This is a genomic window from Terriglobus roseus DSM 18391 (assembly GCF_000265425.1).
GTDB lineage: Bacteria > Acidobacteriota > Terriglobia > Terriglobales > Acidobacteriaceae > Terriglobus > Terriglobus roseus.
Map to the genome: position 1 here is coordinate 1610063 of NC_018014.1, position 115343 is coordinate 1725405.

Here is a 115343-nt window from a genome sequence, read left to right on the forward strand (position 1 = left end):
GTGCGGCGCAACCGGCCACCTCGCGATCGCCATCCGCTGGAGCCGAATGCTCCGGGGGAGAGAAACCTCTCAACGCGTGGGTGGGAAATACCTCCTCCATCACGACGGAATCGCACGACATGCGCTTATCCAAACAGGCTGAACTGCCCCGTCCCGTTCGCTACAATCACGACCTCTGAGGACGCCACTTCGGAAGCCTCATACCTCCACGAAACCATCCGCCCCATCAACGGATAGAACAAAGCCAGCATCACCGGCGTGCCCGCCGGTAGCATCTGTAGCCGGATCGCCGCATACGCACGCAACTGCTGCTCGTACGCCACACGCTCCTCGGCAAGGAACGCATCCTGCTCCGCAGCCGCACGATCGGCCGTCTTGAAGTCCACGATCCAGAGCGTGTCATCTCCCGCAGCTCCCGGCTTACTGCCCGCGAAGAAGCTGCGATCAAGCCGCACACGGACCTCCTCCCCGCTCACGCCACTGCGCCACGCAGCTTCATTGGCCGCCATGCGATGCGGCAGCAGCAGCCACCGCCCGTCCTCACTACGGAGCATGTTCAGCAGGGCACGCTCCACGGTACCCGCAGCGCGTTCCACGGCTGCGGGCGGCAACCCACCGGACCGCAGCATCGCGTGAATCGCGGCAGACCATTGCGGTACCTCACGTTCCATACGACCCAGAGCATTGTTGGCCGCTTCGCCGGATCCAATCGACCCTGCCACCGCCTGTGACAGTCTCTCCACAAAAGCATGGATCGCATTGCCGACCGCACGCGCGCCAAACGTTCCCTGCGGCCGCACAAAGCGCTGGCGAGGTGCGAGCGCATCCGCGGAAAGGGAAGCAACTGCCGGCTGCGATGCGTGCAGGGATGCAATCGGATCCACGTGATCCGGCAGACGCTGGAACGATGGCAGATGGAAGACCTTCTCTTCTTCATCCTCGACGGCGATTGACGCCGCAAGGGCCAGCGCGCCTGTCTCGAAGGTGTCCTGCTCGTCGACCAGTGCAATGCCGCGCGTGGGCGCTTCCTCAACCGGAATACCCGCAGCCGTCTGGAACTCCAGCATCGCTGCGGGACGCGCCGCGCTCAGCAGCGTGCCCTTCACGACGATGGGCGATCCCTTCGAATCGGCCATCGGAGCCCCATACAGATGCAGTGAAACGCGCGCACGCGTCGCAGCAACGTAGAACAGCCGCTTCAACTCCAGGTAAACACGCTCGCGCCGTCGCTTCCGGATGTACTGCAGCACGGCCTCGGCCTGGCCGCCCTTCGCCGGCAATGGTGCCAGCAGGACATCGTCCGAGTTGGCAATCTCCAGCCACTCCAGTGCCGTGAACGCATCGCGTCCCGCAGGACGATGCAGTCCCGGCACAATCACCAGGTCCCACTCCAAACCCTTGGCGCGATGGACGGTCATGATGTCGACAGCGTTCGCAGCATGCCCAGCCTGAGCGAACAACCGCTCCACACGTCGGTTCAGCGAAGGCAGTGTGACCGCTTCGCCATCCGCCTCCATGGCATCCAGCACACGCAGGAACTGCCGGACGTTCTCGCGGCCAACATCGTCCGTACACAGGTCACCGCCCAGCGAACGCCACGTGCGATCCACCCGATCCGCCAGCGCTGCGGTCCCCGCATGACGCACGGCGCCGTCCATCACATCCAGCGTGCGAAGAACGCGGGCTCCCGCAGCTCCAGGAAGCATGGCCGCACGTTCGCGCAGCCGCAGCCGCAGCGCCTCGCTCCTGTGTTGCCGGTCGTCCCCGGCAACCAGAGTGTGCAGATGCGCCAGTTCAACCCCGCACCACGGCGCACGCAGCAGCGCCACCCAGGCGACGCGATCCGCCGGATGCAGCAGGGCACGCGTCACCGCCATGATGTCCAGCACCTCCTGACGCTCCGCCAGGCTCTCGAGATCGACAGCACGGTAGGGAACACCAACCTTGCGCAACGCCTTCGCAATCTCCGTGACATGCGTTCGCGCACGCGTCAGCACGGCAACGCTCGAGGATTCGCCCTTCTCCGCACGCCACCGCAGAATCGTCGACGCAATCGCGCGAGCCTCTTCCCGAACAGCCCTGCGCCGAACGCGCCGATTCTCCATCAGGCCATCGCCCGGCGGAACCGCCTTCAGATGCCACTGCGCACCGTCCCCGTCCACGGGATCCTTCGCAGCCGTCGCCGGGTGGAACTCCACATCACCCTCCAACGGATGGTGCTCCGGGAAGATGCGAGTGAAGGCACCATTCAACTCATCGACCAGCGTGCGCGTAGACCGGAAGTTGCTCGACAGCCGCAGCACATTCAGTCCGATCTCACCCAGCAGCCCCGTCGTCATGCAACGCTGAAAGCGATCCACGCGCGCCTGGCGGAACAGGTAGATCGACTGCTTCGGATCGCCAACCAGGCAGACCGTCTGGCTCGCCCCGTCCCAACCCGACGTCAACGTCTGCAGCAACTCATACTGACCCGACGAGGTGTCCTGCATCTCGTCCACCAGCAGGTGTCGCAGCGGAGCGCCAAGCGCGCTCTGCGCCTCAAAGGCGTTCTCCTTCAGCGCGGTCCGTGCCGCCAGCGCGACCTCGGTGAAGTCGCAGACACCCTCGCGAGCGAAGAGCAGTTGCAGTTCCACCAGGGCGCGTTCGAGCAGGCGGAAGAGTGCCTTCGCGACCTCCCACTGCTCTCTCGGATACACCGCACCCTCGAAGCCGCGGACCGTGTTCAGCAGATCTTTCAATTCGTCTGACTGAATCGATTCAATCAGATCCTTCAATCGCGCTTTTGCCTTCGTTTCGATGACCGCATACACGTGATTTGTGTTGTGCGAAGCACGCCAGCCATCCTTCGTCAGAAGCGCATGCGCGATCGCTTTCCAATACCGCAACTGGTCCGGACCACACCCCGGAGGCAGCGGCATACCGCCACACTCACGGAAGGGATGCGGGTAGTCTTTGTACCCATCCGCATACGCAAGTTGTTCCGTAATTGCTGCGATTTCCAGCAAAGACTCCTCATCAAACGAGTCGCGCAGCTCTTCCATCGCACCACAAACCACGCGCTCCAGTGAAGCGTTCAAGCGCGGCAGCGTGACCTGCTCCAGATGCTCTTCGGTAAGCTGTTCGCCCAGCGGAATCAGGCTGCCCCACTGCTCGCGCGTACCAAGCATCTCCGCCAAAACTCTCTCGCAGAACAACAAGTCGCCATCGCGATGCAGCAACACCGTCCGCACCGCTGCATTCAACGGCTCATCGTTTCCGCCGAATTGCATCATCACAACCCGCGCCGCACGCGCATACAAAGGCCGTGCATCCTGCACAGGCCGAGTCACGCCCGCTTCACCCGAAAGCAGAGGAAGCGAGCGCGCGATCTCTCCGCAGAGTGAATCGATGGTGCGGATGTTCAGCCGCTGCGGCCGTTGCAGCAAGCGCCACCCACGTTCCGCATCACGCGCCAGCACAGCTTCTGCAAGCTCTTTCGTCAGCCGCGCAAAGTCACCGTCGTCCTTGGCAGAGCCGTCTGCCGTGGCGCTCAGCGCACCCAGCACGCGCTCCTGCATCTCTGCGGTGGCCTTGTTGGTAAAGGTCAACGCAAGCACCTGAGCAGGCTCGTCGACGGTGGCCAGTAGCTTCAGAAAACGCTGAATCAGCAAGCCGGTCTTGCCGCTGCCTGCGGGCGCTTCCACGATGCACGAAGTGGTGATGTCCAGCGCCGCCGAGCGTTCCGATGCGTCACTCATCTCTTCGCGATCGGAGACAGGGAACTCGATTACCATGCGGGCGCCTCGTCTTCCTCTTCTGTCAGGTCGTCGTCGGGCTCCAGTTGCGTCAGGTCCAGTCTGCAGATGGGGCGGCTCGCGCAGTGCTTGCATGTGATGAGGTGATCCTTGGGATCGACTGCGGCCTCACCGTTCGCGTAGGCCTCGGCCAGCCGCTGCAGATCACGCCGCCACTCCTCCATGCGTTCGTCGAAGGAGAGATCGCGTTTCGTCCGCGTGGCAGGGCCGATCATGCCGGCGCGCTCGGCCATCTCGTCGAACTTCATGCCATCCTTCTGCACGCGGACACTGCCAAAGGCGATGCCACGCACATCGTCGATGCCGCCCGCAATGGCGTACACCGGCAGTTGCGGCGCTTCAAGGCGGTCGCCGATCCAGTCCTTGCGCTCCGCGACGCCGGTCTTGTAATCGATCAGGACGGTTGCTCCCGTGCCTTCCTCTTCACTGCCCACGCGGTCGATGCGATCCACGCGCATGTCCACGCGTAACGGCCCAACCTGAGCGCCGGGAACCTTCAACTCCGTATGCAGAACGGTAAAAGGTGGTCGCTGCGCCTCCACGTCAAGCCATGAGGAGAGCAGCTTGAAGAGGCGCTCGCGCTGTACCTGGAGATAGGCCGCGTCCCACTGATTCGCAGGAGTTTTTTCGAAGGCCTTTTCGATGCAGCTCTGCAGAAGGGCATCGCGTTTGCGGTCGCCGGTCGCATCTTTCCTGCTGATCCGGATCAGTTCCGCCTGCGTCTTTACGGTGTCCCAAAAGGCCTGCAGTGCGGTGTGTACCTGCTCGCCGCGATCGCGCGGGGAGAGGCCTGCGTCGATCGTTTCAAGCTCGCGTACGAACAAACGTCCCTCAGCAAAGGCACGAAAGCCGCACTGGGCCTGGGCCGTCAGGACACTGACACCGCCCGCTGCCACACCTGCGGGCAGCGGCGGCAGGGGCATGGTGTCTTCTACGGACTCGATCTGGGCTGGTGCCTCAGCAGCCTCGTCGACTGTAGCGAATTCGAAGACGATGCCGGGCATCGCTTCTACGAGCGGTGAGGATCTGCGGTGGCCTTCTGCTGCGCTGGACGCGTAGCTGAAGGTCGTCCTGGATGCCGAGCGCACGCAGCGCATCATCGCCTCGCGGGCTTCGTCTTCGTCTCGGTCTGCCTCGCTGCCGGGCATGCCCAGCGACCGTTGCAGAGCGGACGGCAGCAACGGATGCATGGCCCTCCGTGGCGGCCATGTTGCGTCGTCGGCGTGCAGGAACCAGAGCGCATCCGCAGTGTTGCCCGCGGCCTCAGTGATGCTCATCACCTGGATGGGGGCGCCGGTATTCTCGGGTGCGAAGAGTGTCTCGCGGGCGAGGTCGGTGAGGTCGTCGAGAAAGTTCGCGAAGGTCGTTCGCCCGCCCAGCAGGTCCAAGGTGGAGAGCCGATCCAGCGCCTCCTCCCACCGATCGATGGCCTGGTACTCGGTGCTCGATAGTTCCTGAACGCCAGGCCAGCCGGCACGCTGCAATAGCTTCCGGCTCTCATCTGCAAAGTAAGCGTGAGAGTTGCGCGTACTGTCCAGCGGGCGCGCGGCTGAAGCTATTCCGCGCAGTGCCCCTGCGGTGTCTGCGTCGCGCTTGAACAGGATTGATGCAGCTTCGGCGAGCGACACCTCCGCACGCAGCAGGTCTGCCGAGGCATCACGCAGGACAAAGGCATCCAGCTCAGCACCGCGTTCTGGCGAAGGTGCGACGGACAGGTTCGGACTGCACAGGACTGCGCCTGCATCAGGGACAGGTATCGAGCCCGCACACCAGCGAAGGAGCCGCAGTGCATCAGCGACCATGGCCACCTGGGACAGTGGACGCCCCGTTGAGAACTCGTACGGCGCAGGACGGACCGACGCGGTGACATCCGCCAGCGCCGGCGCAGCAGCAGACCGCAGGGCGCGCTCGAGTTCGGGCCGCGTGGTTTCAAGGTCCGGTACAAGGATCGCCACGCGCTCGCCGTCAGCGAGTGCTTCGCGGGCCCATGCACTGCATGCCTGCAACTCATCGTCCGGGCTTCCGCAGGCGAGCAGGCGCGGAGATGCGGCCTGGTTACGTGATGGTGCAACGTGCTGCAGCAGCGATCCTGCCTGCTGTAAAGCGTCGGTGACGACGCGCTGTGCTGGAGTCAGTCGATCGAAACCGTACAGGATGTATTCGTCTGCCGCGGTCATCCTGCCGTCGCGCAACAACCCCGCGATTTCGGTATCCAGATGCGAGGTGGGAAGCAGACCCTCTGCGGCGCACAGGTCTGTGAAGCGTGCGTACCAGTTGGCGAATGTGGCTGTGTCGGAGAACACATCCTGCGTGGTGATCCGTCCGAAACGGTTCGCAGTGTCGAAGGCGCCCAGGAGACGCAGAGCGCCCGAGCACAGCCGCGCCTGCGAGACGAGCGGCCGCAGACTCTGCGTGGCGTCCTGCTGCAGCACACGCTGCCACACGGCGCGTTCCTGCAGGTCGTTCAAGAGGACACGGGTCTCACTTCCAGCGATCAGTGCGGACTGCCAGAGCGAGGTGGTCCACGCGCTCCAGGTCAGGACGTTTGCCGGTTGCCATGCGAGCAGGCCCTCGGCGCGCCGCGCATCGTCAAATTGTGCTGCGAGTCGCCGGGCGGTGCGCAGATTCGGCGTCAGGACGAAGGCGCCGCGCTTGAGTGCAGCGTCGATCCGCAGGGAAAGATGAACCGAGCCAGCCGGCTGTGGTTGGGTTGCGGGGCGGTCGGACATTCTCTTTTTATACGCCTTTTATGCGTGCTGGATTTCGGTTGCAGGCAGCGGTTCACTGCGGCGGAAGCTGAGCGCAAAGAGCAGCAGCAGGCCACACAACGGGACCAGCAGCGCGATCCGCAGGGAGCCCGAAGCACGCGACACCGTGCCCAGCAGCAGGGGCAGCGTTGCAGCGCCGATTCCGGAGACGGCGATGATGGTGCCAACCTCGCCGGCAGCTGCGCCTTCGCCCAGCATGGCTGACAACACCAGCGGGAACCAGGGGGCAAGCGCCACTCCCAGGAGTCCTGCGATCAGTGTGATGGCAGCGGCGCCGTTGGCGCGGCTAAGCATTGCGGTGAGTGCGGTCGCTGTCAGCAGAGTTGAAATGAGGAGAGTCCGCTCTCGCATCACTTTCAACAGCAACGGCGCGAGCGCGCGGCCTGAGGTGATGCCGATCCACAGAGCGGACTCGCCCAGCGCACTGATTTGCAACGCGCCCGAACCGTACCGCGTGCCGAAGGTGGTAATCCATCCACCAATGCACGTCTCGACCCCGCCATACAGCAGGAGGAGAAAGCCGAAGTACACAAAGGCGACCTTCGGCAGACCGCGCCGTATCGCGCCACGCGCCATGGCAACTCGGGCCGGACCAAAACCTCGCGCATTAACAATCGAAGCCAAGCATGCCGAAGCGAAGATGGCAGCGGCACAGACCAGCAGCGCACCCAGACGGACGTGCGGAAGCAGGCTGCCGAGCAGGAACGGCGCACAGACTGCGCCGAGGCTCCAACTCAAGTTGACAAGCGACAGCGCCGATCCGCGGCTGGTGGCGAAGCGCTGCGACGCCAGCAGGTTGACTGCGGTCAACATCTGCCCGACGCCAAAGCCCAGCGGCAGCAGTGCCGCCGCATCCCAAAGCAATGATGCGTGCAACAGCGCGCAAGCTCCGAGCAGGGCAAAGCCAAAGGTGGCGGCGGCTGAGCCGCGGATGAGTGAAAACCAGAGACGGCTGGATGTGGTGACGCCGCCGAAGAATGCGCCCACAAACTGTGCGGTGAAGAAGAGGCCACTGCCGCTGTCGGAGGCGTGTGCACTAGCGGCCAGCACGGGCAGGGTGGGGCCTAAAAAAACTGTGCCGAAGCCGGCAAGCAACATGCAGACATGGAGAAGCGCCAGATTGGGCGATGCACCTGCCGCTATTTCGGCCGACGTTTGATCGGACGCCGTGGTCCGTTCGTCGGGGATCTGACCCATGTTGCCTCCGTGGCTCGTCGGCGCAGAAGGTTGCGCTCGCCGGCCAAGTCTCCATGGCAAAGTATCATGGAGTTATGAGTCGTATGGGACAAAGGTGTTGCGCCGCCTCGCTGCTGTGCTTCTGCGGGCTGCTTGCCGGCTGCCGCAAACCTACGGAGACGATCGCGAAAACGACGCGGGAGTTCAAGGTCAAAGGCAAGATCGTCGCCACGGATCCCGCGCATTCAGAGATCACCCTGGATCACGAGGCTATCCCCGGCCTGATGGAAGCGATGACCATGCCGTACAAGGTGGCTCGCCCAGAGATCGTGGAGGAATTGCACCCCGGCGACGTGATCCGGGCCCGCCTGCTTGCAGACCAGACGAGTGATGGCGACTACACGAATTCGAAGCTGGACCAGATCGCCGTTATTGGGCAGGCCAAGCCGGATTTCAAGCCGAAGAGCAACTACCACGCGCCGAATCCCGGCGATGTGATGCCCGACTTTGCGCTGACCGACCAGGATGGTAAGTCCATCCATACAAGCCAGTTCAAGGGCAAGGCACTTCTGATCACATTTATCTACACGCGCTGCCCCATCGATGACTTCTGCCCGAAGATGAGCCGTAATTTCGCAGCAATTTCGAAATCGCTGGCTGCGGATCGTGCGCTGTATGACGGCACGCACATGTTGTCGATCTCGTTTGACCCTGCTTTTGACAAGCCTTCTGTCCTGCGCGCGTATGGCAAGACCTACACGGGCGCTGCGGGATTTGCGCACTGGCAGTTTGCTGCGCCAACGGCTGCCGCGCTGCCTGACGTGGAGAAGTACTTTAATGTGGGCGCGACTCCTGAGAGTGATGGATCGCTGACCCACTCGTTATCCACGGTCCTGATCGATCCGACGGGCAAGGTCGCAGCCTGGTACCCCGGCAGCGAATGGAAGCCGGAAGAGGTTGTGGCAAAGATCCGGTCCATGCCACGCGGGTAACGGTATGAATAAGAATTTCATCGCGGAGTTTCTACCGCGCATCTAGAGAATCGCAAACAGATACATGGCCCGGGGAGGGCAGGAACATCATGGGATCGTTCGGACCCTCAATGTCGGGCGGTCATTCGACCCGCAGCATGGAGCGCACAGCGCGTAATCCATCGCGCTCCATCTCAGCAGAACTGACGCAGAAGAAGCCGAAGCCACCGTTGAAAAAGGTATGGCCTGAGGTGAAGAAGCTGGTGAAGCCTCGCCTGCCGCTGCTGGGCGTGAGTCTGCTGGTACTCATCATCAATCGTGCCTGCGGTCTGGTCCTGCCAGCCTCAACGAAGTACTTGATCGACGACGTCATGCGGCAGCATCACGCCGCGCTGTTGCCGCGGATCGTTGGCATGGTGGTTACTGCAACCATCCTGCAGGGCCTGACGACGTTTGCGTTGACGCAAATGTTGTCGAAGGCGGGGCAGCGCCTGATCACGGAGATGCGCACGCAGGTGCAGTCGCACATCGGCCGGCTGCCGGTTGCGTACTACGATGCCAACCGTTCGGGCACGCTGGTGGCGCGCATCATGTCGGATGTCGAAGGTGTCCGCAACATCATCGGCACGGGCCTTGTGGACTTCCTGGGCGGCCTGATGACTGCGATCTTCGCGTTCATCTACCTGATCCGCCTTTCGACGCAGATGACGCTTCTGACCTTTGGCGTGCTGGTGCTGTTTGGTGGCGTGATGGCCCGCGCCTTCAAGACCATCCGGCCGATCTTCCGTGCACGCGCCATCATCAACGCCGAGGTGACCGGTCGCCTGACAGAATCGCTGGGCGGCGTCCGCGTAGTGAAGGGCTACCACGCTGAGGCCAGCGAAGCGAAGGTGTTTGCAGACGGTGCGCAGCGCCTGCTGAAGAATGTGATCAGTACTCTCACGGCGCAGTCGATCATGGCACTGTCGTCCACAGCGGTGATGGGTATCGTAGGCGCTCTGGTAATGTATCTCGGCGCGCGCCAGGTTTTGGCCGGCACCCTGACGACCGGCGGTTACGTGACGTATACGATGTTTCTCGCGTTCATGATCGCGCCACTAATGAGCCTGGTAAACATTGGCACGCAGATCACCGAAGCACTCGCCGGACTGGATCGTACCGCGGAGATCCTGAACGAGCGGGAAGAAGATGCGTATCCGAAGCGCACCGTCGTTCTGCCGCCCATCGCGGGTGATGTGGTCTTCGACAATGTGATGTTCGAATACGATCCGGGCAAGCCGGTTCTGCATGGTGTGAGCTTTGAAGCAAGGCCGGATACCGTGACCGCTTTGGTCGGTTCGTCAGGATCGGGTAAGTCAACGATCATCTCGCTGGTCTGCGCCTTTCACGATGCGACGACCGGCAAGGTGCTGGTGGATGGCATTGATCTGTCGACGGTGCAGCTCGCGTCGTATCGCTCACAGCTTGGCGTGGTGTTGCAGGAGACGTTCCTGTTCGACGGAACGATTCGCGACAACGTGGTCTTCTCGCGTCCGGATGCAACCGAAGAGCAGTTGATGGAGGCCTGCCGCATTGCACGTGTGGATGAGTTTGTGGAGCGCTTCGAACTCGGCTATGACACCATTGTGGGCGAGCGCGGTGTGAAGCTATCCGGCGGCCAGCGGCAGCGGCTATCGATTGCGCGCGCGATCCTTGCCGATCCACGCATCCTGATCCTGGATGAAGCGACGAGCTCGCTCGACTCTGAGAGCGAAGCGATGATTCAGCAGGGCTTGAATCACCTGATGACCGGCCGGACGACGTTCGTCATTGCGCATCGTCTGAGCACGATTCGTAACGCCGATCAAATCCTGGTGATCGAGGGCGGCAACATCGTCGAACGCGGTACACACACCACACTGTTTGCGTTGCGCGGCCGCTATCGCGAACTGTATGACCGGCAGCACGGACTCGAGAGCAATCTATTCCTCGCTCCGGGTGAGGGCGACAAACTGGTGGAACCGGCGGCTGTTTAGGTACAGCCGCCGCACCCCTTACGCCAGTCCAAGCTCACGCAGGACGAAGGCGTAATCCATGGCGATCTCGCGCAGGTAGTCGTAGCGACCGGATGCTCCACCATGTCCTGCGTCCATGTTGGTGTGGAGCAGCAGTGGAGCGTCGTTGTTTGTCTTCAGCGTGCGCAGTTTGGCGACGAACTTTGCGGGTTCCCAGTACATGACCTGCGAGTCGTTGAGGCTCGTCTTGACCAGCGTGGCCGGGTAGATGCCAGGCTGAAGGTTGTCGTAGGGCGAGTAGCTCCGCATGTAGCCGAACGCCTCCGCTTCGTTGGGATTGCCCCACTCCTCGTATTCAGCGACGGTCAACGGCAGCGACGCGTCGAGCATGGTGTTCATCACGTCCACGAACGGCACATGAGAGAGAACGATGCGGAAGAGATCGGGCCTCAGGTTAACGACTGCGCCCATCAGCAGACCGCCAGCACTGCCGCCTTCGATGATTACCTCATCCTTGGCGCCGTACTTCTCTACGATCAGATGCTCCGTCACTTCGATGAAGTCGGTGAAGGTGTTGCGCTTCACCATCATTTTGCCGTCGTCGTGCCATGCATCGCCCAGGTCGCCACCGCCGCGGATATGCGCATAAGCCATCACGATGCCGCGGTCCAGCAACGATAGTCTGCTGGTGCCAAATCCTACGGGCAGGGCGTAGCCGTAGGAGCCGTAGCCGTATACATACAGCGGATTCGTACCGTCTCTCTTGAATGAGTCACGCCGATAGACCAATGACACCGGCACGCGAACACCATCGCTGGCCGTCGCCCAGAGACGCTCGGAGGCATACAATTCGCGGTCGAAACCACCGGGTACCTCCTGCTGTTTCAAGAGCGTCGACTCGCCGGTCGCAACGTCGTATTCGTAGACCGACGCGGGTGTCACCAGCGATTGATAGCTGTAACGCAGCGTGGTCGCGTCGAAGTTGCGATTGACGTGCAGGCCTGCGCTGTAACTTGGTTCCGGGAAGGCTACCGTCTTGAAGTCTTTGGAGAGCGTGTTGTTCTCGAAGCGGAAGACACGCATCCGGTCCAATCCCTGAACGATCTCGGACGCAACGGCAAAGTGCTGGAAGACCTCGAAGTCATCCAGCGGGATGTCCTTGCTCTCGGGGAGCAGTTCGGTCCAGTGATCACGGTCCGGCGTCGCAACCGGTGCTGTTACAACGCGGAAGTTCTTGCCCGTGTCGTTCGCGCGAATGTAGAAGAAGCCGTCTCGATGGTCAGGATAGTACTCCTGGTCGGGGACGCGTTCGGCCAGCAGTTGGAACTCTGCGGTTGGTGTCGCAGCATCGACGAAGCGGTATTCCGAAGTTGTGTGGCTACCAACTTCGAGGAACAGATACTTGCGATCACGCGAACGGCCAACACCCACGTTGAAGCGCTCGTCCTTCTCCTCGAAGATGAGGACGTCAGCATCCGCAGCCGTGCCGAGCGTATGGCGCAGCACGCGGTCCTGCCGCTTGGTCTGTTCGTCTTCCACGGTATAGAAGATGGTCTTCGCATCAGGCGTCCAGACCAGCGAACCGACGCGCTGCGCGGTATCGGGCAGCACATCGCCGGTACGCAGATCCTTCACATGCAGTGTGTACTGGCGGAAGCCGGTCTCGTCAGTGGTGTAGGCCAGCAGGTTGCCGTCAGGGCTGACGCTAAGCGCTCCCAGCGCCATGAACGGTTTACCCTCAGCAAGCTTGTTCACATCCAGCAGGGCTTCTTCCGGAGCGCTCGCGTCATAGCTGCGGTCCGCAGCGGCGCGGCGCCGGCAGTGGATTGCGTACTGCGAACCCTCAACAGTGTGCGTGAGGTAAAACCAGTCACCATCGCGATAGGGAACCGACGTGTCGGTCTCCTTGATGTGCGAGAGCATTTCGCGGTAGAGCTTCTCCTGCAGGTCTTTCGTCGGCGCCATCACTGCGTCGGTGTAATCGTTCTCGGCAGAGAGGTACGCAAGGACCTCTTCAGACTCCTTCTCACGTAGCCAGAAGTAGTCGTCCTCGAGCGTGTGCCCATGTAGATGCGTGGGGTGCGGGACCTGCTTCGCGGTGGGTGGCTGAACGGTTGCGGCGACTGCGGCGAGTAAAGGGCTGATCATCTCCCTCAGAATACAAACTCCTGCACGGGTGCGATACAAACTCCTGCACGGGTGCGCTTGACTGTGACGTGACGCACTTTGGCGTAGCAACGGATTTGCTCCCTACAGACCCTAAATAACTGATCTGCGCGGAGTTGCGCAGAGGGAGCCGGCACTTTCGCCGCGCCCAACAGGACGTCATCAGGACGTCAGGGAGAACGACCATGAAGATCCGTACGATTGCATTGACCACCGCATTGTTCGCCTGTACCGCGACCGCAGCCTTTGCACAGGACTTCTCCGATAAGGACAAGAGCTTCCTCAAGGATTCGACACAGGACAATATGGCTGAAGTGAAGATGGCCGAGCTGGCGATCAAGACCACGAAGAACCCGAAGATCCGCAGCTTCGCGCAGAAGATGGTGACAGATCACAACGCTCTGATCGCCGGTTCCAAGCCAGTAGCCGCGAAGGCAGGCGTTGAGCCACCGAAGACCGACGGCTTCGAAGCGAACGCCGATTACCTCAAGCTGAAGATTCTTACGGGCGAGACCTTTGATAAGAGCTATGTCAAGACGATGGTGAGCGATCATCACAGCGATCTCGACAAGATCAAGCAGGAGAACGCCGCGACAACCAACGCTGACATGAAGAAGCTGACAACGCATGCGGCAACGGTCGTTGCTGGACACACGAAGATGATCGATACACTCGCAGGCTCCATGGGGCTGCAGTAAGTCTCCGTGAAACTTAACGTGCGGCAGGAGGGCAGACGGCCACGTCTGCCCTTTGCCGTGTCTCATACTCTGCCTAGTCCTACGGAACTTTTGGCGCCGATCAGCGTATCATCAACCGTGATGGCAGCACGGCTCCGGCACCTCTGGTTTCTCGTAGTTGCACTGGCTCTGATCGGGTGCGTCTTCCCCGCATTGGCAGAGTCCGTGAAGTCGATGCCGCAACCCACGGCCTACGTCAACGACTACGCGGGCGTTCTTAACGACTCCACAAAATCTGATCTTGATGCCCAGCTCAAGCAACTGGATACGCAGGCGCATGCGCAGGTCTTCGTCGCCATCATTCACAAGATCGAGGACGACAACAGTCCTGCAGAGTTTGCGAACCAGTTGTTTGCAAAGTGGAAGCCGGGGGCGAAGGGGTCTGACCACGGCGTTCTGCTGTTGCTGTCGGTCGAAGACCACAAGTACCAGTTTGAAGTTGGTTACGGTCTCGAGGGGATTCTGCCTGACGCCAAGACCGGCGACATCGGCCGTGAGATGGTTCCCGACCTGAAGGCCGGTAGCTACGACGGTGCGGTGCGGACCGCCGTCAACTCACTGACGACAGTCATTGCGCAGGACGCGGGTGTCACACTCGATGTCCCGCAGCATACCTATCGTCGGCAAAATGTTCGTCAGAAGTCCGGTGTCGGCGGCATCATCGGTTTCCTGGTCGTCCTGTTTATCATCTTTCTGCTGATGCGAGGCGGTGGCCGCGGCGGTCCGGGCGGCTTCCTGACCGGCATGCTGCTCGGCAACATCCTTGGCGGCGGCGGATTTCGCGGCGGCGGTGGCGGCGGTGGCTTTGGCGGCGGCAGCGACGACGGTGGCGGCGGCTTTGGTGGCGGTGGCGGCGGCAGTTCGGGTGGCGGCGGCGCTGGTGGCAGCTGGTAAGTTTTGAGAGGCAACAGATGGCACAGATGCTGGAAGGCAAAACAAGTGGGGGAACAATGAAAAAGGGCTTGATCGGTCTGATTGTGGCGGTTGTACTCATTGGCCTGGTGGCGATGAGCTTTATCTCCGCGAAGAACTCGATCGCGGTGAAGTCAAACGGGATCGACGCGGCGTTCAGCGAAGTCGACGTCAATCTGCAGCGGCGTGCGGATCTGATCCCGAACCTGGTCGCCAGCGTTAAGGGCTATGCCAAGGTGGAGACGAACATCCTCACCGCTATCGCAGAGGCTCGCAGTGGATTGCTGCAGGCGCGCACGCCGGACGAGAAGCTCGCGGCGAACGATCGCCTGTCCGTTTCGCTGCTGCCGCTTACGCGTATGCAGGAGGCGTACCCGGACCTGAAGAGCAACCAGCAGTTCATGCGATTGGAAGATGAGCTTTCAGGTACGGAGAACCGCATCGCCGTTGCACGCAAGCGGTACAACGACTCCATCCTGGACTACAACAACACGATCGCAGTCTTCCCGAACAGCATGTGGGCCAGCATCGCCGGCTTCAAGCCTCGGACGACGTACTATCGTGCGGATCCCGGCGCGGCTACCGTTCCGAAGGTCGACTTCAACTAAACGCAGTGTCAGGAAAGCTAGGCCGGGATGGCAGCGCAAGCTGCCATCCCGGCCTAGCTCTTTCGCAAATCTTTGGGGTACGGGAAGAGGAACGAACTACCGGTCGCGGTCGGTCACGTAGCCCGGTACCCAGAGCAGCGCGCGAAGTGCCCGGCCCGCCTCGGCGTTTGCCTGGGGTAGATCAGCAATTGATTGCCGCGCAGCTTCGGCGTAAGCTCGCGCGGCATCCATGGCGTACTCCAGCGAACCGTGGCCCCGAAGGATCTCCAGGATCGTTGCGTGCTTCACGCGGGTAAAGTCGCGGTCGGCCAGGACCGTGCGGATGGCCTCGCGTTCGGCACCAGTGCCCCGCTCCAGCGCGTGGATGACGGCAAGTGTCGCCTTACCCTCGCGCAGATCGCTGGCAGCGGGCTTGCCCAGTGTGGCCTCTTCGCCAACCAGATCCAGCACATCGTCGACGATCTGGAAGGCAAGGCCCAGGTTGCGGCCATACTCGCCCAACTGCTGCTCGACGGTTTCGTCCACGCCAGCCAGTGCTGCGCCCAACTGCATGCTGACCTTGAAGAGCATGGCGGTTTTGCGGAAGATTAGGTCGAAGTATTCTTCCTCGTTGATCAGGTGGCCGAGCTTCTGCATCTGCAGCAACTCGCCTTCGACCATCTGTTGGGTCAGGCCGATCAGCAGATCGAGAATCTTGAAGTTGCGCTCGTCCAGGGCTGTCTGGAAAGACTGCATGTAGAGCCAGTCGCCTGCCAGGACGCATTTGCTGGCTCCCCAGGCTGTGTTGGCGCTGGGCTTGCCGCGGCGCGTCTGTGCCTCGTCGATGATGTCGTCGTGGACGAGCGTAGCCGTGTGCAGCATCTCTACGACGGCGCCCAAGCGGATGCGGCTTTCGCCTGTGAATCCCAGGGCCTTCGCCGACAGCAGAAGCAGCAAGGGCCGGATACGCTTGCCGCCGCCTGAGAGCAGGTAGCGTGCGATGTCCTGAATGACCACAACTTCTGATTTGGATTGCCGCCCAAATTCCCGCTCAACGGCGGAAAGGTCGTCGCGGACAAGGTCGAAGACCTCTTTCGCGGTCGCAATGGGTAAGGAACTCACGCTATATTTGACTTTAACAGTAACCGCAGCGTCACACACTATTTCGCGACCTTTGTCCTGTTGGAAGGTGAGATACGTTCTTCGTGTCCAACGAAAAATGGGTGCCTCACGATGACCGTGGGGCACCCATGGACTGCATTTCGCGGTCAGTTTGAACGGTAGTTGGTGAACTGCAGCTCCACGCCAATGTCCTTGCCCTTCAGCAGGGTGATGATCTGCTGAAGTACATCGCGGTCCTTGCTGACGACGCGTACGGTATCGCCCTGGATCGAGGCCTGCGCCTTGAGCTTGGAGTCCTTGATGGCGGCGACGATCTTCTTCGCAGCGTCGGACTGGATGCCCTGCTTCAGCTTCACCTTTTGACGAACGGAGCTGTTCGCGGCGGGCTCGATCTTTTCGTACTCGAGATTCTTTAAGCTGATGCCACGCTTGACCATCTTCTGCTGCAGGATCTCGGTGACTGCCTTGATGGTGTACTCGTCCTGCGACGCCAGCAGGATGTTCTCATCGCCGCCCTCAAGCGTGATGGTCGACTTCGAGTTCTTCAGATCGAAGCGCGCGTTAACTTCCTTGGTCGCCTGCTCGATGGCGTTCTTTACTTCCTGGATTTCGACCTTGCTCACAACGTCGAAGCTGTTCTCGGCTGCCATTGTTGTTCTCCTTGCCAGTGGTGCAGTCTTGCTATGGTGCGTGGGGTTGTTATGTGTCAGAGCGCCGAAAGTGTGCGGCGCGTTGCCGGGCTATTCTACGTACTTCCGCAGACAGCTACGCACTTACGCCGAATAGCCTCTCAAAGTTCGCGGTGGTGGCCGCTGCTAGCTCCTCCAGGGAAATGCCGCGCAGATCCGCGACAAACTCTGCCGTGGTGCGTGTGCGCGCTGGTTCGTTGCGTTCTCCCCGGAAGGGCTGTGGTGCCAGAAAGGGAGCGTCCGTCTCGACGAGGATGCGGTTGGCCGGCGCGAGGATTGCAGCTTCGCGGATGGAAGGGAAGCGCGAGTAAGTCACGTTGCCGGCAAAAGACAGGTAGAAACCGAGATCCAGTGCGCGACGAGCCTCATCGGCGGAGCCGGAGAAGCAGTGCATCACGCCGACGCCTCCCTTGCTGCTGAAGTGGGTTTCGATTAAGCGCAGCAGGTCTGCCTGCGCATCAGCCGCACCGAAGCGCTCCTTCGCCTGCGGCGTCGCCAGATCGCTGGTACGGCAGTGGATCAGGATCGGCTTCTTTCCGGCGAGCGCGATCTCCATCTGAGCGAGAAAGGCGCGCTGTTGCACGTCGATGTCCGGATTTTCGAAGTGGTAGTAGTCCAGGCCGATCTCGCCGATGGCAACCACATTGGAGTCAGACGCGAGAGTGGTTAGCTTTGCTAACGACTCGTTGTCTGCATGGGCCGCTTCCTGCGGATGGATACCGGCGCTGCAGACGATGCGTGGCGCGGCGGAGTTGCCCTTGTACTTCACGGCGAGATCCCGCGCACGGTGCATCGTCTCCGGGCCATCACCAATGCCAACCGCGAGGATGGTCTTCACGTCCGCGGCAAGGGCGCGTGTCAGCACTGCGTCGAGATCCTCGGCGTAGCTGGAGAAGTCGAGATGTGCGTGCGAATCAACGATATGCATGATGATCCCTAGCGGAGGCGCGCGCCGATCTCGATGTCTTCGAGGAAGCTCGCAAGAGCTGGGGTGCCATCGCCGACCGATGCCGCGACGACCATGCCCTGCGACTCGTAGCCGCGCAGTTTTCGTGGTGCCAGGTTGGCCACGATCACGACCTTGCGGCCGACGAGCTTCTCCGGCTCGTAGAACTGCGCGATGCCTGCAAGGATCTGGCGCTTCTCATAGCCGAGGTCTACTTCGAGGCGAAGCAGCTTGTCGGTCTTTGGAATGCGCTCGGCGACGAGCACCTTCGCGACGCGGAGATCGACCTTGATGAAGTCGTCGATGGTGATCTCTGGAGTGTCCGGCTTGGTGGGCTTCGTTGGATCGATGGCCGGGATCTCTGCTGCTGGCGCGGCTTCTGCAGCTGGCGAGGCAGTGGCATCGGCGATGGGCGTGAGCGGCTGTTCGCCCTCCGCGAGATTCTGCGTGGCGTTAGGGTCGATGGCTGCTGGCTTCTGCTCTGCGTCGTTCATGCGTGTGATCAGTTCTTTCTCCGCGCGCGGGAAGATGGGCGCGATGGTGCCAAGCTTGGTGTTTGCCGCAAAGCCGCCGCGCGATAGATCGCGCAGTTCGCCCAGTTCCGCAGCGCGTTCAATGCTGCCGAGTCCGAGCTGCTCCCACACGTGCGATGTCGCGTAGGGCATCACTGGGTGCAGCAGTGCTGTGATGATGCGGATACTCTTTGCGGCCGTCCGCAGGACCTCTGCAAGACGCTCGCGTTGGGCGGGGTCCTTCGCCAGCTTCCATGGGGCATTGGATGTGAGATAGCCGTCCGTTGCGGCCACCAATGCAGAGGTTGCTGAGACGGCTGCTGTGAACTCCTGGCGCTCGAGTGCAGCGTGGACTGTCTCGATCGCTTCTGCGGTCGCTGCAGTTAGTTCGGTGGTGAGGCCGCTCTCCGGGATTACGCCTTCGAAGTTCTGCGCGATCATGTTCAGCGTGCGGCTTACGAGGTTGCCGTAACCGTTGGCCAGGTCGCTGTTATAGCGCGCGACGAGCGCGTCAAAGCTGAACGAGCCGTCCTGTCCAAAGGGGATTTCGCGCAGCAGGAAGTAGCGTAGAACGTCTGCGCCGAAGAGGTCCTGCTCGTACTTCTCGGTGTCGGGTTTTAGGGAGCCGAAGGCATCGAGGATTGTTTCTGTGCGCACGATGTTGCCGCGGCTCTTGGACATCTTGGATTCTTCGAAGAGGAGCCAGCCGTGCGCGACGATCTTTTTGGGCAGGGGGAGACCGGCTGCCAGGAGGAAGGCGGGCCAGTAAACACAATGGAATCTGACGATTTCCTTACCTACGAAGTGGAGGTCGGCGGGCCAGAATCGGGCGAACATTTCGGCGCCTTCTTCGGTGTCGTCGCCGTATCCAACGGCCGTCATATAGTTCGCTAACGCGTCTAACCAGACGTAAATTACGTGTTTTTGAATCGTCTCAGTCGCCGCAGGCGCCGGAACGGGTATTCCCCAGTCAAAACTGGTGCGCGAGACGCTGAGATCCTTAACCGCGCCGGGGACGTAGGCGACTCCGGTGTCGCTCAGGAGTGTCTCCGAACCGTCGTTCACGTTGCCGCGCAGGAAGCTGAGGACCTCGTTCTTGCGGGCTTCTGGGGTGATGGTGAGCTGGTTCGATTCGATGAGGTCGATGAGCGGCTTCTGGAAGGCGGAGAGGCGGAAGTAGAAGTTCTCTTCCGTAACCGTCTCTGTCGGCTTGCCGTCGGGACCGATGGTGCCGGGAGGGCCCTCGATGAACATCTCCTCGCCGACGGAGTACTGGCCGGTGTAGCTGTCGAGGTAGATGTGACCGCGCTCGTAGAGGGCGGAGAAGAGCTTCTGCGCGCCGCGCTTGTGTTTCGCATCGGTGGTGCGGATGTACTGGTCGTAGGTGATGCCCATACGGTGCCAGAGCGAGCGGAAGGTGCCGCTGACGTCGTCGGCGAACTGCTGGGGCTCAATGCCTGCGGCGGCGGCGGAGCGGCCGATCTTCTGGCCGTGTTCGTCTGTGCCTGTGAGGAAGTAGGTGTCGGCACCTTCCATGCGTTTGCGACGCGCAAGCGTGTCGGCAGCAATGGTGGTGTACGCGTGGCCGATGTGCGGGCGCGCGTTGACGTAGTAGATCGGGGTCGTTATATAGAACTTTTCAGGCATCGCGGCTGATGGCAAGTTTACCAGTGCGACCGCTGGGATCCGTCGCATGGCAAGGCGAAACAAGGAGGTTGAGCAGGATTGGCGGCCATCCTGCGGGTGATGTTGGCCGTCTACAATGACAGCCATGGGCAAGATGACAGTCGTAACGGGTGCTGCGGGCTTTATCGGCCGCAATGTGGTGGCGGAGCTCAACCGCCGCGGACAGACGAACCTGCTGCTGGTCGACGACCTGGGCACGGACGAGAAATGGAAGAACCTGGTCGGCCTGCAGTATGAAGATCTGCTGCCGATCGATGAGTTCCTGGACCGTATCCACGGTGTTGGAGTGGAAGAGCTGCCGGAGATCGACGGCATCGTTCACCTGGGTGCGTGCAGCGCGACGACCGAGAAGGACGCGGATTACCTGCTGACGAACAACTATGCGTACACGCGCACGCTGTGCCAGTGGGCGCAGGCGCATGGAGCGCGGTTCGTCTACGCATCGAGCGCTGCGACGTATGGCGATGGCGCGCTGGGTTATGACGACAGCGATGCAGTCACGCCACGGTTGAAGCCGCTGAATATGTACGGCTATTCGAAGCACATGTTCGATCTCTGGGCGCTGCGCAACAACCTTTACAGTGGCGCGAATCCTATCGCGGGTCTGAAGTACTTCAATGTCTACGGCCCCCATGAGGACCATAAGGACGACATGCGTTCGGTCGTCCACAAGAGCTTCGGCCAGGTGGGTACGGGCGAGGGCAAGGTGAAGCTCTTCAAAAGTCATCGGTCCGATTACAAAGACGGCGAGCAGATGCGCGACTTCGTCTACGTGAGGGACGCAGTTGCAGTGACACTATGGCTGCTGGAGAACCCGGGTATTGGCGGCCTGTTCAACTGCGGCACCGGCATCTCGCGTACGTGGCGCGACCTGGTGACGGCTGTTTATGCCGCGATGGGCAAGGAGCCAAAGATCGAATACATTGACATGCCCGAGGGGCTGCGCGATAAGTACCAGTACTACACCGAGGCGAAGCCCGATAAGCTGCGCGCTGCCGGTTACGACAAGCCGTTTACTACGCTTGAAGACGGCATACGAGACTATGTGAAGAATTACCTGCAGGCGCAGAAGGCATAGGGATGGCTGACGCTTCCATCGACCAAGACGTTTCGATCTTCCAACACAATGTGTCGGAGTCTCTCCTAATCCTGCAGTCGCTCCGGAAGTTGGAGCCGCAGGTCGAGCGGGCGGCAAAGCTGCTGGCCGACGCGCTGTTGAGCGGCAAGAAGCTGCTGGCCTGTGGCAACGGCGGTTCTGCTGCGGATGCTTCGCACCTGACGACAGAGTTTGTCGTGCGCTACCAAGCAGACCGGCGTCCCTATCCTGCGATCAGCTTCACGACGAACGGCGGCGATCTGACGGCATGCGGCAACGATTACGGCTTCGACGAGATCTTTGCGCGGCAGGTGAGGGCGTTCGGACATAAGGGCGATGTGCTCTTCGCCTTCACGACAAGCGGCAACAGTGAAAACGTGCTGCGCGCGTTGTTGACTGCCAAGGATACCGGTGTGTCTACGGTTGCATTCCTCGGCCGCGACGGCGGCAGTTCCAGCGGCATTGCAGATGTTGAGTTCCTGGTGGAGCATGGCGTGACGGCCCGCATCCAGGAGGCACATAAGCTGTTGCTCCACACCATCTGTGAGCTGGTTGAGGTGCGGCTGCATGCTGCGGCCAACGCCGGTCATCAGCCCCTGACCTAAGAAAACAGCATTAAGGACTTACGATCGCATGAGCATTCGCATTGGCATTGACCTGGGCGGCACCAAGATTGAGGGCCGCGCCTTTGACGCACACGGACAAGAGATCGACCGGCTTCGCGTGCCGACACCTCGTGAGGACTATTCCGGCACGATCGACGCCATCGTCGATGTGGCGCGCTCACTTGAGGTGCGCGCAGGCGAGCAGGGAACGGTCGGTGTCGGCATCCCCGGATCGGTGGTGCGTTCGACCGGCCTGGTGAAGAATGCGAACTCGACGTGGCTGAACGGGCGCGCCATTGAGGTGGACCTGACGAAGCGCATGGGCCGCGAGGTCCGTTGTGCGAACGATGCCAACTGCCTGGCTGTGTCTGAAGCTACGGATGGTGCGGGCGCCGGGTACGGTGTGGTCTTCGGTGTGATTGTCGGCACGGGCTGCGGCGGTGGTATCTCCATCAACGGACGTGTCCACAATGGACCGAACGGCCTGGCTGGCGAGTGGGGACACAATCCGCTGCCACGACAGACCGAGGCGGAGTGGCCCGGGCCGGTCTGCTATTGCGGCAGGCTGAGCTGCATTGAGATGTGGTGTTGCGGTACGGGGCTGGAGCGGGACTTTCGCACGGTGACAGGCCGAGTGATGCGTGGACCGGAGATTGTTGCGGCGAGTGAGGCAGGCGATGCCGATGCCGAGGCTGCGATTGTGCGGCTGGAAGACCGGCTGGCGAAGAGCCTTGCAACGATCTATAACTCGCTGGACCCGGACTGTATTGTGCTGGGTGGCGGTCTGTCGCAGTTGGACCGGCTGTACACGAACCTGCCGCCGTTGATCTCCACCTATACGTTTGGCGGTCCGGTGGAGACGCCGATCAAGAAGGCCGTGCATGGCGATGCGAGCGGTGTTCGTGGGGCTGCGTGGTTGTGGCCGGCGGCTACGGATTAGGGCTGGCTCGTGGTGATTCGAAGCAAAGAAAATCCCGTCGCTTAGCGGCGGGATTTCTTTTGTGGCGTGTCTGGTTCGAGCTGCAGGGTTCGCATCGTTGGATACGATGCAGATGCCCAGAACGATTGAGCCCACATCCCTTCAGGATTTGGGGCACCCGCTACACGTTGTTATCGCTTAGAGTGTTGCGTGTTCGAGGTCCACGTTGAGCCAGGAGCCCTTTTCGATGGCTGCGCGGATCTGCGCGGGTGTCTTGCCGAGCTTGGTCTGCTGGTAGGCGAAGACTGCTTCCTTCATGCAGGTGGAGCACTCTGCGCCGTGGAGGCCTTCGAAGCAGCTATGCAGGCTGTTGTGACCCATGGACTGGTCGCAGCGGCAGTAGCAGGGCATCTGGTGCAGGACGGGCTGGATCTTTGCGGCCATCTTGTATGCCGTGACCTGGTACGGGTGCGAGAAGTAGACGCCCGTGGTCTGTGCGCCGGCGAGGACGGGCGGCAGCGGCTTGGAGGGCGCGCCGTTGTTGTAGGCCGGGATGTCCGCGGATGGGTTGGACCACTGCGCGCAGGCGGCGACGGTGAGGAGGGAGACAGCAAGTAGCGGCAGCAAGCGCTTCATGTCTTTCATGATAATCCTGCGGGCGGGCCGTGGGATATCTGGAGTCATTTGGCATGAGGGTCGCGCTTCGCGCGATAGCCCGCCCTTTGCTTCGCAAAGAATGGGCACCCAAGATTTAAGCGGAAGGCATTTCCGAGCAAAAAAAAGCCCGTATCGACGATTACCGCCGATACGGGGGAGGCCAGTGACGCAACTTGTAGCGGGAGGGAGTTACTCAACCTTCCGCAGAACCTTTGGGCAACCTCGCCCACACACAGTATGACGCAGATGCGGGTCTGGAGTTGCTGTCTTTTACGTAAAAATGCAGAAATATATAAAAAACAATAGAAATGGCCGAGTTTGACGTCAGCTGCCGTTGCCGTCTGCGAGCCTGGCGGCGGCTCGTCTGTCGGCGGCCCAGCCCGGTTTGGTGACCTGACGGGCTCGGCCCAGGGCGAGTGCGCCGGTGGGCACGTCGTCCGTAATGCTTGATCCTGCAGCAACATACGAGCCGCTGGCGAGCGTAACGGGAGCGATCAGGGTGGAGTCCGAGCCTACGAACACACCGTCGCCGATGGTGGTGCGGTGCTTGTTCACGCCGTCGTAGTTACAGGTGATGACGCCTGCGCCGATGTTGGAGCCTGCGCCGATGATGGCATCGCCCAGGTAGGCGAGGTGGTTGGCCTTCGAGCCTTCGCCGAGGTTTGTCTTTTTAGTTTCGACGAAGTTGCCGACGTGGGCGCGTGCGCCGATCAGGCTTTCAGGACGCAGGTGGGCGTAGGGACCGAGTTGCGCGCCGTCGCCGACGGTGGAGTCGGTGAGGATGCAGCCGTTGCGGACGAGGACGCCTTCGCCGAGGGTGCAGCTCTCAATGACGGAGTAGGAGCGGATGCGGCAGTTGGGGCCGATGGTGGTGTTGCCGAGGAGCTGGACGAAGGGTTCGATGATGGTGTCGGCAGCGATCTGGACGGACGCGTCGATGACCGTGGTGTCGGGGCGGAAGATGGTGACGCCGGCGGCCATGAGGCGGTTGGCGGTGCGTGCGCGGAAGCTGGCGTCGAGGTGCATCATCTCCGCAATGGTGTTGGCGCCGAGGACTTCGTCGACGGAGTCTGCTGCGATGGCGACGACGCGCTCGTTGTCATTGACGAGCATGCCGGCGACGTCGGTGAGGTAGAACTCGCCGGCGCTGTTGGTGTTGGCGAGGCGGCCGAGACGGTCGAAGAGGGCGGTGGTGCGGAAGGCGTAGATTCCGCTGTTGATCTCGCGGAGGCGCTCGGGCGTGGCGAGCTGGTCTTCGGTGAGTGACTTCTGTTCGACGATGCCTGCGACGTCTTCGGTGCCGTCCTGCTTGCGGAGGACGCGGCCGTAGCCGGTGGGGTCGGGCGGAATGGCGGTGAGGATGGTCATCGCTGCGTCCTGCTCGATGTGCGTATTGCGCAGGGCGGCGATGGTCTCCGGCCGGATCAGCGGTACGTCGCCGGAGAGAACGATGAGGTGGGTGGGCGGCTGTGTGCCGGTCTCGGCGTACCAGTCGCGGACGCACTGCAGAGCGTGGCCGGTGCCGAGCTGCTGTGGCTGCAGGACGAAGCGGACGCCGGTGGGCTGGGCCGCGGCCTGGACCTGTGCGGCCTGATGGCCGACGACGACGAGGATGTCGTGGGCGGAGACCTGGGTTTTCGCGGCTTCAATGACGTGGAGCAGGAGCGCTTTGCCGCCGACGGCGTGGAGAACTTTGGGACGGGCGCTCTTCAGCCGGGTGCCTTTGCCCGCGGCCATGATGACGATGCCGAACTGACTCATGCACCTGATGCTACGACGAAGGCGGGTGAGCGTGTTGTGGTGAAGGTTAGAGAAAATTCCCAGAGTGGTAAATGCCCTGAACGTGGTGCTTGCCAAGTGGTGTTTCGCAGGGGAGACTTAGTCGTCACCCCTATGATTTCTATGATGTTGTTCCGCCGCGTAGCCGGCCAAGCGTGTTGCTCTGTCCGCGTTGTTGCGGCCATTTCGTTGCTGATGGGTTCGGCTGGATATGCGGCGGCTCAGGCTGGTGCGAGTCTGGATGCTGCCAGTGAAAGGGCGGCTTTGCCGTCCCTTCGACAGGCGCTGCCGGCGGGCGGCGGTGTGGCGGGCGATCTGCCAGCGTCGCAGCCGGTGCCTGCGGTGACGGTGGAGTTGAAGCGCAGCGCGGCGCAGCAGGCCGACCTGGATGCTTACCTGAAGTCGGTGCGGACGCAGGGTTCGGCGGAGTATCACCACTGGCTTACGCCGGAACAGTTTGCAGCGCGGTTTGCGCCCACGGCGACGGAGGTTGCGCCGGTGACGGCTTGGCTGGCGACGCAGGGATTGCAGGTGCAGTCGGTGTCTGCAGGCGGCATGCGATTGACTGCGAGTGGAACGGCGGCGCAGGTGGCGTCGGCGTTTGGTGTGCGGCTGCAGCGGTATGCGTTGCCGACGGGAGATCGTGTTGCGGTGGATGGCACGCCGACGGTGCCGGGGTCGTTGGCGGCTGCGGTGCTGGCGGTGGGTGGGCTGGACCAGAGTGCGGCGACGAGCAGCGATGCGGTTGCGGGACTTGAGGCGGCGATCGATGCAAATACAGCAGCGGTGGTGCCTGTCGATCTGACGGGGACAAGTGCGAGTGTCGAAGAGCTGAACGCGGTACTGGAGCAGGCGAGTGCGCAGGGCCAGACGGTGGTGTTGCAGCATGTGACTGCGAAGGAGTTGCCGGCGCGGGCACTGGTGCTGGTTTCCGGCGCCTCGTCTGCCGCAGACGCTGCGGATGTCACGGCTACTCCGAGGCCAGATTGGCAGGTAGCCGAGGGATTGCCTGCGGATCAACTGCGGGCGATGCCGGATGCGGCGGTGGCGGATGCAAGTGCATTGACGGCGGCGTTGCAGCAGGTGGTGACTAAGGCTGCGGCCCGGCAGGGCGAGGTGGCTGCGACGTTCTACACGCTGGCCTCGGCGAAGGGTGTCTTTACGCATGCGGACTCGACGGTGCCGGTGGGTGCGTGGAGCGCTGCGGATGGCCTGGGGACGGTCGATCCTGTTGCGCTGGTGAAGGCGTGGCCGTTTGGCGTGACATCGCCGAACAGCACGACGATTGCGCTCTCAAACCACGTGGTCACGCATGGCTCGAACATTACGCTGACGGCGACGGTGACGGGCAGTAATGGGACGCCGACGGGAACGGTGAGCTTTGGCAGCAGCCAGGGTGGGACGCTGGGGTCGGTGGCGCTGGATGCGAGCGGTGTTGCGACTTACTCGGTCAGTACGCTGGCTGGCGGGCAGTATGGGTTTTTCGGGACGTATAGCGGCGACAACACGTATGCGTCGACGACGACGAATATCGATACGGCTACGGTGAACCCGGAGGCGGCGAGGATCGTTGCCGCGATGAGTGGTTCGCCGGCGGTGGGTACGGTGATGCCGGTGACGGTGACGGTGTCGTCGCCGAGCGGCGTGGGTACGCCGACGGGATCGGTGATGGTGTATCCGTATGGGTCGGCGGTGAGTGCGAATACGTATACGGGGACTCTGGTGGCGGGCGCTGTGGGGAGCGCGAGTGCGACGGTAAGCGTGCCGGCGAGCAATGTGGGTTCGTTTACGTTTCAGGCGAATTGCACGGCGAATGCCAGCTTCTCTTGCGGTAGTCCGCAGGCTTTCAGTGTGACGGTTGGAAAGGGTGCTCCTGCGTTTTCGCTTACGCAGACGGGATCGGCGACTGCGGCGGTGTTGACGGCTACGGCTGCTGTGCCTGCGGGCGCTGGGACGGGAACGGTTGCGCCGACGGGCAGTGTTCAGTTTCTGGATAACGGGGCTGTGATCGGGAATGGGACGCTGAGTAGTTCTGGTGTGGCTACTTATAGCGGCGCGCTGGGCGGTGGGGCGACGCACCTGGTGACGGCGGCCTATGTGGGCGATGGGAACTACAACTCTGCGACGGCTACGGCGAATGCGACGGTGAAGGTGACGCCGCGGGTGACGCTTTCGGTGGTGACGGCTGGGAGCAGCTTGTCGGCGGTGGTGGCGCCGCCTTCGGGTACTTCGACGACGCCGACGGGGACGGTGCAGTTTCTGCTGGGGGCTGCGGCGCTGGGTTCGGGAGCGGTGAATTCGGCTGGTGTGGCTACTTTCAGCGGGACTTATGGGAGCGGCGTTTTGACGGCGGTTTATGGGGGCGATGGAAGCTTCAACACCGCTTCTTCGAATGCGATCGATACGGCTAAGGTCTTGCCGACGGTTGCGCTGGTGAAGACGAGTACGGATAGTGCGGCGAATACCGTGGCTTTGAGTGCGACGGTGATGAACGGGACGGGTGTTGCTACGACGGCGACGGGGACGATGTCGTTCCTGGATGGGACGACCGCTGTGGGGACCGGGACGGTTACGGGTGGCGTGGCGAGTTTCAGCGGTTCGCTGGCGGCTGGTGCTTCGGCTCTTGCGGTGGGGCGGTTGCGTGCGCAGGCTACGGTGATCACGACGCATTCGTTGACGGCGGTTTATAGCGGAGATACGAATTTCAATGCGGCTACTTCGAATGCCGTTACGGCGAACGCAACGACGACTTTGATTACTACGAGTACGTCGCTTAGTTCTTCGAGTGGTTATAGCGGGCCTTATGGGACTGCGTTCTCACTCATCTCGGTGATTACGCCTTCGAGTTATGTGACGGCGGGTACCGCGCCTACGGGGACGATCACGATCCTGGATGGGGGAGTTGCGGTTGGTACGGGGACTTTGAGCGCCGGGACGGCGACGGTTGCCGTTTCTACGCTGACGGTGGGGACGCATTCGCTGACGGCGATGTATGGCGGGGACGCCAACTATGCTGCGAGCACCTCTGCGGCTGCGGTGTTTACGATCACGCCGTTGACGGCGACGATTGCTGCGACGATCTCGCCTATTGGATCGATTCCGTATGGGTACGACGCGAATCTTGCGATCACTGTGGCGGCCGCGTCCGGAACGGTCGGTCCATCGGGAACGGTCATGGCGACCGTGAGTGGGAGCAATGGGACGTATACGGCGACGCTGCTGTCTGCGACGGGATCGCTTGTCAGTACGGCGAGCCTTCCGTTACCTGTGCCTTCGCCGGGGACGTACACGATCACGGTGAAGTGCAATACCAACCTGACGTGCAATACCGTGACCCTGACGGTGACGACTACGAAGGGTTTCACGACCACGACAGTCAATGGTGTGACGCCGACGTCTCCGCCAGCAGGTACGCCGGTCACGATCAGCGCGACGGTGGCGAACTCCGGGACGGGGACGGGGACCTACCGGTACTCGGGAACGGTGAGCTTTTATAGCAACAACAAGTTCCTTGGTTCGGGTTCGGTCGTGAATGGCCTGGCGACGGCAACGGTGGTCTTCCTGAGTGCTTCGACGCAGTCGGTGACGGCGATTTATAGCGGTGATGCGAACTGGACGGGCAGCACATCGGATCCGGTCAGTGTGACACCGACGCCGATTCCGGCGGCGATCGTGCTCAGTTCGAATACGCTGTCGGGCATCGTTGGGCAGAACATCACGCTGACGGCCGCGGTGAGTTCCGGCGTGACGAACAGCACGCTCGTGCCGGGCGGGACGGTCGCGTTCTACGACACGTTCCAAGGTGTCGTGGTGAACCTGGGTTCGGCGGCGGTTCTATCGAACGGGTTGAACAATGGGTATGCGCAACTGTCCACAACGGGTCTGCGTGCGGGTTCGCACAGCATCATGGCGGTCTACTCGGGCGACCTTGTATTCCTGAAGACGACGTCCAGCAACCTGTTGGTGAACATTGGCGACTTTGCTCTGAGCTTTGTGCCTTCGTCGCTGAGTGTTTCCTCGGGCGGGACCGCGAAGGGTGTTCTGACCGTCACGGGCCTGAACGGCTTCTCCGGAGCGATTGCGCTTGGATGCAGCACGAGCGCGGGCACGGAGACGAGTTGCAGCGTTTCGCCGACGGTAGTGAACACGGGCGGTACAGCGCAGATCACGGTGAGCACGACGAAGAACTCGGCTGCACTGGTGCGGGTTGCCGAAGCAGGCGTGTTGTTTGGGCTTTGTCTTGTGCGCCGGCGCAGACGGCTGGTTGCGTTGTTGTCTTTATTGCTGGTGGTGGTGATTGCTGGCGGCGGATGTTCGCAGGTGGCTGCTACGGACAGCACGGCGAGTGGCAGCGGGACGCCGTTGGGGACGATGAGTCTGACGATCACGGCTGCTTCTACGGACGCGCCGGTGAATGCGCGACATACGTATGTGATTCCGGTGACGGTGCAGTAGGGCCCGGGGTTAAAGCCTCCTGACTCCTCCGCTTCGCGCTTCGCGCGAATGCGAGCGTTCGGATCATCACCTTACGGCGAAAAGCGGTTCGCGCTTTGCGCGAATCCCCACCTTAGCTTCGCGAAGGTGGGGCACCCGGTATGTTGCCTGGCTTGCGTTTTGCGGTCTTCCGTGGGGCTGACTTTGCTGCGGAGGACTTTTGCGGAGCGGGTTTCTTTGCGATTGATGGGACCGTCGAGGAAGCTTTCTTTGCCGGAAGAGCTTTCTTTGCTTGAGCTGCTGGTTGCGCTGTGGCCGCGGTCTTGGTGTGTACAGCGCTCTTGGTTGGAGCCGGGTGAGCGGCTTGTTTCGTGGCTGCGGACTTGCTCGCCGGTGCTGTGGCTTTGGTGGCTCTGTGCCGCAGGACGCGCTTGGCGGGTGGTCGCACCTTGTCGGCTGCTGCGTCTGTTGCTTCCGTCGCCGACTTTGCTGCGGCGGTACGGCCTGGGTTCGGTGAGGCGGCTGCCGACTCGGTTGCGGCGAGTTGCATGAGCAGGATCTGTGCTTCGACGGGGTGGGAGCCGCGCGGCGGGCGGGTGTACTCGCCGTCCTCCTGGAGGAAGCGGGACTTTACCGTGTCGGTAAGGTAGGCCTCGAGGATCTCTTCACGGAGGCGCTTCTTGAGGGCCGGTGCGGTGACGGGGTAGAGGTCTTCGCAACGTTCGTAGAGGTTGCGGGGCATCCAGTCGGCGGAGCCGCAGAAGACTTCGCTCTTATCGGCGGCGCCGGTCTTGCCTTCCGTGCCGTTGGCGAACCAGAAGATGCGGCTGTGCTCGAGGAAGCGGCCAACGATCGACCGCACGCGGATCCGCTCGCTGAGTTTGCGAACGCCGGGGCGGAGGGAGCACATGCCGCGGATGATCAGGTCGATCTCGACACCGGCCTGCGATGCGGCGTAGAGCGCGCGGATGGTTTTGCCGTCGAGCAGCGCATTCATCTTTGCGATGATGCGTGCCGGGCGGCCGGCGCGGGCATGCTGCGCTTCGCGGTCGATAAGGTGAAGGATGTCATTGGCCAGCGTGACCGGCGCCACCATGAGCGGGCGGAAGTTCTCGTCCTGCGCGTCTGCGGTGAGGTAGTTGAAGACGCGTTGCACGGCGGCGGTGACTGCTTCGTCTGCTGTGATGAGGCTGATGTCCGTGTAGAAGCGAGCGGTTACGGAGTTGTAGTTGCCGGTGCCCAGATGGGCGTAGCGGCGTGTGACGCCATCCGGATCTTTGCGCACGAGGAGCGCCAGCTTGGCGTGCGTTTTCAGGCCGACGATGCCGTGGAAGACCTGCACACCGGCGTCTTCGAGAGTGCGTGCCCAGCGAATGTTGGAGTCTTCGTCGAAACGGGCCATGAGCTCGACGACGACGGTGACGTCGGTGGTCTGTGCTGCGTCGAGCAGGGCCTGGAAGAGCGGAGAATCGGCGGAGGTGCGGTAGAGCGTCTGTTTGATTGAGATGACGCGTTCGTCCTCAGTGCCCGCCTCGATGAAGCGCTCGACTGCGCGGAAAGAGTCGAAGGGGTGGTGGAGGAGGATGTCGCCCTGGCGCAGCGTGTCGAATAAGCAACCAGGACGACCGTCGGCCTGCGGCGGTGGCATGTAGTCGCGGCCGACGAACTTTGGGAACTTCAGGTCCGGACGTTCGACGGCGTTGACGATCTCCATAACGCGGGTCAGGTTGACGGGTTCTTCAGCGCGGAAGATCTGCCAGCGTTCGAGTTCGAAGTTCACGCGAAGCTGGTCGATCAACTCCTCGTCGGCACCTGCTGCGATTTCGAGACGGACGACATCACCCTTGCGGCGGTTGTGCAGCTCGGCGCGAACGCTTTCGAGCAGTGAACGTGACTCTTCTTCCTGCAGGTAGAGGTTGCTGTTGCGGGTGACGCGGAAGGCGGCGCGGGCAAGGATCTCGTACCCGGGAAAGAGGCGGGGAACGCGCGCCTGGATCAACTCATGCAGGAAGAGGAAGCGGTAGCTGCCCTCTGGCGACGGAAGGCGGATAAGGCGCGGCAGCGAGCGCGGGACGGTGACGACACCCAGCATGCCGGGCGCGCGGCGTCCGCTACTGCCCTGTTTTCGACGGAGCAGAAGACCGATGCAAAGGGCCTTGTTGAGAACACGCGGAAAGGGATGCGTGGGGTCAATGGTGACGGGCGTCAGGAGCGGGTCGACTTCGCGGTCAAAGTAGTGGTTGGCGAAGCGCAACGATGCCTCGTCAAGCTCATCCCAGTCCATGATCTCGATGCGTTCTTCGCGCAGGGCGGGAATAAGGCCGCGGGTCCAGCAGGCGTACTGTTCGCGGTTGAAGCGGTGCAGGCGGTCGGCGAGGGTGTCCAGCCGCTCCTGCTCGGTCAGGCCGTCGTCGTCCTCGCCAACGGGTCTCTGGTAGCCGTCTTCAATGCGCTGGAGGATACCGGCAACGCGTACCTCGATGAATTCGTCGAGATTTGACGCGGTGATGGAGAGGAACTTGACGCGCTCGAGCAGGGGATTGGTGGTGTCCTGCGCCTCTTCGAGCACACGGCCGTTGAAGCGGAGCCAGGACTCGTCGCGATTGAAGAAGAGGTGCTGAGGGGAGCTGCTTTCGGTTTCGTTGCGCTCAGGAGTCGCCGTGCGTTGCGACGTGGCCCGGAGGCCCCTGGTCCGTGAAGTATTTGCGTTCTTCGGCATGCTCTCTCTTGGATGTAGCGCCCGGGGTGGTGGGCGCCTGAATGTCAGACAGTGAGCACGATAGTACCGGCAGTGTGTGAATTCCCGTTGATTGACGCAACGTCCAACTCGATTGCGTGTTCAAGAATCTATGTTGAGGATAGAGTTCCTCACAGAAAAGGGAGTACGACATGCGAGCGATCCGATTTGCAGCAGTGGTGTTTGGAGTTGTGGTTTCCGCAGGCAGCCTGGTGGCGCAGACCGCCAAGCAGGATATGAAGGAAGCGGGCCACGATACCGCGCAAGCCACGAAGAAGACGGGCCACGTGATCGCGAAGGGCACTGAGAAGGGCTATGACAAGACCAAGGAAGGCACCGTGAAGGCAGCCCATGCGACTGCACACGGCACCAAGGTCGCCGCGAACAAGACTGCTGACGTCGCCGAGACGGGTTACGACAAGACGAAGGAAGGCACCGTGAAGGCCGCGAAGGCAACTGCCCACGGCACCAAGGTTGCGGCACACAAGACTGCAGAGGGAACGAAGAAGGCCGCTGACAAGGTTGACGGTAAGTAAGACCTCTAGGCTGCAAATGAAGAGGGACGCGGATATCCGCGTCCCTCTTTCTGCGTTTGGCGGCGCTTAGATTTCTGCGATGCGATCCATGGCGCGCGGGAAGAGTACCGGCACGGCGAGGGCGGAGAGCGTGATCCAGAACAGATCGGCACCGAGCAGGTGCAGGACCTGGATCCACGTCGGGGCCAGGGTGACTACGTCTGCCACGCCAATGAGCACCTGCATTACAAGATTCAGGATTAGCAGGTTTGCGGCTTTCACTGAACCGTTGCGCTTGAGCAGGACGGAGAGCCAGAGCGCACCGCAGATCGCCAAGACGGACGCGGCTGGATGCATCCAGCGCATGCGGATGAGCAGGGGTGAATTTACGGCGAAGTCGGCTGCGATCGCGGCACGCAGCGATTCGGACGGGAAGAGCGTGTCGGCGAGTGCGGCTACCGATCCTGTGGCGCCGGTAACGATGGTGGCGACAAGCGTCACGATCGTCGGCTTCCGCAGCGATGCTGCACCGACTGCACGCATGCCACGGCCGAGGAGAACGGCGACGACGGTGGCAGCGGCCAGCAGCAACATGGTGTTGGTGAAGTGGATGGACTGGACGACGGACCGGGCGTCTGAGATGTTCTTCTCGACGTAGTGGCCTTTGACCAGGACGGCGCCGAGTGCGCCCTCAAGGAGCAGGAGAATTCCGGCGACGACGGATGCGAGTCGAGCCGGATGCCGTTTGGGCGTGGCGTAGAAGGTCCACGCGATGAGACCGACGAACATGGCGGTGCAGATGCCGGTGAGCGAGCGGTGCAGGAACTCGATGACTGTGGCGACGCGTTGGAAGTGGGGCAAGACTTCGCCGTTGCAGAGCGGCCAGTGATCGCCGCAGCCTGCGCCCGATGAGGTGGCGCGGACGACTGCGCCCTCAAGCACGACGATGACGAAGAAGGCGAGGGTAGCCCACGCCCACGCGCGCGCGCCGCGCAGGCTGCGTGGTTGGTGGAGCGCGGGCGTGAGGGTGTGCGTGGCCATAGGTTTCCTAACCGGCTGCGAGTTCCTTGGCGCGGGCGGTGGCACGCTTGACGGCCTTGATCAGGGTGACGCGGAGGCCGCCCTCTTCGAGTTCGAGGATGCCGTCGACGGTGCAGCCGGCGGGCGTGGTGACGGCATCCTTGAGCAGGGCGGGGTGGTAGCCGGTTTCCAGGACCATACGCGCGGAGCCGTAGGTGGTCTGTGCTGCGAGCATTGTTGCAATGTCACGCGGCAGGCCGACGTTGACACCGGCTTCGGCGAGCGCCTCGATGATGATGTAGATAAAGGCGGGACCTGAGCCGGAGAGGCCGGTGACGGCGTCCATGTGCTTCTCATCGACGACGACGGTGCGGCCGACGGTGCCGAAGATGCGCTGGGCGATGGCCATCTGCTGCTCAGTGACGAAGCGACCGGCGCAGAGCGCGGTGATGCCGGCGGCGAGCATGGCCGGTGTGTTGGGCATGGCGCGGATGACGCCGAGGTCTATGCCTGCTGCGTCTTCGATGGAGGCTGTCTTGACCGAGGCGGCAAAGGAGAGCAGCAGCTTAGACGGCGTGAGGACGGGCCGAATGAGTTCGACGAGGCCGGGCACCTGCATGGGCTTGACGCCGAGGAGGATGACATCGGCTTCGCGGGCGGCTTCGACGTTGTCGGTGGAGACCTCAACGCTGAACTGAGCGGAGAGCGCGTGTGCGCGCTCCGGGTGCGCGACGGTGGCGGTGATCTGTTCCGGGTGCAGCAGGTTGTTCTTGAGGAAGGCCTGCAGAAGGATGCCGCCCATCTTGCCTGCGCCGAGGATTGCGACCTTGAGGCCGGGCATGGCGGCAGGTGTGACGGGGAGTTCGTAGTCGAGTGTTTCTTCGCTCATCGTTTCGTATCGTCCAGGGCCGAGAAGAGGTTATCCATCTCCAAAGCGAGTTCTGTTTCTGCAATGCGCAGAGTGTTGTCCAAGGCGTGGTGAAGACCACTGCCGTCGAAGAAGTATGCAGCCCGCCGAAACGGGTCGATCAGCCAGATGTTCGGGACACCCATGCTGCGGTAGTCCGCCAGGACGGTTTCTGCGCGCGCGATGCGGTCCTCTGGGGAGAGGATTTCGATACAGATGACCGGCGCGCTCATGGTGACCTGTTCGCGAGGAGCGTCAGCCGATACCACTGCAACGTCACAGATTCTGACATTGCGATCGGATACGCGGATTCGCTGTTCGACGACCGGGATCAAGCGTGTTGAACTCATGCGCTGAAGGAACCACGCAAACAAGAGACCTTGCAGATGACCGTGGTCGAATTCGCCCAAGTTCCGCTTCTGGAGATCGCCGTCGACGAAATCCACGTCAGGGTGGAAGGAAGTGTGAAGGTACTGCTCCATCGTCATTAACGCGGGTGTGGTTGCCATCAGCTTGCCTCCTCAAGAAAAGATTACGCCAGCCGCCGGGTGGCGACTGGCGTTAATCGAGCGAAAGGCTGCCTTTACCGGGTTGCGTTGAGTGCGAAGGAGCTCTCGGGGTACCACTCAGGGCGTGGGCCGTTGGCGACGCGTGTGGTGAGCTGTGCTAGGACTACGGTGAACTGGGCTGCGGCGGCCTTGTCGATTGGCTGGTTCAGGTCGTCGCTGGGCTTGTGGTAGCGGGTCTTGACCCACTCGTTGAAGGTCTTCATCTCAGGTGAGTCGGGGGTCCAGCCGAACTTGAAGGCGAGTGCGGGGATGCCCTGCTTGACGAAGTTCACCTGGTCGGAGCGGACGAAGCGGTTCTCGTCGGGCTGTTTGTCGAACTGGACTTCGATGTCGTTGCTCTGGAAGGCGGCGCGGGCGTCGTTGCCGAGGGTGCTTTCGCCCATGCCCTGGACCTCGATGTAGCGGAGGGGGAAGAGGGGGAGGTACATGTCCATGTTGAGGTCGGCGACGATGTCCTGTCTGGGCACGGTTGGTTTGCGTGCGAAGTAGGAGGAGCCGAGTTCGCCGAGTTCTTCGCCGGCGAGGGTGATGAAGAGGATCGACCGCTTGGGTTTGGTCTTCTGCGCCATGAGGATCCTGGCGCATTCGATGACGGACGCCGAGCCGGAGGCGTTGTCCATGGCGCCGTTGTAGAGGTGGTCGCCGGCGCCTTCGCCGCGGACGCCGAGGTGGTCGAGGTGTGCGCTGACGACGACGTATTCCTTCTTTAGCTTTGAGTCGGAACCTTCGACCATGCCGACGACATTGGATGCGCGGAAGGGCGTGCCGGCGATGGAGGTGGTGACTGCGGAGAGCGTCGCCGTGAGCGCGATGCTGGGCAGGGGTTGGCCGGCCTTTGCGAGGGCTGTGAGTTCAGCGGGTGTGTGGCCGGTGCCGGCGAAGAGCTTGGCGGCTCCTGCTTCCGAGAGTGTGGCGATGAGCTTTACGCCAGGCAGGCTGTCGAGCGATGGATCGGCGAAGTAGAGGGCGGAGGGGGCAGGTGCCGGGCCGTGTGTGGGCGGGGCATCTGCGGCTGCGGGGCGCGGCGCTGCGACGTAGATCATGCCGACGGCACCGGCTGCCTTCAGTGCCTTCCAGCGCTGGTCGTTGCCGCGGCCGTAGGCTCGCTGCGGACCGAGGAGGTTTTCGGGTGCGTAGTTGTAGAAGACGACGATCTTGCCCTTCACTTCGGCGTCGGTGTAGCTATTCACGTGCTTGGCGGGGATGCGCAGGCCGTAGCCGATGAAGGCGAGGGGAGCGTCTACTGCCGCGGACTTCATGAGCGGGGAGAGCGAGATGTCTGTACCCAGATTCAGCGGCGTGGATGCGCCCTCATGCTTCAGGACCACGCTGGACTTTTCCATGTCGAGGATCATGGGCTGGAAGTCGATGGGCTGTTTGTAGCCGTCGGTGCCTGCGGGCTTGAGGCCGATGCTCTTGAACTGGTTTTCAACGTAGGCGACGGCGGCGTCATAGCCGGGGGTGCCGGTGCGGCGTCCCTGGAGCTTGTCGTCGGCCAGGTATTGCACGTGGGACCACCAGTCGGCGGCGGGTGCGCTCCAGTCCTTGCGTTCGCTCAGCAGGGGAATCTGAGCGGAGGCGGTCAGTGTGAGGGCAAGAGATACGAGCAGGGCGGCGGCGGTTCGGCGCATCGGGTGAAGTCTCCGGCAGGTCACAGGGGGATGAGGTGATGTTAAATCTTCCGGCTCGCGTTCCCGGCGCGCGGAGACGCGACATGCGTGAGTTCATCGCCCAGGTGGCGGTGGGCTTTGTATGGCCGAAGTTATTTTGCGTGGGGCCGGAGCAGGAGTCGTGCGGTGTGATGTCGCTCGGCGGGACTCAAGAGGTAAAGGCGATTCGCCGATAAAGGGCTAGACGTTCGATTGGAGTGAAGATGGATCTTCTTCCGGCCCTGTTTCTGTTTGCCGTGATGCTTTTGTTGCCCTGCCTGTGCGCAATGGCCAACCACTTTTACCGCGATGATCCTTACGGTGACTGCGTTGAGCCGCGGTTCGCTCGTAAAACGCTTGTCGGGATGCCGCGACACGCGGAGCTGCCCCGGTGGGAACCGAGGTCAGCATCCGCGGATCGTCTTTAACGCTTGCCGAAGACTTCGCCCATGCGCCGGATCTGTGCACCGACGCCGCGCAGCTTCTCTTCAATGTGCTCGTAGCCACGGTCGATGTGGTAGACACGGTCGAGGATCGTTTCGCCGTCAGCGACGAGCGCTGCCAGTACGAGCGATGCGGATGCGCGCAGGTCGCTGCACATGACGGCAGCGGCCTGCAGCGGTGTGCGGCCGGTGATGGTGGCCGTGCGGCCATGAACCTTGATGTCTGCGCCCATGCGCACCAGTTCGCTGACGTGCATGAAGCGATTTTCGAAGATGTTCTCCGTCACGCTGGAGGTGCCCTCCGCCTGCGTTGCCAGGGCCATGTACTGCGCCTGCATGTCGGTTGGGAAGCCCGGGTACTCGACGGTGGAGATGTCTGCGGCCTTGAGCGATCCACGGCCTTCGCTGCGGACGCGGATGTTGTCCTTGCCCACGTCCATGCGCACGCCGCACTCTTCCAGCTTGCTGATGACAGCAGCCAGGTGAGCGGGGTTGCAGCAGTCGACGTTGAGGTCGCCGCCGGAGATAGCGCCGGCGATGAGGAAGGTGCCGGCCTCAATGCGGTCGGGGTTGATGCGGTGCCGTACGCCGTGGAGCTTATCGACGCCCTGCACGCGGATGGTGGAGGTGCCAGCGCCTTCGATCTTTGCACCCATGCCGATGAGCATGGCTGCCAGGTCGGTGACTTCCGGCTCCTGCGCGCAGTTCTCCATGACGGTCTCACCCTCGGCGAGTGTTGCGGCCATCAGGAGGTCTTCGGTGCCGGTGACGGTGATCTTGTCGAAGACGATATGAGCGCCCTTGAGGCGTTCCGTGCGCGCTTCGACGTAGCCGTATTCCTGCGTGATCCTGGCGCCCATCGCCTCCAGACCCTTCAGGTGCAGGTCAATGGGGCGATCGCCGATGGTGCAGCCGCCGGGAAGTGCGACACGTGCCATGCCGGTCCGGGCGACGAGCGGTCCAAGCACCAGCGAGGACGCACGCATGGTCTTGACGATCTCGTACTTGGCCTGAGGGTCGCTGAGCACGGCGCACTGAATGGTGGTGCGATGTTGTGCGCGGCCGTAGCCCAGCTCGACCTGCGCGCCCATGGCTTCCAGCAGTTTGCGCTCGGTCTCGATGTCGCGGACCTGGGGGATGTTTTCGAGCACAACCTCGTCTGCAGTGAGGATGGCCGCAGCCATGCAGGGAAGTGCCGAGTTCTTTGCGCCAGAGACCTTGATGGTGCCGAGCAGGGGATTCCCGCCGCGGACGACAAACTTATCCATCCTGTGAGTTTACGAAAGAGTTACGAGGAAGGTAGGTGCCGGGGGAGGTACTTTTCGCACAGATTGCGGGACAACCCGTGATGTTGCGACTTTTGCCATACGCCGGCTTGTCATAACTGCTTGAAAGTGCAGGGTGCGGGCTTCCGTAGTGCTGCGGGGCTCCAAGACGAGGGCCAGAGCCGCCGAGGTCAGCTTCCTGCTTTTTGGGGACAGGATTCGGAAGCTTACCTCAGCGGCTGATCCGTTCCGGCTTTCGGTGTGGAGTGACCGTTGCTTAGACGGCCGGGGTGCCGGCCTTTTCGCGGGCCTTCTCGCGGTGCATCTCTTTCAACTGCTTCATCTGATCGGGTGTGAGTACGTTGCCCATCTGCATGCGCGTGCTTTGGGCGATGGTGCGGCGCTGCTGCTTGCGCTGCGCTTCGGTGAGCGAGGTGTCGGCGCTGAGTGCTTCCATCTTGTTACGACGCTCCGCGAGGATCGGCTCCAGTTTCGCGGTCTGATCCTGCGACAGGCCAAGCTTGCGGCCCATCTTCATGGCGGTCTTATGCGGGTCGTGTTTGCCTTGGTGCTGCGCCATGGTGGCTTCGTTGGCCTGCTGCGCAAAAGCAGGAGCGGCCGTGACGGAGAGGGTGCTGACAGCGAGAACGAGGGCGGCGAGGGACAGTGTGCGTTTCATCTTCTAGCTCCTTGCGGCGGTAGGCCGTACTGCATTCATAGACACGGTGTCCAGGGATGGTTGCGCGCAACTTTTTCTCCGTGGCTGAAGAAGGCTGCGTCCGCGTGGCAGGCGACGAGATGAAGTCTGGCGGAGAAGGTCAGGCGAATGACTTATAGACGGCGGTGAGAGCGATTCTGCTCCCGTAGACTGCGTCTCGTCCCTTACCAAACTGCGCTGTCCTGAGAGGATCTGACCCTGAGCCGGAACATGTCTATTTTCCTTGATCTTCTACGGTTCGTGGCGGCTGTCGTGGTCGTTGTGGGCCACTTTACCGAACCGTATTTCTCGCAGGGTTGGCCCGATCTGGTGTCCGTAGCGAGCTGCGCTGTTGCGGTGTTCTTCGTGCTGTCGGGTTTCGTGATCAGCTTCGTAACCAGAACGAAGGAGAAGCATGCGATCGACTACGCTGTTGCGCGTATCTCCCGGCTGTACTCGGTGCTGGTGCCTGCGATCGTCGTGAGCGGGATTGTGCTGTACGTTGGCTACCGGCTTGATCCGGAGTACGTGGGCCAATGGACCCAAGCATCAACGAACCTGCCCTTTTTGCGCGGATATCCGATCCTGCGTTTTCTTGCACAGACCGGCCTTTCCCTATCGTTCCTGAACAGCATTCACGATCACGAAGGCTATCCGGCGATGAACAGCCCTATCTGGTCCTTGAGCTATGAAGCGGGCTATTACGTTCTCTTTGGAGTGTTTCTCTTCTGCCGCGGTACGCGACGCATCGTTCTGCTTGCACTGGGTGCTGCCTTGTACAGCGGCGGGATCCTGCGTCTGTTGCCGGTGTGGCTGGCTGGGGTGATCGTTCACAAAATCACTCTAGGCCTGCCGTCTTCGCGCTGGCGCTTTGTGCTGGGTATTACCTGCCTGGTGGGAGTTCTTGCTGGATGCGTTTGCTGGCCGATGTTTTTGTCGTGGTCCGGAAATTCCCATGGTCCCCTGATGACGTTTCTGATCCGGGGGAAGGGGCGAGCAGTGGCACAGCCGGTGTTCTATTACTGGGGAGCGGTCACGTCGTTGTTGATCCTGGGAGTCGCGGCGCTGGATGAATGGAGCGAGCGCGTCCTGGTGCCGCTGGAACGACCGATTCGATGGTGCGCCGGGCATACCTTCTCGCTTTATCTTTTCCATTTCCCGCTGTTGGTTCTGGCTTACGTGACGTTGCATTACAACCGCTCGTCGCGGCCACAGCAGGCGATGGTCTTGGCCGGTGTGCTGGGTTGTTGCGTGCTGCTGTCGAAGATCAGTGAAGAGAAGAAGCTGTGGTGGCGAGCGAGTGTACGGTCGGCGTTCCGCAAGGTGTTTCCGGCGGTGAGCGTCATGGCGCGCTCGTAGACAACGACTCTGCTGATCTGTGATTTCGAAATCTCTTTTGTGGCGAGGGGTTCTTTTCGCGCGTCGCAATGCGTTACCTTGAATGGCATAACCAAAATTGAGGATGAGTGCGAGCGCTGTTCTTGTTTGTCCAAGCGTGTGCACGGTGGAGATTGCGATGAATCGACGGAGATTTCTTGGCAGCACAGCACTGGTCGCAGCAGCAGCACCGGGGATGCTCTACGGTCAACGTCCGGAGGCGCCGTCGACCTTTACCGGTACGTTGCCACCGTCGATCGCTGCACTGAAGAACCGCAAGTCAGAGGCGAAGCCCATCACGAACGAGGAGCGGGCGATGCGCGTCGCTCGTGCGAAGGAGCTGCTGGCGCAGCAGGGCATGGCCGGCCTGTTGATGGTGGGCAGCACGTCGCTGGTGTACTTCACCGGCATTCGGACCGGGAACAGTGAGCGCATGTTTGCTTACATCATCCCAGCGAAGGGCGATGCGTTTATTGTCTGCCCGTACTTCGAAGAAGAGCGTATGCGCGAGCGGCTGACGACGACGCCTGGTGGCGAGAACACACGCATCTACACGTGGAAGGAAGACGAGAGTCCGTATGCGCTGGTGAACAAGGGCCTGGCGGACCTGGGATTGCGCACCGGCAAGCTGGGCATCGAGGAGAAGACGCCGTACGTCTATGCGAACGAGATCGCGAAGGCCTGCCCGGGCATGGAAGTGGTGAATGCAACGCCGGTGACCGCAGGTTGCCGCATGATCAAGAGCGCGCATGAGCTGGAACTGATGCGGCTGGCGAACCAGGTGACGCTGAAGGTGTACGAGGCTGCGTGGAAGGCCGGGCATCCCGGTATGACGACGGAGCAGTTCAGCAACCTGATGGGTGTTGCCTACATCCAGTCGGGCTTTCCGGGGTACTCGAGCTGCGAGACGGGCATCTACAGCGCACTGCCGCATGGCTCGATCAAGCCGCAGGTGATCAAGGAAAACGACATCGTGCTGATCGACGATGGGTGCACGGTGGAGGGCTATCCCGCGGATATCTCGCGCACGTGGGTGTATGGCAAGCCGACGGACAAGATGCTGAAGGTGTTCGACGTGGTGCATGCCGCGCAGGCCGCTGCAGCTGCCGCTGCGAAGGCCGGCAACGAGGCGCAGATGGTCGACATTGCAGCGCGTGACGTCATCACGAAGGCGGGCTTTGGGCCGGATTACAAGACCTTCACACACCGGCTGGGCCATGGCATCGGTATGGATGGGCATGAGTGGACGTATCTGGTGCGCGGTAACAAGACCGTACTGCAATCGAACATGACGTTCTCGGACGAGCCGGGTATCTATCTGAAGGGTGAGTTCGGCGTTCGGCTGGAGGATGACATGGTCGTCACGGCGAGTGGTGGCGAGTTGTTCACTCCGCAGAGCCCATCCCTCACGCAGCCGTTTGGAATATAACGATCTGCGGTTGCAAGGGTGGTACCCGGCGACGTCATTCGTGGCCGGGCCATGCAACCAGGTGGCGTCCTGTCTGTATCGCACGGCATAATGGCAACAACCTTGCGACGCCTTTGGCCCAGGACGTTTTTTGCGCAACTGGTTCTGGGCACGGTCCTGGTCCAGACGTTGATGCTGGGCGTTTTCATCACCTGGGTGGTGAGTGCGCAACGGGATCTGGCGCAAAAACGGACTACGGCGCGCATTGCGGATCAGCTTAACCGGTTGTCGGTTGCGAGTGCCCGTCAGATGGCTCGCGGCGATAACTCCGCATTGCAGGATGTGCTGGAACTTGCGGAGATTGCGACGACCATCCAGGCGACGCGGCTGACAGATCTTGAAGGCAAGACGCTGGCGGTGAGCGATGCCGGCCGGAATCGCGGCCTGGATGCAGAGGAGCTGAAGGTACTGCCAACGGCTACGAAGCAGCAGATCTTCAAAATCCGGAATGGCCAGCCTGAGGCAGTGACGCCGGTGCTTCAGAACGGCAAGCCGGTTGCGCTGCTGTGGCTGGAACCGAATCCCTCCAGTGCTTACAACACGGCGAACACCGTGGCGCGCATCGCGTTCAGTTACGGTGCATTCGCATTGCTGGCGAACTTGCTGCCGATCTTCCTGATGACGCGGGCGATGACCCGGCCGTTGCGACGGTTAAGCGATGCAACGCAGAGCATCGTCCACAACTCCGGGACTGAGAGTGTGTTTCCGCTGCCCGTAACCACGGCCAATGAGGCGGGGCTATTGACCGTGAACTTCAACACCATGGTGCGGGAGCTGGAGGCGCAACGCAGCGGTTTGCTGGAGACGCTGGCGCTGCTCGATTCCATGCTGGGCAATGCGCCGATTGGGTTTGCGTTCTTCGACGGCGATTTTCGGTTCGTGCGATTGAATGGCTTCTTTGCGGAGATGTCTGGAGAGCAGCCTTCCGCGCACGTCGGATCCCTGGTGAATCAAGTTTTCGCGGGGGAGTTTGGGCAGCGTTTGGAGGGCTGCATTGCGGAGGTCTTCCAGAGTGGTAAGGCCAAACGCGATGTTGAGATTGCCGCAGAGCCAACGAGCGACGGCATGCCTCGTCGAACGTGGCTGATGAACTTTTACCCGGTTTGCATGCAGGCGAACGTCGTGCGTTGGGTGGGCGTGATCGTCTCTGAGATCACGGACCGGCTGGCTGCGGAAGAGACGTTGCGTAAGACGGAGAAGCTGGCCGCGGCTGGTCGGCTGGCCGCGAGCGTGTCGCACGAGATCAACAATCCGCTGGAGGCTGTGACGAACCTGCTGTACATCCTGCGGCACCACGAGCCGATGGATGAGCAGGCGCTGTTGTTTATCGAGACGGCGCAGGGCGAGTTGGCTCGTGTTGCGGAGATTACGCAACAGACGCTGCGGTTCTATCGGCAGTCTGCGTCGCGGAGTCGCACGGACCTGGCCGAGGTGATGAGCTCGATCGTGAAGCTGTATCAGCCGAGGTTGACGGCTGCGCGAATCAAGGTGGTGAAGGAGTTCCGCGGTGGCACGGAGCTGTTCTGCTTTGGCGGTGAGATGCGGCAGGTGCTGGCCAACCTGATCGTCAATGCGGCGGACGCGATGCAGGGGGGCGGCACGCTGTCGCTGCGCGCCCGGCGCGGCAGCGGACGACTACAGAACGGCACGTGGGGTCAGGGGATTCGCGTTGCCGTGTCGGACACGGGTACCGGCATGTCGCCGCAGACCAAAGCGAAGATCTTTGAGGCGTTCTTTACGACCAAGCAGGCGACCGGAACCGGGCTTGGGCTTTGGGTGAGCGAAGAGATTATCCGTAAGCACGGCGGTAGTGTGCGTGTACGGAGCCGTCAGGGTGAGGGTAGCGGAACCTGCTTCTGGATGTTCTTTCCGGATGCGGTGGCCGGGGAGATTCCTTCGGCTGAGATTCGAGCTAAGTCGTAAGTTTTCTTTTTGCTGCAAAGAGAGAGGCAGGGCCTGAGCCCTGCCTCTTTTGTTTGTTGCCGTGTCCGACTAGAGTTCCAGCGAGGTGTTCTCGATGGCGCGTCTCACGTTGCCGTCGGACTTTTGGAGGCGGCGTACGGCTTCCATCTTATCGACGTTTGCCTTCAGCATGACGACGGCGATGGGAATCGACTTGCCTGCGGACTTGATGGTACGGATGGCGTGTTCCCGATCGACACCAGTGACGCGCTGCAGCACGTTGATGCCACGCTCCACCAGCTTTTCGTTCTTCATGTGCACGTTGACCATGAGGTTGTCGTAGACGTAGCCCAGCCGGGTCATGGCGCCCGTGGTGATCATGTTGGTGATCATCTTCTGCGCGCTAGATGCCTTGAGGCGTGTGGAGCCGCTGATGACTTCAGGACCGACCTCGGCGACGATGGTGATGTCTGCCGCGTCTGCCAGGCGTGTGCTCTGATTGCAGACGATCGCTGCAGTCTGGGCTCCGCGAACACGCGCATACTCCACGGCACCAACGACGTAGGGTGTGCGGCCTGAGGCCGAGATACCGATGACGATGTCCTTCCGTGTTGGGCGGCGCTTGGCGATGTCGCGCTGTCCCATGTCGGGCGAGTCTTCGTTCACATCGGCTGCGCTGGCGAGGGCTTTGGGGCCGCCACACATGATGTACTGCACTTGGGCCGGCTGTGTTGAGAAGGTCGCGGGGCACTCGGCGGCATCCAGTGATGCGATGCGACCGGAGGAACCTGCCCCGACGTAGATGAGGCGTCCGCCGTCGCGTAGACAGCGGGCTACTACGTCGATGACCTGCGCAATCTCCGGCAGCGCCTTTTTGACGGCTGCACTCACCTTCGCGTCTTCCGCGTTGATGATGCGTGCGATCTCGAGAGCTGACTTGGTATCGAGGCCCTCGGAGGCTTCGTTCTGCCGCTCCGTGGCCAGGGCGCGGATGTTCTCCGGGGTACGTGGAGTCGGTTTTTGTGTTTGTTCTTCCATCAAAGTTGCAGGCATGGATCTCCGTCCTTCGCCATCGGCAATTCTAGTCCAACGGCACTACGATGCACGGACTTTCCTCCGAGATACCCGGAAGAACCCCAATGACTGTCTGGCCGGTGGCCGACATATGATCCGTTGTCGTGTTTTCATCGTCTTACATTAGAGTTGAGAGCAGAGTCGTGAACGATCACCAGCCAATAGATTCGGAAAATTCTTCGACGGCACACGCCGCCTCGGCACCTTCTGCGTTGCCAGGGCGTCCGCAAGGATCGCTTGGCTGGCTGCGAGATGTGTTGGCCTCGATCGCTGTTTCGGTCTTCATCATCCTCTTCCTGTATCAGCCTGTGCGCGTGGAAGGTACCAGTATGGTGCCCATGCTGCAGGACCAGGATCGTCTGTTCATCAACAAGCTTGCTTATCGCGTGGGCACAGTGCACCACAGCGATGTCGTGGTCTTCCACTATCCTCGCGATATTACGAAGAGCTACATCAAACGTGTTATTGCGCTGCCTGGCGATCGACTGCGTATCGACCATGGTCGCGTGTACGTGAACGATATGAAGCTTGCTGAGCCTTATGTGCCCGCCCGTTATGCGGATGAGCGCTCGCAACCGGAGATGCTTGTGCCGGAAGGCGAGTACTTCGTGATGGGCGACCATCGCTCGATCTCAAGCGACAGCCGCGACTTTGGAACGGTGGATCGCGGTCTCATCTATGGCAAGGCAAGCTTTGTTTATTGGCCTTTCGATCAGGCTGGTGCGGTTCACTAATCAAGGCAGGGAACCAAGGCAGAGTCCAAGCGTAGCTTTGCACAACGCCGTGGGATTGCTCTGCGTCAGACTAGAAACGGGTTTCTTCACCCTTGGGAGTTTTCATTGAAAAAGTTTGCCAGCAGCCTGCTTTTGATGGTCACGTTGTTTGTCGCGGGAAGCGCATTTCTGCCGACCTCGGCTGACGCGCAGCCGCGTCGCCGCCATCACCGCCCCTACCGTCACCACCGCCCCTACCATCACCGTGGCTATCGCCGGTAGGCGGTAAGTCTCTCGGCTAACGCCAAAGTAAAAGCCCCGCCTTCTGGCGGGGCTTTTTGGTTTCAAAAGTTGGACCTCAAATATGCGTGTGAACGATCTTCGCCAACGACTTCGGATCCAGACTGGCTCCACCGATCAGGAGGCCGTCGATGTCCGACTGCGAGAGAAGTGAGGCACTGTTCTCGGGCTTTACCGAACCGCCGTAGAGGATGCGCGTGTTCTCTGCGATCTCATAGTTGAAGACACGTGCGAGTTCGCTCCGAATGATGGCGTGCACTTCGTTGGCGACTTCGGGGCTGGCGGTGGATCCGGTGCCAATGGCCCAGACTGGCTCATACGCGACGACCAGCGTGCCGGCGCTGGAGGCGGGCAGGTTGGAGAGCGCGGCGCCCATCTGTGCCATCAGCGTGTCCTTGGTGAAGCCGCCCTGGCGGTCCGCCAGCATCTCGCCCAGGCATAAGACAGGCGTGAGGGCGTGCGCGATGGCGGCCTTCAGTTTGAGGCTGACCTGCTCGTAGCTTTCATTGGCATAGAGACGGCGTTCGGAGTGACCGAGCAAAACGTGTGTTGCGCCGATGCTGGTGAGCATGGTGGGCGATGTCTGACCGGTGTAGGGGCCCTCGTTCAGCCAATGCATGGTCTGCGCGCCGGCGCGGACGTGCGTGCCGCGCACGCGATCGATGACGGTCGAGAGTGAGGTCGCCGTGGGAAAGATTACGATCTCGGCCTTCTCGTGGTCGTGCACTTTCGGGAGAAAGGCGTTCAGGAACTCAAGCGACTCCATCGGAGTCTTGTACATCTTCCAGTTTGCCGCAATGATTTTCTTACGCATCCGTCTGTTCCTAACCTCTCTCAATGCGGCAGCTTATGCGACGCGGCGGCACCAGGGCAATCCCTGTTGTGCCGCGCCGCGCAATGAACGATTATTTTTGCGTCAGAGCTGCGACGCCGGGCAGGGTCTTGCCTTCGAGGAACTCAAGCGAAGCTCCGCCGCCGGTGCTGATGTGCGTGATCTTATCGGTGACGCCGGCCATTACGGCTGCGCTGACGCTATCACCGCCGCCGATGATGCTGGTAGCGAATTCATTGTCTGCAACGGCGTGCGCGACGGCCATGGTGCCCTTGGCGAAGGCAGGCATCTCGAAGACGCCCATGGGACCGTTCCAGACGATGGTTCGAGCGTCCTTGATCTCCTTGACGAAGAGCTCGACGGACTTGGGTCCGATATCGAGTGCCATGAGGTCTGCAGGGAAGTCGCCTGTGCCGTCGAAGGTGCTGGTCGTCGCGTCGGGTGCGAACTTGTCCGCGAGGATGTGGTCGACGGGCAGAAGGAAGCGCACGCCCTTCGCCTCGGCCTTTTTCAGCGCAGCTGCGGCGATGTCGATCTTGTCGGCTTCCAGCAGGCTCTTGCCGGTCTTCTGACCCTGAGCGTTCAGGAAGGTGTAAGCCATGCCGCCACCAACGATGATGGCGTCCACCTGGTTGAGCAGGTTGTCGATGACGTCGATCTTGTCGGAGACCTTGGCGCCGCCGATGATGGCGACGAAGGGCTTGTCGGGAGTGGTGAGCGCCTTGCCAAGATAGTTCAGTTCCTTATCCATCAGCAGGCCGCTGGCACTCTGCTTCACGAAGTGCGTGATGCCTTCGGTGGAGGCGTGTGCGCGGTGGGCCGCGCCGAAGGCGTCGTTCACGTAGACGTCGGCGAGCTTCGACAGCTTTTCGGCGAAGGCGGGGTCGTTCTTCTCTTCTTCCTTGTGGAAGCGCAGGTTTTCCAGCAGCAGGGCCTGGCCGTGCTCGAGCTTGTCGACGAGTTCTTCAGCGATCTCACCGACGCAATCGGGGGAGAAGGCGACGTTGCGCGAGGCGCCGAGGTCGGCGTCGAGCAACTGGCGCAGACGATCGACGACGGGACGGAGGCTCATGCTCTCGACTCGCTCGCCTTTGGGGCGGCCGAGATGTGCTGCGAGGATCACCTTCGCCTTAGCGCGGAGGGCGTACTCGATGGTCGGCAGTGTCTCGCGGATGCGGGTGTCGTCCAGGATTTCGCCGCCGTCCTTGGAGAGCGGAACGTTGAAGTCGACGCGGATAAACACGCGCTTGCCATGCAGATCGAGATCACGAATCGAAAGCGTTGCCATAAGGACAGGATACCGCCGTGGCAAAGGCGACGGGCGGCTATCGCTCGCCGCAAAGGGAACAGCCCCTGCGGGAGCGCAGGGGCTGTTGACGTTTGGTGCGGTTTACTGAAGTTCCGGCTTAGCCCTGGTTCGGCGTGACCACGCGGTAGCTTGCGCCGCCATTAGACCAGACCAGCAGCAGCATTTCCTTGCCGTTCGGCACGGTCTTGATGTTGCTGGCGAGCTGATCGGCAGAGGCGACGGGCTTGCGATTCACCTCCATGATGACGTCGCCGGGCTGAAGGCCCGCATCTTCTGCCGGGCTGCCGGGACGCACCTGAGCGATGGCTGCACCATTGACGCTGGCCGGGATGTTCATCTGCTGCCGGACCTCCGGTGTCAGATCGCTCATGGCCAAGCCGAGCTTACCGCCGTTGGACTGGCCGCCGTTGTCGCCATCGTTGGCTGCGACCTCGCCGTCCTTCTTGTACTCACCCAGTGCGACGTTGATGTTCTGGCGCGATCCGTTGCGGAGGACGCCCAGGTCGATCTTTGTGCCCGGCGTGAGCTGTGCCACCTGCACCTGGAGCGCGCCACCGTTTTCAATCGGCTTGCCGTTGACGCTGGTGATTACGTCGCCATTCTTGAGTCCGGCGTTGCTGGCCGGCGAGCCAGGCGTGACCTGCGAGACGATCGCACCGAGCGCCTGGTCGAGATTGAAGAACTGGGCATTCTGCGGCGTCACGTCATTCATGGCAATGCCGAGGTAGCCGTGGTGCACGCTGCCGGTCTTGATGATCTGGTCAGCGATGGCCTTGGCAGTGGCGGCCGGGATCGCGAAGCTGGCACCGGCGAAGCTGCCACTGTTGGTGGCGATCATCTGATTGATGCCGACGAGTTCGCCGTGAGCGTTGACGAGAGGACCACCGCTGTTGCCGGGGTTCACGGCTGCGTCGGTCTGGATGAGGCCACCGGGTGTGCGCGCATCGCTGGAGAAGGGTGCGGCGCGGTTTACCGCGCTGACGATGCCGCGTGTGACGCTGAACTGCAGGACGCCGAAGGGGCTGCCGAAGGCTAGCACGGTCTGGCCGGGCTGCAGCTTGCTGGAGTCGCCCCAGGAGATAGCGGGCAGATCATGCGCATCGACCTTCACGACGGCGATGTCCGTGAGCTTGTCGGTGCCGATGACCTTGCCGGTGAGCACGCGGCGGTCATGCAGTGTGACCTTGATCTGGGTGGCGCCCTGCACGACGTGGTTGTTGGTCACGATGTAGCCGTCCGGCGAGATGATGACGCCGGAACCTACGCCGTGGCGCAGTTGCTGCTGCTGGGGCATGGCACCGCGACCGAGGCCACCGCCGCCGCCGAAGAACTGACGGAGTTGCGGTGGCAGATCCGACGGGTCGATGCCGCGCTGTGCGGTCTGCCCGTCTTCGTCATCGTCCGAGCCTCGGCTGGTGACGGCGACGTTGACGACGGCGGGTGTGACGCGGGCTGCGAGCGTCTCCATGTCATGGTCTAGCGCGGCCAGCGACGAGACGCTCTGATCGTCCAGAGCCGACGCGGAGATCGCGTTGGCATGCACGCCGGTCCCGTGCAGGAACATGGCGGAGCCGAGTACGGCCACGGCAGCCAGGCTACCCGGAAGTGCGAAGCGGCGGGCGTTAGTGCGAGCGGTAACTAATGAATTAGTTGTTAGCGGCATGGTGGTGTCTTCTCCTGGAGGTGATGTCGGGTACTAAAGCTCGATGAGGATCCAGCCGTTGCGGACGGGCACGGCTACGTAGGGCGTTGTGAACTCAGTGGTGACGAAGCGGACGGTGGCGTCATCGCTGTCCTGTCCGTTTGATTCCGCGTCCTGCGCTGCTGTCTGGAGGAACCGGGCAGACGCATAGCCGCGCGGAAGAATTTGCACCGGTTGCAACGTGGCCTTGAGTTGCGGCTTGGGGGCGCTGCTGTGGCGCATCTTCGATTGCGGCTTCACGGTGAAGGTCGCCGGTACCATGTGCATTGTCGAAGCCGCGGTGGTGCTCGATGCTTTCACCATGGCTGCGGTGAGTGCGGAAGGCACGGTGGTGATCGCGGGTACCTGTGTGGCGGCCAGGCTCATGGGTGCGTCGGCAAAGCGGACGAGGCGCGGCGCGTGTGCAAGCCCTGCTGAGGCCGTCAGCAGAAGGGCCGCTGCTGTGGCGCTTGCCATGCCGGACTGCCTGCCGGTCCATGCCGGACGTTGTGACAGGAGTGCGTAGACGCGCTGCGTAAGCTCTGATTTGCGTCCCCATGCCGCGAGGGCCAGGCGTAGGCTTCTGCGCTGCATGCGCTGCTCGGCCAGGTGCGTGAGCGAGGCGGCGTAGGCCAGCGGCTCGGATGTTGTGGCGACCACCTTCGCGTCGCAGGCGAGTTCGCGCTGGATGCCGATGCTGCGGTTGAGCCAATGTAGCGCCGGGTTCAGCGGCACGAGCACCAGGCCGAGCTGGAGCAGCAGGTTGATCCAGTCGTCGCGACGGCGCAGGTGTTCGCACTCGTGCAGGGCGATCTGGCGGAGTTCGCTTACCGTGAGCTTTGGAACGAGCCATTCCGGCAGGAGAAGCACCGGGCGGAAGAAGCCAAGAATGGCCGGGCTATCGACCTCAGACGAAAGGCAGAGAAGGGCACGGCGGTCGCCTGCGGTGAAGCTGTCAACGCCGGCGATGGTGACCGGGACCGCGTTGCGGCGGACTCGGCGCAGGTGCTTCCATGCCAGGACGAGATCCGTCGCGCGCGCGATCGCAGCGGTCAACCAGATGGCGGCAATCGCTGTGGCGATCCATGGGGCCATGCGCAGTGGTGCTGTGCCGGTGGATGACGCGGTAACGTGCGTCACAGACGGCAACCAGGGAAGGATGGCGGCTGCGACGAAGATGGCGACGAGCAGCGTGTGGCGCAGCGCGGGCGATGCCTTTGGCGTGAGTCGTAGAAGTGCCGATGCCAGCAGAGCCAGCGCGGCACCCTGCCACAGGCCGGCGATGCATCCGGTTGCGACAACGATCGAGAGATGCGCGAAGACCGGGGTCATTTCGCCACCTCATCCGACGCAGACTTCTGCGCGGCTTCTGCTTCTGCGATGGCCTTTTTCAGGCGTGCCAGTTCATCCGAGCTGACGTCGCCTTCGCCCAGCAGCGCGAGCATCAGACGCTCGCGGCTATTGCCGAAGAAGCGGTGCATCACGTGGCGCACCTCGTGCTGCTGCGCATCCTGCTCGGCGACGCAGGCGGTGTAGAGGAAGGCGCGGCCTTCCTGCCGGTGCTCTACGTAGCCCTTGGTTTCGAGGATGCGGATGGTCGTCAGGACGGAGGTGTAGGCGAGGCGCGACTCCTCCGGCATGGCAGAGACGAGGTCCTGCACGGAACACTCTCCGCAGGTCCAGAGCAGGCGCATGAGCCTGAGTTCGGCTTCAGTCAACGTATTGGAGCGGCGCGGCGGCATTTCGTCTCTGGTAGGAAAGACGAGCAACTAAGGAATTAGTTAGCGGCGGGAATTGCGCTTTCCTAGCGGGCAGGTGCGGGCGCTTCCCGACTGTGCCGGACGGTCAGGATGATCACGGTGTCCGTTTTCACTTCGTAGATAACGATGTAGGCCCCGTGGCCGAAGCGCACCACCCACTCCCGCCTGCTTATGTGACCGGGCACGCGGCGACCGAGCAGAGGGAATGTCTCAAGGATTCGTGCGCCCGACTGGATGTCCATGAGCGCACGAAGAGCCGTTGCTCGGCTTTTGACGGCCACCAGGTGCGCATACAGGCGATCAAAATCGTCGAAGGTCTTCGGTGACCAACTTAGGTGTGGCATGAAGGACGCGGAGCATCTGGATCGTCGTGAAGACGTTTGATCCAGTCACGCATCTCGTCCTGAGACACATGCAGACCGGTCCGTTGGTAGTCCTGCCATGCAGACTCGGCATCCGCAAGCATCTGCTCCCGCTCTTCCGGCGACTGCAACTCTCCTGCTTCGAGGTACTGGTCGATGGCTTCGCGAACGAGAAGGTCTGGTGAGCGCAATTGTGCCGCAGCCAGGCTCTCGAGGCGCTCCTGCTGGTCGGGCTGAACGACGATCGCGTGCGAGGCTGCCATGCGGAGATGATAACGCTGGCTGTGTCCGGGCCAAAACTACTTCTTGCGCTTCTTTTCCAGCCGGTGCCAATACTGGAATGGGTCTTCGTAGAGCTCACCGTCGACTTCGGCGATCCGGCCCTGCATGCGAGTTTGCGCGTCGGTGACGGCTTTGTTGTAGACGGCGGGTGCGATGTCTTCGAGGAAGAAGTCGAGGAGCATGCCTGCGGGCAGGTCGCCGATGGGCTCGGGCAGATTGCGGTCGAAGTAGCGCTGGATGGAGGCGATGGCTTCTTTGCGGAGGTGGTCTGGGAGTTCGATCGGCATGACAGAACTAGTTTGCCATCACCAAACGTTGTTATCCCGCAGCAATGCGAAAGGGATCTGCTTTCTGCTGCGTCACCGCGAAATAGTGCGGTGAAACAAGCGAGAAGCAGATCCCCTCACTTCGTTACGGGATGACAAACATTCGTGAGTTAGGGGATGACGTAAACCCGCTGAGGCTTACAGCCCCTTCTTTACCAAGAAGAGAATGAGGTCCTTCACGCGGGAGGAGTAGCCCCACTCGTTGTCGTACCAGCTGATGACCTTGGCGGTCTTGTCGCCGATGGTCTTGGTCAGCAGGGAATCGAAGATGGAGGAGTGGCTGTTGCCCTTGAAGTCGCTGGAGACGAGCTCTTCATCGGTGTAGCCGAGGATGCCCTTCATGGCGCCTTCGCTGGCGGCCTTGATCGCGGCATTGATGGTCTCGACGCTGATCGCCTTGTCCGTGTTGAAGGTCAGGTCGACGACCGAGACGTTCGGCGTTGGGACGCGGATGGCGAAGCCGTCGAGCTTGCCGGCCATCTCGGGGATGACGAGCTTCAGGGCTTTGGCGGCGCCTGTGGACGACGGGATCATGTTGATCGCGGCAGCGCGGGCGCGGCGCAGGTCCTTGTGCGGGAAGTCGAGGATGACCTGGTCGTTGGTGTAGCTGTGGATCGTGGTCATGATGCCGCTGGTGATGCCGAAGGTGTCGTTCAGCACCTTGACGACGGGCGCCAGGCAGTTGGTGGTGCAGCTGGCGTTGGAGATAATGTTGTGCTTCGACGCGTCGTACTTGTCGTCGTTCACGCCCAGGACGACCGTCAGGTCCTCGTTGGTGGCGGGCGCGGAGATGATGACTTTCTTTACTGTCTCACCCAGGTGAGCCTTGGCCTTGGTGGCGTCGGTGAAGTGGCCGGTGGATTCGACGACGATCTGCGCGCCGGTCTCAGCCCAGGGCAGCTTCGCGGGATCGCGCTCTGCGAAGACCTTGATCTTCTTGCCTTCGAACGAGATGAAGTCGTCGCCGGCAGTGATTTCCTGCTTCAGATTGCCCAGGATGGAGTCGTACTTGAGCAGGTGGGCCAGCGTCGCGGGGCTGGTCAGGTCGTTGACGGCGACGATCTCGATGTCCGGATTGCCGATTGCCGTGCGGAAGACGTTGCGGCCGATACGGCCGAATCCGTTGATGCCTACCTTTACTGCCATTCTGATTCTCTTCCTTCCGTGTCGCTATTCACGCGCTACCAACAGTGTACCGTTCGGGAGGTTCGCGAGGTCCAGACGACTGTGTGTCCGTTGCCTAAATAGAGTTGGGTTCCCCAACCTCGTAGAGTCTCAGGGAACGGTCCGAGATGCCCGATTCCGGCCAGGTGGCACGCCATGCTGCAATGTGCTCGGAGGCAAAGTGGCGGTCAAGGTCGGCTCCGCTTTGCCACATCTCCTTGACATGGATCAGGCCCGCCGTCAGAACGTCTTCCGCATAAGCGTATTCTTCACAGCCTTGTTCAAGACGGCTTTGGAGAATCATCCGTTCCATTGGCGCTTTCGCGGCAGCCATATTTTGTGGAGGTAGTCTGATTGTGCCGACGATAAGAAGCATGAACTGAAGGATAGTAAGCCACCTCCGGAACGGCAACGGTTATCAAGAAATGCCGCTGCTTAGCCTTTCCGGTGGCTCGCCGGCACAGGCGCGGTTTTGCGGGTTAGGCTTACCCTATGGTACAAACCGAGTCATGCGCGACTGGATGCGCAACAAGATGAGAAGACGCAGTAAGCGTGGCCCGAACAATAGCGAGGCCACCGGAAAAATTGGGCAGGAGATCCCCCAGGACCAGCCCGCAGCACTTCAACCCACCTACCCGGATGCACCGGCAAAGGCTGCTGCTGCAGCTGTAGTCGCCGAGTCCGCACCGGCTTCCCTTGCTGAAAATGCAGCGCCCGGCAAGATCGAGGTTGAGACCCAGCCGGAATCGCTGGGAACTCTGCCGGTCGAACCTGCTTCGATACCCGCAGGGGACAAGGCTCAGCCGCGCGGCTATGTCGTGCTGGCGATCGGCCTGCCCGGCAGTGGCAAGACGACCTGGTACAAGCGTCGCGGCGTGACCCCGCTGAGCAGCGATATGCTGCGCACGATTCTGTTCGATGACATTACGGATCAGCGTTATAGCGGACTCGTTTTCAGCACACTGCGCAGCCTGCTGCGTGCGCGCCTGATTGCGAAGATGCCATGGAACTACGTGGATGCGACGAACCTGTCGGCTCACGAGCGCCGCCAGTGGATCAAGATGGCGAAGAGCTTCGGGTATGAGGCTCAGGCTGTCTACTTCGACGTACCGTTCGCGGTATGCATGGAGCGGAACAGCAAGCGCGAACGCCGCGTGGCCGATGACGTGATGCAGAAGATGGCAGAGCGTCTGCGTCCGCCATCGTTCAAGGAAGGCTTCTCAAAGATCACAGTGGTCCGTGTGAAGGGACTGCCCGGCAGCACGCCGACGGCTTCGGAAACCGATGCGTTCAACGCGCCGGTTCCTGCGGACATCGATGAGCCAAATGGCGACAGCAATGACGTCGATGGCAACGAAGTCGACAACAACGATCTTTCAACCCAGGACGAGTAACCACCATGACCGCCGCTGCGGGCAGCGTAGAGTTCACGCATGTGAGCTTCGCCCCGCACGGTGTGTCGCGGCCCATTCTCAACGACATCTCGCTGACGCTTGAAGCGGGCACCACAACCGCTCTGCTGGGCCGTTCCGGTTCCGGCAAGACGACGTTGCTGCGTACCGTGAACGGCCTTGTGTTGCCGACGGGCGGCAGCGTTCGCGTGAGCGGGAACGAGGTCGTCGGAGCGGATCTGATCAAGCTGCGGCGCGGCATCGGGTATGTCATCCAGGAGACTGGGTTGTACCCGCACATGAGCATCGAGCGGAATGTTGCGCTGCCCTTGGAGCTTGCAGGAAAGACGCTGAGCGAGCGCACGGAACGGGCGCATGCTTTGCTGCATGATGTCGGCCTTGAGCCATCGCAGTATGCGACCCGCATGCCGTGGCAGCTAAGCGGTGGTCAGCGGCAACGGGCTGGCGTTGCGCGCGCGCTTGCGGCGGATCCTGCGATTCTGCTGCTGGATGAACCGTTTGGTGCGCTGGACCCTTTGACCCGCGCAGAGATGCAGACGATGTTGCGCGATCTGCTGGCGCGACTGGGTAAGACGGCGGTGCTCGTGACGCATGATCTGCAGGAGGCCATCTTCCTGGCGCATCGTGTGATCTTCATCGACGCCGGAAATGTCGCGGCGGATCTGCCCTCGCAGGATGTCTTGAAGTCGGACCTCGCGAATGTGAAGGAGTACGTCCGGGCTGTGAATCGGTTTGAGGCGGCCGGATGATCGGCTTCCTTCACCAACACGCGTATGAGCTGGCCCGGCTGGTCTTTGAGCACCTTTGGCTTACCGGGTCGGCTATGTTATTTGCGACGCTGATTGCGGTGCCCACGGGCATCTGGCTGACGCGGCATGAACGTTGGGCGCGGCCTGTCATCGGTTTTGCAAACATTGTGCAGACGGTGCCGAGCCTCGCGCTCTTCGGCCTGTTGCTTCCCGTGCCTTGGCTGGGCGACCGTGCGGCACGGCTGGCGATCATTGCACTGACGGGGTACGCGCTGCTGCCGATCCTGCGGAACACGTACACGGGAATTCGGGGGATCGATCCTGCTCTGATCGACGTGAGCAATGCGCTTGGCATGACGCCGATGCAGCGACTGATCAAGGTGGAACTGCCGCTGTCAGCGAGCGTTTTGCTGGCTGGTCTGCGCACCGCGACCGTCACGTGCGTTGGCGTTGCGACCATTGCGGCGGCGATTGGCGCAGGTGGGTTGGGCGAGTTTATCTTCCGTGGAGTGGCCTCGGTGGATAACCGTTTCGTCTTGCTTGGCGCGATTCCTGCGGCGTTGCTGGCCCTAATAGCGGATGCGCTGCTCGGCTTGCTGGAACACAGGCTTGCTGTGCGGAGGGATTCGTGAAGCACCATCACAGCGGGTGCCCCATACATGATCGAAGAGCATCTATGGGCCTTCGCGCCAAGGCACGAGCCCGTTGCAGTCAGCTGTCTCTAGGAAGGTCGCGCTTCGCGCGATGCCCATTCATGACGGTGAAGCTGTCATGAATGGGGCACCCAATCTGTCGAGCCATAGCGGCTTGGGATCGATGTTCCGAGTGGCGATGACGCTGGTGGTTACGATGATGGTTCTGTCGTTCACCGCGTGCGATCCGCCGCATGGGTCGCGCATTGTCATTGGTGCGAAGAACTTTACGGAGCAGGTGATCCTGGGAGAACTGCTTGCGCAGGAGATTGAGGCGACCGGCGAGAAGGTGGACCGTCGTTTCTACCTGGCGGGCAGCTACATTGCGCATCAGGCACTGGTTGCGGGCCGCATCGATGCGTACGTGGAATACACCGGGACGGCGCTGACCTCCGTACTGAAGCAGCCACTGGATCATGATCCTGACCGTGTACTGGCGACGGTACGCCGCATCTACGCGCAGAAGTACGCGGTGCGCGTACAGCCGTCGCTGGGCTTCGAGAACACGTTTGCGATGGTGCTGCGTGGAGCCGATGCGGACCGGCTGCACGTGTCGAAGCTGAGCGACCTTTCACAGGCAGCGCCGACGCTTCGGCTGGGCGTGGGGTACGAGTTTGAGGAGCGGCCCGACGGTCTGCACGGCATGGACGATGCCTACGGCCTGCGCTTCGACGGCACACCGCGCATCATGGATCTTGGGCTGCTGTATCGGGCGCTTGGTTCGAACCAGGTCGATGTGATCTCCGGGAACTCAACCGACGGGCAGATCACGGCGATGGACCTGCGTGTGCTGACGGATGACCGGCGCTACTTTCCGCCCTATCAAGCAGTTCCACTGGTTCGCGAGGACACGCTGCGCAGCCATCCGAAGATGCAGGAAGCGTTGGACCGGCTGACCGGTCGCATCAGCGAAAGCGAGATGCAGGCGATGAACCACGCTGTGGAAGGCGACCATCGGGACCCGGCGGACGTCGTGCGAGATTTCCGTAAATCTCATGGCTTGTAATCCGCTCCTCGTCTGCTACATTGGCACCTGTGAAGCGAAGAAAGATCGAAAGCGTAGCGTTGCTGTTGGTGGCCCTTCTGGTCGCCGCGGGCGCTATGGCGCAGCCGATGAAGCGAGGATCAACAATGCACGCAACCGGAACGTTCAAGGTCAATGTGAAGCCGACGGAGGTCTCGCCCGTTGGCAAGGAAGCCGGCCTGGGAGTCATGACCATCGACAAGACATGGAGTGGAGCCATTGAGGGCACGAGCAAGGGCCAGATGACCACGTCCGTGACCGGCAAGGCGATGGCATACGTGGCGCTTGAAAGTATGAAGGTGAAAGTCGATGGCCATTCCGGCACGTTTGTGTTCATGCACAGCGCGACGATGATGTCCGACGATCCGCAGGCGGCCATGCTGAATGTCACGGTGGTGCCGAACTCCGGGACCGGGGACCTTGCAGGGATCGAAGGCAAGTTGAAGATCATGATCGACAAGACAGGCCACAGTTACGACTTCGAGTACACAATGCCTGCCCGATGACTGTATCGCTCCCGAATGGGAAACGGCATGGAGCCCCCCGCGCATCCAAGCCTTTGGAAAGCAGGAGGATTCATGGCTGAGAAGAATGTGTCGGGCGCGGAAGGTATTGCGAAGATCAAGGAACTGACGAAGGACATACACATCGCGATGTTGACGACCGTGGCCGACGACGGCACGCTGCACGCACGTCCGATGGGAACAGAATCCACTGATTTCGACGGAACGCTGTGGTTCATTACGCGTCTTGATTCGGGCAAGGTCGACGAGATTCGAGAGGACAGCCACGTGCTGGTGAGCTACGAGCAGCCGAAGGATGGCATGTATCTGTCGCTGCAGGGTCGCGCCGGCATCGTGAAGGATCGCGCTCTGATCAAGCAGCACTGGTACAAGATGGCGGACGCCTGGTTCAAAGAGGGCAGCGATGATCCGGCGGCTGCACTGATCCAGGTAAAGGTTACGGGCGGCGAGTACTGGGAGTCGAGTTCGTCCGGTATTGTGCGGCTTGGCCGGCTGGCTTTGGCGTCCGTTCTGGGCGCGGACAAGGTCAGCGTGGGCGACGCCGGTAAGATCACGCTTTAATTGCGCACGATTTGCTACAGTTTGTGATGTCGGATTGCTCGCGGTACCGTCCTACAAAGAGGCCGCGGGCACGGCACACATTTCGAGGAACTGCATGACTCTGAAGAACCGCAGCCGACGTACCGGCAACGACGAAGGCTTTACGCTGATCGAACTGCTGATCGTCATGTCGATCATCATCATCATTGCCACGTTCGCGATCCCGAACATTACGCGTATCAAGCGGCAGGGCAATGAGACATCGGCGATCCAGTCGATCCGTGCCATTGTTGCTGCGCAACTTCAATATCAGCAGACCTATCCGGCTAACGGCTACGCCTGCGATTTGAAGGCACTTGGCGGTGATAAGGGAACAGCACCTTCCCCAGCAGCGGCGGGCCTGCTGCAGCCTGACCTTGCGGGCGGACAGAAGGCTGGTTACACCTTTGCCATCGTCAACTGCAACAAGGTCACCATCAACAATCAGGACCAGTACACCAGCTACGAGATCACCGCGGTTCCGCAGAAGATCGGCAACACCGGCGATCGTGGCTTCTGCTCCGATGATTCGCAGCAGGTGAAGTACGACCCTAAGGGCGGCACGGCCTGCACGCAGCCGATTCAGTAGGAAGCGGCAACCCGGCTAGTCCGCAGGTCAGTGAAGTTTAGGAAGCGGGTGCGGCCTTGGCTGCGCCCGCTTTTGCTTGGCGGCATCCAAAGGAAGCGATGAGATTGATTTCCCGTATTGCTGTGCTGCTCGCAGCGTCGATCACCACGGCACAGGCGCAGGACGTCCACGCGCTGGCCAGCAAGGTCGATGACCACTACAACCACCTGACCAGCCTGCGCGCCAATTACACCGAGCGCTATAGCGGCATGGGGCAGCAGCGGACCGAGACAGGCACTCTGCTGCTCCGAAAGCCCGGCCGCATGCGCTGGTCTTATTCGACGGGCAAGCTATTCGTGCTCGACGGGAAATTCGGCGTCAGCTACACGCCGGGCGATCCGCAGGCGCAGCGCGTGCCTGCAAAGCAACTGGACGATATGCGTTCGCCGCTACGGTTCCTGCTGGGGCACACCAAGCTTGAAAAGGAACTCGACCATCTGCAGGCGACGCCCGCTGCGAATGGAGCAGTGACTCTCGCCGGCACGCCTCACTACGAGATGACGCCGGGCGACCAGCGTGTGCAGAAGATCGCCGTCACCGTGATCCCAGCGACCGGCGCCATCAACGGTCTTCGCATTGAGGAGATCGACGGCAGCTTTACCGAGTTTGTCTTCCGCGACCTGCAGGAGAACGTGCCCGCCACAGATGCGGACTTCCGCTTCACCCCGCCTGCGGGTGTCACCGTGATCGATGGTCTGCCGCCCGCGTAGAGTAGCGGGTATGACAGCCATCAACCTTGCCTCGAAGCTCGCAACGTTCACGGATCACTGGTCACCGAGGATCGTCGCCGAGTACAACGGCAACGACATCATGGTAGTGAAGGTGAAGGGCGAGTTCACTTGGCACTCGCACGCGGATACGGACGATCTGTTCCTGGTGCTCAAAGGCTCGCTGACCATCCGCCTGCGCGACGGCGACGTACACCTGGGGCCGGGTGAACTCTTCGTTGTGCCGAAGGGCATCGAGCATTGCCCGGTGGCGGAAGACGAGGTCCACCTGCTGCTGATCGAGCCGTGCGGCACACCCAACACGGGTGATGTCATAACCGCCGTGGCCAAGCAAAGGATCTGAGCAGCGGCGCACGCGTGCGCTATTCGACAGGCGAATGATTCTTATTCTTGCTCTCCGCACCTCTTTGCCCTAAAAAGAACTAGGACCAATACTGTCCGCATTGCCTTCGCGACGTTGCATGGCAATTCGTTCATGAAGCGAGTCTGAAGAAACTTGCCGCAGAATTGGCCGTCTAGAGGAATTAGAGAATGACGAAGATGCACCGTTCAAACCTTCTTGCTGCCGCCGTCGCTGTAGTGGTTCCCGCTTTATCGATGCCTCTGCTCGTCGCGCAGCCGCCACGGACTCCGCCGCCGCGCGTCTTTCTGCTGGCGCTGGACACGGACCATGACGGCCAGCTTGCGGCTGCTGAGATCGCCGCTGCGAGTGCGTCGCTGCTGACGCTGGATAAGAATCACGATGGGCAGATAACGCCGGATGAGTATGCTCCGCGCTTCCAGACGGATTCGCCGGTTGCGAACGAGTTGTATGCACGCTTGATGGCGATGGATGCGAACAAGGACGGTGTCCTGACTGTCGATGAGGTGCCGGAGCGCATGCAGCCGATGTTCCAGCGAGGCGATGCGAACCACGACGGCAAGCTGACCGGGGATGAGATTCGCGCGATGGCGCAGGCGCAGGCCGATCCGCAAGGCCGGCCAGTTGGACGGAACAATGCATCGGTGCAGCTGCGCGTGGATCCGATCACGAACTCGCTGGATGTCGATCATGATGGCGTCTTCACTGCGGCCGAGATTGCAAGTGCTCCGGGTGCGTTGAAGACGCTGGACAAGAATGCCGACGGCATCCTGTCAGCGGACGAACTGCGTGTTCGCCAGCAGACTCCGGCGGAGCGTGCTGCGCACAGCATGGACGAGTGGGATGGCGATCGCGACGGCTTCCTGATCAAGGGCGAAATGCCGGACCGGATGCAGGCGAACTTCGAAGCGATGGATCTGAATCACGATGGCAAAGTCAGCCTGGAAGAGATGACGACCTTCATGGCGACGCAGCCGATGGGACGCGGCCCGGGTGGCCCCGGTGGACCGCCTACCGGAGCTGGCGAACGCTCCGGTGACATGAAACCTCCAGCCGAACGTATGCCCGAGAACAACGCTGCGCCCGCACGCTAACCCTGCAGCACTTACCTGCCTTACTCAGGAGAAGAGATCGTAATGAAGAAGAAGACACAGGGATTATTTGCCTCCGCTGCCTTGGTTTCGCTGGGAGTGTTGCAAGCATCTGCTGCTACTCAGGTCATGCAAGCCGGAGCGGTGAAGCATGACGCAGCAGGCACGTGGGCCTTCGCGCATGAAAACGTGCTGGGAACATCGCTCGACATGAACGTGACTGCTGCTTCGAAGACGCAGGCGCATGCGGCGGAGGCAGCGGCGCTGGCTGAGTTTGATCGTCAGTCGAAGATCCTGAGTGCGTGGGACGCGAAGAGCGAGTTCTCGCGCTGGCAGAAGACACGCGGTGTTGCCGTGAAAGTCTCGCCGGAGCTGATGGATGTCCTGGCTCGCTTCGATGCGTGGCAGGGTGAGACAGGTGGCGTGTTGAATGCTTCGTCGGAGGCAGCCGCGAAGGTATGGCGCGGCGCTGCGGCAAAGGGTGCTGCACCCTCGTCGAAGGACCTCGACAACGCGGTGCATGCGATGGCGCAGAAGCACTGGTCGCTGGATCGCGTGCACGGCACCGCGACGCGGCTTTCAGATGCGCCTTTGGTCCTTGCCAGCTTCACGAAGAGCCTGATTACGCAGAAGGCTGCGGATGTAGCGCTGCATGCGGGTGCGACGGGCATCATGCTGAACGTGGGCGGCGACATCGTCACGCGTGGTGCGCTGACGCAGCGTGTGGACATTGCCAACCCCAAGGCCGATGCAGAGAACGATGCTGCGCTTGATACGGTGGTCTTGCGTGATCGAGCCATTGCGACCAGCGGCAGCTATCGTCGCGGCTTTGCAGTGGCGGGCGAGCTCCGGTCGCACCTGATTGATCCGCGTACGGCGCAGCCTGCCGCTGCTGTTCTCTCATCAAGCGTCATTGCTCCGGATGCTGCTACGGCTGGTGCACTTGCGACGGCTCTGTCGATCCTGTCGCCTCGTGAGTCGGCTGCGCTGATGCAGCGTCATCCGGATGCGGCTTACATGATCGTCACGCGGGATGGTGAGCGCGTCGCCAGTAAGGGTTGGGCTACGTATGCCGAGCCGAAGGTCGAGCGTGTGGCCTATGCCGTGCGTGCCGGTGCGGCGGCACCGGCTGGATCGAACTGGAACCAGTCGATGGAACTGCTGGTAAAGCTGGAGCTGCCGCGCGTCGATAACCCGCGCTATCACCGGCCATATGTCGCTGTCTGGATTGAGGACAAGGACAAGTATCCGGTCCGTACCGTTGCGCTGTGGTTCAAGAATCCGCGTTGGTTGAATGAGTTGAAGGGTTGGTATGGCGAGGATCGCGTGCGGAATCTGGCCGAAGGAACGGATATCTCTGCGACCGTTTCCAGCGCGACGCGTGCGCCCGGGACCTATTCGCTGAAGTGGGATGGCAAGGACAACAACGGCAAGCTGGTGAAGGCAGGGAAGTACACGGTGGTGATTGAAGCTGCGCGCGAGCACGGCGGGCACTCGCTGCTGCGCCAGGAGATTGACTTCAACGGCACCGCCGCGCAGATGACGCTGCCCGCCAGCGAAGAACTGGGAGCTGTTCAGCTTGACTATCGGAAGCAGTAAGGTCGAACACAGCCCCGAGGCGCAGAGCATCACCGCCGCGGTTACACGTCGCACCGCGGCGGAGAAGGCCGCGCAGCCATTGTCTGCGCGGCTGCGCAAGAAGACAGCCATCGTCTCGCGGTGGCTGCATATCTACCTGTCGATGGTGTCGTTCGCGGTGGTGCTGTTCTTTGCGGTGACGGGCCTGACGCTGAATCATGCAGAGTCGCTCTCGCATGGTGAGGTGGTTAAGAATCTTAACGGTTCGCTCTCGCCGAAGGAGATGGGGCCGAAGGACCATCCGGACACGCTTGCGATCGTGGAGCACATTCGCTCCAAGGATGGCGTCCACGGCGCTGTCAGCGATCTGCGTGTCGAAGACGACCAGATCAGCTTCAGCTTTCGCGGGCCCGGTTACAGCGCAGACACGACGGTGAATCGCGCCGATGGGATGTATACCGTCGTGGAGACGCGTGCGGGCTTGGTCGCGGTCATCAACGATCTACACAAGGGGCGTGACACCGGGAAGGTGTGGTCATGGATCATCGATGCGTCCGCGATCCTGCTGACGCTGGTGTCGTTGAGCGGTTTGGTGCTGATCTTTTTCGTTTACAAGAAGCGTGTGAGCGGGTTGATTCTTGCTGGCATCGCGACGGTAGTCTGCCTCATGCTCTACAAGCTTTATGTGCCGTAGGGCTTAGAGGACAACCAGCTCGTAACGCGCCATGATCTCGATGATGCGAGTGCGGTCGGGCGGGCCGTCGCTCATGGCTTCGCGGACCTCTTCAAAGTACCGCTTGCCGATGGAGCCGGGATTCAGCGTGACCAGCGCCTTTGCAGGCGCATCGTGCAGGTTCGCATGGTGATGTTTCACACCACGCGGAATCATGAGTGACTCGCCGGCTTTCAGCTCGTGCGCTTCGCCGTTTACGGTGGATGTGAGTGTGCCTTCGAGGCCGTAGACAAACTCGTCCACGGCGCGATGGTAGTGGGGCTCCGGCACGCGTGCGCCGGGCTGCACGAGAAATTCGAAGATGACGAGATCGCCGGAGCCCTGCGTCTCATCGACGAGGAATGTCAGTTCGATTCCACCAAGGCGCACCACGGCGCTGCTGTCTGGCTGCTGCATCACTCACCTGTTTTCTAGGGGAGTGAGCAGGCTAACATGCCAGATCGGCGCGGGTGATTTTTAGATCGCCTAGATTGCCGAGCAGTGTGAGCGAGATGTTGTCGCCGATCAGCAGCTCGTTGGCTACCCGCTGTACATCGGCAGGCGTTACGCGGTCGACGTCCGCGATGATCTCATCGACGGTGTGGAAGCGGCCGTAGTACATCTGCTGGCGAGCCAGGTTTCCCATGCGTGCCGAGGAGCTCTCAAGGCCGAGAACGATGTTGCCTTTAGATTGATTCTTCGCGCGCTCCAGCTCGTCTTCGCCGATGGGCTCCGTCTTCAACTTGCGGAACTCTTCGACGATCAGGCGAATCATCTCACGTGTCTTTTCGATGGACGTACCCGCGTAAACACTGAGCGCTCCGGTATCGCGATAGGGCGACAGCTCTGAGTAGATGGAGTAGGCGAGGCCTGCATCTTCACGCACCGACTGGAAGAGGCGCGAGCTCATGCCGCCGCCGAGAATTGAATTCAAAAGGTACAGAACGTAGCGGTCCGGCGAGTCGACCGCGGGTGCGGGAACGCCGAGACAGATCTGTACCTGCTCGAGTGACTTCTTCTTTTTGAGCGTGATGTGCGGTGTTGCTTTGGGTGCTGCGAAGCGGACAATCTTGTTGTCGCCGGCCGGTGCGAGTGCGCCGAAGTGCCGCTCGACGAGAGCGATCATCTCGTCATGCTTGAGGTGTCCTGCGGCGGAGATGATCACATTTGACGGCACGAATCGAGATGCGTGGAAGGAGCGCACCGCGGTCTGATCGAAGCTGGAGACAGTCTCTGCCGTGCCGAGGATAGAGCGTGCGAGCGGGTCGTTCTTCCAGAAGTTTGCCGTGTGGATCTCGTGGACGAGATAGTCGGGATTGTCCTCGTCCATCTTGATCTCTTCGAGCACGACGGACTGTTCGCGTGCGATGTCGTCGGGTGCGAAGGTCGGATTCAGTACGAGATCTGCGAGGATTTCCATTGCCGGTCCCACGTTGGTGTCGAGCACCTTCATGTTGAAGCAGATGGTTTCCTTGCCGGTGAATGCGTCTAGGTTGCCGCCGATGGCGTCGGTTTCGCGCGCGATCTGCTTGGCTGTGCGCGACGTTGTGCCCTTGAAGACCATGTGTTCTACGAAATGGGAGAGGCCGTTTTCTGCGGGTTGTTCGTCGCGTGAGCCTGTGCCGACCCATACGCCTACTGAGACCGATCGCATGTGCGGCATGCTCTCGGTGAGGACGAGGAGGCCGTTGGGGAGCGTGGTCCGGCGGATGTTGCGGGCGGGTGATGCGGCGGTGGCAAGCGTCGCATTCTCTGCGACGGGGACGGTTTCAACCATCCTTCCATTGTAGGCGCTATGCGGGTTTTCGGATGGGTTCGGTGGCGATGCGGGCGAGCAGGGAGGCCTTGATTGCGGGCCAATCTTCTTCGGTGATGCTGTACCACTTCGTGTGTCGTGTGGAGCCGTCCGGCATGATCATGTGGTTGCGAAAGGTGCCTTCGAATTGCGCGCCCAGCTTGAGTAAAGCGCGTTGCGAATGCAGGTTTTCGTGGTGTGTTTTGAGCGCGATGCGACGGAAATGAATCGTCTCAACGCCGAATTGCAACTGGAGGAGCTTAACCCGTGGATTGACGCCGGCACCGCGCCAGTTTCTGGCCAGCCAGGTGAAGCCGATTTCGACGGTCCGGTGGGGCCGATTGAGGTCGAGGTAGCTGGTCGCGCCGACGACCTCGCCGTCCACGGTGGTGACCCAGGGCATGACGGTTCCGGTCTCGGCGGCTCGCTCGGAGTCGTCGACGAGTTTCTGGACGTCGGCGGGTGTCTCGATGCGGAGGTTCATGTGCTTCCAATTGCTCGGCTCGATGGCGATGCGGGTCAGACCCTCGACGTGCTGCTGCGCCATCGGCTCAAGCCGGACGCCGTATCCCTCGAGGACGGGCGTCTGGTTCATGCCGCGACGAACTCCCGGCGAGCGGGCAGATCGAGGAGCCGTTCGGCTACGTGGTCGTAGTCGTGGCGGAGGACGTCGCCTTCGTGGACGAAGTTGCCGGTGATGGGTGTGACGCCGAGTTCGCGGATGCGGTCGAGGTCGGCTTCGATGGGTTGCTGGCCTTCGCGGGCGTACTTCTCCAGCAGCACTTCGGAGATGGGAGCGGTGTTGACGAGGGCGAAGTCGAAGAGCCGCTCGCCGCCGCAGTGTGACTGGATGTGGCGGATGTGGTCGGCGGCGGAGAGGCCGAGGGATTCGTTGGCCTGCGTCATCAGGTTGCAGACGTAGACGCGCTTGGCGCGGGAGGCTGCGATGGCTTCGGGAATGCCGCCTACGAGCAGGTTGGTGATGAGCGAGGTGTAGAGCGAGCCGGGACCCAGGGTGATGAGGTCGGCTTCTGCGATGGCTACGAGCGCTTCGGGCAGTGGCTTTGCGTCTGCCGGGTGCAGCATGAGTTCGGTGATGCTGCGCTTTGAGGCGGTGATATTCGTCTCGCCGTGGACGGTGGTGCCGTCGTCCATGCGGGCGGAGAGGGTGACGTTGCTGTTGGTGGCCGGGTAGATGGTGCCGCGCGCGGCGAGGATTTGCAGGGACATCTGCACAGCCTGTGCGAAGTCGCCGCCGTGGATGGCGGTGAGCGCGGCCAGGAAGAGGTTGCCGAAGGAGTGGCCGCTGAGGCCGTTGGTATCTGCGCCGGCAGGAAAGCGGTATTGGAAGAGGCGCGTGAGCAGCATTTCGTCTTCGCTGAGTGCTGCGACGCAGTTGCGGACATCGCCCGGCGGAAGCATCTTGAGATCTTCGCGTAGGCGGCCGCTGGAGCCGCCGTCGTCTGTGACGGTGACGATGGCGGAGAGTTGCGCGATGCGGCAGGGCGCGTCTTCGCAGATGTCCTCGGGGCGTGGTGGCATGCCTCGGCGTTCGCTCATCTGGACGTAGCGCTTGAGGCCGCGCAGCAGCGTCGAGAGGCCGGTGCCGCCGCCGATGGCGACTACGTTGATCGGTGCGTAGAGGTGGCTGGACATCGGTTCTTAGTCTATCGGTTTGATTTTTCGCTCCGCGATTGGGAGCGTCAATGGCGCGACCCGATGTTAGCCCAGAGAGCGGTCGCGGGAAAGCCTGGATGTCGATGGGGCGGGCCGTTGGCCCCTGGGGTTGTGGTTGATTTTGGAGCCCATGTCCCAGAAAGCGAGACACCCGCGGTTTTGGTCGATCCCACTCATGACGATATAGCCGTCATGAATGGGGCACCCGCGCGCCGTCGGAGCCATGTCTCTGAAGCGAGACGTGGGGCACACACGTTAGGTGCTGATTGGTGCTCGATCCCACTCATGACGATGGAACTGTCATGAATGGGCACCCGCTCTTTTGGTTAGGGGAGGGGGATTGGGGTTGGTGGGGGTTGGCCGTTGAGGACGGCCTGGATGTTGTCGAGGGCGAGCATGCCCATGGCGGTGCGGGTTTCGATGGTGGCGCTGCCGATGTGTGGCAGGAGGTAGGCGTTGGGCAGGTCGAGGTAGCCGGGGTTGACGTTGGGTTCGCCTTCGAAAACGTCAAGGCCTGCGGCGGCGATTCGGCCGCTGCGGAGTGCGGCGATGAGGTCCTCGTCATTGACCAACGCGCCGCGTGCCGTGTTGATGACGATGGCGCCCTGCGGCAAGAGGTCAATGGTCTTGCGGTTGAGGAAGTGCTTTGTCTCTGCCGATGAGGGGGCGTGGATCGAGAGGAAGTTGCTGGCGCGCAAGAGAGATTCCGGGGTGTCGTGGAAGATGGCGCCCTGCGCTTCGGACTCAGGGAGCGGCTTGCGGTTGTTGTAGTGGATGGTCATACCGAAGGCGCGTGCGCGGTGTGCGAGTGCCTGGCCGATGCGACCCATGCCGTAGATGCCGAGGATGCTGCCGGTGAGTTGCCAGCCGAGCAGGTCGGCCGGTTTTCTCTTCGGCCATTCGCCGGAGCGTACCAGTTGCTGAGACTCATAGGCGCGGCGGGATGCGCCGAGCAGGAGGAGCATGGCGACGTCGGCGGTGGCGTCGTTGAGGACGCCGGGGGTGTTGCTGACGGGGATACCGCTGGCCTTTGCGGCCGCGAGGTCGATGTGGTCGTAGCCGACGGAGAAGGTTGCGATGGCCTTGACGGACTTCGGGACGCGCGCGAAGAAGGTGGCGTCGAGCTTCTCGGCGGGGCTGATGAAGAGAGCATCGGCGCCCTCGGCAGCGGCGATGAGTTCGTCCGGGGTGAGGGCGCGGTCGTTCGGATTGCGGCGGGCTTCGAAGTCGCGTGCAATGCGTGTCTCCACCGCATCGGTGAAGTGACGCGTGACGACGAGGATGGGTTTGGATGGCATGGGTCGATGCTATCGCTGGAAGCTGGAAGATGGAACAGGCAGTGGGCTTTGAAGACGGGAAAGGGCGCTCCTGTGAGCGCCCTAGTGTTCCCGACTCTGAGTTCGCTGTTTAGCCTTCGGGGTAGAGGAGTTCTGTGAAGCGCGGGTCGTCGGACATGTCCTGGAAGTCGGAGTCGGAGCGGGCCTGGATGCGGTTCATGCTATTCAGGCGGATGGCTTCGGTCAGCTTGTCGAGGCAGGTCGAGGTGTCACCGGTCATGGAGGCGAGTACGGCGAGACCGTAGAAGGCGTAGTCGGCGTTGCCGTCGCCATCGAGGATCTCGTTGAGGTGCTCGCGCGCATCTTCGTACTGACCGTCATTGAGCAGCGAGATGGCGTAGTCGTACTTCTCTTCGGGAGAGGTGAAGTCGTTTGCGCCCTTCTTGGACTGCGCGATGCATGCGGACAGGTACATCCGGATGCGATCGATGAACTCCGGCGGAGCGGTCTCCAGCAGCTTCTCCAGCGCGGGATGCGCGGCGGAGTAGTTGCCCTGCTGCATGGCGGTTACGGCTGCCTGGTACTGTTCGAGCGCGGCAGCGCGATTGGCATCATGCGCGGGTGGAAGGTGACCGGCAAGTGTGCGCGGGGTCGGCATCACGGAAGTCTTGCTTGGAGCTTTACCGGCTTTTGCGGCGGTCTTTGCAACTGGCATTTTTAGGTTCCTGGTCGGCAGATGGATTCTTACGGCTTACGTCCAGAAGCCATTGTTTGGGGGAACGGTGTTCGCTATGCGTTATACGGTACCCAGGACCCAAGGTCAAGAGGCGGTCTTTGAGCTGCGTTCCGATGCGGCATAAAGGACAGGATTGAGGTCTGGATCGTTATACATCTTCATCTGTCGATAGAGGCGGAAGCGTACCTTGCCATCGGCGATGTTGTGGAAGAGAAGTGTGAGTGCATCGCGAAGATCGTCGCGCTGTTCGGTGAGTATACGAAGGCGTTGCCGATTCCGTTCCCGGTGTTCCGCGGAGGCAGTGGCGCGCTCTGCTTCTTCGTGTGTGTGATAGATCTTCAGCGACAGGATGGAGAGGCGGTCGACGATCTGGCCGGGCGTCTCCGAGTGCAGCGGTGCAGTCCCGTTCTGCTGCAGACGATCGAGCAGAGATTCATCCAGGCGTTCCACGAGATTGTTGCGTTGCTGGTTGGTGCGATCGATGAAGCGCTTGCACTGCACGATGGTGCGGTCGGTCGCGTTGGGATCGCGGGCTTCATCTTCGAGGTGCCACAGGGTGAAGTTGGCCGCGTGCAGACGCTGCGCGATCTCGCGTGGTGAGAGGTCTGCGGGGACATCGAGATCCTGCCGGTTGCCGGCGTCGCTATGCCAGCGATGCGTTGCGCCGTCCTGTTCCTCGACGAGGATCGCCGGTGTGAACGGGAGCGGTGTCTCATGCGGCTGTGGGTGCTCAGGCATTCCATGCCATTGTAGACACTCCCCAGAGGCTGTCTGGCCGCATTGGTATGCTGGACACTCATGCGGCTACTACTCATTGGGAATTACGCGCCGGACAGACAGAACAGCATGCTGCGCTATTCCGATCTGCTGTGCCGCGAGATGAAAGCCCGTGGGTACGAGGTGCGGGTGATTGCACCACAGCCGTTTGCGACACGTGTGTACGACCGTGGGGTCGTGGGCAAGTGGCTCGGCTACATCGACAAGTACCTGATCTTTCCGTTGCAACTTCGGGCTGTGGCGCGCGGCTGGGACTGGGTGCATGTGTGCGACCATTCCAACTCGATGTACCTACCGCACGTGGACGCGGCGCGGTCGAGCATTACCTGCCATGATCTGCTGGCGGTGGAGGCTGCGTTGCAGCAGCACAGTATGGCCGATGTGGGCCGACGGGTTTCGTTGACGGGGCGCGTGCAGCAGAGCTGGATCCGGAAGCACCTGGTGAAGGCGCGGCGTGTGATCTGCGTCTCGCACGCGACGGAACGGGGTCTGCGAGCGCTGGGTGCGGATGGCGTGATCGTGACGATCCACAATCCACTGAATCGCGCGTTTGCACCTGCGAGCGCGGATGCGGTGCAGGCGATCCGTACGCGTGCCGGCCTTGCCGAGGGCGAGGCCTACCTGCTGCATGTGGGTGGGAACCAGTGGTACAAGAATCGCGTTGGTGTGTTGCGGATCTTTGCGGAGCTGCGACAGCGTTCTGACTTTGCCGCGATGCGGCTGGTGATGGCGGGGAAGGACTGGAACGGCGAGATGCACGCCGCGCTGCTTGCGCTGGGCCTGGGGGATGCCGTGGTGGAGTTGAAGAACCCGAGCGATGCCGAGGTAGAGGCGCTGTACACGGGTTGCGCCGCAATGCTGTTTCCCTCGCTGCAGGAGGGGTTCGGCTGGCCCATCATCGAGGCGCAGTGCTGCGGCGCGCTGGTGGTCACGTCGGATCGTGATCCGATGCGTGAGATCGCGGGCGAGACGGCACTGCTGATCGCTCCTGCGGACCCGGCGGCTGCTGCTGCCGAGATAGCGCTTCGCTGGAGTGAGCGGGCAGTACTGCGGGCCGAAGGCATGCGGAACGCAGAGAACTACACGACGGAGCGTTTAATGCCGAAGTACGACGAGTTCTTTCGTCAGGGAGCCATCGCGTGATTGCGGATCGGGATGCGGTGTTGCGGCTGCTGGAGACAGGCTTCAGCCGGCTGCGTGTGTTGGTGGTGGGCGATGTGATGATCGACCGCTACATCGTGGGCGATGTGGAGCGGATCTCGCCGGAGGCTCCGGTGCCGGTGCTGCGGCAGGCGCGAGAGTATTCGCGGCCGGGTGGCGCTGCCAACGTGGCGATGAATCTTGCAGGGCTGGGCCTGCAGACGACGCTGGCTGGCTTTGTCGGCGATGACAGCCATGCCGGCGAGTTACGGAAGCTGATGGCGGCGGCGGGTGTGGATGCGTCGGGGTTGGTGGAGTCGGAGTTGCCGACGATCGCAAAGACACGCGTGGTGAGCCGGACGCAGCAGTTGTTGCGGATCGATGTGGAGAGCCGGGAGATGCATCCGCCGGATGCGGATTCGTCGCTGCGTGCCAAGGCGCTGGATGCGGTCGCGGGTGCGGATGCGGTGATCCTGTCGGACTATGCGAAGGGCGCGTTGAGCGAGGGGCTTTGCGGGACGGTGATCCGTGCGGCGCGGGCGAAGGGGATTCCGGTACTGGTGGATCCGAAGACGCGCAACCTGGCGAAGTATGCAGGTGCGACGACGATCTGTCCGAACCTGCAGGAGCTGAGCGCGGCGACGGGTGTGGATGCGCATCGCACGGGCGAACTGTTGCAGGCGGGGCGTGACCTGCTGCCGGCACTGGGCATCGACTTCCTGACGGTGACGATGAGCGAGAAGGGCATTCGTGTGTTGCGGCACGATGGGCTGCTGGAAGAGATCCATTCGCCGGCGCGTGCGCGTGAAGTGTTCGATGTTTCTGGCGCGGGCGATACGGTGATTGCAACGCTGGCGGCGGGACTGGCGGGCGGGCTGGCGGTGGATAGCGCGGTGGAGCTGGCAAACGTTGCCGCGGGCATTGTGGTGGCGAAGCTGGGTACGGTGCCGGTGGCAGCGCACGAGATTGTGGCGGAGCTGACGATGTCGAGCGGCATTGCGTCGGCGGATAAGGTGCTGGACTTCGATCGGGCGGTTTCGCGCGTGGCAGAGTGGCGCGCTTCGGGCGAGAGCATCGTGTTTACGAACGGGTGCTTCGACCTGCTCCACATTGGCCACATCACGCTGCTGGAAGATTGCAGACGGTTTGGGTCGAAGCTGATCGTGGGTATGAACACGGATCGTTCTGTGAGTGAGTTGAAGGGGCCGTCGCGGCCGATCGTAGGAGAGAACGAGCGGACGAAGGTGATGGCTGCGCTGGGTTCGGTCGACATGGTGGTGCTGTTCGACGAGGAGACGCCGCTGAAGCTGATCCGGGCGATGAAGCCGGATGTGCTGGTGAAGGGTGGCGACTATCGCGTGGAGACGGTCGTGGGCCATGAGGATGTGATGGCTGCGGGCGGTCGCGTGGAGATTGTGCCGACGGTCGAGGGCTTCTCAACTTCGAACATTGTGAAGCGCATGGTCGAGGGCGCTGGAAGCTGAGTGGTTGGGGCTTCGTGGTTTCCACCGGCTTCGTAGGGTATTCTTGAACACGGCATGAGAGCGTAGCTCAGTTGGTAGAGCATCGCCCTTTTAAGGCGCTGGTCCTGGGTTCGAGCCCCAGCGCTCTCACCACACCCCTTGTGATTCCTTCTTTCTGGTCCTTCTTCGGAGGGAGACCGGAAAGAGGGGACGCAGCCTTGGCAGAGTGTTGCTGTCCCGATTTGGCCCCGGACATCTCTTTGTTGTGGCGTGGTTTACGGATTCGTGCAGGCATCCCACAGAAGTACCAAAGAGCTTTATTGACTTGGCCACGTGGCGGACGTAGCCTCTGCCTAGCGCTCACATCCCGCACCACCAGAAGTGCATTTGCAGGTTGAAGCAGCCGGCCGCTTAGCGGCGGGGTCACGGTCCTTTGCGGCCGTATCTGTGTCGACCGATGCATCGGATACCGCCGATCGCAGTACAGCGCGTCAGTGACGCGTGGGGAGTAGGAAAGACATGGACGAGTTCGCGACGAATCCCAAAGAAGACGGAGAGCTGGCGCAGACGCCGGAGACGCCGGAAGATGTTGCGGTTCTGTACACGTGGGCGAATGTCCATGGAGGTAAGTACCGTGACTTTTCCGCATCGCGGCGTGAGTACCGGGCGCAGCAGCGGCACCGTATGGTGGAGGCGCAGCGCCAGGTTGAGTTAGAGGCTGCTCGCGAGTTGGAAGAGAAAGCTGAAAAGGAGCTGGAAGCGGCGCGGCTGCTGGAGTCGAAGACAGACGAGGCGGGTGTGTCGCCGGAGGCTGCGGAGAAGATTCGTGGCGCGGAGCAGCGCGCGGAGCAGGAGCGCCTGGCGGCAAAGAAGCATGTGGAGACGGCCGAGGAGCTTCGGCTGGCTTTGGAGCAGGCTGAGCGCGAGATGGAAGAGGCTCGCCGCCGTGCGGAGGAGCAGTCTGCGCGTTATGCGGAGGCCGATGCGCGCTGGCGTGCCCAGCAGCGCGGCATGGCAGACGTGGTTCCGGGTGAGATCGCCGATCCGTACTACTACGCCGGTCCGCTGGAGCCGGGTGCGTTTGCGCCGGGTAAGGGTGTTCGCAGTTCCGTGCCGCAACGCGTGTCGTCCGAGCGAAAGATTGCGGAGTCGTACTATCGTGCCCGCGGCGAGAGCGGTGCGGAGATCGATGCGCGCAGGGAGGAGTCGCGTCGCAGCGACGAGGGTATTGGTATGTTCGCCACCGGCGGCGGTCACCATGGCCGTCCGAGTGCAGGTGGCCGTTCGATCTATCGCGAGACGGAGCCCGCGATGGAGGTCCGTCCCGAGACGCCGAAGGATATGCAGCAGAATGCAGTGGCGCCGGGCGACAAGCACATTTTGCCGCGTAACCCGGATCCGCGATCGTCTGCCGAGAGCGACGGTCGCCGTGTCGCTCGTTCGGAAGATTCCGATTCGGGTTCGATGCAGACAATGGAGCAGAGTTCCCGCGGCCGCCGGCGGGAGGGCGTCACCGATATGCAGGCGCGGACGACGCGCCACCCGCGCACTTCGGATGAGTCCTATTTGGCGGAATCCTATGGCGAGCGTGCGCGTCAGGATTCTGAGGCCGAGAGCGGCGATCGGTTCGACTATCCATCCGCTCCCGCACCGAGCCCCAGCTATGACCCGGAAGATGCCCGCGCTGTGCGCCACGATGCGAGCCGTTTGCCGGATCGGGAGGGACCAGCTCCACGCGCGACACGGACACACTACGATGACCGTCCGCAGCCCACTACTGCTGCCCATGCGCGATCGTCGGGCGACTACTCCGGTGGACGGGAAGAGCGTCCGGCGTGGTTGGGACGTGAGGCCCGAGCGGCCGATAAGCTGGCCGAGCAGGTCAGCCGCGACGATGAGAACCGTGAAATTGAGGGACGCCGTCGCGAGCGCGATGCGTTTGAGCGGTTTCTGGCACGTTCCACCGATGTGACGCCGCGATCGACGAACGATCGTCCCGCACGCTCAGCGTATCTGGAACGTAACGACGAGCGTGACGACAGGAGTGGTGCGCGCGCGGACACGCGTCCGACGCCTGACCGTGAGGGACTGCGCGAGGATCACGAGGACCGCCAGAATGGCCGTGTCTATCGTGAGAGCACCGAAGAGCGCGGACGGGAAGAGGCTGCCGAGCGGCGCCGCGAAGACCGTAGCTCACGTTCCGCGGCGGGTGGGATGGGGGAAGTGCCGAGCAGCCTGCCCGACGATGGCGAACTGAATCCGCGTCCGCTGAGCGAGCGGCCTTCCGTGGACAAGTTGCCGCCGCTACGCGATCTGACCCCGATGCGCGATCTGCCGCCGATGCGTGATCTTGCGCCCATGCGTGACCGCAGCGGATATCGCGAAGAGGGCGATGAGGCTTCGTCGGTTCGCCACACTGCGAGTGAGATCTCGGCTGCGCCGCGTGAGCGTGCATCGGTGCGTGAGGTCGCGATGAAGCCTGTGCCGCAACGCGATGCGGCGGCCGCGTCGGGGGCCGATGATCGGGCGGACCTGGGTCCGGCCGTGGAAGGCGAGTGGCCTCGTGTCGAGCGCCGCCGTTATGAGCGGTCGTCCGTTTCTCGCGGGATTCCATCGTTGCTGGACAGCAGCCGCGAGTACCGCGCTGCAGCCCGGGCCGCAGATCTGGAAGAAAAGAATGACCGCACGCGGGCGCGATATGCGCAGCGTGATGAGCAAGCGCGTGAGGACTTGCGCGAGTATGGGCAGAGCCAATCCCCGGGTGAGTCGGCTCTGCGCGATCGCGAGGATCGTTCTGGTGGCCGGGCGCTGCCGGAATCAGATACCTTGCAACAGTCGCGTGAGCGTGTGGCTGCGCGCTGGTTCGCTCTGAAGGGGCTGATGGGATCGAATGTGGAGCCGATCGCGGATCCTCCGCCGCAGATCCGCACTTCCAGCGAGACGGACGCGCCCATGCTGTCCATCGTTGCGCTGGCCGGTGGTGTCGGTAAGACGAGCCTGGTCGCGACCCTGGGACGTGCATTGTCGTCCGCCGGTGAGAAGGTGCTGCTGGCGGATACGACATCGCACGGGCTGCTGCCGTATTACTTCGGCGCGCGCGAATTGCGGCCGGACGTCGTGCGTACCTTTTCACCGCCGCCCGGAAGTCCGGACGCGACGGTGTACATGGTCAACTATGAGACCGACCGTCTTGCTGCAGACGATGCCGGGCAAGCGCACCTGGTGGAAGAGATCAGCCGGCACAGCAAGGGAACACAGCGCGTTCTGCTGGATCTGAACGGATCCAGCGCATGGCTTGCGCGCCGATTGGCAAAACTTAACTCCCGCGTGCTGGTGCCGATTGCGCCGGACATGAATTCCGTTTTGAGCATTCGAAGCGTAGAACGTTTCTTTGCAGGTACCCAAGATAGTGAAGGACAGCCGGTTTCCCCCTACTATGTTCTGAACCAGTTTGATGCTTCGCTGCCGTTGCACCTGGACGTGCGCGAAGTGCTGCGTCAGCAGCTTGGAAACCGTCTGCTGCCCGTGATGATCCGGCGGTCACAGTCTGTAGCCGAAGCGCTTGCAGAAGGGATGACCGTGATCGACTATGCGCCGGAATCTCCGGTGACCGAGGACTACATACACCTGGCTGAGTGGGTGCGCAACCTGGCAGCGCCTGCGCGCGTTGGTATACGCCGCATCCGCTGGAGCGAACGATGACACAAACGCGACTCTGGAAGCAGTTTGAGAGTGGCGATAACGTTTTACTAACCGTACTCCGCGTAGTCGTTGTGGTCGCATCCGTGGGCGTCCTGCTGTACGCCGGCGCGCTGGAGCTGACATGGCCGCAGCAGGCCGTGCTGGGTGTCGTATCCGTTCTGATTGCAGTGTGGATGGACCGTTCGTCGTCCAGCTACCTGATTACGCTGACGCTGATGATGGCGTCCTGTTACTCCACGTTTCGTTACGCCTACTGGCGACTGTCTACGGTGGTGAAGTTTTTCCAGGATCCGTCGTCGCAGTGGGGCGGTCTGGATGCGTTCTTCATCTTTACGCTGGTGCTGGCGGAGGCGTATGCCTTCGCGATCCTGTACCTGGGATATATCCAGACACTGTGGCCGCTGCGCCGCACGCCGGTGCCGCTGCCGGATGATCCGAACGACTGGCCCGAGATCGATCTGCTGATCCCGACCTACAACGAACCGCTCAACGTGGTGCGTTACACGGCGCTTGCAGCGATGCATATCGACTGGCCAGCCGACAAGATCAACGTCTATGTGCTGGACGACGGCAAGCGGGAAGAGTTCCGGATCTTCTGCGAAGAGGCCGGCATTGGTTACATGACGCGCGAAGACAACCACCATGCGAAGGCGGGCAACATCAACCGCGCGCTGAAGCGGTTGAAGGCGCCTTTGGTTGCCATCTTTGATTGCGACCATGTGCCCACGCGGTCGTTTCTGCAGGTAACGGTGGGCTGGTTCCTGCGCGACCAGAAGCTGGGCATGCTGCAGACGCCGCATCACTTCTATTCGCCCGATCCGTTTGAGCGCAACCTGGGGCAGTTCCGCACCATTCCGAATGAGGGCGAACTGTTCTACGGCATTGTGCAGGATGGCAACGACTTCTGGAATGCAACGTTCTTCTGCGGATCGTGCGCGGTATTGCGTCGCACGGCGCTGGATGAGATTGGCGGCATTGCCGTCGAGACCGTAACGGAAGATGCGCATACCAGTCTGCGTATGCAGATGAATGGCTGGAACACGGCGTACATCAACATTCCGCAGGCGGCCGGCCTGGCGACGGAGCGGCTGAGCGGCCACGTGAAGCAGCGCATCCGCTGGGCGCGTGGCATGATCCAGATTCTGCGGACGGACAACCCGCTGTTTGCGAAGGGCCTGAAGCCCATGCAGCGTCTCTGTTACTTCAACGCGATGACGCACTTTCTGTACGGTCTGCCGCGGCTGATCTTCCTGTTTGCGCCGCTGATCTACCTGGTTCTGGGTCACACCAATGTGCCGGGTTACTGGGCTGCGATTCTGGCCTTTGCGTTCCCGCACCTTGTGCTGTCGTCGATGACGAACTCACGCATCCAGGGACAGCATCGTCACTCGTTCTGGAACGAGATCTACGAGACAGTGCTGGCGCCGTACATCTTTTTGCCAACGTTTATGGCGATCGTGAATCCGAAGCTGGGTTCGTTCAACGTGACGGCAAAGGGCGGCGTTGTGAGCCGGCGATTCTTCGATTCGCGGATTGCGTTGCCGTTTCTGACGATGCTTGGGTTCAACTTCATCGGGATGCTGTGTGCGATTCCGCGGTACTGGCACTTTCCGTCGGTACAGGGTGGATTCCTGGCGCCGCTGCTGAACGTCCCGGCGAATATGTATGACGGCGCTCACCCGGGCACGATCGTAATGAACGTGATCTGGACGCTGTTTAATACGCTGATCCTGGGTGTTGCGTGCGGCGTTGCGTGGGAGAACCAGCAGCGGCGGCAGACGGTGCGTGTGACCATGCAGGTGCCCGCGACGATCCAGTTGGCGGACGGCACGCTGATCACGGGCGTAACCGCGGACGTGTCCAGCGGCGGCGTGATGATGGAGACAGATCTGCCTGCGGGCCTGCGCGGCGGCGAGCCTGTGCGTATCCAGTTCCCCGTACTGGATGGTGAGGAATCGCTGCCGGCGACGATCGTGCGTGTGAACGGCACAGAGCTTCGCGCGCAGTTCGATCCGCTGTCGATCCCGGAAGAAGAGGCGCTGACGCAGGTGCTGTACTCCCGCGCGGATACGTGGCTGGGATGGGGCGAAGCGCGTGATGCAGACAGGCCGTTGAAGAGCCTGTGGCGAATTATGAAGCTTGCAGTAGTTGGTCTGAGAGAGACGGCACGGGGCCTGATGAAAAACAGCAATGGCGGCGGCGTACGAGCCGCGGCAAAGACGAAGCTGGCTACCAGCATCGCTCCACTTGGATTGATCCTTGCGCTTGGACTTGGCCTGATGGCGCCGGTGCGGTCTGCGTACGCACAGTCTTTGCCGTCGGCAAATGTGCCGCAACCGGTTTCGAGCGGTACCGTTGCCGGACCTGCACCGGTTGCGAAGGTGATGCCTGCCGGGCAGTTCGACAATGTATTTACGTTGCAGGATGTCGGCGCAGCGGACACGATCGTGTTGCGCGGCGTGGACGCGTATCACTCGCAGTACTTTGCCGTGCCGCAGACGCAGGTGGTGAAGACGGCGACACTGCATCTGCGATATCACTTTTCGCCGGGTCTGTTGCCGGCGATGAGTCACTTGAAGGTGTCGATCAACGGCACGCTCTTTGCGACGCTGCCGGTGACGGCGCAGCCGGACTACGCCGGGCTGCCTGCGGATCTTTCGCCGGAGCAGAAGGTGGCAGAGAGCCAGAAGCTCTCCGTGCGGCGCGTGAGCGAGAACAATGCGCTGCTGGAAGCGAAGCTGGAGATGCCGGCCGAGATGCTGGTGCGCGACAACCAGATCACGTTTGAGTTCATTGGGCATTACACGCTGCAGTGCGAGGATCCCTCGCACTCCACGCTGTGGTCACATGTGGACAACACCAGTTCGATCGAGTTGACGGGAAATCTGCTGCCGCTACAGGACGACCTGAAGCTGCTGCCGCTGCCGTTCTACGACGCCGCTGTGAATCTGCACCCGGTAGTGCCGATCGTGTTTCTGAACCAGCCGTCGACGAAGGCGATGCAGGCCGCAGGCATTGTGGCCAGTTACTTCGGAGTGCTGACGGACTATCGCAATGTGCGGTTCCCGGTTTCGCTGGGGCAGATTCCGCGGGGCAATGTGATCGTGATCAGCGAGAACGCGGGCGAGCTACCGGCGTCGCTGAATGTGCAGGGAACGCGAGGACCGACGGTTGCGATGCGGACGAATCCGTCGGACCCGTACAGCAAGGTGCTGGTGTTGACGGGCGATTCCGCCAGCGATGTTGTAACGGCTGCACAGGCTTTGAGCCTGTCGCGCGATATGTGGCAGGGCAACCAGGTGAGTGTGACCCTGCGGCATCCGGAGAAGAGCGAGCCGGACGATGCACCGCGCTGGATGTCGACCGAGAAGATCACGGACGTCGGCCAACTGATGAACCAGGGAGATCTACAGGGCGATGGATCGGTGCCGGTGGGCATCTTCATGCGGCTGCCACCGGATCTGTATTACGGCTCGCGGGCGAACGTGCTCTTCCATATGGACTACCGCTATAACCCGGTGCCGCTGGCAAATGAGAGCACGTTGCAGGTGTACATGAACACTGCGTACGTCTCATCGACGCCGATGCCGCATGCGGACAAGGCGAGTGCACGGCTGGAGACGGAGATCCCGATTCCGCGGGTGAACATGAGGCCGTTCTCGCAGACGATGAGTTTGAAGTTCGTCTTTCAGATTGCGAAGAAGAACAAGTGCCAGGACACGGCGCCGTTGAATCTGCAGGGGTCCATTGTGAAGGACTCGTACCTGGATATCCGGGGCATACCGCACCTGGCGGTTCTGCCGGATCTTGAGCTGTTCAGCAATGCCGGCTTCCCGTTCACGCGGTACAAGGATCTGTCCGAGACGACGGTGGTGCTGCCGGATAATCCGGGCGTGGACGAGATCGAGATGTTCCTGACGATGCTGGGCCACTTTGGTGCGGCGACCGGTTATCCGGCGATCGACGTCACCGTGGCTGGTCCCGACGGTCTGAAGGCTGACGGCAAGAAGGACTACATCGTGATTGGCACCGTTGAGGATCAGACGGCGTTCTCGACGCTGAACAGTCATCTGCCGGTGCAGATCAGCACGAGCGGCGTGAAGATCTCGGATACGCAGGGCTTCTTCGCACCGCTGGAACATGCGTGGTGGAAGGTGCGTTCTTCGGATCATGTGCAATCTGCGGAGCTGGAAGTTTCGGGATCTCTGCCGGATGCGTTGATTGAAGGCATCGAGTGGCCGGCGCGGTCGAACCGGTCGGTGGTGACGATTGCGCTGCGCGACCACTCGGTTGTTCCGGCGTTCCTGACGACGTATCTGCAGGTGAGCGGCACGTCCGACATCTCGCAGTCCGTGAGCGTGCTGCACGGCACGCAGTTTGCGTCATACCGCATCGGCAATGATGTGTACAAGGTGGGTTCGTTGTCGATTCTGACGCGCCTGCAGATGTTCTTTGCTGAATTTCCTGCATCCGTTGTACTGCTGGTCATCGTTGCGTGCATTCTGCTGGCGGCACTGATTCGAGTGGCTCTGCGGCGGCGCGCGCGGTTGAGGTTGCAGGGAGAGGACTAATGCTGGGCGAGGCAGGGAATAAGTGGGGATGGCGCCGGTGGGTTGCCGTGGCGATTGCGCTGAGTACCTTGTCGCTCCAGACGGGATGCCGTGCGGAGGTGCCCTGGCCGCTTTGGCAGCAGTACCGCGCGAGGTTTATCGACGGTTCCGGACGCGTGATCGATCACAGCCCGGGGGCGAACGAGAAGACAACCAGCGAAGGCATGGCGTACGGCATGTTCTTTGCACTCGTCGTCAACGACCGGCCTACGTTCGACAAGCTGCTGCGCTGGACAGAGGACAACCTGGCGGGCGGCGACCTTACGGCGCGCCTGCCTGCGTGGAACTGGGGCAAGTCGCCGGATGGCGAGTGGAAGCCGCTGGATACGAACTCGGCCAGCGATGCGGATCTTTGGATGGCGTATGACCTGCTGGAAGCGGGGCGCCTTTGGAAGGACGACCGCCTGACCAAGCTGGGCGATGTGATGATGGACCGCATTGCGCACACTGAGGTGGCGGTTTCCCCGTCGCTGGGAACGGTGTTGCTGCCCGGTCCGACGGGATTCAAACCGCAGCCGAACACGATGATTCTGAATCCGAGCTATTCGCCGCCGCAGGTGCTGGCACGGCTGAAGGCGGAGCAGCCGTCGGGGCCGTGGGAGGCCGCGCTGGACGCGTTGCCGCGATTGATTGCGGCGTCCGCACCCAGCGGCTTTGCCATGGACTGGGTTCTCTCCGGTGCAAAGACGGTCCCGTCCGTGTCGCCAACGGATCTGGCTGCGGGTAACACGACCGTTGCACCGGTGGGTGGATTTGAGTCGATTCGCGTGTATCTGTGGCTGGGTATGGCGGACAAGGGGACGGCGGTTGTGCAGCGGTCGCTGCAGTCCGTGGGCGGGATGGCCCGTTTGATGGAGAGTACGGTGACGCCGCCGATGCAGGTGGATGCTGCTGGAACAGTCGTGAATGCCGATGGGCCGGTTGGATTTTCGGCTGCTGTGATTCCGTACCTGCTGGCTGTGGGACACAAGGATCAGGCGACCGCGCAGGCGAATCGGATGGCTGCGAGTGTGGACTCGGCGAGCGGTCTGTATGGCCGCACACCTCTTTACTATGACCAGAACCTGGCGATGTTTTCGAATGGCTGGACGGAGGGTCGGTTCAAGTTCGACCGCGACGGCAAGCTGAAGGTGAAGTGGAAGTGACGCCGTCAAGGTGCTGTTAGCCAATGAGTAACCGCTGGAAAAAAGCAGGTGACAGCGGCAGGAAAAGGGTAAGATTCTGAGGAACACCCGGTGTATAGACCGGGGAAAGCTGTACGAAACGTACCGGCAGAGTATCGGTACAAAGGCGTGACGCATGGCAGGCAGGAACCCATCCCGGAAGACACTGTTGCTGCTGAGCGCTGTCTTGCTCGGCGGAAGCGGTGCTGTGCCGGGGCAGGCGCAGGCTCCTTCTGCGAGCAGCAATGTGGCCACGCAGGCTTTGCTCGAGAAGGCTCGTTCGCTGGAGTCGCGCGGACGGATGGATATGGCTGCCCAGACGTGGCAGCAGGTGCTGCTGGCCGATCCGAATAATACGGATGCACTTGGCGGACTTGCACGTTCGGCCAAGATGGCCAACAACCAGGCGCTTGCGAATACTTACCTGCAACGGCTGAAGGCAATTAATCCCAAAGATCCCGGCATCGCCCGCGCAGAGAGTGTGATGGCGCAGGGTGCGCAGCTTTCGCAGCTGCAGCAGGCCGGCAAGATGGCCGCCGCGGGCAATTATGCCGAGGCGATGAAGATCTATCGGCAGGTCTTCGGACCCGCACCGCCGCAGGGTGAGTGGGCGCTGGCTTATTACGAGACGGAAGCTGCCACTGAAGAGGGACGTCCGCATGCGGTTGCGGGTCTGCGGTCGATGGTGGACAGGTATCCGCAGGATTCGCGTTACCAGATCGCGCTTGGCCGCATTCTGACTTACAGCCCGAAGACACGTTCCGAGGGCCGCCGTTTCCTGGAGCGTCATCCGAACGATCCGCAGGCGACGGAAGCGTTGAAGCAGTCGCTGGTTTGGGATGCGCAGAATCCGGCGAGTTCCGGAGACATCCGCAGCTATCTGCAGAAGCACCGCGATCCGCAACTGCAGGAAGCCCTGACAAGGAACGAAGCGGCACAGCGCGCAACGGCCCGCAGCGCGGCTGCGAATCGGCGCTCGGGTGAGGGTGGTTACGGTGCCGGTGTGTCGGATGATCCTGCCACATCGCTGGCGGCTCGCCAGCACAACATCGAAGAGAACGCAGCGTATGTAGCGCTGAATGCGAAGCGGTTCAGCGAAGCCGAGGAGCGATTCAAGTCACTGCTGGCGAAGGATCCGAACGATCCGCGGGCACTGGCCGGTATGGGCTATGTGCGGATGAATCAGCAGAATTTTGGCGGCGCCATCAGCTTCATGGAGCAGGCGAAGCAGGACGGCGCGACCGATAAGGGGTTGGAGAGCAACCTGGCGACGGCGCGCTACTTCTTCCTGATCCAGGAGGGCGGCACCGCCCTGAACGAGAACGACCTGACGACGGCAGAGCAGGAGTACCGACAGGCGCTGACCCTGCGCGCCAATGGTCCTGAGGCTCTGTTGGGACTGGGTGGAACGCTGGCGAAGGCACAGCAGGCTGAAGCTGCGGCTCCTTACTATGCGGAGTACGTCAAGCTGAAGCCGGCTGCGATCGAAGGCTGGCGCGGTCTGTTCATGTCGGAGTATCAGGCTGGCAATTCGCAGCGTGCCCTGGAGACAGAGCGTCGTCTGCCGGCGAATCTTCGTGCGCAGTTGATGCGCGATCCGGACTTCCTGCGGACGCTGGCTTCGGCCTATAGCGCGGTTGGCCGTGATGCGGATGCGCAGCGTGTGTTACGGTCCGCGCTGGATCTGCCATTCCCGACCGGCGCGCAGGGCGTGAAGTCGGATACGCAGTTGCAGTACGCGAGCCTGCTGCTGCAGGCGAACCACATCGATCAGGCTGCGGGATTGTATCGCCAGGTGCTCTCCATGGACCCGACGAATACGTTGGCCTGGGAGGGATTGGTCAACGCGCAGCATGCGATGCACAACGAAGCGGCTGCGCTGCAGGCGCTGGAAAGCATGCCGCCCGAGGTCTACGAGCAGGCATTGCGCGAACCCGGATTCCTTGGGACGGCTGCCGCGATCTACGGTTCGCAGAGCAAATACGATATTGCGCAGAGCCTTCTGGAACGCGCCATTGCGCGGGAGAATACCACCGGGCAAAAGGTGCCGGTCAATCTGCAATTGCAGCTTGCGGGTCTGTACCTGCAACGCAACGACGGGGCACATGCGTTTCCGATCTACCAGCGCATTCTGAGTGAGAACCCGGACCGCGTGGATGCGTGGAAGGGCCTGCTGGGATCGCTGCATGCGGCGAATCGCGACCGCGATGCGCTGGCGCAGATCCAGCAGATTCCGCCGGCGACGCGCAAGACGTTGGAGAGCGACGTCGAGTATCTGCAGTCGATCGGCAATATCTATAACGGTCTGGGGCAGCCGCAGCAGGCGATGGTCTTCTTGAACCGCGTGCAGCAGCGTTACATTGCGCAGCATGCCACTCCGCCGGCTGACATCGATATTCAGAATGCGTATTTGCTCTTCAACGGCCAGAACGACACGGGCCTGTATCGCCAGTTGCTGGTGCTTGGCAGCCGTCCTGACCTGAGCGATGAGCAGCGCCGCACGGTGCAGACGATCTGGGCGATGTGGGCGGTTCGGCGGTCGAACCAGGCTGCTGCTGCCGGTAATGAGAAGCGTGCGCTTGCGATCCTGAATGCAACGGCGAAGGCGTTTCCGGATAATCCGGGTGTTGTGAAAGCCCTTGCGAGCGGCTATCTTCGCGCAGGATTGCCCAAGCAGGCAGTGGCAATTTTCAAGTCGCAGGACATGACGACCGGCTCCGCCGCGGACTACAAGGCTGCGGTGGGTGCGGGACTGGCCGCTAACGACATGAAGGATGCGGAGACCTGGCTACGTTACGGGTTGAACCAGTATCCGCGTGACGGACAGATGCTGGGCCTGGCCGCGAAGTTTGAGCAGGCTCGTGGTGACAGCGGACGTGCGGCTGACTACTACAAGGCTTCGCTGGCAGCGATGCCGCCGGCCGACCCGGGGTCAGAGCTGGCGTACATCCTGAACCAGCCGGTTGCGCTGAATCCGCGCGCGCTGCCCAGCCCGACTTCGGCGCAGGACCTTGCGTCGCTGCTGGCGCCGGGGCAGGAAGATCGCAATGCGGATGGCACGCGGATGACGCAGGCGCCTGCGCGTCCCTATCTGCCCAGCATGACGAACGCATACGGCCAGGCGCCGGTGCAGGTAGGTGCGGGAAGCGCGATGCCGGGTTCGGCCGGACAGGGAGGTTATGCGCTGCCGTCGTCCGGTGCACCCGCGGTGCCGGCATACATGGCCAATCCGAATTCGACGGTGCGGCAGACGCCCACGACGCAGCGTCTGCGGGACTACGCACCGCCCGATCCGTCGACGACGCCCGCCGGCGGTTACATGATCTATCCAGGTGTTTCGCAGAACTTTGCGCCGCCCGAGGTGACAGCACGTCCCGCGAACCAGACGCTTACAGCGAGCGATTCGCTGCCCATACCGGGTGCCTACGCACCACTTTCGACTGAGCGTGATCTGCCGCCAGCAGATATGGCTGTGAACCAGCAGCCGGAGCCTTACCTGGCCTATCAGCAGGAGCAGGTACGTCGCAGTGTGCAGCAGGCGCAGGTCGTGGACGATGCGAGCTTCCTTGCGACCGGACCGCGACGCGATGGCGCGCAGACCGGTCAGTTCAACGGCGAAGTCTACGGACCTTACATCCCCTACGTGGCGCCCAGCCAGGCGAACGGGCGGCCGATGGTCAGTTATTCGGCGAGTGAAGTGAACTCGACGACGTTGCGCAATGGTTCGACCATGAAGAATGCCCGCAATACGCGTGTCGCTCCAAGGTCTGGCACATCGGTCCATCCGGAGATTGCTGCGGCAGAGGCTGCTGCGTCGCGTCGCCGCCAGTCGGATCCGCGCAGCATGATGGGGCAGAGCAATCCGCCGGAGGACATCGACAACGGTGTTGCGCAGAACTCGCAGTACGTACCGCGGGGACAGGGGCAAATGTCGCGCCTTTCGAGCATTCCGTCGACGGAACCGACGAACAGCGGATCCAGCTACACCCCGCAATACAACACACAGGCTGGTCAGACCACGTTGCCCCAGCCGAACGGCTATCCCCAGACCGCGCAGAGCGGTGGAGAGGCCTACGGCCAGCAGTATCCGCGGCCGACGGGTGGTTTGATCGCGCACCGCGCGCCACGTCGTCCGGTTCGGCAGCGGTCTGCCACAGCAGTGACCGGAGTTGGACCCGCCGGTGCGCCGATCTTCTATCCAGCCGCACCCACGGGTCTGACGAATCAGCCGTACCCCGATCTACCGCCGTACAACGGCACTGGCCCGATCCCGTCGGATGAGCAGTTGATTGCGCGCAACATCCCACCGCTGCGCGGCAACTACGATCCGAATGGTGCAGCTCCGCCCCCGCCGCTGACTGAGCGGCAGCAGACGGAGCTGGACTTGGCGACGCTGGAGGCCAGCTACAGCGCATGGATGGGCGGTACGGGCAGCGTGCGTTACCGCAGCGGCCGCGCCGGCGTCGAGCGTCTATTCGACTACGAGATCCCGTTTGAAGCGACGATCGTTACGGGCAGGCGTGTCCGTTTCTCTGTAATCCCGAAGGCTGTCTTCCTGAACAGCGGAACGCTGGACCTGACGGGCGTCGATCCCACGACTGCCGCTGTGCCAGTGCTGGGTACGTTGCCGATCACGGCCATCACAGCGCCCGCGCCGCAGTTCAACTCGGGCGTTGGCGGCGAGTTTCAGATCTCCGGGACCAACTTCGGCATCTCCGTCGGCTACACACCGTACGAATTTCTTGTCAGCAACATCATCGGACGCGCACGTTTCCGGCTGTTTAATCACCTGACGCTGTTCGGCGAGCGCGACTCCGTGAAGGATACCCAATTGTCGATTGCGGGTCTGCGCGACCCGGGATCAGCGACGCCCGTCTTTGAAGGCAATATCTGGGGTGGCGTGGTCTCGACTGTCGGCGGCGCACGGTTTGATCTTGGCGATGAGAAATCAGGTTTCTATATCTCGGGCGATGGCGGAACGGTCACCGGATATCACGTGCTGGACAACAAGAAAATTGAAGGCACGATGGGAGCTTACTTCCGCGTGAAGCAATTCCCGGGCGTCGGTTCGATGACTGTGGGCGGCAGCTTCTTCGGCATGCATTACACCCATAACGAGCGACCGCTGAGCTACGGGAACGGTGGTTACTTCAGCCCGAACGTCTACTTCCTGGGCTCGGTTCCGGTAACGTTTAACGGCTACTACAAGACCAACTTCCATTACTCGCTTTCGGGTGCGCTGGGTGTCCAGACGTTCGAAGAACAGAATGCGAAGCTGTTTCCGCTGGACCCGGTACAGCAGAGCGGCGCCTATTCGGGCTGCACGCTGACGCAGATTGCGCAGCACACCTGCACGACGGCCGAGGTCGCGCGCAACACAAGTACGGGTGCGAACTTCAATATCGGCGGCCAGTTCAGCTATCGCGTTGCAGAGCACTGGTATGTGGGCGGCGCGCTCTCCGCGAACAATACGAATAACTTCACAATGGTGCAGCCGAGCTTCTTTGCGCGGTACCTCTTCCGGCCACAGTATCCGACGGAAGATTACCCGACGGGCCTGTTCCCGCTGGATGGGTTGCGCCCGCTGCGGGTCCCGTAAAACTCGCACGACGATCAGAAACAGAGGCATGGCTCGCGCCATGCCTTTGTTGTTTGTTGCCGCCGCAACAGTCAGGGGAGGCGGCAGACCTTTGCGGCGCTGTTGCGGAATGGGCAGTCGAAGGCGGTCTGCGCGGCCGCTGGCAGCAGCAGCCAGGTTGCGCCCAGGGGCCGCACCCATGTGAGGCGCTGCGCATCGGTGGCAGTGGCCAGGCCGGTTTGCAGATCGCTTTCGCGTTTCCACGTCTCTGCGAGCGCGGGTATGACGGAGGCGATGCCGCCGTCCTTTGCCTGGTCGGGCAGCGCCGTGCGTTGCGCGACAGCGCGAAACATCTGCGCGTCTTCTCCGGGAGCCTTGGTGTAGTCGGCGTCGGCTGCGAATACGGCGTCGACAGGCGTGTTGTCACGAACCCATAGAAAGGCCCGTTCGTAGGCGTTTGCGGGCGTGGCGCCGGGTAGTTCCCATTGGCCGGAGTGCGCATAGATGCCGCGCTGCATGGTGAGCAGGCCGATGCCGGCCGCGATGCATGCGGCCGCAGGCATACAGCGCAGCCGTTGCGGCAGATCGCCGAGCAGGCCACCGGCCATGAGGACGAAGACCAGGTATAGCGGATGCAGCATGCGCAGGGGCTGCATGCGTGCCAGCAGCAGGCTGGCGTCGCCGGGGTGGATCAGCAGGAGCGCCGCTGCGGTGACGATGCCGGCGACGATGACCAGCGCCAGGCAGAGATCACGGCCGCTCTGCGAGGTCCGCTTACGGAGCGGATTCCAAGTGGCAAAGAGCAGCAGCAGGACGGGTGCTGCGACGAGGCCGACCCACTCGTACCACTCCCACTGTGCGAGGAACCAGTAGCCGCGGCTAAGGGATGCGGCCCGGACGGCTCCGGAATCGGGCGGAGCGAATGCTTGGAGGGTGGCCATGGCTGCAAGAGTCGCGGCGGCCAGGCCTGCGGTCCAGGCAGCCGGGCGGTTTGACCGGCGCGCCATGACCGTCGCAAAGAGCAGCGCCGCCCAAACGGTCATCAGGGGGTGAAGCGGTGCAGACACAACGAGGCAGAGGAGCGCGGCGCGTGCACGGGAGCGTAGCAGCAGCGAGAGCCCGTAGAGCACCAGCGGTGTCCACAGCGAACGGGCCGTGAGGTAGGGGTCTGCCAGGTAGAGCGAGGTGCCGGCAACCGGTAGACCGAGCGATACGGCAAGCAGTAGTACCGCACCTCGCTGTGCGCGTATTGAAGGGAAGAGCGCGCGGGCCAGTGAACCAGCGGCGAGCAGCGTGGCCAGCAAGGCCGTTGCGAAGAGCAGCAGCATCGCCCAGTCCTGCGGCAGGTGCAGCAGACGGATCAACTGTGCGACCGAGGGGACGAAGAGGCTCTGCGAGGTGTGAGCGATGGCGAAGGAGTGTGGAAGATTGCGCTCGGTGGGGAAGAGTTCCGGATGCAGCCGCAGGGTGACGCCCGTTGCGTAGATGCCGCCATCTTCGGCGAAGGGGTGGTAGCCCAGCAGTCCGAAGGCAAGGACGGCGCAGAGGAGGAACCACGCTGTTCTCGGTCGGGCAGACTGTGTGCCCTGGGTGTGACCGTCGCGCTGCGACTGGTCTACCTGGGGCAGGAGTGTGATGGTTGCCATGAACTCTCGTGGGTCTGCTTCAACTGGTTTGGATCACTGGATCGACGCCGGAAGATTGCAGTGTCGATTTCAGGTAACCCGAGTATGGTTGGTTTGTTCCGCTCCAACATGAGATGCAGGAGACCACATGCGGCTGATACCCCTGATCGCCTTACAGGTGATTCTAGTCATGGTGCACGGTTTGCAGGCGCAGAGCCCGGAGGCCCTGAAGGCGGCCTACGACGCGAAGCATGTCTTTGCGCTGCGGGATGCCGTTGCTCATTCCAGCGCGCCGCGCCTGTACAAGGGAGCTGTTGACGCATCGGCGAACCGCGTTCAAACGGCGACGAAGGAACTGCAGGCGGTCATTCAGCATGATCCACACTCGGACGAGGCATACGAGGCCCATGATCTGTTGGGCAATCTGTACTTCCGGAACGGCATGTACCGCGAGGGGTACGGAGAGATCGTGGCGGCATTGCGCGAGAGCCCGAACGCCTCGGATGCGAAGAGTATGCTCTCGATCTTCACGGCACTGAATGAGTTGCCGAAGATGTCGGTCGTCGAGATGAAGCCGACCAGTATGGCGATCGAGCCGGGGAGCCTCTCGCTGCCGTTCCAGGCGAATGGCAAGGACCTGAAGTTCTTCTTCGATACGGGCGCTGCGATTTCGATCATGGGCGAGTCCGAGGCGAAGGAGCTTGGCATCCTTGCGAAACCTGTCGAAGGGAAGATGAACGACTCCAGTGGACGCGGTGTCTCCGGACTCAGAGTGGCGCTTGTCTCTGATCTGCGGATCGGCGGACTTCATCTTCGGAATGTGCCGTTCCTGGTAATTGCCGATTCGGGCGAGCCGTGGACCCATGCTCCGAAGAATGAGCGCGGGATCATCGGGCTGCCGTTGCTGATTGCGATGCGGACCTTTCGCTGGACACCAGAGGGCAGGTTTGAGTTTGGGCTTCCTGCCGGTAAGCCGGATATCAACACGTGCAACATGCTCTTTCACAACTCAAGCCCCGTCGTTGATGTGCTGGTGGAAGGGATGCATCTGGATTTCACGCTGGACACCGGCGCGGTGGATACGGACCTGAACCCGCCGTTTGCGAAGGCTCTGCCGGACCTGATGAAGAGTGGCCAGCCTGAGGAGCGGGCACTTGAGGGACTTGGCGGGAAGGTCGTGAACGCCTCGCTGCTGCTGCCATCGGTCACGTTTGCCTTTGGCGGAAAGAGCCTGGCGCTTAGCCCGGCGCATGTCTTCACCGAACATGGGAACGGAGCCTGGGCTCCCGGCAACCTGGGTATGGATCTGCTTCGGCAGGCACGCGCTTTCACGGTTGACTTTGAGGCGATGACCTTGCGGCTGGAATGACCGTGGTCCGACCCGGTGGCTAAGGGTGTTCCTCCCCGTGTGCGAGTGAGGTTTATCGGCTCCGTATAATCGGAGGGATGTCCCCCCAACACCTTGGCCCGTCTACGGCCCGTGGGAACGCAGACGGAAGGATCGCCGCTTGAGCCAGAACGAAAAGGTCAGTACAGCGCGGAAGTATTGGAAGCTGATTCCGGGCTTTGCCATCTCTGCTTATTTTCTTTGGCGGGTTCTTCGTGATCTGAAGGTGGACCGGCTGCGCGAGATGCGGCTGTCGCACCCGGTTTGGATCGGCGTTTTTGTTGCGTTCATCGTATGTGACTATGCTCTGCGCGGCTATCGCTGGTGGTACATGCTGCGGCCGGTCAAGGCTTCGTATCGTGCGTGCGTACGCGTGCTGCTGACCAGCCTGGCTGCGAATAATATTCTGCCGTTCCGTATCGGCGACTTTATGCGCATCTTTGCGTATGCGCCGGATGTGAATGCGCCTTCGTCGACGGTGCTGAGTACTGTTTTGCTGGAGCGGCTGCTCGACATCTTCATGCTCTTCACCTTTTTTGTGGTCGAGCTACAGGGTGCGGATTCGCGCTTCCCGCAGCACACCATTTATGGGCACAGCCTGGGTGTGCAGGAGTTGGCGATCGTGTTGCTGATGGTTGCGGCCGTAGGCCTGGGAGCGTTGCTCTTCGGGACGCGGCTGTTGCAGCGGATCACGCATGGGCTGGTGGCTCGCTTTGGTCAGCATCCACGCACGAAGAAGCTGGGCGAATGGGCCAGTCTGCTTTTTGACGCAGTGCTTCACCTTACCTTTGTCGATCGTATTTGGTTAGTGCTGATTACCTCGGCCGTGTGGTTTTGCGAGAGTGTGTTGTTTATCTCGGCGGCGAAGATGGTCGGCATCGAGTCCGGTGTACGCGGGCCTTGGCTTGCTGCGTCGCTGAGCAACCTGTCGTTTATGCTGCCGAGCGCGCCCGGTGGCATTGGCCCTTTTGAAGGATCGGCTAAGCTGGCCATGCAGTCGCAGGGCGCCATGGCGGACGATGCCGCGTTGTTTGCGGTGCTGGTCCATGTGCTGATCTGGTTTGCCATCACGGCAGTGGGAGGCATTGGCTTCCTGGTGCATCGTGCCGCGCGTGGCGCAATGAGCAAGCCGCTGACGGAAGAGTTGGCAGCCGTTCCCGTCGATCTGGAAGTTCCCGAAACGCACTAAGTTCCCGAAACATCGCGAGATCAAACTATGTACCGCACACAGAGACAGGCACTGCTCACCAAAATGGAGCAGGTGCTGAAGGATAAGTACGACATTACCGGCGCGAATATTGCGACGGAGCAGCCGCCGACGATTGCGCTTGGCGAGATCGCAACACCGGTTGCGTTCGAGCTGGCGAAGCGTCTGCGTAAGGCGCCAAAGATGATTGCGGCCGAGCTTGCTGCGGAGTTGAGCGGCATGGACGGCGTTGCGGCCGTGGAAGTTGCGGGCGCCGGCTACCTGAACATCAAGCTGGATCGCGCGGATGCTGCTCGGCGGATCGCAAAGGGCGAGCATGCCGACGTTGGCGGCAAGGGCCTGCGGCTGATCGAACACACGAGCATCAACCCCAACAAGGCTGCGCATGTGGGTCATCTGCGCAATGCCATTCTCGGCGATACCTTTGCGCGGTTGTTGAAGAAGGACGACTACAAGTCCGGCTATCCCGTGGTGGTGCAGAACTACATCGACAACACGGGTGTTCAGGTGGCAGATGTGGTCGTTGCGCTGCTGCACCTGGAAGGCAAGACGCCGGAGCAGGTGGATGAACTGATCGGTGGCCTGATCGCTCGTGGCGAGCGTGTCGATTACTTCATGTGGGATCTGTATGCGCGCGTGTCGCAGTGGTACGACAGTGATCCTGCGGAGAAGGAAGCCCGCAAGAAGCTGCGGCTGGATACGCTGCATGAGCTTGAGGAAGGGAACAATGAGGTCTCGCGGGTTGCGGACCTGGTTGCGACCGCTGTGCTGGAGCGACACCTGGAGACGATGGAGCGGCTCGGCATCGAGTACGACTTCCTGCCGCGCGAGAGCGAGATCCTGCACGGACACTTCTGGGATGCGGCGCGCACGCTGATGATCGAGCGTGGCGTGCTGTACGAAGAGACTGCAGGCAAGAACAAGGGCTGCTGGGTGATGCGTCGCCCGAATGCGGACGCCGTCGAAGAGGGCGCGATCGATGAAGACGCCAAGGTCATCGTTCGTTCCAACGGAACCGTGACGTACGTCGGTAAGGACATTGCGTATCACCTTTGGAAGTTTGGTCTGCTGCCGGGCCGTGACTTTGGCTACAAGATCTTCCGTGAGTACGCGACGCATCCGTGCTGGATCAGCACGATGGATGGCGAAGAGAAGCACCCGCACTACGGCCAGGCAACGGCGATCTACAACGTGATCGACTCACGGCAGAACGATCCGCAAGCCAACGTGGTGGAGTCACTACGCGCCATGGGGTATACCGAAGCGGCGGAGCACTACACGCACGTGAACTATGAGTTCGTGGCGCTGACGCCGCGCTGTGCCGAGGAGCTGGGCTACGTCCTCTCCGACGAAGACAAGCAGCGCGCTTACATCGAGGTCAGCGGTCGCAAGGGCTTTGGCGTAAAGGCGGATGACCTGCTCGATCGGCTGATTGCAGCCGCAAAGGCCGAGGTGGATTCGCGGCATCCCGAAGACGCGGAAGCGCTGCGGCAGGACGCAGCGGAGAAGATTGCGATCGGTGCCCTGCGTTACTTCATGCTGAAGTTCACGCGCAATACGCTGATCGCCTTTGACTTCCGCGAGGCACTGTCGTTCGAGGGCGAGACCGGTCCCTATGTGCAGTATTCGGCGGTGCGCGCGGCCAACATTCTGCGTAAGTCGGGCGTGTCGCACGAGGACGCCATTCGTGGTCTGCAGGGCTTCGATCTCGCGCCATACTTTACGGGCGAAGCAGGAGACAGCCTGTGGGCGATGTGGCTAATTGCGTCTCGTGTGACGACCGTGGTGGAACAGGCGATTGCCGCGGCAGAGCCTGCAATCGTGGCTCGGTATGCGTTCCAACTGGCGCAGGAGTTCAACAACTTCTACCACCGCAACCACGTGCTGAACGAGACCGACGAGTCACGCAAGAAGCTGCTGCTGGCGACCGCGGCCGTAGGCTATCGGGAGCTGGAACGGGTGCTTGGCTGGTTGGGAATTTCGGTGCCGGCTTCGATGTAATTTCGGGTGCGGGAAGCAGTGTTTACGGCTGCTTCCCGCTTGCCGGAATTGGCTCGACCACCCGCGCCAGAATCTTGACCAGTTCCGCGGGGTGCAGTGGTTTCGTGACGGTCTCGGTGACCCCGAGGCGGTCCATCTCTGCAGGACTTTCGGAGGCGACTCCGTTGACGAAGAGCACGACCGGCGCAGTGTTGCCGCGTTCGCGCAGCGTTCGGATCATCGCGATGCCGTCCATCTGTGGCATCTGCTTGTCGCTCAGAATAACGTCGACGCGCTCACGTTCCAGGACGTCGAGCGCGTTAATGCCGTCTTCGGCCACGTGCACCGTGGCACCTGTCTGTTTCAGCACAAGAGAAAAGGTGAGCCGCAGGATTGGCTCGTCGTCGACGACGAGAATCGTAGACTCAGCGAGCGTCATACAGACAGCGCCCTCACCCATTCGACGATGGAACGCACGGCGACGCCGCTGGGGCCTTTCGCGATTTCGGTATGGTGATCGTCAATCCATGCCTGCCCGGCGATGTCGAGGTGTACCCACGGCGTATCGCCGACGAACTCCTTCAGGAACATGGCTGCGGTGATGCTGCCGCCCCAACGATCCCGTCCAGTGTTCATGATGTCCGCAATGCTGCTCTTGATGAGTTCGCGGTAGTCTTCGGTGCAGGGCAGCCGCCAGAAGTGCTCGCCCGCAATCTTCGCCGCTGCGTGGAAGTGATCGCAGGTAGCTTCGTCATTTGAGAAGAGGCCTGAGTTCACTTTGCCCAGTGCGACGACGACTGCGCCGGTCAGAGTCGCCGCGTCGATAAGGTGGGTCGCGCCAAGGGTCTTCGCATAGTGCAGACCGTCGGCCAGCACCAGGCGGCCCTCGGCGTCAGTGTTCATGATTTCGATGGTCTTGCCGGACATCGCGGTGAGTACGTCGCCAGGCTTGTACGCCGTGCCGCTGGGCATGTTTTCCGCCGAGCAGATCACGCTGATGACTTCGATCTTCGGCTTCAGAGCCGCGATAGCCTGCATGGCGCCGATCATGGCACCGGCACCGGCCATGTCGTACTTCATCTTGTCCATGCCATCGGCTGGCTTGATGGAGATGCCGCCCGTGTCGAAAGTAATGCCTTTGCCGACGAGCGCGACGATCTTGCCACCCGGCGCCAGCTGCGCCGGCTTGTACCGCATGACGATGAGTGCCGGTGGCTCTGCCGAGCCCTGGGCGACACCCAGGAATGCGCCCATGCCAAGCTCTTTCAGCTTCGCCGTGCTGTGGACCTCGCACGAAAGTCCGGCTGTCTGGCACATGGCAGCAGTGCGCCTGCCGAGTTCGGTCGGCGTAAGGACATTCCCGGGCTCGTTGACCAGTGAGCGTGTGAAGTTCTGCGCTTCCGCGAAGATGACGCCCTCTGCATGGCCCGCGCGGATCTCATCCTGCGTAGCCTTCTGCTGGTCGGGCGCGAGCAGAGTGATGCTCTCCAGACTGCGGTCTTTGCGGTCGCTGCGATAGGTGTCGGGATCGAAGTCGGCCAGCAAAGCACCCTCAACCAGCGAGCGGGCGGAGGGCATGCAGTCGAGGCTTTCGAGGTGTTCGTCCGAGATGGCGCGATCTTCCGGGAAGACGATGGCGATGTTGCGGATGGACTTCGTCTTGGCGACGCGGACGGCAGTACCTGCCCCGATGCGGAGTTCCGTAGGCGCAAGCTTGCTGACCTTGCCAAGTCCCACGATCAGAAGCCGGTCTGCCTTCAGGCCATTGGGACTGTGAAGAAGCAGCGTCTCACCGCATGCCGCCTTGAACTCGCCGCTTGTGAGAAAGGCGCTCGCGGCGTCACTGAGCGCGTCGCTGGTGGTAAGCAGAGTGGGCAGGGCTGGGGCGTCAGTACCAACGGCGATGTCGACGGCGAAGACGGCAAGCAGAGGTGTGGCAAAGGAAACGGCATCCGAAAACAACAGCTGTGTGCTCATACAGCTATTGAGTGTATGCCGATTCGTGTAGCGAAATGAACAGACGGGAATGCGACTTGGTGCCGCGGGATCGCTTATCGGCGCTGGCTGCGCGCAATCGCGGATTTGGCTTCCTTATCCGCTTCGCGTTTCCGTTCGGTCTCGCGCTTGTCCCAGTCCTGTTTGCCCTTGGCCAGGGCCAGTTCACATTTGACACGACCATTTTTGAAATAGAGACGCGTTGGGATGAGCGTAAAGCCCTTCTCCTTCGTCTTAACGGTCAGTCTCCGCAACTCTTCCTTATGCAACAGCAACTTCCGAGTCCGGGTCTCCTCATGATTCATGGTGTTGCCATGGGAGAAGGCGCCGATATGCGCATTGAGCAGGAAGGCCTCGCCGTCCTTGACCAGGCCGTAGGCGTCGCGCAGGTTTGCCTTGCCTTCCCGGATGCTTTTCACCTCGGTGCCGCGCAGTGCAACACCGCACTCCCAGCGGTCAGAGAGGAAGTAATTGTGTCCGGCCTGCCGGTTGTAAGCGGCGTCGCGGGTGCCCACGGCAACGGCGTCGCGCTCCTTCGGCTTCTTGGGAGGATTTTGTTGCGTCGCTGTAGGACTGTGAGGCATAAGATTTCAGATGCTAGCACGGCCCTTGCGGACGCACCGGACCTTGGGGGCGCGATGGTACACTCGACTCACGAAAACAGGCAGAATCGCGCCTCCCGCATCGGATTTGTTGTGAGCATCTTCTGCTCACGCTCGTCCAACGGGAAGCAGGCATCACCTGGAAGGCGGACGCTGAAGTTGACGAAGATAATGTTGGGCAAAGGCGGCGAGAGCCAGGGGCAGGGCCGCAGCCTTTGTCACAGTCTTCCTCGCGGTCTTCTGCGGTCGGGCGCGGCTGCGATGGTGCTGCTCTCAATGGCTGCAGTGACGATCCCTGCGGGTCATACGCAGTCGGCCAACGCGTGGTCGAAGCGCGGCGCGGATGCGGAAGTCAGCGAAGACTGGGACGCAGCCTTCGAGGCGTATCGCCAGGCGCACCTGCTCAAGCCGAAGGATCTCCGCTACAAGACACATTTTGAGCGCGCACGCTTCTCAGCGGCGGCAGCGCACGTGGACCGTGGCCGCGTTCTGCGGCAGAGCGGCGACATGCGCGGCGCGCTGACCGAGTTTGAGCGCGCACTGGCGATCGACGGCGGCAACCAGGCCGCACAGCAGGAGATCACGGTCACGGAGCGTCTGCTGTCTGACGCGCCGACGAGCAGCCTCGACCTGCCGGTGCCGGTTGGGCCCACGCCCGACATGTTGTCCATCTCGGAGCCGCTGAAGCTCAAGCCCGTCTCCAACAATCCGTTGACGCTGCACATGGTGGAAGACACCAAGGTGCTCTATCAGGCGATCGGCAAAGAGGCCGGCCTGAACGTGATCTTTGATCCGGACTACACCTCGCGCCGCATTGCGCTTGACCTGAACAACGTGTCGTTGAACGATGCACTGCGCATCCTGGGCACGCAGGCCGGAACGTTCTACAAGGCGGTCACGAACAACACCATCTTCGTTGCGCAGAATACGCAGACAAAGCGTACTGACCTGGCGTCGGTTGCGGTGCAGACCTTTTACCTGTCCAACGCCGCGACCCAGGCCGACCAGAACGAACTGCTGACCGCACTGCGTAACGTGCTCGACCAGAACGTGAAGATCTTCCTGGTGCCGAGCCAGAACGCCATCGTAATGCGCGCAACGCCGGACCAACTGCTGCTGACGCAGGAGCTGCTGAACAATCTCGACCGTCCTCACAGCGAAGTGGTGGTCGACGTTGCCGTGCTGGAAGTAAATCGGGATCGCGCGCGGAACCTGGGTGTGACCCTGCCCCAGAGCTTCTCCATTACGCCGCAGGTGGCAAACTCCACCACGACGTCCAGCACTACCGGCAGCACCACGACGACCGGCAGCAGCACCAGCAGCACCTCGACGTCACCCACGCTGAACACGCTGGCGCATCTTACCGGCGCGAATTTTGCGGTGTCATTGGGAACGGCTACGGTGAACGCGCTGCTGACGGATAACGACACCCGCGTGCTGCAGAATCCGCGCATCCGTGCGACAGATGGTCAGCGCGCACAGTTGAAGATTGGTCAGCGTATTCCGATCGCGACCGGATCGTACTCTTCCGGTGCTTCGACCTCGGTGGTCAGTTCGCTCGTCAATACGCAGTTCCAGTACATCGATGTCGGTGTACTGATTGACATGACGCCGACGGTCCACGCGGATCGCGAGATCACGCTGAAGATGGCGTTGGAGATCTCCAGCCAGAATGGAAGCGTCAGCATCTCCGGCGTGACACAGCCCATCATCGCGCAACGCAAGGTGGAGCAGGTCATCCAGTTGAAGGAAGGCGAGCCCAGCATCCTGGCCGGCATTCTTTCTCGGTCTGAGACGGACTCCATCTCGGGTACGCCCGGTCTCGCCAGCATTCCGATCCTGAAGAACTTCTTCCGTTCGAACAACCGGGATCGCGCACAGGATGAGGTCGTCTTTCTGCTGATTCCGCACATCGTGCGTGAGCCGCTGGTGACGCGAATGAATACGCGCGCCCTCGACACCGGCACAGGACAGAGCATTGAGCTGCGGCACGATGCCGTTCCAGAGTCCGTGGCGACGGATACCTCCGCCAGCCTGTCAACTGGCGCCTTCCAGCAACAGCGCAGCAATGCGGCTGCAGCCAACGGAGCTCCGTTGACCGCAGCGCAGGCAGCGGCGGCGATGATCGGGCAGGTCGGCAATGAGAACTCGCCGGGATCGCAGCGAGCGATGCAGGCGCTTGCAGCTGGTGGGACACCCACCACGGCTGCAACAGCCGCGGCACAGGCAATCCCTGGCGCTGGCGGCCCTGTCAGCTTCAGCATCACACCCGGTCAGACGACGCAGGCCATGGGCAGCACCTTCCAGATGGCGGTGATCGCCAATGGCGCGAAGGATCTCTACTCGGTGCCGCTGCAGGTTCAGTTCAACCCATCGCTGCTATCGCTGGTAAATGTGGATTCGGGTGAGTTCTTGGGCCGTGACGGCCAGTCGGTGGCAATCGTGCACCGCGACGAGGGCAACGGCATGGTGACAATCTCCATCTCGCGGCCGCCTGCGGTGCGTGGCATGGATGGCCAGGGATCTGTCTGTGTCCTCACCTTCCGCGCGAACGCGCCGGGTGATTCCCAGGTGTCGCTGGTGAAGGTGGGCGCGAAGGATAGCGCGCAAACCAACCTGCCTGCGGTGGGCAGCGCTGCGACGGTTCACGTCCGCTAAGAGGCTGTTTCGTGATCCTGTGGACGAAAATCCGCGAAGCCGCACGACAGCGTGGTACCCGATCTGCTCTTGGTAGCGAGGCGGGTGTCACGCTGGTCGAGCTGGTTGTCGTAGTCAGCATCATCGCCATCCTGGCAACGGCGGCAGTGCCCGTCACGCGCTGGCAGGTCAAGCGCACCAAGGAACGTGAGTTGCGCGCGGCCTTGTGGGAGATGCGAAGCGCCATCGACCACTACAAAGACGCAGCGGAACGCGGCGCCTTTCAGACCAAGGTGGACAGTTTCAACTATCCGCCCGACCTGGAGACACTGATAAACGGCGTGGACGTAAAGGACAAGAAGGTGCGTTTCCTTCGTCGCATCCCGATCGATCCGATGACGAAGGGTACGGAGTGGCAGTTGCGCGCCATGCAGGACGATGCGGATAGTACGAGCTGGGGCGGGCAGAACGTCTTCGATGTGCACTCGAAGAGCCAGGGCACTGCTCTGGATGGCACCAAGTACTCGGAATGGTAAGGGCGATGACGACTGACAAGACATCCCGGCGTACGCTCGATCCGGCTTCCACGGACTGTGGTTCGGCTGCTGCCCCGCACGCGGGTCAGAGCGGCTTTACGATGCTGGAACTGATCGTCGTCATGATGATCATTGGCATTCTGGCGGCGATGGCTGTGCCGGCCTTTACGCATCACTTGAAGGTGGCGCGGGAAGCGGTATTGCGCGAAGACCTGCACACCATGCGGCAGGCCATCGACAGTTACACGGTCGACAAGCAGAAGGCGCCGCAGTCGCTGGATGAACTGGTGACCTCGGGCTACCTGAAGTCGATGCCGCTGGACCCGATGACACATCGCACGGATACGTGGGTGGGCGATCGGTCTGACCAGTACCAGAACGTCGATGAGACAGCCACCGGCATCAACGACGTGCACAGCGGTGCGCAGCAGTTGTCCACGGATGGCTCGCTGTACACGACCTGGTAGTCGGCGTTGGCTGCATCGCAGGCAGATACTCTCAGATTGTTTACTGCGCTTCGCCTGCACCGGACGGTGTGGGCTGGTTCGCTCGTGCTTGGCCTTGGTCTGAACGATGCCGGGCGTGCCTTTGCGCTGGCCTCACTGGCTGCTGGCGCGGCTGCGCTGTTACTTGAAGACGATCCCGCACGCCTGCGAGAGGCATCGCGTGAGGGCTGCGCTACCTTCACCGTCACCACGCTCGATGAGGCCTTGCGCGCGTTGAAGAACGAAGTACGGCAGGGCAGGGCAATTACCGTCGCGCTGGGTGGCTCGGTGGAACAGTGGCTATCGGAGATGGCGGAACGCGGAGTTCTGCCGCGATCTCTTGCGGTGGCCCGGGAACTTTCCGACGCCGAGGCGGCAGCGATCGGAATCCTGAAGGATTGGGGTGCGGAACGTCTTCATGGACTTGGCCTGATCGGGCCGGGTGAAGTGGAGCTTACGGTCGGCGCTCACTGGGCGATCACTACGGACACCGCAACAAACCAGGCGGAGCGCCGCAGCCTGGATGCGGCTTTGCTCGCAGCGGCTGAGGGAGACGCCGCGATGTCGGAGGTCACGCGGCAGTGGTTGCGTGCTGCACCAACGCTCTTCCCGCGATCGCTCGACAGATCACACTGGCAAAGTCTGTCAACCCCCGTGAAGGCTTAAACCACTCATTCCATAAGAGATAAAGTTGGCGGGTTATTTCTCGCAACTCGCTAGAATAGAAGACAGGGAATCGCTCAGCTTGTGGTCCTGCTGCTAACTCCTTTCGAATCTGATTTTTGCGTGTAAGTCCTTTGGAATTTGATTTTTGCCGATTTGGGAAAACTCAAGTCCTTTAGAATCTGATTTTTGCGAAGAATGACGGGGGGGAGGGGTGCACTCATGGAGTCACCGCAGTCCCATGACTATCCCTCTGTCTCGGTGCCGACGCGAGCCGCTTCGATGCGGGCCCAAAGTTCTTTCATGCCGCGGCCGTTCTTGCCTTCCTTGGCGGCGACAGCGATGATCTCGCCCACGCCGTGCTCGCGCTTCAGTGTTGCGATGGAGTTGGCAAGGGTGTTGTTCGACAGGCGATCGCTCTTGGTACCGACGACCACAAACGGCTGACGGTGCAGCTGCATGTACTTGATCATCTGAGCATCGCTCTCCTGCGGCGGAATGTTGGTGTCCACCAGGCAGCAGCTCAACGCGAGTGTCTCGCGGTCGGCGAGATACGGGTCGACGAAGCTCGACCACTCGGCCGAGATGGACTTTGAGATCTTGGCGTAGCCGTAGCCCGGCAGATCGGCCAGGATGAGCGCGGGGTTGGGCCGCATGGTGCCGGAGTTCAGCACCTCATGCATCGCGAAGAAGTTGATGGAGCGCGTGCGGCCGGGGGTGGACGAGACGCGTGCCTGGCCTTCGCCGAGAAGCGCGTTGATCAGGCTCGACTTGCCGACGTTGGAGCGGCCGAGGAAGGCGATCTCCGGCACGCCGCCGGTCTTGACGGTGGATGGGAAGTGCTCGGGCGCAAAGGCCGACAGCAGAAATTGGGCGCGAAGACGCATAGGTTCAGTGTAGCTGCCAGAGTCACTTCCGCTGGAGCGACACCGATCCCGGTCCATTCGCACCGGCAGAAAAAAAGAAAGCCCGCAGCATGATGCTGCGGGCCTGTCGCGGATCGACGTCGATCTATTCGAAAACGGGTGCGTAGACGCAGTAGCCCCGAGGAGGCGCAGGGAACTCGCCCTTGCCCTCGGCGTCGGTGCTGCGCTCGTCGGGGTGTGCCTCGTCCTTGCCATCCCACGCAACGGGAACGAAGCGTGTATTGGGCCACTTGGTTTGAACGGTAGTGCCGCTCCACTGGTTGCCCAGGTTGTTGAGCACGTAGATCAGTCCGGACTGGCCTTCATTACCGCCGCGCTGCGAGATGTAGAGATCCGGATCCGCATGAAGGATGCAGCTCTCTCCACCGGCATGCTTATGGTGCGCGCTGACCAGCGCATCGATGCCGTTCGGCGAGTTGGGACGCGCGAGACCGAAGTTGTAATAGTCCTTCCAAAAGACGCAGGGATAGCCGTCCTGCGTGAGGATGAAGGAGTATCCGAGCATCTTGTCATTGACGACTTCGTTGCCGCCCATGTCGTGATTTTCCGTGAAGGTCACAGCGTTGAAGGGACGCGCAGCAGAAACCGAGTTACCGTCCGTCAGGTTGCGCAGATCATAGTTCGGCGTATCGCAGACGTCTTTCAGCTTGTAGCGCAGCGGGAAGTCAAACGCGGCGATCTGCGAATCGGTTAGCTTGCTTACCGAATCCAGCCAGTCGCCAATGTCTTCCGGTCCGCTCCAATATTCACCTACAACAAAAGGTGAGAAATTCGGGTTGTTCTTCTTCTGATATTCGTACTTCGCAAGCAGGCCGATCATCCATGCGCCGAAGCCCTTTACGAAGTCGAAGCGGAAGCCGTCAAAGTCAAGATCTTCAATGATCATGCGGGCGTAGTCATACATCGCGCCGTAGACCTTCGGGTTGCGATGGCACAGATGCGGGAAGCCAGCGAACTGCTCGCCTTCCATCATGACCTTCTCGTAACGCGATGGGTGGAAGCAGTCCCAGTTACGCGCGAACTTACCACTCGCAGGCGTGAACTTAGTCCAGCGCTTCTCGCCGTCGAGAGGATTTTCTTCTTCTGCATCGGCGCCGCTGTTGTGGTTGATGACCATGTCGGCGATGGCGCCCATGCCATTTTCATGGATGATGCCGATCAGCTTTTCAAGCTCTGCACGGTTGCCAAAGCTGGTCTTCAACTGGCCCTTCTGTTCGAAGTCACCGAGATCGAAGTAGTCATATGGGTCATAACCCATGGTGCCCTTGTCGGCGCCCTTGCTGATCGGTGGCAGCCAGATCGAATCGAAACCTACACCCTTCTTACCCAGCTTAGGAATTTCGCCCGCGACGAAGTTCCACCACTCGCCCAGCTTGTCCTCTTCCTTCGCACAATCCCAGTAGAAGCCCTGCATCATTACAGCCATTTTGGTTATCGCTCCCCATCTGTACGCAGCGGAATCGCACCGCTCTGCAGTACCTTTCGAGTCCTGTTCTGCGTATCGATTCGGTCTGATGCATCCAATAAGTGCGCGTTTGTACGCGTGGCCCGCGTGGTCAATGGAGTGTCTGATGAATGACGTACGTACTACGCTGGAACGCACAAACAACTCTGGGATTTCGACGTCACCAAGTGGCGGAGATCCTTTCCGCACAGCCGGCGGAGCAATCGCCGGATGGTGGCGCGCAACGACGCTCGATGCGTTGTGCGTTGGCTTGATGTGGTTTGTGGGACTCTACTTTATCCACGTTCCGTGGGCGCCACTTTGGGCGCTGGTGGCTGCTTTTTGCCAGTTCGTCCCGGGGATAGGTATGGCAATCGCGGTTTGTGGTCCTGCAGTGTCGGCTGCGCTTGCCTCGTCGGACACTGACTTCGACAAACTCTGGTGGACGCTCGGGCTCTATGCGTTTATCGCGATTGTCGATGGACTGATCGTGCAGCCGATGCTGTTGAAGCGGACGACGCTTGTGCCTTGGTGGGCGGCGATGCTGGGACCCATCGTCGGTGGAATCTTGTTGCCGCCGTGGGGCGCATTGATTGCTCCGCCGGTGCTCGCGGTAATTTTTGCCTTCCGTAAAAAGCGGTAGTGCTTTTCACGAGACAAGGCTGACTAAGCGCCCAGCTTGTATTTTGATTCTGCGATCCGGAAGAGCGGGCGCCAGATCAGACGGTTGATCGTGACCACCATCAATGCCATGACGATGGTCGCGAGGAGCAGAACGGCGAAGCGTCCGGCGTCTGTGGCGGCACTGATCTGTTCCCCGAGTCCGAAGGTGGTGAGCGTGTTGCTCTTCAGGCGGAAGTACTCGGCGATGATGCTGGCGTTCCATGCGCCGCCGCTGGCTGTGATCAACCCCGTGAGCAGGTAAGGAAAGATGCCCGGCAGGATCACGGTGCGCCAGCGCTGCACGGTGCTGAAGCGAAAGAGCCGCGCCACTTCCTTCAGGTCGTTCGGAATGGCCATGGCGCCAGCGATGACGTTGAAGAGCACGTACCACTGGGTGCCGAGCAGCATGAGCAGAACGGCGGCCGTGCCCATGCCTGCGCCTGTCTTGAAGAGCAGCAAAAGAAGGACGGGGAAGAGCGCTGTCGCAGGCACGCTGGCTGCGATCTGTGCCAATGGCTGCGCGATTCTGGCCAGGCGCGGATGGAAGCCGATCGCGACGCCTGCCGGCACGGTCCAAAGGGTTGCGAGGACGAGCGCGATAACGACGCGCATTAGCGTCATGCCTGCGCCGCCGAAGATCTGCAACACTTCGTGCCGATCGACAGAACGCAGCAGGTGCAGAGCCTGCACGGCTGCGTAGCCAACGACGATCAGGATCAATGCCAGCCCCGCCATGCGGAAGAATGTGGAGGGGGCGCGTCTGCTGGCTTCGTCGTACTGAGGATGCGTTGAGCGGCGCTTCGCCTCGTGGCGGTAGAGCTTTTCAGTCAGAGGCTCGAAGGTTACACGGCCAAGACGGCGCACGAAGTTGGACTGCTGCAGCATGGAGAGCAAAGGCGAGCGAACACGACGGGAGCTCTCCACCTGCTCGAATTTGAAACGGTCACTCCACGCGATGATTGGGCGCCACAGCAACTGGTCGGTTGCGACGATGATCAGGATCATCGTCATCAGGCCCCAGAAGATCGCCTTGGTGTTGCCCTCACTGGCGGCGGTCTGCAGATAGCTACCCAGGCCCGGCAGGCGGAAGTCTCGCGAGCCCAGGACGAACATCTCGCAGGCCATCAGGAAGAACCAGCCGCCGGCAACAGAGACCATGCTGTTCCAGATGAGGCCGATGGCTGCGTAGGGAAGTTCAAGCTGCAGGAGGCGCTGCCAGCGGCTGAAGCCGTAGATGGCGGAGGCTTCGGTGAGTTCGCGCGGCAGGCTCTTGAGTGATGAGTAGAAGGAAAAGGCCATGTTCCAGACCTGACCGGTGAAGATCAGGACGATGCAGCCAAGTTCCAGGCCGATCTGGCGCGTACGGAAGAGCGCGACCATGGCCAGCATGACGCCAGGCAGGAAGCTAAGGACAGGGATCGATTGCAGGATGTCGAGCGCCGCGATCATCAGAGCTTCAAGCCGACGGCTATAGGCTGCCACGTATCCGTAGCCGACGGCGAAGAGCAGGCTAAGGATGTACGCGAGACCCATGCGCACGACAGAGTAGAAGGCGTAGCGCGGCAGAGCTTGCGGTGAGAGGCTGAGCACGACGTTGGGCTGAGGCTGACCCAGCCAAAGGCGTGCGATCTGTACCACGCCGTAGAACGCGGCAAGGCCGATGCACGCGACGATGAGGTCGAGGAAGAACGGCCAGCTGCGCTGCACGGCCTGCGACCGGGCAAGGGTCTGCGGTATGCCCAGTTCCCGGCGCGTTCGCAGGCTGCCAAAGCTGTCTGGCAGGTTCTTCATCCGGAGACTTCCGCCGCGGACTCTGCGGCCTGGTTGTGCGCGAGCGTGAAGCGACGGCGCTGCGCGTCAAAGTCGAAGAGCTCGGCATAGCGTCCCCAGTTGATGGCCGTTTCAAGCTGGCGTAGCGTCTCTTCTTCGCTGAACTGCTCGTCCAGCATGTCGTGGAAGAACTCCTCGGGTACGGTGCCGTCGCTCTTTGCTTCCAGTGCGCGCACGATCTGGCGCAGCAGCAGAACGTTCTCAACGGCGGCCGCACGGAAGATCTCCTTCTGGCGCAGGATCTCCGCATTCGCGAACTCTGAGCCAATAGATGTCAGCGCGGCATCGCCTTCGGTGATCTGCAGGAAGCCGAGCAGGGACGACGCGTCGACGATGGGCAGAAGGTCGTCGACTTCAAAGGCGAGGTCGTCGGCGAGTCGGTAGATGTCGGCCTTACCGCCGTGGTCCACCATCAGCTCCAGCAGACCGGCGATGCCGCCAGGACGTGCGTGCGGCAGCATCTGGTAGCTCATGAGGCGCTGGTCACGGACGCGCTTGCCGTCTGCCGTGCGCGGCAGCGCCGGAGGCTGCGCCTCAGGCTGTGTGAGCACCTTATAGATGTAGTCGACAAGCTGGGTGAAGGCAGAGGCCTTACGGTCGCGGGGATGCTGCAGAGCCACGCGGAAGTCCACGCGCACATGGCCAGGATTGCGGCCAAGCACGATAATGCGGTCGGCCAGCAGGACTGCCTCTTCAATGTTGTGCGTCACGATGAAGATCGCCTGCGTGGGCATGGTCTTCTTCTGCCACAGCTCCAGAAGCTCCGAACGCAGGTTCTCTGCGGTGAGTACATCCAGGGCAGAGAACGGCTCGTCCATGAAGAGGACTTCGGGTTCGACGACGAGGGCCCGTGCAAATCCGACGCGCTGCCGCATGCCGCCGGAGAGCTCCTTGGGATAGGCGTGCTGGAAGCCGTCGAGGCCGACCGTATCTAACATCTTCAAGGCGCGCTTGCGGCGCTCTACGGGCTCCATGCCGCGCGCCTGCAGAGGCGCCTCGACGTTCTCAAGAACGGTGAGCCATGGGAAGAGCGCGAAGCTTTGAAAGACGATGGCAACGTTAATGTCTGCCTGGGCAATAGGCTTCTCGTGCCAGTAGACCTGTCCGGCGGAGGGGATCGACAGCCCCGTCAACATCCGCATCAGAGTCGATTTTCCGGAGCCGGAGGGCCCGAGGAGCGCAACGATTTCGCCCGGCACAATGGACAGGTCCGTTGGCGAGATGACCTGAATGCGGTTCTCGCTTGGCTGGGCGTAGTACTTTTCCACGCGTTCTGCGCGGATAATTGCCTGCTGCATGCCGTCTCCCTTGGTTGAGGCGGAAGCTGGTCAGAAACACTGGGATAAAAAGGTTGGGGCGGACGTTCCGGGGCCCGGGGGCCGGTGGTGCTCTCTGAGCCTAACATCCCTTCATGGCTCAGTTAGTTCCATAACTTGCCAAGAGGTTTCCCGTCGAGTAGAACTGAGACTGACATGACCAACACCTCCACTAAACCGCGCGTTCTGGTTGCTGACGACGAACAGGTCATCGCGAACACGCTTGCGATCATTTTGAATCAGGCCGGGTTCGAAGCGCGGGCCGTTTACTCCGGCGAAAACGCTGTCGAAAGCCTGGATGAGTTCCAGCCAAACATGCTGATCTCTGACGTCATCATGACCGGCATGACCGGCATTGAAGCGGCGATCAAGGTCCGCGCAAAGCTTCCAAACTGCAAGATCCTGTTGTTCAGCGGCCAGGCCGCAACAGCCGATCTGCTGGAGAAGGCACGTGCCCAGGGCCACGAGTTCGAGATCCTGGCCAAGCCCGTTCACCCCACCGATCTGCTGGCAAAGCTTCGCAGCTAGAACACGATAGCGATTTCGTTTCGATGATGTTGAAAAGGCCTCCAGTAGGAGGCCTTTTGCTTGCTCGGAATTAACAGAACTTCAACCTGAGCGGAACGGATGGGTGGGGCGCCGGTTGCGGTGAGGCCCGTGCCCCACGGGCGCTGCTCTAGATGTTGAGGAGCCGTTCGTGCATGATCTCGCGTCGCTTCAATTCGATTAGATATTCGTAGAAGCTTTGCAGGGTGCTGTAGGTCAGGCCAGCGTAACCGTCAAGTACGGCGCCGCGAATGAACATCATGTAGATCCACTTGAAGACCGGCCGCATGGGCAGCTTGAAGAAGAGAGCCTTTTGCGCCGCGCGGCGCTCGCCGCGGTCCTTGCCGAAAAGAGCGACCTGCAGCGATGCATCGGCGGTGGCGGCTCCGCTGGCAAGCAGTTGCGCTTCCATGGTGGAGTACACGTTGTGCTTCGCCACCCAGTGCGCGATGCCCTTGGAGAACGGGTAATGATTGAGCGGCGCCTGGAGCTCGACGATCCGGCCATCGACCTCGAGCAGTTCGTTGATCTCACGTACGTAACGCGCGCGTCCTCGGCGGACCAGACGGGTGTAGTAGGGCGTAATCTGCGCGTGTTCCAGCCAGGTGCCCCATAGGTAATCGTGGCGCCGAAGTCGAAATCCGTCGACGTCTGCGTCTGCAGTGGCGACGGCCCGCTGCATCTCAGCGACGAGTTCCCGGGTAGGCCGTTCGTCGGCATCGAGGATGAGTACCCAGTCGTGCCGGAAGGCCGGTTGGGTCAACGATGCGTTGCGCTGCGCGGCGTAGTTGTCGAAGACGCGTTCATGGACAGTCGCACCCAGGCTGCGCGCAATCTCCTGTGTGCCGTCTGTACTCATGGAGTCGAAGACATGCACGTCATTCGAAAATGACACGCTGCGGATAGCGCCGCCGATGTCGGTGCTCTCGTTCTTAGTAAGGATGACGACGGAGATCATGCGGCAGAAACCTCCGTGGCTGAGCCTACAGCGTCGTCGCCGGTTGTGTAACCAGAAAATATCAGCGCTTGCCGCCTTCGAGCTGTGCCTGCCGGAAGAGGGACATGATGACCTGCGCGGTCTCAAGCATGTCGAAGCGCGAGCGGAAGCACTCGGCTGCATGCTCGCTCATAGCCTGGCGATCAGACGGATGCATTGCAATCCAGCTTTCCAGCAGATGGCGCGTGCCGTCCAAGGTATCCGGCTGGATCAGGGAGCAGCCTTCGCCGACCAGCATGTCGCCGATGTTTACCTTGTCGCTCAGCAGTACGGGAAGACCGGCAGCCAGAGCCTCAGCGACAGCGATGCCGAAGTTCTCCTGGTGCGAGGGCAGGATGAATGCCTCGGCGGCACGGAAGGCTCCCCACTTCGCTGGTCCACGCAGAATCCCGGGCCAGTGGACGCGGTGTCCGCAGCCGGCTTTCTCGGCGACGGCCTTGAGTTCCGGGATCCATCCCGTCTCGTCCGGCCCAGCCATGACGAGGTGCAAGTCGGGGTCGCTTGCAGAGACCTCGGAAAAAGCCTGCAGGAGCAGGTCACAGCCCTTCTTGGGATGGATCCGGCTCAGGTAGATGAGGAACCGTTTTCCACGGACCGCGGGCACGTGCTCCAGGAAGGTGGAAATGTCGTCTTCCGGCCGGCTCTGCGGAGCACGGATGCCGTAGGGCACCACCTGCGGTCGCCAGCGCCATGCGGCGAAGCTTTCCTGTGCGAGTCGCTCCTCGGTTTCCGTGGTGAACAGAACACGATATGCCCGCCTGAGAACCCAATACTCGAACGGATACCAGTAGAGGACCTTCTTCAGGTGCTTGAGGGGGTAGCGCCGTTTGAAGTAAGGATCCAGCATGCCGTGCGTGAAGACCATGTATGGCTTGCGACCGCGCGCCGCAAGCATTGCAGGCAGACCGTTGTACTGCCACAGACCATTCACGATCACGCCGTCGAAGCGGTCGATGTTCGCGCGCAGCCACGGCAGTAGACGGGCGTTGTAGCCATAGGTGCCGCCGGTGGAGGGTCCGAGAGCGTGGACCGGAAAGGCAAGACCCTGCAGCCAGGGCGCGTCGGGCAGATCGGCCGTGACTGCCTCGCCGATGTAGCCTTCGTTGACGTAAGTGAAGAGCGTGCGCACGCCCTCGATGGGGCCGCCCATAGCGGGATTGAGCGTCGGGATGACATGGAGAATTCGCATTGTCTGGCTAGCCACTTATTTTCTGAATAGGAAGCTTCGTAACACGCTGGAGAGCTGCCTTGAGAGCGACTAGATCTTCGCGGTAGCTCCAGCGCGACAGGATTTCGCGGCCGCGCTCTCCCATGGATTCACGGCGGCCCGGTGCGAGCGTTGCTGCCAGGGCATTGCGCAACGCTGCGATATCGCCCAGCGGATAGACGTATCCGTTCTCTCCGTTTCGAACCAGGTCCACTGCGCAACCCACATCGTCGGACACGATCACAGGGAGACCCGCGGCCATCGCTTCATTGGTGATCAAGCCCCACGCTTCATGGCGCGACGGCAAGACGAACACGGTGCTGAGATCGAAAAATCGTGGCAGTTCGCTCTGGTTGCGGAAGCCGAGAAAGCGGATTCCCTCGACGCCGCTGGCAGAGGCACGCTGCTCCAGTTGTGCCCGCGTTTCACCATCACCCACGATCAGGAGGTACGGATCCAGAGAGGTCTGCACGCGGAGTTGCAGGTATGCCTCAAGCAAATGGTCGGCGTGCTTGCGTTCCTGAAGTTTACTGGCGAACAGGATGACGGGCCGCGACGGATCTAGATTGAACTCCGTTTGTAGTTCTGCGCGGTTCCGGGTTGCAGCCTCTGCCCGCGTGGCGAAGTATTCGTTGTCGACGGCGTACGGCATGGTGAAGGCAGGGAAGTCCGCGCCAAAGTAGTGCGTCCAGTAGGTCGCGTTGCGCGATCCGATTGGTAGAACCGCATCGACGAGCATCTTGAGTCCGTCGAAGTAGAGCTGTTTGATGAGCAGCGTGGTGTGAGAGCGGGTGCGGTCGGCAAGCCAGGACTCTGCGCGCAGCAAGACTGGGATTCCCAGTGCCTTCGCTGCCAGCATTGCATGCAGGCTGTTCACCGTGGAGTAGCCGTGCACCCACAGGGCATCAAACGGTTCACCGTCGATGCCGCGCAATAGACCGCGGAAGATTCCGCGTGCAATCGGACGTGTGGGGCTCAGCTTATTCGTGTCGCGCCAGCGTGGCAGGACAACGGAACGGTAGCCCTCAGTCAATGGGACATCCCACGTGACGCTCACGCCGAAGCCGGGGTCCTTGTAACTCCTGAGCGATAGATCGGAGCAAAAGAAAACGGTCAGATCAATGCCGGGATCGGCGGCGATAAGTCTAAGCAGTTTCGCCTGATACTGGATCGGATGGCTGACCACATAAGCCAGCCGAATCCTACGGTGTACGCCTTCCATGCTTTCTCTCGTTCCTTTGTAAAGAACACAATTGGGCTTGACACCGGCCCTGCACGTTAACGAAGGAGCGTGGCCATTGCGACGATCAGGGCTACCACTGTTCCGGACGATTGCGTGGCGAGGAATTTCTTCAGACCGCTGGACGGTACCAGCAGGATGTCGTCAGACTGCAGCACCACATCGGCTAACTTGCCATCCTGAATCTGGCGGAGCTGAAGGTTGATGACGGTGCGTTGGCCGCCGACATTCCGGATGAGTGTGGCCTGGTCGCCCTTCGCGGGGAAGGTTAAGCCGCCAGCTGCGCTGACCGCTTCAACTGCCGTCACCGGGATGGAACCGCTGAGCTGACCGACGCCGGGTCTCATGACCGCGCCAAGAACATAATATTGTCCGACCCGACCGACGGTGATGACATCTCCGGTAAAGATAGGAACGTTGGCCTGGACGGTTCGCGCAGGGTCGTTGCCGATGTCCACGATGATCGGCTCAGCTTGACCCAACCGATCGATCCGGAGGACGGTGCTGGCGGTGGCGGGAATACCGCCGTTTGCGGCCATGACCTCGAGCAGACGCTTTGGTCCGAGGATCGGCACGGTGCCTTTCACTTCGCCGACGACCGTAGCGAAGTGCTGCGGTGCCTCCGTGAGTTCGATCGATACCTGTGCACTATGGAAGATCTCGGCCGACTCGAATCGCTCCGACATGGCGACTTCTGCTTCCTTCACAGACATGCCGGCCACGTGGATCACACCGCCAAGGTTCATGCGGATACTGCCATCCAGATCGACACGCTCGGTATCCGTGTACTCCGGAGCGACACCGTAGACGCTGATCTTCAGCAGGTCGCCGGGGAGTAGTGTGAGTTCCCGCTGCGGCGGATAGAGCACTGCAGGATCGGTCGTGATGGGCAGCCGTACATTCAGGCCGGGCGCCGAAGTTGGGACTGTGCCGGTGTACTGTGCGGCAGCCGGCAGGCACAACGCTACGCACGTTGTCAGGGTAAGGGCTGCGGTCTGAATCAGGCGGAGCATACGGGTCAAACTCATGCCTTGTCCTCTCCCTGGCCTGCGGCGCTGTTACGGGGCCCGCCATCACCCGTGCCGGTTGATCCGGACTCCCACGATTCGGAGTCGATGTTGGAGTAGCTGTAGCCTGAGTAACCGTAGTACCCGTGGTATTCCGGCGCGGTGATATCCACGGAGTTCAGAAGGACACCGGTTACGTTTGCTCCGGAACGTGAGAGGAGATCCCTTGAGCGGCGCACAGCATTCCGGCTGCTCTTGCCGTGCCGCACCACCAGGACGATCGCATCTGCCTGTCGCGCGAGGATGACGCCGTCCGTCACGGACAGGATCGGTGGCGAATCGACGACGACATGGGTGTAAAGCGTGCAGCAGTGGAGCAGCAGGTCGTGCATTGCCTCGGAGGAGAGCATCTCCGTTGGGAAGGGCGGCACCGGGCCGCTGCAGAGGACGTCCAGATTCGGGATCTCCGCCACGTTCTTGGTGGCCTCTTCCAGCGTGCTGCCGCCGGATAGCACCGTGGACAGTCCGACACGTCCATTTAGACCAAAGCGATGATGCACGTTTGGTCTGCGGAGATCGGCATCGATCAGGAGTACGCGGGTCTCTCGCTGAGCGAGTATCGCGGCGAGATTGGTTGCGACCGTCGTCTTGCCTTCACCCGGCGTGGAGCTGGAGATGAGAATGATCTTGGGAGGGTGTCCGGTCGTAGCCAGCAAAAGCGAGGTTCGAAGAGAGCGGAACGCTTCCGAGAACTGTGACTTGGAGGTGGCGAGCACTCCGATGTTGCTTTGAGCGACGGACATGGAACCGGTGTCGGAGCTGAGGCGCCGCACCTTTGGGATCACCGCAAGGGACGGGAGTTGCGTAATCTGTTCGACCTCAGCCACGCTACGGATGCCGGTGTCCAGACTCTCCATGGTGAAGGCAATCATCAAGCCTGCAACCAGCCCGATCAGGACCGTTCGGAGAAGGATTGTCGAGCGCGGTGTCATGGAGGGGCCAGCCGGCTTCAGGGCCTGATCCACGATGTCGATCTCGAGCGAATCGAGGCCTGCCTGAATGCTGGCTGCACGCAGCTTGGAGAGCAGGCTCTCATAGAGGGTGCGATTGGCCTCGTAGTCGCGCTGACGCAGCGTGTACTCCACCAGGTCATCACGCAGCCGGTAGGATTCCTGCTTCTGCTGTTCCAGTGCTGAGGTCGTCTGGTCTTCGTTGGCCCGAGCGGCCACAAGCGCCTGCTTTGCCTCCGTAAGAAGGCGGTTTTCTTCTGCCTGAACCTCGCGCTGAACCTCGCGCTGGTGTGCCCGCAGAGCGATGATCTTCGGGTTCTTTGCGCCCAGGGTGATGCTCAATTCGGCGATGCTGGCCTGGGTCTCCGCCGCATCCGATCGCAACTTGGAAAGTTCCGACTGGCCGCCGGCCACATCGAGATTGCTTTCCAGCAGATCGGGATCGCTGCTCGCCAGAACTCTATAGCGCGATTCGGCCAGGATGCGCTGCACCTTTGCGCTTACGGAAGCGGTGCTGAGGGCATCTACCGAGACCGCGAGCTGCGTCGTTGGCGGCTTGGTGGCATCGAAGCCCAGTCCAAGTACGCCGAGGCGTTTCTGGAGATCGATCAATTGCTCCTGTGATGTCTCGACCTGCTGGCGGAGATCGTCCAGCTGCCCGGAAAGCCATTGCGAGACGCGTTTGGTTGATTCAAAGCGTGTCTCGAACGAGCGCTGCTGATACGCATTGATGACCTGATTGACGATATCCGCTGCAAGTTGCGGCCTGCTCGCGGTGCAGGTGATCTTGATCATGGCCGTGCGTGGAATGATGCTCGCGTTGACGGAGTTACCAAGACGCTGCAGTACATCCGTCCGCACCGCGGGATCATTGATGTCGCGGACCTTTCCGACCCGGATTCCCATGAAGTCCGGATTGTTGATCAGGTTCATGTTGCGCGCGACGTTCAGCAGCAGGGAATCGCTGGTGATGATACCCAGCTCGTTTTCCAGGTTGGTCTCCTGGCTGCCAACGCTTCCCATTAGTTGAGTGGCAGCGCTGTTCGCCTCATGAATCTGAATTCGGCCAGTGGCGGTGTAAATGATTGGCTGCGTCGACGCCGTGTAGTAACCATAGAGAATGGCGATGACTGCGCACGCCACCAGAATCCACTTCCTCTTGCGGATGACCGCGAGGGCCTCCGAGAGAGCGCTGTCGGCAGAAGTCGTCGTGAACCCGGTAGGGCTAGCCGGATCCGTGGGTACCGGCTGGTTTGTGGCTGGCGGCATCTGGGACGATGATAACCGAGACATCTCGCGCCAACCGTATTCGATCGCACAAAGGTCTATGCAACCCCATCAACCGGGGCGCCAATCTTGCCGGATACCCTTGCGTCATATGGCGTGCTCTGAGGTAGTCTTGCTTCTATGGGCAAGAGCGTGAACATCGCCGTAGTGGGCTCCGGGTATGTAGGCCTGGTTGCAGCAGTCTGTTTTGCAGAGATGGGTCATCAGGTGACCTGCGTAGACAATGATCCACGCAAAGTGGCGGCGCTGCAGGGTGGCGATACGCTCATCCACGAAGAGCATCTGCCGGAGCTACTGAACCGCTATCGCAACACAAAGGTGACCTTCACCACAGACCTGGGATCGGCTGCCGAGAACGCCGCGGCTATCTTCATCGCTGTTGGCACGCCGCAGTCTGAGACGGGCGATGCTGATCTTTCCTACGTGGAAGCCGTGGCATGCGAGATCGCTCGGCACCTGACCAGCTACAAGGTCATCGTGGAGAAGAGCACCGTTCCCGTTTATACGAATGAGTGGATCCGCCGCTCGATTGAGCGCAACGGCATCGATCGTAAGATGTTCGACGTCGTGTCGAATCCCGAATTTCTTCGTGAAGGCTCGGCCGTTGGCGACTTCCTTCACCCCGACCGTATCGTCGTCGGCGCTGACAGCGAGCGCGCTGCGCAGGTGCTGCAAGACATCTATGCGCCGTTGACCGACGGCAGCTATTACAAGCAGGCGAACATCATCCCCGGCCCGTTCAGCGCGGATGCACCGCCGCCGCTTCTTCTGACTTCGACCAAGAGCGCCGAGATTATCAAGCACGCATCCAACGCCTTCCTGGCGCTGAAAATTTCGTTCATCAATGCCGTCAGC

At 61.6% G+C, this 115343-nt stretch carries 92 protein-coding genes and 1 tRNA gene (1 of these 93 cut by a window edge); 45 read left to right on the top strand and 48 right to left on the bottom strand.

What is annotated here, in order from left to right:
- Window positions 1-125: 125 nt before the first annotated feature.
- From TERRO_RS06730 to TERRO_RS06740, 3 genes are read right to left on the bottom strand one after another with little or no spacing between them, the layout of a single operon-like run.
- The gene (locus tag TERRO_RS06730; protein ID WP_014785244.1) at window positions 126-3773 is read right to left on the bottom strand and encodes a UvrD-helicase domain-containing protein; all 3648 of its coding nucleotides are present in this window, start codon (window positions 3771-3773) and stop codon (window positions 126-128) included.
- Window positions 3767-6523, bottom strand: a complete 2757-nt coding sequence (locus TERRO_RS06735; protein WP_014785245.1) for a PD-(D/E)XK nuclease family protein — start codon at window positions 6521-6523, stop codon at window positions 3767-3769. Before TERRO_RS06735 ends, TERRO_RS06730 begins: the two co-directional genes overlap by 7 nt.
- Before the next feature lie 18 nt (window positions 6524-6541).
- Complete coding sequence (locus TERRO_RS06740; RefSeq protein ID WP_014785246.1) at window positions 6542-7759, bottom strand: MFS transporter; 1218 nt, start codon at window positions 7757-7759, stop codon at window positions 6542-6544.
- A gap of 74 nt (window positions 7760-7833) precedes the next feature.
- On the opposite strand from TERRO_RS06740, the gene TERRO_RS06745 reads away from it, so the two are divergent.
- Both TERRO_RS06745 and TERRO_RS06750 read left to right on the top strand, forming a co-directional pair.
- Window positions 7834-8730, top strand: a complete 897-nt coding sequence (locus tag TERRO_RS06745; protein WP_245536235.1) for an SCO family protein — start codon at window positions 7834-7836, stop codon at window positions 8728-8730.
- An 89-nt stretch (window positions 8731-8819) separates the two neighbouring features.
- Window positions 8820-10724 carry an ABC transporter ATP-binding protein gene (locus TERRO_RS06750; protein ID WP_014785248.1) on the top strand — a complete coding sequence of 635 codons (1905 nt, stop codon included), beginning with the start codon at window positions 8820-8822 and terminating at the stop codon, window positions 10722-10724.
- 18 nt (window positions 10725-10742) lie between these two features.
- Here the strand turns inward: TERRO_RS06750 and TERRO_RS06755 are convergent, their stop codons facing one another.
- A complete protein-coding gene (locus tag TERRO_RS06755) occupies window positions 10743-12851 on the bottom strand; it encodes a S9 family peptidase (RefSeq protein ID WP_014785249.1) in 2109 nt (702 codons plus the stop codon).
- 203 nt (window positions 12852-13054) lie between these two features.
- Between TERRO_RS06755 and TERRO_RS21920 the strand changes: the two genes are divergently transcribed.
- The 3 genes from TERRO_RS21920 to TERRO_RS06770 all read left to right on the top strand — a co-directional run bounded on the left by TERRO_RS21920 (window position 13055) and on the right by TERRO_RS06770 (window position 15126).
- On the top strand, window positions 13055-13567 hold the full coding sequence (locus tag TERRO_RS21920) for a DUF4142 domain-containing protein (RefSeq protein WP_014785250.1): 513 nt from the start codon (window positions 13055-13057) through the stop codon (window positions 13565-13567).
- A gap of 120 nt (window positions 13568-13687) precedes the next feature.
- Window positions 13688-14500 (top strand): TPM domain-containing protein, encoded by an 813-nt coding sequence (locus TERRO_RS06765; RefSeq protein ID WP_014785251.1) that lies wholly within the window; start codon window positions 13688-13690, stop codon window positions 14498-14500.
- Between the two features lie 56 nt (window positions 14501-14556).
- Window positions 14557-15126 (top strand): LemA family protein, encoded by a 570-nt coding sequence (locus TERRO_RS06770; RefSeq protein ID WP_041593087.1) that lies wholly within the window; start codon window positions 14557-14559, stop codon window positions 15124-15126.
- 96 nt (window positions 15127-15222) lie between these two features.
- Here the strand turns inward: TERRO_RS06770 and TERRO_RS06775 are convergent, their stop codons facing one another.
- The 4 genes from TERRO_RS06775 to metG form a co-directional block, all read right to left on the bottom strand.
- The gene (locus TERRO_RS06775) at window positions 15223-16227 is read right to left on the bottom strand and encodes a polyprenyl synthetase family protein (RefSeq protein ID WP_041592493.1); all 1005 of its coding nucleotides are present in this window, start codon (window positions 16225-16227) and stop codon (window positions 15223-15225) included.
- A 146-nt stretch (window positions 16228-16373) separates the two neighbouring features.
- Entirely contained in the window at window positions 16374-16877 is a 504-nt protein-coding gene (locus TERRO_RS06780) for a YajQ family cyclic di-GMP-binding protein (protein ID WP_014785254.1), read from the bottom strand.
- A 115-nt stretch (window positions 16878-16992) separates the two neighbouring features.
- The gene (locus TERRO_RS06785; RefSeq protein WP_014785255.1) at window positions 16993-17844 is read right to left on the bottom strand and encodes a TatD family hydrolase; all 852 of its coding nucleotides are present in this window, start codon (window positions 17842-17844) and stop codon (window positions 16993-16995) included.
- A gap of 8 nt (window positions 17845-17852) precedes the next feature.
- Window positions 17853-20021: a methionine--tRNA ligase gene (gene metG, locus TERRO_RS06790; protein ID WP_014785256.1), complete on the bottom strand. Its 2169-nt coding sequence runs from the start codon at window positions 20019-20021 to the stop codon at window positions 17853-17855.
- 124 nt (window positions 20022-20145) lie between these two features.
- Between metG and rfaD the strand changes: the two genes are divergently transcribed.
- From rfaD to TERRO_RS06805, 3 genes are read left to right on the top strand one after another with little or no spacing between them, the layout of a single operon-like run.
- On the top strand, window positions 20146-21138 hold the full coding sequence (rfaD, locus tag TERRO_RS06795) for an ADP-glyceromanno-heptose 6-epimerase (RefSeq protein ID WP_217164470.1): 993 nt from the start codon (window positions 20146-20148) through the stop codon (window positions 21136-21138).
- A gap of 2 nt (window positions 21139-21140) precedes the next feature.
- Window positions 21141-21761: a D-sedoheptulose-7-phosphate isomerase gene (locus tag TERRO_RS06800; RefSeq protein WP_014785258.1), complete on the top strand. Its 621-nt coding sequence runs from the start codon at window positions 21141-21143 to the stop codon at window positions 21759-21761.
- A 28-nt stretch (window positions 21762-21789) separates the two neighbouring features.
- Window positions 21790-22701 (top strand): ROK family protein, encoded by a 912-nt coding sequence (locus TERRO_RS06805; protein ID WP_014785259.1) that lies wholly within the window; start codon window positions 21790-21792, stop codon window positions 22699-22701.
- A gap of 177 nt (window positions 22702-22878) precedes the next feature.
- Here TERRO_RS06805 and TERRO_RS06810 read toward each other — a convergent pair whose 3' ends face one another.
- A complete protein-coding gene (locus TERRO_RS06810; protein ID WP_245536236.1) occupies window positions 22879-23316 on the bottom strand; it encodes a CYCXC family (seleno)protein in 438 nt (145 codons plus the stop codon).
- 345 nt (window positions 23317-23661) lie between these two features.
- Window positions 23662-25098, bottom strand: coding sequence for a bifunctional UDP-N-acetylglucosamine diphosphorylase/glucosamine-1-phosphate N-acetyltransferase GlmU (glmU, locus tag TERRO_RS06815; RefSeq protein ID WP_014785261.1), 1437 nt, complete (start codon window positions 25096-25098; stop codon window positions 23662-23664).
- A gap of 282 nt (window positions 25099-25380) precedes the next feature.
- Here glmU and TERRO_RS06820 point away from each other — a divergent pair, with 282 nt between their 5' ends.
- The gene (locus TERRO_RS06820) at window positions 25381-29571 is read left to right on the top strand and encodes an Ig-like domain repeat protein (RefSeq protein WP_169315289.1); all 4191 of its coding nucleotides are present in this window, start codon (window positions 25381-25383) and stop codon (window positions 29569-29571) included.
- 112 nt (window positions 29572-29683) lie between these two features.
- Here the strand turns inward: TERRO_RS06820 and ppk1 are convergent, their stop codons facing one another.
- The gene (gene ppk1 / locus TERRO_RS06825) at window positions 29684-32269 is read right to left on the bottom strand and encodes a polyphosphate kinase 1 (protein WP_014785263.1); all 2586 of its coding nucleotides are present in this window, start codon (window positions 32267-32269) and stop codon (window positions 29684-29686) included.
- 170 nt (window positions 32270-32439) lie between these two features.
- On the opposite strand from ppk1, the gene TERRO_RS21925 reads away from it, so the two are divergent.
- A complete protein-coding gene (locus tag TERRO_RS21925; RefSeq protein WP_014785264.1) occupies window positions 32440-32823 on the top strand; it encodes a hypothetical protein in 384 nt (127 codons plus the stop codon).
- Window positions 32824-32889: 66 nt separating this feature from the next.
- Here TERRO_RS21925 and TERRO_RS06835 read toward each other — a convergent pair whose 3' ends face one another.
- The 4 genes from TERRO_RS06835 to TERRO_RS06850 form a co-directional block, all read right to left on the bottom strand.
- Entirely contained in the window at window positions 32890-33843 is a 954-nt protein-coding gene (locus TERRO_RS06835) for a COX15/CtaA family protein (protein WP_014785265.1), read from the bottom strand.
- 7 nt (window positions 33844-33850) lie between these two features.
- Window positions 33851-34711, bottom strand: coding sequence for a pyrroline-5-carboxylate reductase (gene proC / locus TERRO_RS06840; protein ID WP_014785266.1), 861 nt, complete (start codon window positions 34709-34711; stop codon window positions 33851-33853).
- Window positions 34708-35238: a Uma2 family endonuclease gene (locus tag TERRO_RS06845; protein ID WP_014785267.1), complete on the bottom strand. Its 531-nt coding sequence runs from the start codon at window positions 35236-35238 to the stop codon at window positions 34708-34710. Before TERRO_RS06845 ends, proC begins: the two co-directional genes overlap by 4 nt.
- Window positions 35239-35312: 74 nt before the next feature.
- On the bottom strand, window positions 35313-36929 hold the full coding sequence (locus TERRO_RS06850; RefSeq protein ID WP_014785268.1) for a M28 family peptidase: 1617 nt from the start codon (window positions 36927-36929) through the stop codon (window positions 35313-35315).
- An 83-nt stretch (window positions 36930-37012) separates the two neighbouring features.
- Between TERRO_RS06850 and TERRO_RS23800 the strand changes: the two genes are divergently transcribed.
- Complete coding sequence (locus tag TERRO_RS23800) at window positions 37013-37144, top strand: hypothetical protein (RefSeq protein ID WP_014785269.1); 132 nt, start codon at window positions 37013-37015, stop codon at window positions 37142-37144.
- A gap of 227 nt (window positions 37145-37371) precedes the next feature.
- Here TERRO_RS23800 and murA read toward each other — a convergent pair whose 3' ends face one another.
- Window positions 37372-38658, bottom strand: coding sequence for a UDP-N-acetylglucosamine 1-carboxyvinyltransferase (murA, locus tag TERRO_RS06855; protein WP_014785270.1), 1287 nt, complete (start codon window positions 38656-38658; stop codon window positions 37372-37374).
- A gap of 274 nt (window positions 38659-38932) precedes the next feature.
- On the bottom strand, window positions 38933-39334 hold the full coding sequence (locus TERRO_RS06860; protein WP_014785271.1) for a hypothetical protein: 402 nt from the start codon (window positions 39332-39334) through the stop codon (window positions 38933-38935).
- 249 nt (window positions 39335-39583) lie between these two features.
- On the opposite strand from TERRO_RS06860, the gene TERRO_RS06865 reads away from it, so the two are divergent.
- The 3 genes from TERRO_RS06865 to TERRO_RS21930 all read left to right on the top strand — a co-directional run bounded on the left by TERRO_RS06865 (window position 39584) and on the right by TERRO_RS21930 (window position 44120).
- Window positions 39584-40711: an acyltransferase family protein gene (locus tag TERRO_RS06865; RefSeq protein ID WP_014785272.1), complete on the top strand. Its 1128-nt coding sequence runs from the start codon at window positions 39584-39586 to the stop codon at window positions 40709-40711.
- Window positions 40712-40868: 157 nt separating this feature from the next.
- Entirely contained in the window at window positions 40869-42158 is a 1290-nt protein-coding gene (locus TERRO_RS06870) for a M24 family metallopeptidase (RefSeq protein ID WP_014785273.1), read from the top strand.
- 102 nt (window positions 42159-42260) lie between these two features.
- A complete protein-coding gene (locus TERRO_RS21930; protein ID WP_169315290.1) occupies window positions 42261-44120 on the top strand; it encodes an ATP-binding protein in 1860 nt (619 codons plus the stop codon).
- Window positions 44121-44189: 69 nt separating this feature from the next.
- On the opposite strand, the gene murQ is transcribed toward TERRO_RS21930, so the two are convergent.
- A complete protein-coding gene (gene murQ, locus TERRO_RS06880) occupies window positions 44190-45152 on the bottom strand; it encodes an N-acetylmuramic acid 6-phosphate etherase (protein ID WP_014785275.1) in 963 nt (320 codons plus the stop codon).
- Between the two features lie 164 nt (window positions 45153-45316).
- Here murQ and lepB point away from each other — a divergent pair, with 164 nt between their 5' ends.
- Both lepB and TERRO_RS23400 read left to right on the top strand, forming a co-directional pair.
- Window positions 45317-45907, top strand: coding sequence for a signal peptidase I (gene lepB, locus TERRO_RS06885; RefSeq protein WP_342612566.1), 591 nt, complete (start codon window positions 45317-45319; stop codon window positions 45905-45907).
- Between the two features lie 105 nt (window positions 45908-46012).
- Entirely contained in the window at window positions 46013-46168 is a 156-nt protein-coding gene (locus TERRO_RS23400; RefSeq protein ID WP_169315291.1) for a hypothetical protein, read from the top strand.
- 76 nt (window positions 46169-46244) lie between these two features.
- On the opposite strand, the gene tpiA is transcribed toward TERRO_RS23400, so the two are convergent.
- The 10 genes from tpiA to TERRO_RS06935 all read right to left on the bottom strand — a co-directional run bounded on the left by tpiA (window position 46245) and on the right by TERRO_RS06935 (window position 54278).
- Window positions 46245-47000, bottom strand: a complete 756-nt coding sequence (gene tpiA, locus TERRO_RS06890; RefSeq protein WP_014785277.1) for a triose-phosphate isomerase — start codon at window positions 46998-47000, stop codon at window positions 46245-46247.
- 91 nt (window positions 47001-47091) lie between these two features.
- The gene (locus TERRO_RS06895; protein ID WP_014785278.1) at window positions 47092-48306 is read right to left on the bottom strand and encodes a phosphoglycerate kinase; all 1215 of its coding nucleotides are present in this window, start codon (window positions 48304-48306) and stop codon (window positions 47092-47094) included.
- 118 nt (window positions 48307-48424) lie between these two features.
- Window positions 48425-49990: a trypsin-like peptidase domain-containing protein gene (locus TERRO_RS06900; protein WP_014785279.1), complete on the bottom strand. Its 1566-nt coding sequence runs from the start codon at window positions 49988-49990 to the stop codon at window positions 48425-48427.
- Between the two features lie 33 nt (window positions 49991-50023).
- Window positions 50024-51340: a M56 family metallopeptidase gene (locus TERRO_RS06905; protein WP_014785280.1), complete on the bottom strand. Its 1317-nt coding sequence runs from the start codon at window positions 51338-51340 to the stop codon at window positions 50024-50026.
- Entirely contained in the window at window positions 51337-51750 is a 414-nt protein-coding gene (locus tag TERRO_RS06910) for a BlaI/MecI/CopY family transcriptional regulator (protein WP_014785281.1), read from the bottom strand. The genes TERRO_RS06905 and TERRO_RS06910 overlap by 4 nt, the downstream gene beginning before the upstream one ends.
- 62 nt (window positions 51751-51812) lie before the next feature.
- On the bottom strand, window positions 51813-52112 hold the full coding sequence (locus TERRO_RS06915) for a type II toxin-antitoxin system RelE/ParE family toxin (protein ID WP_014785282.1): 300 nt from the start codon (window positions 52110-52112) through the stop codon (window positions 51813-51815).
- Window positions 52100-52393 carry a CopG family ribbon-helix-helix protein gene (locus TERRO_RS06920; protein ID WP_014785283.1) on the bottom strand — a complete coding sequence of 98 codons (294 nt, stop codon included), beginning with the start codon at window positions 52391-52393 and terminating at the stop codon, window positions 52100-52102. Before TERRO_RS06920 ends, TERRO_RS06915 begins: the two co-directional genes overlap by 13 nt.
- Before the next feature lie 36 nt (window positions 52394-52429).
- Entirely contained in the window at window positions 52430-52699 is a 270-nt protein-coding gene (locus TERRO_RS06925) for a DUF2164 domain-containing protein (protein ID WP_014785284.1), read from the bottom strand.
- Between the two features lie 177 nt (window positions 52700-52876).
- Window positions 52877-53884: a type I glyceraldehyde-3-phosphate dehydrogenase gene (gene gap / locus TERRO_RS06930; protein ID WP_014785285.1), complete on the bottom strand. Its 1008-nt coding sequence runs from the start codon at window positions 53882-53884 to the stop codon at window positions 52877-52879.
- A 94-nt stretch (window positions 53885-53978) separates the two neighbouring features.
- Window positions 53979-54278, bottom strand: a complete 300-nt coding sequence (locus tag TERRO_RS06935) for a putative quinol monooxygenase (protein ID WP_014785286.1) — start codon at window positions 54276-54278, stop codon at window positions 53979-53981.
- A gap of 157 nt (window positions 54279-54435) precedes the next feature.
- Here TERRO_RS06935 and TERRO_RS06940 point away from each other — a divergent pair, with 157 nt between their 5' ends.
- The 12 genes from TERRO_RS06940 (at window position 54436) to TERRO_RS06995 (ending at window position 63962) form a co-directional block, all read left to right on the top strand.
- On the top strand, window positions 54436-55296 hold the full coding sequence (locus TERRO_RS06940; protein WP_052313453.1) for an ATP-binding protein: 861 nt from the start codon (window positions 54436-54438) through the stop codon (window positions 55294-55296).
- Window positions 55297-55301: 5 nt separating this feature from the next.
- Window positions 55302-56063, top strand: a complete 762-nt coding sequence (locus TERRO_RS06945) for an ATP-binding cassette domain-containing protein (protein ID WP_014785288.1) — start codon at window positions 55302-55304, stop codon at window positions 56061-56063.
- Window positions 56060-56695 (top strand): ABC transporter permease, encoded by a 636-nt coding sequence (locus TERRO_RS06950; protein ID WP_014785289.1) that lies wholly within the window; start codon window positions 56060-56062, stop codon window positions 56693-56695. Before TERRO_RS06945 ends, TERRO_RS06950 begins: the two co-directional genes overlap by 4 nt.
- Before the next feature lie 139 nt (window positions 56696-56834).
- Complete coding sequence (locus tag TERRO_RS06955; RefSeq protein ID WP_245536239.1) at window positions 56835-57761, top strand: glycine betaine ABC transporter substrate-binding protein; 927 nt, start codon at window positions 56835-56837, stop codon at window positions 57759-57761.
- Between the two features lie 29 nt (window positions 57762-57790).
- Window positions 57791-58285, top strand: a complete 495-nt coding sequence (locus TERRO_RS06960) for a DUF3224 domain-containing protein (protein WP_245536240.1) — start codon at window positions 57791-57793, stop codon at window positions 58283-58285.
- A 72-nt stretch (window positions 58286-58357) separates the two neighbouring features.
- The gene (locus TERRO_RS06965; RefSeq protein ID WP_014785292.1) at window positions 58358-58864 is read left to right on the top strand and encodes a pyridoxamine 5'-phosphate oxidase family protein; all 507 of its coding nucleotides are present in this window, start codon (window positions 58358-58360) and stop codon (window positions 58862-58864) included.
- 94 nt (window positions 58865-58958) lie between these two features.
- Window positions 58959-59471: a type IV pilin protein gene (locus TERRO_RS06970; protein ID WP_014785293.1), complete on the top strand. Its 513-nt coding sequence runs from the start codon at window positions 58959-58961 to the stop codon at window positions 59469-59471.
- A gap of 98 nt (window positions 59472-59569) precedes the next feature.
- On the top strand, window positions 59570-60220 hold the full coding sequence (locus TERRO_RS06975) for a LolA family protein (RefSeq protein WP_014785294.1): 651 nt from the start codon (window positions 59570-59572) through the stop codon (window positions 60218-60220).
- A 10-nt stretch (window positions 60221-60230) separates the two neighbouring features.
- Window positions 60231-60581: a cupin domain-containing protein gene (locus tag TERRO_RS06980; RefSeq protein ID WP_014785295.1), complete on the top strand. Its 351-nt coding sequence runs from the start codon at window positions 60231-60233 to the stop codon at window positions 60579-60581.
- 197 nt (window positions 60582-60778) lie between these two features.
- Window positions 60779-61693 carry an EF-hand domain-containing protein gene (locus TERRO_RS21935; protein WP_169315292.1) on the top strand — a complete coding sequence of 305 codons (915 nt, stop codon included), beginning with the start codon at window positions 60779-60781 and terminating at the stop codon, window positions 61691-61693.
- 42 nt (window positions 61694-61735) lie between these two features.
- Window positions 61736-63289, top strand: coding sequence for a DUF2271 domain-containing protein (locus TERRO_RS06990; protein ID WP_014785297.1), 1554 nt, complete (start codon window positions 61736-61738; stop codon window positions 63287-63289).
- Window positions 63270-63962: a PepSY-associated TM helix domain-containing protein gene (locus TERRO_RS06995; RefSeq protein WP_014785298.1), complete on the top strand. Its 693-nt coding sequence runs from the start codon at window positions 63270-63272 to the stop codon at window positions 63960-63962. The genes TERRO_RS06990 and TERRO_RS06995 overlap by 20 nt, the downstream gene beginning before the upstream one ends.
- A 3-nt stretch (window positions 63963-63965) precedes the next feature.
- Here TERRO_RS06995 and TERRO_RS07000 read toward each other — a convergent pair whose 3' ends face one another.
- The 7 genes from TERRO_RS07000 to TERRO_RS07030 form a co-directional block, all read right to left on the bottom strand.
- Window positions 63966-64397, bottom strand: a complete 432-nt coding sequence (locus tag TERRO_RS07000; protein WP_014785299.1) for a cupin domain-containing protein — start codon at window positions 64395-64397, stop codon at window positions 63966-63968.
- Window positions 64398-64428: 31 nt separating this feature from the next.
- Complete coding sequence (locus TERRO_RS07005; RefSeq protein WP_014785300.1) at window positions 64429-65757, bottom strand: M16 family metallopeptidase; 1329 nt, start codon at window positions 65755-65757, stop codon at window positions 64429-64431.
- A 16-nt stretch (window positions 65758-65773) separates the two neighbouring features.
- Window positions 65774-66370, bottom strand: coding sequence for a GNAT family N-acetyltransferase (locus tag TERRO_RS07010; RefSeq protein ID WP_014785301.1), 597 nt, complete (start codon window positions 66368-66370; stop codon window positions 65774-65776).
- Window positions 66367-67431 carry a gluconeogenesis factor YvcK family protein gene (locus TERRO_RS07015; protein WP_014785302.1) on the bottom strand — a complete coding sequence of 355 codons (1065 nt, stop codon included), beginning with the start codon at window positions 67429-67431 and terminating at the stop codon, window positions 66367-66369. The genes TERRO_RS07010 and TERRO_RS07015 overlap by 4 nt, the downstream gene beginning before the upstream one ends.
- A gap of 347 nt (window positions 67432-67778) precedes the next feature.
- On the bottom strand, window positions 67779-68750 hold the full coding sequence (locus TERRO_RS07020) for a 2-hydroxyacid dehydrogenase (protein ID WP_014785303.1): 972 nt from the start codon (window positions 68748-68750) through the stop codon (window positions 67779-67781).
- A 109-nt stretch (window positions 68751-68859) separates the two neighbouring features.
- The gene (locus TERRO_RS07025; RefSeq protein ID WP_157178281.1) at window positions 68860-69387 is read right to left on the bottom strand and encodes a TPR end-of-group domain-containing protein; all 528 of its coding nucleotides are present in this window, start codon (window positions 69385-69387) and stop codon (window positions 68860-68862) included.
- A 162-nt stretch (window positions 69388-69549) separates the two neighbouring features.
- A complete protein-coding gene (locus TERRO_RS07030) occupies window positions 69550-70203 on the bottom strand; it encodes a DUF4254 domain-containing protein (RefSeq protein ID WP_014785305.1) in 654 nt (217 codons plus the stop codon).
- Window positions 70204-70311: 108 nt separating this feature from the next.
- On the opposite strand from TERRO_RS07030, the gene TERRO_RS07035 reads away from it, so the two are divergent.
- The 7 genes from TERRO_RS07035 (at window position 70312) to TERRO_RS07065 (ending at window position 87919) form a co-directional block, all read left to right on the top strand.
- A complete protein-coding gene (locus TERRO_RS07035; RefSeq protein ID WP_169315293.1) occupies window positions 70312-71385 on the top strand; it encodes a glycosyltransferase in 1074 nt (357 codons plus the stop codon).
- Entirely contained in the window at window positions 71382-72866 is a 1485-nt protein-coding gene (gene rfaE1, locus TERRO_RS07040; RefSeq protein WP_014785307.1) for a D-glycero-beta-D-manno-heptose-7-phosphate kinase, read from the top strand. The genes TERRO_RS07035 and rfaE1 overlap by 4 nt, the downstream gene beginning before the upstream one ends.
- 56 nt (window positions 72867-72922) lie before the next feature.
- Window positions 72923-72998 (top strand) — tRNA-Lys (locus tag TERRO_RS07045).
- A gap of 366 nt (window positions 72999-73364) precedes the next feature.
- The gene (locus tag TERRO_RS07050; protein WP_014785308.1) at window positions 73365-76547 is read left to right on the top strand and encodes a cellulose synthase operon protein YhjQ/BcsQ; all 3183 of its coding nucleotides are present in this window, start codon (window positions 73365-73367) and stop codon (window positions 76545-76547) included.
- On the top strand, window positions 76544-81118 hold the full coding sequence (gene bcsA / locus TERRO_RS07055) for a UDP-forming cellulose synthase catalytic subunit (RefSeq protein WP_014785309.1): 4575 nt from the start codon (window positions 76544-76546) through the stop codon (window positions 81116-81118). The genes TERRO_RS07050 and bcsA overlap by 4 nt, the downstream gene beginning before the upstream one ends.
- Entirely contained in the window at window positions 81118-82302 is a 1185-nt protein-coding gene (gene bcsZ / locus TERRO_RS07060; protein ID WP_014785310.1) for a cellulose synthase complex periplasmic endoglucanase BcsZ, read from the top strand. Before bcsA ends, bcsZ begins: the two co-directional genes overlap by 1 nt.
- 154 nt (window positions 82303-82456) lie before the next feature.
- On the top strand, window positions 82457-87919 hold the full coding sequence (locus TERRO_RS07065; protein ID WP_014785311.1) for a cellulose synthase subunit BcsC-related outer membrane protein: 5463 nt from the start codon (window positions 82457-82459) through the stop codon (window positions 87917-87919).
- Between the two features lie 71 nt (window positions 87920-87990).
- Here the strand turns inward: TERRO_RS07065 and TERRO_RS07070 are convergent, their stop codons facing one another.
- A complete protein-coding gene (locus TERRO_RS07070; RefSeq protein WP_014785312.1) occupies window positions 87991-89544 on the bottom strand; it encodes a hypothetical protein in 1554 nt (517 codons plus the stop codon).
- Between the two features lie 127 nt (window positions 89545-89671).
- On the opposite strand from TERRO_RS07070, the gene TERRO_RS07075 reads away from it, so the two are divergent.
- The 3 genes from TERRO_RS07075 to TERRO_RS07085 all read left to right on the top strand — a co-directional run bounded on the left by TERRO_RS07075 (window position 89672) and on the right by TERRO_RS07085 (window position 94118).
- On the top strand, window positions 89672-90892 hold the full coding sequence (locus TERRO_RS07075; RefSeq protein ID WP_014785313.1) for an aspartyl protease family protein: 1221 nt from the start codon (window positions 89672-89674) through the stop codon (window positions 90890-90892).
- A 139-nt stretch (window positions 90893-91031) separates the two neighbouring features.
- Complete coding sequence (locus tag TERRO_RS07080) at window positions 91032-92099, top strand: lysylphosphatidylglycerol synthase transmembrane domain-containing protein (RefSeq protein ID WP_014785314.1); 1068 nt, start codon at window positions 91032-91034, stop codon at window positions 92097-92099.
- 27 nt (window positions 92100-92126) lie between these two features.
- Window positions 92127-94118, top strand: a complete 1992-nt coding sequence (locus TERRO_RS07085) for an arginine--tRNA ligase (RefSeq protein WP_014785315.1) — start codon at window positions 92127-92129, stop codon at window positions 94116-94118.
- 22 nt (window positions 94119-94140) lie between these two features.
- On the opposite strand, the gene TERRO_RS07090 is transcribed toward TERRO_RS07085, so the two are convergent.
- From TERRO_RS07090 to smpB, 3 genes are all read right to left on the bottom strand, one after another.
- Window positions 94141-94557: a response regulator gene (locus tag TERRO_RS07090; protein WP_081490612.1), complete on the bottom strand. Its 417-nt coding sequence runs from the start codon at window positions 94555-94557 to the stop codon at window positions 94141-94143.
- Window positions 94533-96074: a leucyl aminopeptidase gene (locus TERRO_RS07095; protein ID WP_014785317.1), complete on the bottom strand. Its 1542-nt coding sequence runs from the start codon at window positions 96072-96074 to the stop codon at window positions 94533-94535. Before TERRO_RS07095 ends, TERRO_RS07090 begins: the two co-directional genes overlap by 25 nt.
- 74 nt (window positions 96075-96148) lie before the next feature.
- A complete protein-coding gene (smpB, locus tag TERRO_RS07100; protein WP_014785318.1) occupies window positions 96149-96676 on the bottom strand; it encodes an SsrA-binding protein SmpB in 528 nt (175 codons plus the stop codon).
- Between the two features lie 177 nt (window positions 96677-96853).
- On the opposite strand from smpB, the gene TERRO_RS07105 reads away from it, so the two are divergent.
- The 4 genes from TERRO_RS07105 to TERRO_RS07120 are packed head-to-tail and all read left to right on the top strand — an operon-like array spanning window position 96854 to window position 101018.
- Complete coding sequence (locus TERRO_RS07105; protein WP_245536241.1) at window positions 96854-99352, top strand: cohesin domain-containing protein; 2499 nt, start codon at window positions 96854-96856, stop codon at window positions 99350-99352.
- A gap of 17 nt (window positions 99353-99369) precedes the next feature.
- Entirely contained in the window at window positions 99370-99867 is a 498-nt protein-coding gene (locus TERRO_RS07110) for a prepilin-type N-terminal cleavage/methylation domain-containing protein (RefSeq protein ID WP_245536276.1), read from the top strand.
- Between the two features lie 5 nt (window positions 99868-99872).
- Window positions 99873-100334 carry a type II secretion system protein gene (locus TERRO_RS07115; RefSeq protein WP_014785321.1) on the top strand — a complete coding sequence of 154 codons (462 nt, stop codon included), beginning with the start codon at window positions 99873-99875 and terminating at the stop codon, window positions 100332-100334.
- Between the two features lie 36 nt (window positions 100335-100370).
- The gene (locus TERRO_RS07120) at window positions 100371-101018 is read left to right on the top strand and encodes a urocanate hydratase family protein (protein WP_041592495.1); all 648 of its coding nucleotides are present in this window, start codon (window positions 100371-100373) and stop codon (window positions 101016-101018) included.
- Window positions 101019-101260: 242 nt separating this feature from the next.
- Here TERRO_RS07120 and yihA read toward each other — a convergent pair whose 3' ends face one another.
- Window positions 101261-101902, bottom strand: coding sequence for a ribosome biogenesis GTP-binding protein YihA/YsxC (gene yihA / locus TERRO_RS07125; protein WP_014785323.1), 642 nt, complete (start codon window positions 101900-101902; stop codon window positions 101261-101263).
- Window positions 101903-102026: 124 nt separating this feature from the next.
- Window positions 102027-103367 carry an alpha-amylase domain-containing protein gene (locus TERRO_RS07130; protein WP_014785324.1) on the bottom strand — a complete coding sequence of 447 codons (1341 nt, stop codon included), beginning with the start codon at window positions 103365-103367 and terminating at the stop codon, window positions 102027-102029.
- A gap of 145 nt (window positions 103368-103512) precedes the next feature.
- Between TERRO_RS07130 and TERRO_RS07135 the strand changes: the two genes are divergently transcribed.
- Window positions 103513-104028 (top strand): AI-2E family transporter, encoded by a 516-nt coding sequence (locus TERRO_RS07135; protein ID WP_081490613.1) that lies wholly within the window; start codon window positions 103513-103515, stop codon window positions 104026-104028.
- A gap of 23 nt (window positions 104029-104051) precedes the next feature.
- On the opposite strand, the gene TERRO_RS07140 is transcribed toward TERRO_RS07135, so the two are convergent.
- A complete protein-coding gene (locus TERRO_RS07140) occupies window positions 104052-105839 on the bottom strand; it encodes an ABC transporter permease (RefSeq protein ID WP_014785325.1) in 1788 nt (595 codons plus the stop codon).
- Entirely contained in the window at window positions 105836-107176 is a 1341-nt protein-coding gene (locus TERRO_RS07145) for an ABC transporter ATP-binding protein (RefSeq protein WP_014785326.1), read from the bottom strand. Before TERRO_RS07145 ends, TERRO_RS07140 begins: the two co-directional genes overlap by 4 nt.
- 174 nt (window positions 107177-107350) lie before the next feature.
- Here TERRO_RS07145 and TERRO_RS07150 point away from each other — a divergent pair, with 174 nt between their 5' ends.
- Entirely contained in the window at window positions 107351-107722 is a 372-nt protein-coding gene (locus TERRO_RS07150; RefSeq protein WP_014785327.1) for a response regulator, read from the top strand.
- Window positions 107723-107870: 148 nt separating this feature from the next.
- On the opposite strand, the gene TERRO_RS07155 is transcribed toward TERRO_RS07150, so the two are convergent.
- The 5 genes from TERRO_RS07155 to TERRO_RS07175 all read right to left on the bottom strand — a co-directional run bounded on the left by TERRO_RS07155 (window position 107871) and on the right by TERRO_RS07175 (window position 114470).
- Complete coding sequence (locus TERRO_RS07155) at window positions 107871-108698, bottom strand: glycosyltransferase family 2 protein (RefSeq protein ID WP_014785328.1); 828 nt, start codon at window positions 108696-108698, stop codon at window positions 107871-107873.
- Window positions 108699-108759: 61 nt separating this feature from the next.
- Window positions 108760-109926: a glycosyltransferase gene (locus tag TERRO_RS07160; RefSeq protein ID WP_014785329.1), complete on the bottom strand. Its 1167-nt coding sequence runs from the start codon at window positions 109924-109926 to the stop codon at window positions 108760-108762.
- 7 nt (window positions 109927-109933) lie between these two features.
- Complete coding sequence (locus TERRO_RS07165; protein WP_014785330.1) at window positions 109934-111166, bottom strand: glycosyltransferase family 4 protein; 1233 nt, start codon at window positions 111164-111166, stop codon at window positions 109934-109936.
- A 56-nt stretch (window positions 111167-111222) separates the two neighbouring features.
- The gene (locus tag TERRO_RS07170; RefSeq protein WP_014785331.1) at window positions 111223-112212 is read right to left on the bottom strand and encodes a polysaccharide biosynthesis/export family protein; all 990 of its coding nucleotides are present in this window, start codon (window positions 112210-112212) and stop codon (window positions 111223-111225) included.
- A complete protein-coding gene (locus tag TERRO_RS07175) occupies window positions 112209-114470 on the bottom strand; it encodes a GumC family protein (protein ID WP_014785332.1) in 2262 nt (753 codons plus the stop codon). Before TERRO_RS07175 ends, TERRO_RS07170 begins: the two co-directional genes overlap by 4 nt.
- Window positions 114471-114608: 138 nt before the next feature.
- On the opposite strand from TERRO_RS07175, the gene TERRO_RS07180 reads away from it, so the two are divergent.
- Window positions 114609-115343: the 5' portion of a UDP-glucose dehydrogenase family protein gene (locus tag TERRO_RS07180; protein WP_014785333.1), read on the top strand. 669 nt of this gene lie beyond the right edge of the window; 735 of the gene's 1404 nt are visible here — the first part of the coding sequence; its start codon is at window positions 114609-114611; its stop codon lies beyond the right edge, outside the window.

What these genes read in the sequence shown, in the direction of transcription:
- TERRO_RS06730 (WP_014785244.1), bottom strand. Translation starts at nt 3,773, where the DNA reads ATGGTAATCGAGTTCCCTGTCTCCGATCGCGAAGAGATGAGTGACGCA.
- TERRO_RS06735 (WP_014785245.1), bottom strand. Translation starts at nt 6,523, where the DNA reads ATGTCCGACCGCCCCGCAACCCAACCACAGCCGGCTGGCTCGGTTCAT.
- TERRO_RS06740 (WP_014785246.1), bottom strand. Translation starts at nt 7,759, where the DNA reads ATGGGTCAGATCCCCGACGAACGGACCACGGCGTCCGATCAAACGTCG.
- TERRO_RS06745 (WP_245536235.1), top strand. Translation starts at nt 7,834, where the DNA reads ATGAGTCGTATGGGACAAAGGTGTTGCGCCGCCTCGCTGCTGTGCTTC.
- TERRO_RS06750 (WP_014785248.1), top strand. Translation starts at nt 8,820, where the DNA reads ATGGGATCGTTCGGACCCTCAATGTCGGGCGGTCATTCGACCCGCAGC.
- TERRO_RS06755 (WP_014785249.1), bottom strand. Translation starts at nt 12,851, where the DNA reads ATGATCAGCCCTTTACTCGCCGCAGTCGCCGCAACCGTTCAGCCACCC.
- TERRO_RS21920 (WP_014785250.1), top strand. Translation starts at nt 13,055, where the DNA reads ATGAAGATCCGTACGATTGCATTGACCACCGCATTGTTCGCCTGTACC.
- TERRO_RS06765 (WP_014785251.1), top strand. Translation starts at nt 13,688, where the DNA reads ATGGCAGCACGGCTCCGGCACCTCTGGTTTCTCGTAGTTGCACTGGCT.
- TERRO_RS06770 (WP_041593087.1), top strand. Translation starts at nt 14,557, where the DNA reads ATGAAAAAGGGCTTGATCGGTCTGATTGTGGCGGTTGTACTCATTGGC.
- TERRO_RS06780 (WP_014785254.1), bottom strand. Translation starts at nt 16,877, where the DNA reads ATGGCAGCCGAGAACAGCTTCGACGTTGTGAGCAAGGTCGAAATCCAG.
- TERRO_RS06785 (WP_014785255.1), bottom strand. Translation starts at nt 17,844, where the DNA reads ATGCATATCGTTGATTCGCACGCACATCTCGACTTCTCCAGCTACGCC.
- metG (WP_014785256.1), bottom strand. Translation starts at nt 20,021, where the DNA reads ATGCCTGAAAAGTTCTATATAACGACCCCGATCTACTACGTCAACGCG.
- rfaD (WP_217164470.1), top strand. Translation starts at nt 20,146, where the DNA reads ATGGGCAAGATGACAGTCGTAACGGGTGCTGCGGGCTTTATCGGCCGC.
- TERRO_RS06800 (WP_014785258.1), top strand. Translation starts at nt 21,141, where the DNA reads ATGGCTGACGCTTCCATCGACCAAGACGTTTCGATCTTCCAACACAAT.
- TERRO_RS06805 (WP_014785259.1), top strand. Translation starts at nt 21,790, where the DNA reads ATGAGCATTCGCATTGGCATTGACCTGGGCGGCACCAAGATTGAGGGC.
- TERRO_RS06810 (WP_245536236.1), bottom strand. Translation starts at nt 23,316, where the DNA reads ATGAAGCGCTTGCTGCCGCTACTTGCTGTCTCCCTCCTCACCGTCGCC.
- glmU (WP_014785261.1), bottom strand. Translation starts at nt 25,098, where the DNA reads ATGAGTCAGTTCGGCATCGTCATCATGGCCGCGGGCAAAGGCACCCGG.
- ppk1 (WP_014785263.1), bottom strand. Translation starts at nt 32,269, where the DNA reads ATGCCGAAGAACGCAAATACTTCACGGACCAGGGGCCTCCGGGCCACG.
- TERRO_RS21925 (WP_014785264.1), top strand. Translation starts at nt 32,440, where the DNA reads ATGCGAGCGATCCGATTTGCAGCAGTGGTGTTTGGAGTTGTGGTTTCC.
- TERRO_RS06835 (WP_014785265.1), bottom strand. Translation starts at nt 33,843, where the DNA reads ATGGCCACGCACACCCTCACGCCCGCGCTCCACCAACCACGCAGCCTG.
- proC (WP_014785266.1), bottom strand. Translation starts at nt 34,711, where the DNA reads ATGAGCGAAGAAACACTCGACTACGAACTCCCCGTCACACCTGCCGCC.
- TERRO_RS06845 (WP_014785267.1), bottom strand. Translation starts at nt 35,238, where the DNA reads ATGGCAACCACACCCGCGTTAATGACGATGGAGCAGTACCTTCACACT.
- TERRO_RS06850 (WP_014785268.1), bottom strand. Translation starts at nt 36,929, where the DNA reads ATGCGCCGAACCGCCGCCGCCCTGCTCGTATCTCTTGCCCTCACACTG.
- TERRO_RS23800 (WP_014785269.1), top strand. Translation starts at nt 37,013, where the DNA reads ATGCGTGAGTTCATCGCCCAGGTGGCGGTGGGCTTTGTATGGCCGAAG.
- murA (WP_014785270.1), bottom strand. Translation starts at nt 38,658, where the DNA reads ATGGATAAGTTTGTCGTCCGCGGCGGGAATCCCCTGCTCGGCACCATC.
- TERRO_RS06860 (WP_014785271.1), bottom strand. Translation starts at nt 39,334, where the DNA reads ATGAAACGCACACTGTCCCTCGCCGCCCTCGTTCTCGCTGTCAGCACC.
- TERRO_RS06865 (WP_014785272.1), top strand. Translation starts at nt 39,584, where the DNA reads ATGTCTATTTTCCTTGATCTTCTACGGTTCGTGGCGGCTGTCGTGGTC.
- TERRO_RS06870 (WP_014785273.1), top strand. Translation starts at nt 40,869, where the DNA reads ATGAATCGACGGAGATTTCTTGGCAGCACAGCACTGGTCGCAGCAGCA.
- murQ (WP_014785275.1), bottom strand. Translation starts at nt 45,152, where the DNA reads ATGCCTGCAACTTTGATGGAAGAACAAACACAAAAACCGACTCCACGT.
- tpiA (WP_014785277.1), bottom strand. Translation starts at nt 47,000, where the DNA reads ATGCGTAAGAAAATCATTGCGGCAAACTGGAAGATGTACAAGACTCCG.
- TERRO_RS06895 (WP_014785278.1), bottom strand. Translation starts at nt 48,306, where the DNA reads ATGGCAACGCTTTCGATTCGTGATCTCGATCTGCATGGCAAGCGCGTG.
- TERRO_RS06900 (WP_014785279.1), bottom strand. Translation starts at nt 49,990, where the DNA reads ATGCCGCTAACAACTAATTCATTAGTTACCGCTCGCACTAACGCCCGC.
- TERRO_RS06905 (WP_014785280.1), bottom strand. Translation starts at nt 51,340, where the DNA reads ATGACCCCGGTCTTCGCGCATCTCTCGATCGTTGTCGCAACCGGATGC.
- TERRO_RS06910 (WP_014785281.1), bottom strand. Translation starts at nt 51,750, where the DNA reads ATGCCGCCGCGCCGCTCCAATACGTTGACTGAAGCCGAACTCAGGCTC.
- TERRO_RS06915 (WP_014785282.1), bottom strand. Translation starts at nt 52,112, where the DNA reads ATGCCACACCTAAGTTGGTCACCGAAGACCTTCGACGATTTTGATCGC.
- TERRO_RS06920 (WP_014785283.1), bottom strand. Translation starts at nt 52,393, where the DNA reads ATGGCAGCCTCGCACGCGATCGTCGTTCAGCCCGACCAGCAGGAGCGC.
- TERRO_RS06925 (WP_014785284.1), bottom strand. Translation starts at nt 52,699, where the DNA reads ATGCCGATCGAACTCCCAGACCACCTCCGCAAAGAAGCCATCGCCTCC.
- gap (WP_014785285.1), bottom strand. Translation starts at nt 53,884, where the DNA reads ATGGCAGTAAAGGTAGGCATCAACGGATTCGGCCGTATCGGCCGCAAC.
- TERRO_RS06935 (WP_014785286.1), bottom strand. Translation starts at nt 54,278, where the DNA reads ATGCTTCTTATCGTCGGCACAATCAGACTACCTCCACAAAATATGGCT.
- TERRO_RS06940 (WP_052313453.1), top strand. Translation starts at nt 54,436, where the DNA reads ATGAGAAGACGCAGTAAGCGTGGCCCGAACAATAGCGAGGCCACCGGA.
- TERRO_RS06945 (WP_014785288.1), top strand. Translation starts at nt 55,302, where the DNA reads ATGACCGCCGCTGCGGGCAGCGTAGAGTTCACGCATGTGAGCTTCGCC.
- TERRO_RS06950 (WP_014785289.1), top strand. Translation starts at nt 56,060, where the DNA reads ATGATCGGCTTCCTTCACCAACACGCGTATGAGCTGGCCCGGCTGGTC.
- TERRO_RS06955 (WP_245536239.1), top strand. Translation starts at nt 56,835, where the DNA reads ATGAATGGGGCACCCAATCTGTCGAGCCATAGCGGCTTGGGATCGATG.
- TERRO_RS06965 (WP_014785292.1), top strand. Translation starts at nt 58,358, where the DNA reads ATGGCTGAGAAGAATGTGTCGGGCGCGGAAGGTATTGCGAAGATCAAG.
- TERRO_RS06970 (WP_014785293.1), top strand. Translation starts at nt 58,959, where the DNA reads ATGACTCTGAAGAACCGCAGCCGACGTACCGGCAACGACGAAGGCTTT.
- TERRO_RS06975 (WP_014785294.1), top strand. Translation starts at nt 59,570, where the DNA reads ATGAGATTGATTTCCCGTATTGCTGTGCTGCTCGCAGCGTCGATCACC.
- TERRO_RS06980 (WP_014785295.1), top strand. Translation starts at nt 60,231, where the DNA reads ATGACAGCCATCAACCTTGCCTCGAAGCTCGCAACGTTCACGGATCAC.
- TERRO_RS21935 (WP_169315292.1), top strand. Translation starts at nt 60,779, where the DNA reads ATGCACCGTTCAAACCTTCTTGCTGCCGCCGTCGCTGTAGTGGTTCCC.
- TERRO_RS06990 (WP_014785297.1), top strand. Translation starts at nt 61,736, where the DNA reads ATGAAGAAGAAGACACAGGGATTATTTGCCTCCGCTGCCTTGGTTTCG.
- TERRO_RS07000 (WP_014785299.1), bottom strand. Translation starts at nt 64,397, where the DNA reads ATGCAGCAGCCAGACAGCAGCGCCGTGGTGCGCCTTGGTGGAATCGAA.
- TERRO_RS07005 (WP_014785300.1), bottom strand. Translation starts at nt 65,757, where the DNA reads ATGGTTGAAACCGTCCCCGTCGCAGAGAATGCGACGCTTGCCACCGCC.
- TERRO_RS07010 (WP_014785301.1), bottom strand. Translation starts at nt 66,370, where the DNA reads ATGAACCAGACGCCCGTCCTCGAGGGATACGGCGTCCGGCTTGAGCCG.
- TERRO_RS07015 (WP_014785302.1), bottom strand. Translation starts at nt 67,431, where the DNA reads ATGTCCAGCCACCTCTACGCACCGATCAACGTAGTCGCCATCGGCGGC.
- TERRO_RS07020 (WP_014785303.1), bottom strand. Translation starts at nt 68,750, where the DNA reads ATGCCATCCAAACCCATCCTCGTCGTCACGCGTCACTTCACCGATGCG.
- TERRO_RS07025 (WP_157178281.1), bottom strand. Translation starts at nt 69,387, where the DNA reads ATGCCGACCCCGCGCACACTTGCCGGTCACCTTCCACCCGCGCATGAT.
- TERRO_RS07030 (WP_014785305.1), bottom strand. Translation starts at nt 70,203, where the DNA reads ATGCCTGAGCACCCACAGCCGCATGAGACACCGCTCCCGTTCACACCG.
- TERRO_RS07035 (WP_169315293.1), top strand. Translation starts at nt 70,312, where the DNA reads ATGCTGCGCTATTCCGATCTGCTGTGCCGCGAGATGAAAGCCCGTGGG.
- TERRO_RS07050 (WP_014785308.1), top strand. Translation starts at nt 73,365, where the DNA reads ATGGACGAGTTCGCGACGAATCCCAAAGAAGACGGAGAGCTGGCGCAG.
- bcsA (WP_014785309.1), top strand. Translation starts at nt 76,544, where the DNA reads ATGACACAAACGCGACTCTGGAAGCAGTTTGAGAGTGGCGATAACGTT.
- bcsZ (WP_014785310.1), top strand. Translation starts at nt 81,118, where the DNA reads ATGCTGGGCGAGGCAGGGAATAAGTGGGGATGGCGCCGGTGGGTTGCC.
- TERRO_RS07065 (WP_014785311.1), top strand. Translation starts at nt 82,457, where the DNA reads ATGGCAGGCAGGAACCCATCCCGGAAGACACTGTTGCTGCTGAGCGCT.
- TERRO_RS07070 (WP_014785312.1), bottom strand. Translation starts at nt 89,544, where the DNA reads ATGGCAACCATCACACTCCTGCCCCAGGTAGACCAGTCGCAGCGCGAC.
- TERRO_RS07075 (WP_014785313.1), top strand. Translation starts at nt 89,672, where the DNA reads ATGCGGCTGATACCCCTGATCGCCTTACAGGTGATTCTAGTCATGGTG.
- TERRO_RS07085 (WP_014785315.1), top strand. Translation starts at nt 92,127, where the DNA reads ATGTACCGCACACAGAGACAGGCACTGCTCACCAAAATGGAGCAGGTG.
- TERRO_RS07090 (WP_081490612.1), bottom strand. Translation starts at nt 94,557, where the DNA reads ATGGGTGAGGGCGCTGTCTGTATGACGCTCGCTGAGTCTACGATTCTC.
- TERRO_RS07095 (WP_014785317.1), bottom strand. Translation starts at nt 96,074, where the DNA reads ATGAGCACACAGCTGTTGTTTTCGGATGCCGTTTCCTTTGCCACACCT.
- smpB (WP_014785318.1), bottom strand. Translation starts at nt 96,676, where the DNA reads ATGCCTCACAGTCCTACAGCGACGCAACAAAATCCTCCCAAGAAGCCG.
- TERRO_RS07115 (WP_014785321.1), top strand. Translation starts at nt 99,873, where the DNA reads ATGACGACTGACAAGACATCCCGGCGTACGCTCGATCCGGCTTCCACG.
- yihA (WP_014785323.1), bottom strand. Translation starts at nt 101,902, where the DNA reads ATGCGTCTTCGCGCCCAATTTCTGCTGTCGGCCTTTGCGCCCGAGCAC.
- TERRO_RS07130 (WP_014785324.1), bottom strand. Translation starts at nt 103,367, where the DNA reads ATGGCTGTAATGATGCAGGGCTTCTACTGGGATTGTGCGAAGGAAGAG.
- TERRO_RS07135 (WP_081490613.1), top strand. Translation starts at nt 103,513, where the DNA reads ATGAATGACGTACGTACTACGCTGGAACGCACAAACAACTCTGGGATT.
- TERRO_RS07140 (WP_014785325.1), bottom strand. Translation starts at nt 105,839, where the DNA reads ATGAAGAACCTGCCAGACAGCTTTGGCAGCCTGCGAACGCGCCGGGAA.
- TERRO_RS07145 (WP_014785326.1), bottom strand. Translation starts at nt 107,176, where the DNA reads ATGCAGCAGGCAATTATCCGCGCAGAACGCGTGGAAAAGTACTACGCC.
- TERRO_RS07150 (WP_014785327.1), top strand. Translation starts at nt 107,351, where the DNA reads ATGACCAACACCTCCACTAAACCGCGCGTTCTGGTTGCTGACGACGAA.
- TERRO_RS07155 (WP_014785328.1), bottom strand. Translation starts at nt 108,698, where the DNA reads ATGATCTCCGTCGTCATCCTTACTAAGAACGAGAGCACCGACATCGGC.
- TERRO_RS07160 (WP_014785329.1), bottom strand. Translation starts at nt 109,926, where the DNA reads ATGCGAATTCTCCATGTCATCCCGACGCTCAATCCCGCTATGGGCGGC.
- TERRO_RS07165 (WP_014785330.1), bottom strand. Translation starts at nt 111,166, where the DNA reads ATGGAAGGCGTACACCGTAGGATTCGGCTGGCTTATGTGGTCAGCCAT.
- TERRO_RS07170 (WP_014785331.1), bottom strand. Translation starts at nt 112,212, where the DNA reads ATGAGTTTGACCCGTATGCTCCGCCTGATTCAGACCGCAGCCCTTACC.
- TERRO_RS07175 (WP_014785332.1), bottom strand. Translation starts at nt 114,470, where the DNA reads ATGCCGCCAGCCACAAACCAGCCGGTACCCACGGATCCGGCTAGCCCT.